At 64.2% G+C, this 111,260-nt stretch carries 108 protein-coding genes and 1 pseudogene (1 of these 109 running past the window's edge); 53 read left to right on the plus strand and 56 right to left on the minus strand.

Annotated elements, in window-relative coordinates; all coding sequences use genetic code 11:
- Positions 1–624: OprD family outer membrane porin (locus DM872_RS26565; protein ID WP_179062204.1), on the plus strand; the 624-nt coding region annotated here is incomplete at its 5' end.
- A 640-nt stretch (positions 625–1,264) separates the two neighbouring features.
- Here DM872_RS26565 and DM872_RS26570 read toward each other — a convergent pair.
- From DM872_RS26570 to DM872_RS26595, 6 genes are read right to left on the minus strand one after another with little or no spacing between them, the layout of a single operon-like run.
- Positions 1,265–1,918: an HAD family hydrolase gene (locus DM872_RS26570; RefSeq protein ID WP_179062205.1), complete on the minus strand. Its 654-nt coding sequence runs from the start codon at positions 1,916–1,918 to the stop codon at positions 1,265–1,267.
- On the minus strand, positions 1,918–2,907 hold the full coding sequence (locus DM872_RS26575) for an ABC transporter ATP-binding protein (RefSeq protein ID WP_179062206.1): 990 nt from the start codon (positions 2,905–2,907) through the stop codon (positions 1,918–1,920). Before DM872_RS26575 ends, DM872_RS26570 begins: the two co-directional genes overlap by 1 nt.
- The gene (locus DM872_RS26580; RefSeq protein WP_179062207.1) at positions 2,904–3,701 is read right to left on the minus strand and encodes an ABC transporter permease; all 798 of its coding nucleotides are present in this window, start codon (positions 3,699–3,701) and stop codon (positions 2,904–2,906) included. Before DM872_RS26580 ends, DM872_RS26575 begins: the two co-directional genes overlap by 4 nt.
- Positions 3,688–4,530, minus strand: a complete 843-nt coding sequence (locus tag DM872_RS26585) for an ABC transporter permease (protein WP_179062208.1) — start codon at positions 4,528–4,530, stop codon at positions 3,688–3,690. The genes DM872_RS26580 and DM872_RS26585 overlap by 14 nt, the downstream gene beginning before the upstream one ends.
- Positions 4,527–5,333 (minus strand): alkaline phosphatase family protein, encoded by an 807-nt coding sequence (locus tag DM872_RS26590; protein WP_179062209.1) that lies wholly within the window; start codon positions 5,331–5,333, stop codon positions 4,527–4,529. The genes DM872_RS26585 and DM872_RS26590 overlap by 4 nt, the downstream gene beginning before the upstream one ends.
- A 49-nt stretch (positions 5,334–5,382) precedes the next feature.
- The gene (locus DM872_RS26595) at positions 5,383–6,441 is read right to left on the minus strand and encodes an ABC transporter substrate-binding protein (protein ID WP_077523937.1); all 1,059 of its coding nucleotides are present in this window, start codon (positions 6,439–6,441) and stop codon (positions 5,383–5,385) included.
- A gap of 301 nt (positions 6,442–6,742) precedes the next feature.
- Between DM872_RS26595 and DM872_RS26600 the strand changes: the two genes are divergently transcribed.
- On the plus strand, positions 6,743–7,459 hold the full coding sequence (locus DM872_RS26600) for a UTRA domain-containing protein (RefSeq protein ID WP_179062210.1): 717 nt from the start codon (positions 6,743–6,745) through the stop codon (positions 7,457–7,459).
- 442 nt (positions 7,460–7,901) lie between these two features.
- On the opposite strand, the gene lpcA is transcribed toward DM872_RS26600, so the two are convergent.
- The 7 genes from lpcA to minC form a co-directional block, all read right to left on the minus strand.
- Positions 7,902–8,489, minus strand: coding sequence for a D-sedoheptulose 7-phosphate isomerase (gene lpcA / locus DM872_RS26605; protein ID WP_179062211.1), 588 nt, complete (start codon positions 8,487–8,489; stop codon positions 7,902–7,904).
- A gap of 17 nt (positions 8,490–8,506) precedes the next feature.
- Positions 8,507–9,796, minus strand: a complete 1,290-nt coding sequence (locus DM872_RS26610; protein WP_179062212.1) for a M18 family aminopeptidase — start codon at positions 9,794–9,796, stop codon at positions 8,507–8,509.
- A 211-nt stretch (positions 9,797–10,007) separates the two neighbouring features.
- Complete coding sequence (locus DM872_RS26615) at positions 10,008–10,583, minus strand: class I SAM-dependent methyltransferase (RefSeq protein WP_179062213.1); 576 nt, start codon at positions 10,581–10,583, stop codon at positions 10,008–10,010.
- A 38-nt stretch (positions 10,584–10,621) separates the two neighbouring features.
- The gene (locus DM872_RS26620) at positions 10,622–11,257 is read right to left on the minus strand and encodes an RluA family pseudouridine synthase (RefSeq protein WP_120652641.1); all 636 of its coding nucleotides are present in this window, start codon (positions 11,255–11,257) and stop codon (positions 10,622–10,624) included.
- 63 nt (positions 11,258–11,320) lie between these two features.
- Entirely contained in the window at positions 11,321–11,575 is a 255-nt protein-coding gene (gene minE, locus DM872_RS26625; protein ID WP_016491219.1) for a cell division topological specificity factor MinE, read from the minus strand.
- Positions 11,572–12,387 carry a septum site-determining protein MinD gene (gene minD / locus DM872_RS26630; protein WP_077523931.1) on the minus strand — a complete coding sequence of 272 codons (816 nt, stop codon included), beginning with the start codon at positions 12,385–12,387 and terminating at the stop codon, positions 11,572–11,574. The genes minE and minD overlap by 4 nt, the downstream gene beginning before the upstream one ends.
- A gap of 99 nt (positions 12,388–12,486) precedes the next feature.
- On the minus strand, positions 12,487–13,233 hold the full coding sequence (minC, locus tag DM872_RS26635; RefSeq protein WP_179062214.1) for a septum site-determining protein MinC: 747 nt from the start codon (positions 13,231–13,233) through the stop codon (positions 12,487–12,489).
- A gap of 121 nt (positions 13,234–13,354) precedes the next feature.
- On the opposite strand from minC, the gene DM872_RS26640 reads away from it, so the two are divergent.
- Together DM872_RS26640 and DM872_RS26645 are read left to right on the plus strand one after the other, a co-directional pair.
- The gene (locus DM872_RS26640) at positions 13,355–14,275 is read left to right on the plus strand and encodes a lipid A biosynthesis lauroyl acyltransferase (protein WP_179062215.1); all 921 of its coding nucleotides are present in this window, start codon (positions 13,355–13,357) and stop codon (positions 14,273–14,275) included.
- Positions 14,276–14,318: 43 nt separating this feature from the next.
- Positions 14,319–15,521 carry a patatin-like phospholipase family protein gene (locus tag DM872_RS26645; protein ID WP_179062216.1) on the plus strand — a complete coding sequence of 401 codons (1,203 nt, stop codon included), beginning with the start codon at positions 14,319–14,321 and terminating at the stop codon, positions 15,519–15,521.
- 101 nt (positions 15,522–15,622) lie between these two features.
- Here the strand turns inward: DM872_RS26645 and DM872_RS26650 are convergent, their stop codons facing one another.
- On the minus strand, positions 15,623–16,366 hold the full coding sequence (locus DM872_RS26650) for an MlaA family lipoprotein (protein ID WP_373273743.1): 744 nt from the start codon (positions 16,364–16,366) through the stop codon (positions 15,623–15,625).
- A 13-nt stretch (positions 16,367–16,379) separates the two neighbouring features.
- On the minus strand, positions 16,380–17,675 hold the full coding sequence (locus DM872_RS26655; protein WP_179062218.1) for a serine/threonine protein kinase: 1,296 nt from the start codon (positions 17,673–17,675) through the stop codon (positions 16,380–16,382).
- 267 nt (positions 17,676–17,942) lie between these two features.
- On the opposite strand from DM872_RS26655, the gene DM872_RS26660 reads away from it, so the two are divergent.
- Positions 17,943–18,326, plus strand: coding sequence for a hypothetical protein (locus DM872_RS26660; RefSeq protein ID WP_179062219.1), 384 nt, complete (start codon positions 17,943–17,945; stop codon positions 18,324–18,326).
- 133 nt (positions 18,327–18,459) lie between these two features.
- Here the strand turns inward: DM872_RS26660 and DM872_RS26665 are convergent, their stop codons facing one another.
- Both DM872_RS26665 and DM872_RS26670 read right to left on the minus strand, forming a co-directional pair.
- Positions 18,460–20,010, minus strand: coding sequence for a glycoside hydrolase family 17 protein (locus tag DM872_RS26665; RefSeq protein WP_179062220.1), 1,551 nt, complete (start codon positions 20,008–20,010; stop codon positions 18,460–18,462).
- Positions 20,011–20,124: 114 nt separating this feature from the next.
- Positions 20,125–20,349: a DUF2061 domain-containing protein gene (locus DM872_RS26670; protein ID WP_179062221.1), complete on the minus strand. Its 225-nt coding sequence runs from the start codon at positions 20,347–20,349 to the stop codon at positions 20,125–20,127.
- Positions 20,350–20,573: 224 nt separating this feature from the next.
- On the opposite strand from DM872_RS26670, the gene DM872_RS26675 reads away from it, so the two are divergent.
- Together DM872_RS26675 and DM872_RS26680 are read left to right on the plus strand one after the other, a co-directional pair.
- Positions 20,574–20,882: a DUF485 domain-containing protein gene (locus DM872_RS26675; protein WP_179062222.1), complete on the plus strand. Its 309-nt coding sequence runs from the start codon at positions 20,574–20,576 to the stop codon at positions 20,880–20,882.
- Positions 20,882–22,540, plus strand: a complete 1,659-nt coding sequence (locus DM872_RS26680) for a cation acetate symporter (protein ID WP_179062223.1) — start codon at positions 20,882–20,884, stop codon at positions 22,538–22,540. Before DM872_RS26675 ends, DM872_RS26680 begins: the two co-directional genes overlap by 1 nt.
- Positions 22,541–22,714: 174 nt before the next feature.
- On the opposite strand, the gene DM872_RS26685 is transcribed toward DM872_RS26680, so the two are convergent.
- The gene (locus DM872_RS26685; RefSeq protein ID WP_179062224.1) at positions 22,715–22,870 is read right to left on the minus strand and encodes a DUF3309 family protein; all 156 of its coding nucleotides are present in this window, start codon (positions 22,868–22,870) and stop codon (positions 22,715–22,717) included.
- 136 nt (positions 22,871–23,006) lie between these two features.
- On the opposite strand from DM872_RS26685, the gene DM872_RS26690 reads away from it, so the two are divergent.
- The 7 genes from DM872_RS26690 (at position 23,007) to cls (ending at position 30,910) form a co-directional block, all read left to right on the plus strand.
- On the plus strand, positions 23,007–23,375 hold the full coding sequence (locus tag DM872_RS26690; RefSeq protein WP_179062225.1) for a DUF2784 domain-containing protein: 369 nt from the start codon (positions 23,007–23,009) through the stop codon (positions 23,373–23,375).
- Between the two features lie 104 nt (positions 23,376–23,479).
- On the plus strand, positions 23,480–24,289 hold the full coding sequence (locus tag DM872_RS26695) for an SDR family oxidoreductase (protein ID WP_179062226.1): 810 nt from the start codon (positions 23,480–23,482) through the stop codon (positions 24,287–24,289).
- Between the two features lie 111 nt (positions 24,290–24,400).
- Positions 24,401–25,555 carry an MFS transporter gene (locus DM872_RS26700; RefSeq protein WP_179062227.1) on the plus strand — a complete coding sequence of 385 codons (1,155 nt, stop codon included), beginning with the start codon at positions 24,401–24,403 and terminating at the stop codon, positions 25,553–25,555.
- Between the two features lie 75 nt (positions 25,556–25,630).
- Entirely contained in the window at positions 25,631–26,059 is a 429-nt protein-coding gene (locus tag DM872_RS26705; RefSeq protein WP_077523917.1) for a hypothetical protein, read from the plus strand.
- Positions 26,060–26,099: 40 nt separating this feature from the next.
- Entirely contained in the window at positions 26,100–26,432 is a 333-nt protein-coding gene (locus DM872_RS26710; RefSeq protein ID WP_179062228.1) for a YnfA family protein, read from the plus strand.
- A gap of 81 nt (positions 26,433–26,513) precedes the next feature.
- Entirely contained in the window at positions 26,514–29,396 is a 2,883-nt protein-coding gene (locus tag DM872_RS26715) for an HD domain-containing phosphohydrolase (protein ID WP_179062229.1), read from the plus strand.
- Positions 29,397–29,518: 122 nt separating this feature from the next.
- The gene (gene cls, locus DM872_RS26720; protein WP_179062230.1) at positions 29,519–30,910 is read left to right on the plus strand and encodes a cardiolipin synthase; all 1,392 of its coding nucleotides are present in this window, start codon (positions 29,519–29,521) and stop codon (positions 30,908–30,910) included.
- 12 nt (positions 30,911–30,922) lie between these two features.
- Here cls and DM872_RS26725 read toward each other — a convergent pair whose 3' ends face one another.
- A complete protein-coding gene (locus DM872_RS26725) occupies positions 30,923–32,008 on the minus strand; it encodes an alpha/beta fold hydrolase (protein ID WP_218649655.1) in 1,086 nt (361 codons plus the stop codon).
- 155 nt (positions 32,009–32,163) lie between these two features.
- The gene (locus DM872_RS26730) at positions 32,164–32,526 is read right to left on the minus strand and encodes a hypothetical protein (protein ID WP_256873487.1); all 363 of its coding nucleotides are present in this window, start codon (positions 32,524–32,526) and stop codon (positions 32,164–32,166) included.
- Between the two features lie 821 nt (positions 32,527–33,347).
- On the opposite strand from DM872_RS26730, the gene DM872_RS26735 reads away from it, so the two are divergent.
- Positions 33,348–34,817, plus strand: coding sequence for a multiheme c-type cytochrome (locus tag DM872_RS26735; protein WP_256873488.1), 1,470 nt, complete (start codon positions 33,348–33,350; stop codon positions 34,815–34,817).
- A 179-nt stretch (positions 34,818–34,996) separates the two neighbouring features.
- On the opposite strand, the gene DM872_RS26740 is transcribed toward DM872_RS26735, so the two are convergent.
- The 7 genes from DM872_RS26740 to mnmC form a co-directional block, all read right to left on the minus strand.
- Positions 34,997–35,227 (minus strand): YheU family protein, encoded by a 231-nt coding sequence (locus DM872_RS26740; protein WP_179062231.1) that lies wholly within the window; start codon positions 35,225–35,227, stop codon positions 34,997–34,999.
- Positions 35,228–35,276: 49 nt separating this feature from the next.
- On the minus strand, positions 35,277–38,054 hold the full coding sequence (locus DM872_RS26745) for a hybrid sensor histidine kinase/response regulator (protein WP_179062232.1): 2,778 nt from the start codon (positions 38,052–38,054) through the stop codon (positions 35,277–35,279).
- A gap of 160 nt (positions 38,055–38,214) precedes the next feature.
- Positions 38,215–39,408: an osmoprotectant NAGGN system M42 family peptidase gene (locus tag DM872_RS26750; protein WP_179062233.1), complete on the minus strand. Its 1,194-nt coding sequence runs from the start codon at positions 39,406–39,408 to the stop codon at positions 38,215–38,217.
- 80 nt (positions 39,409–39,488) lie between these two features.
- Positions 39,489–41,234 carry an N-acetylglutaminylglutamine synthetase gene (gene ngg / locus DM872_RS26755; protein WP_179062234.1) on the minus strand — a complete coding sequence of 582 codons (1,746 nt, stop codon included), beginning with the start codon at positions 41,232–41,234 and terminating at the stop codon, positions 39,489–39,491.
- Between the two features lie 4 nt (positions 41,235–41,238).
- Positions 41,239–43,008: an N-acetylglutaminylglutamine amidotransferase gene (locus DM872_RS26760; RefSeq protein WP_179062235.1), complete on the minus strand. Its 1,770-nt coding sequence runs from the start codon at positions 43,006–43,008 to the stop codon at positions 41,239–41,241.
- A 169-nt stretch (positions 43,009–43,177) separates the two neighbouring features.
- Positions 43,178–43,927, minus strand: coding sequence for a sulfite exporter TauE/SafE family protein (locus DM872_RS26765; RefSeq protein WP_179062236.1), 750 nt, complete (start codon positions 43,925–43,927; stop codon positions 43,178–43,180).
- 2 nt (positions 43,928–43,929) lie between these two features.
- Positions 43,930–45,900 (minus strand): bifunctional tRNA (5-methylaminomethyl-2-thiouridine)(34)-methyltransferase MnmD/FAD-dependent 5-carboxymethylaminomethyl-2-thiouridine(34) oxidoreductase MnmC, encoded by a 1,971-nt coding sequence (gene mnmC, locus DM872_RS26770; protein ID WP_179062237.1) that lies wholly within the window; start codon positions 45,898–45,900, stop codon positions 43,930–43,932.
- 243 nt (positions 45,901–46,143) lie between these two features.
- Here mnmC and pap point away from each other — a divergent pair, with 243 nt between their 5' ends.
- Together pap and DM872_RS26780 are read left to right on the plus strand one after the other, a co-directional pair.
- Positions 46,144–47,631, plus strand: coding sequence for a polyphosphate:AMP phosphotransferase (gene pap, locus DM872_RS26775; protein WP_179062238.1), 1,488 nt, complete (start codon positions 46,144–46,146; stop codon positions 47,629–47,631).
- A gap of 104 nt (positions 47,632–47,735) precedes the next feature.
- Entirely contained in the window at positions 47,736–48,920 is a 1,185-nt protein-coding gene (locus tag DM872_RS26780; RefSeq protein WP_179062239.1) for a thiolase family protein, read from the plus strand.
- A 181-nt stretch (positions 48,921–49,101) separates the two neighbouring features.
- Here the strand turns inward: DM872_RS26780 and DM872_RS30600 are convergent, their stop codons facing one another.
- Positions 49,102–49,311 (minus strand): DUF6316 family protein, encoded by a 210-nt coding sequence (locus tag DM872_RS30600; protein WP_256873489.1) that lies wholly within the window; start codon positions 49,309–49,311, stop codon positions 49,102–49,104.
- Between the two features lie 221 nt (positions 49,312–49,532).
- Here DM872_RS30600 and DM872_RS26785 point away from each other — a divergent pair, with 221 nt between their 5' ends.
- Positions 49,533–50,498, plus strand: coding sequence for a DMT family transporter (locus DM872_RS26785; protein WP_179062240.1), 966 nt, complete (start codon positions 49,533–49,535; stop codon positions 50,496–50,498).
- Positions 50,499–51,012: 514 nt separating this feature from the next.
- Here the strand turns inward: DM872_RS26785 and DM872_RS26790 are convergent.
- The 3 genes from DM872_RS26790 to DM872_RS26800 all read right to left on the minus strand — a co-directional run bounded on the left by DM872_RS26790 (position 51,013) and on the right by DM872_RS26800 (position 54,106).
- Positions 51,013–51,636 (minus strand): NAD(P)H-dependent oxidoreductase, encoded by a 624-nt coding sequence (locus DM872_RS26790; RefSeq protein WP_179062241.1) that lies wholly within the window; start codon positions 51,634–51,636, stop codon positions 51,013–51,015.
- Positions 51,629–53,023, minus strand: a complete 1,395-nt coding sequence (locus tag DM872_RS26795) for a class II fumarate hydratase (RefSeq protein ID WP_179062242.1) — start codon at positions 53,021–53,023, stop codon at positions 51,629–51,631. The genes DM872_RS26790 and DM872_RS26795 overlap by 8 nt, the downstream gene beginning before the upstream one ends.
- Before the next feature lie 72 nt (positions 53,024–53,095).
- Positions 53,096–54,106 (minus strand): DUF2804 domain-containing protein, encoded by a 1,011-nt coding sequence (locus tag DM872_RS26800; protein WP_179062243.1) that lies wholly within the window; start codon positions 54,104–54,106, stop codon positions 53,096–53,098.
- Between the two features lie 341 nt (positions 54,107–54,447).
- On the opposite strand from DM872_RS26800, the gene DM872_RS26805 reads away from it, so the two are divergent.
- The 5 genes from DM872_RS26805 (at position 54,448) to DM872_RS26825 (ending at position 58,836) form a co-directional block, all read left to right on the plus strand.
- On the plus strand, positions 54,448–54,957 hold the full coding sequence (locus DM872_RS26805) for a DUF2059 domain-containing protein (protein ID WP_077523899.1): 510 nt from the start codon (positions 54,448–54,450) through the stop codon (positions 54,955–54,957).
- Positions 54,958–54,970: 13 nt separating this feature from the next.
- Positions 54,971–55,276, plus strand: a complete 306-nt coding sequence (locus tag DM872_RS26810; protein ID WP_179062244.1) for a BolA family protein — start codon at positions 54,971–54,973, stop codon at positions 55,274–55,276.
- A 209-nt stretch (positions 55,277–55,485) separates the two neighbouring features.
- Positions 55,486–56,421 carry an oxygen-dependent tRNA uridine(34) hydroxylase TrhO gene (gene trhO / locus DM872_RS26815; protein ID WP_179062245.1) on the plus strand — a complete coding sequence of 312 codons (936 nt, stop codon included), beginning with the start codon at positions 55,486–55,488 and terminating at the stop codon, positions 56,419–56,421.
- A gap of 38 nt (positions 56,422–56,459) precedes the next feature.
- A complete protein-coding gene (locus tag DM872_RS26820) occupies positions 56,460–57,062 on the plus strand; it encodes a DsbA family protein (protein ID WP_179062327.1) in 603 nt (200 codons plus the stop codon).
- Entirely contained in the window at positions 57,055–58,836 is a 1,782-nt protein-coding gene (locus DM872_RS26825; RefSeq protein ID WP_179062246.1) for an ABC transporter ATP-binding protein, read from the plus strand. Before DM872_RS26820 ends, DM872_RS26825 begins: the two co-directional genes overlap by 8 nt.
- 204 nt (positions 58,837–59,040) lie before the next feature.
- On the opposite strand, the gene DM872_RS26830 is transcribed toward DM872_RS26825, so the two are convergent.
- Entirely contained in the window at positions 59,041–59,937 is an 897-nt protein-coding gene (locus tag DM872_RS26830) for a class I SAM-dependent methyltransferase (protein WP_179062247.1), read from the minus strand.
- 153 nt (positions 59,938–60,090) lie between these two features.
- On the minus strand, positions 60,091–61,188 hold the full coding sequence (locus tag DM872_RS26835) for a helix-turn-helix transcriptional regulator (RefSeq protein ID WP_179062248.1): 1,098 nt from the start codon (positions 61,186–61,188) through the stop codon (positions 60,091–60,093).
- Between the two features lie 296 nt (positions 61,189–61,484).
- Here DM872_RS26835 and maiA point away from each other — a divergent pair, with 296 nt between their 5' ends.
- Both maiA and DM872_RS26845 read left to right on the plus strand, forming a co-directional pair.
- Complete coding sequence (gene maiA / locus DM872_RS26840; RefSeq protein ID WP_179062249.1) at positions 61,485–62,150, plus strand: maleylacetoacetate isomerase; 666 nt, start codon at positions 61,485–61,487, stop codon at positions 62,148–62,150.
- A gap of 82 nt (positions 62,151–62,232) precedes the next feature.
- On the plus strand, positions 62,233–63,648 hold the full coding sequence (locus DM872_RS26845) for an amino acid permease (protein ID WP_179062250.1): 1,416 nt from the start codon (positions 62,233–62,235) through the stop codon (positions 63,646–63,648).
- 170 nt (positions 63,649–63,818) lie between these two features.
- Here the strand turns inward: DM872_RS26845 and DM872_RS30990 are convergent, their stop codons facing one another.
- The 4 genes and pseudogenes from DM872_RS30990 to DM872_RS26860 all read right to left on the minus strand — a co-directional run bounded on the left by DM872_RS30990 (position 63,819) and on the right by DM872_RS26860 (position 67,058).
- Positions 63,819–64,682 (minus strand): methyl-accepting chemotaxis protein, encoded by an 864-nt coding sequence (locus DM872_RS30990; protein WP_373273744.1) that lies wholly within the window; start codon positions 64,680–64,682, stop codon positions 63,819–63,821.
- A pseudogene (locus tag DM872_RS30995) lies at positions 64,674–65,426 on the minus strand (HAMP domain-containing protein); the annotation flags it as partial. The gene DM872_RS30990 and the pseudogene DM872_RS30995, both read right to left, overlap by 9 nt.
- A gap of 118 nt (positions 65,427–65,544) precedes the next feature.
- On the minus strand, positions 65,545–66,582 hold the full coding sequence (locus DM872_RS26855; RefSeq protein WP_179062252.1) for a metal-dependent hydrolase: 1,038 nt from the start codon (positions 66,580–66,582) through the stop codon (positions 65,545–65,547).
- Between the two features lie 188 nt (positions 66,583–66,770).
- Complete coding sequence (locus DM872_RS26860; RefSeq protein ID WP_179062253.1) at positions 66,771–67,058, minus strand: hypothetical protein; 288 nt, start codon at positions 67,056–67,058, stop codon at positions 66,771–66,773.
- Between the two features lie 510 nt (positions 67,059–67,568).
- Between DM872_RS26860 and DM872_RS26865 the strand changes: the two genes are divergently transcribed.
- The 10 genes from DM872_RS26865 (at position 67,569) to DM872_RS26910 (ending at position 77,416) form a co-directional block, all read left to right on the plus strand.
- A complete protein-coding gene (locus tag DM872_RS26865) occupies positions 67,569–68,462 on the plus strand; it encodes a VOC family protein (protein ID WP_179062254.1) in 894 nt (297 codons plus the stop codon).
- A gap of 12 nt (positions 68,463–68,474) precedes the next feature.
- Entirely contained in the window at positions 68,475–69,356 is an 882-nt protein-coding gene (locus tag DM872_RS26870; RefSeq protein WP_179062255.1) for a CoA transferase subunit A, read from the plus strand.
- Between the two features lie 10 nt (positions 69,357–69,366).
- Complete coding sequence (locus DM872_RS26875) at positions 69,367–70,179, plus strand: CoA-transferase subunit beta (protein WP_179062256.1); 813 nt, start codon at positions 69,367–69,369, stop codon at positions 70,177–70,179.
- A 15-nt stretch (positions 70,180–70,194) separates the two neighbouring features.
- Positions 70,195–71,064 (plus strand): enoyl-CoA hydratase, encoded by an 870-nt coding sequence (locus tag DM872_RS26880; RefSeq protein ID WP_179062257.1) that lies wholly within the window; start codon positions 70,195–70,197, stop codon positions 71,062–71,064.
- Complete coding sequence (locus DM872_RS26885; RefSeq protein ID WP_179062258.1) at positions 71,064–72,131, plus strand: NAD(P)H-dependent flavin oxidoreductase; 1,068 nt, start codon at positions 71,064–71,066, stop codon at positions 72,129–72,131. Before DM872_RS26880 ends, DM872_RS26885 begins: the two co-directional genes overlap by 1 nt.
- Positions 72,132–72,143: 12 nt before the next feature.
- A complete protein-coding gene (locus tag DM872_RS26890; protein WP_179062259.1) occupies positions 72,144–72,902 on the plus strand; it encodes an enoyl-CoA hydratase family protein in 759 nt (252 codons plus the stop codon).
- Between the two features lie 4 nt (positions 72,903–72,906).
- Entirely contained in the window at positions 72,907–74,073 is a 1,167-nt protein-coding gene (locus DM872_RS26895) for an acyl-CoA dehydrogenase family protein (protein WP_179062260.1), read from the plus strand.
- A 10-nt stretch (positions 74,074–74,083) separates the two neighbouring features.
- A complete protein-coding gene (locus DM872_RS26900) occupies positions 74,084–75,136 on the plus strand; it encodes an acyl-CoA dehydrogenase family protein (protein WP_179062261.1) in 1,053 nt (350 codons plus the stop codon).
- A 166-nt stretch (positions 75,137–75,302) separates the two neighbouring features.
- On the plus strand, positions 75,303–76,451 hold the full coding sequence (locus DM872_RS26905; RefSeq protein WP_179062262.1) for an acetyl-CoA C-acetyltransferase: 1,149 nt from the start codon (positions 75,303–75,305) through the stop codon (positions 76,449–76,451).
- Between the two features lie 89 nt (positions 76,452–76,540).
- Positions 76,541–77,416, plus strand: a complete 876-nt coding sequence (locus tag DM872_RS26910; protein WP_179062263.1) for an SDR family oxidoreductase — start codon at positions 76,541–76,543, stop codon at positions 77,414–77,416.
- 246 nt (positions 77,417–77,662) lie between these two features.
- Here the strand turns inward: DM872_RS26910 and DM872_RS26915 are convergent, their stop codons facing one another.
- From DM872_RS26915 to DM872_RS26940, 6 genes are all read right to left on the minus strand, one after another.
- The gene (locus tag DM872_RS26915; RefSeq protein WP_179062264.1) at positions 77,663–78,088 is read right to left on the minus strand and encodes a hypothetical protein; all 426 of its coding nucleotides are present in this window, start codon (positions 78,086–78,088) and stop codon (positions 77,663–77,665) included.
- Positions 78,089–78,805: 717 nt separating this feature from the next.
- Positions 78,806–79,207 (minus strand): type II toxin-antitoxin system MqsA family antitoxin, encoded by a 402-nt coding sequence (locus tag DM872_RS26920; RefSeq protein ID WP_179062265.1) that lies wholly within the window; start codon positions 79,205–79,207, stop codon positions 78,806–78,808.
- A 2-nt stretch (positions 79,208–79,209) separates the two neighbouring features.
- Positions 79,210–79,506 (minus strand): type II toxin-antitoxin system MqsR family toxin, encoded by a 297-nt coding sequence (locus DM872_RS26925; protein ID WP_179062328.1) that lies wholly within the window; start codon positions 79,504–79,506, stop codon positions 79,210–79,212.
- 119 nt (positions 79,507–79,625) lie between these two features.
- A complete protein-coding gene (locus tag DM872_RS26930; protein WP_179062266.1) occupies positions 79,626–79,877 on the minus strand; it encodes a hypothetical protein in 252 nt (83 codons plus the stop codon).
- Positions 79,874–80,341: a BRO-N domain-containing protein gene (locus DM872_RS26935; RefSeq protein WP_179062267.1), complete on the minus strand. Its 468-nt coding sequence runs from the start codon at positions 80,339–80,341 to the stop codon at positions 79,874–79,876. The genes DM872_RS26930 and DM872_RS26935 overlap by 4 nt, the downstream gene beginning before the upstream one ends.
- Before the next feature lie 532 nt (positions 80,342–80,873).
- Positions 80,874–81,800 carry a LysR family transcriptional regulator gene (locus tag DM872_RS26940; protein WP_179062268.1) on the minus strand — a complete coding sequence of 309 codons (927 nt, stop codon included), beginning with the start codon at positions 81,798–81,800 and terminating at the stop codon, positions 80,874–80,876.
- Between the two features lie 178 nt (positions 81,801–81,978).
- Here DM872_RS26940 and DM872_RS26945 point away from each other — a divergent pair, with 178 nt between their 5' ends.
- The 11 genes from DM872_RS26945 to DM872_RS26995 all read left to right on the plus strand — a co-directional run bounded on the left by DM872_RS26945 (position 81,979) and on the right by DM872_RS26995 (position 92,197).
- Entirely contained in the window at positions 81,979–83,319 is a 1,341-nt protein-coding gene (locus DM872_RS26945; protein WP_179062269.1) for a dicarboxylate/amino acid:cation symporter, read from the plus strand.
- A gap of 63 nt (positions 83,320–83,382) precedes the next feature.
- Positions 83,383–84,282 carry a L(+)-tartrate dehydratase subunit alpha gene (ttdA, locus tag DM872_RS26950; RefSeq protein WP_179062270.1) on the plus strand — a complete coding sequence of 300 codons (900 nt, stop codon included), beginning with the start codon at positions 83,383–83,385 and terminating at the stop codon, positions 84,280–84,282.
- The gene (gene ttdB / locus DM872_RS26955; RefSeq protein WP_077524644.1) at positions 84,279–84,887 is read left to right on the plus strand and encodes a L(+)-tartrate dehydratase subunit beta; all 609 of its coding nucleotides are present in this window, start codon (positions 84,279–84,281) and stop codon (positions 84,885–84,887) included. The genes ttdA and ttdB overlap by 4 nt, the downstream gene beginning before the upstream one ends.
- A 240-nt stretch (positions 84,888–85,127) precedes the next feature.
- Complete coding sequence (locus DM872_RS26960) at positions 85,128–85,994, plus strand: isocitrate lyase/PEP mutase family protein (RefSeq protein WP_179062271.1); 867 nt, start codon at positions 85,128–85,130, stop codon at positions 85,992–85,994.
- Between the two features lie 407 nt (positions 85,995–86,401).
- Positions 86,402–87,559, plus strand: coding sequence for an acyl-CoA dehydrogenase family protein (locus tag DM872_RS26965; protein ID WP_179062272.1), 1,158 nt, complete (start codon positions 86,402–86,404; stop codon positions 87,557–87,559).
- Positions 87,556–88,743, plus strand: coding sequence for an acyl-CoA dehydrogenase family protein (locus tag DM872_RS26970; protein WP_179062273.1), 1,188 nt, complete (start codon positions 87,556–87,558; stop codon positions 88,741–88,743). The genes DM872_RS26965 and DM872_RS26970 overlap by 4 nt, the downstream gene beginning before the upstream one ends.
- A 14-nt stretch (positions 88,744–88,757) precedes the next feature.
- A complete protein-coding gene (locus DM872_RS26975) occupies positions 88,758–89,540 on the plus strand; it encodes an SDR family oxidoreductase (RefSeq protein ID WP_179062274.1) in 783 nt (260 codons plus the stop codon).
- A gap of 2 nt (positions 89,541–89,542) precedes the next feature.
- The gene (locus DM872_RS26980) at positions 89,543–90,001 is read left to right on the plus strand and encodes a MaoC family dehydratase (RefSeq protein WP_179062275.1); all 459 of its coding nucleotides are present in this window, start codon (positions 89,543–89,545) and stop codon (positions 89,999–90,001) included.
- 153 nt (positions 90,002–90,154) lie between these two features.
- Positions 90,155–91,357, plus strand: a complete 1,203-nt coding sequence (locus tag DM872_RS26985; protein ID WP_179062276.1) for an acetyl-CoA C-acyltransferase — start codon at positions 90,155–90,157, stop codon at positions 91,355–91,357.
- 10 nt (positions 91,358–91,367) lie between these two features.
- Complete coding sequence (locus DM872_RS26990; protein WP_077523862.1) at positions 91,368–91,757, plus strand: nuclear transport factor 2 family protein; 390 nt, start codon at positions 91,368–91,370, stop codon at positions 91,755–91,757.
- A complete protein-coding gene (locus tag DM872_RS26995; protein ID WP_179062277.1) occupies positions 91,754–92,197 on the plus strand; it encodes a nuclear transport factor 2 family protein in 444 nt (147 codons plus the stop codon). The genes DM872_RS26990 and DM872_RS26995 overlap by 4 nt, the downstream gene beginning before the upstream one ends.
- 77 nt (positions 92,198–92,274) lie before the next feature.
- Here DM872_RS26995 and DM872_RS27000 read toward each other — a convergent pair whose 3' ends face one another.
- The gene (locus tag DM872_RS27000; RefSeq protein ID WP_179062278.1) at positions 92,275–93,048 is read right to left on the minus strand and encodes an SDR family oxidoreductase; all 774 of its coding nucleotides are present in this window, start codon (positions 93,046–93,048) and stop codon (positions 92,275–92,277) included.
- 314 nt (positions 93,049–93,362) lie between these two features.
- Here DM872_RS27000 and DM872_RS27005 point away from each other — a divergent pair, with 314 nt between their 5' ends.
- From DM872_RS27005 to dmpG, 4 genes are read left to right on the plus strand one after another with little or no spacing between them, the layout of a single operon-like run.
- Entirely contained in the window at positions 93,363–94,190 is an 828-nt protein-coding gene (locus tag DM872_RS27005) for an alpha/beta fold hydrolase (RefSeq protein WP_179062279.1), read from the plus strand.
- Positions 94,187–94,978 carry a fumarylacetoacetate hydrolase family protein gene (locus DM872_RS27010; RefSeq protein ID WP_179062280.1) on the plus strand — a complete coding sequence of 264 codons (792 nt, stop codon included), beginning with the start codon at positions 94,187–94,189 and terminating at the stop codon, positions 94,976–94,978. The genes DM872_RS27005 and DM872_RS27010 overlap by 4 nt, the downstream gene beginning before the upstream one ends.
- A 16-nt stretch (positions 94,979–94,994) precedes the next feature.
- The gene (locus DM872_RS27015; protein WP_179062281.1) at positions 94,995–95,903 is read left to right on the plus strand and encodes an acetaldehyde dehydrogenase (acetylating); all 909 of its coding nucleotides are present in this window, start codon (positions 94,995–94,997) and stop codon (positions 95,901–95,903) included.
- A gap of 14 nt (positions 95,904–95,917) precedes the next feature.
- Positions 95,918–96,952, plus strand: coding sequence for a 4-hydroxy-2-oxovalerate aldolase (dmpG, locus tag DM872_RS27020; RefSeq protein ID WP_179062282.1), 1,035 nt, complete (start codon positions 95,918–95,920; stop codon positions 96,950–96,952).
- 4 nt (positions 96,953–96,956) lie between these two features.
- On the opposite strand, the gene DM872_RS30605 is transcribed toward dmpG, so the two are convergent.
- The 12 genes from DM872_RS30605 to DM872_RS27070 form a co-directional block, all read right to left on the minus strand.
- On the minus strand, positions 96,957–97,088 hold the full coding sequence (locus DM872_RS30605) for a hypothetical protein (RefSeq protein WP_256873490.1): 132 nt from the start codon (positions 97,086–97,088) through the stop codon (positions 96,957–96,959).
- Positions 97,089–97,345: 257 nt separating this feature from the next.
- The gene (locus tag DM872_RS27025) at positions 97,346–98,392 is read right to left on the minus strand and encodes a protein-glutamate methylesterase/protein-glutamine glutaminase (RefSeq protein WP_179062283.1); all 1,047 of its coding nucleotides are present in this window, start codon (positions 98,390–98,392) and stop codon (positions 97,346–97,348) included.
- A gap of 4 nt (positions 98,393–98,396) precedes the next feature.
- The gene (locus tag DM872_RS27030) at positions 98,397–99,008 is read right to left on the minus strand and encodes a chemotaxis protein CheD (RefSeq protein ID WP_179062284.1); all 612 of its coding nucleotides are present in this window, start codon (positions 99,006–99,008) and stop codon (positions 98,397–98,399) included.
- Positions 99,005–99,850, minus strand: coding sequence for a CheR family methyltransferase (locus DM872_RS27035; protein ID WP_179062285.1), 846 nt, complete (start codon positions 99,848–99,850; stop codon positions 99,005–99,007). Before DM872_RS27035 ends, DM872_RS27030 begins: the two co-directional genes overlap by 4 nt.
- Before the next feature lie 48 nt (positions 99,851–99,898).
- Positions 99,899–101,902 carry a methyl-accepting chemotaxis protein gene (locus DM872_RS27040; protein WP_179062286.1) on the minus strand — a complete coding sequence of 668 codons (2,004 nt, stop codon included), beginning with the start codon at positions 101,900–101,902 and terminating at the stop codon, positions 99,899–99,901.
- A 19-nt stretch (positions 101,903–101,921) separates the two neighbouring features.
- Positions 101,922–102,407 carry a chemotaxis protein CheW gene (locus DM872_RS27045; protein ID WP_179062287.1) on the minus strand — a complete coding sequence of 162 codons (486 nt, stop codon included), beginning with the start codon at positions 102,405–102,407 and terminating at the stop codon, positions 101,922–101,924.
- A complete protein-coding gene (locus DM872_RS27050; RefSeq protein ID WP_179062288.1) occupies positions 102,394–104,220 on the minus strand; it encodes a chemotaxis protein CheA in 1,827 nt (608 codons plus the stop codon). Before DM872_RS27050 ends, DM872_RS27045 begins: the two co-directional genes overlap by 14 nt.
- A 21-nt stretch (positions 104,221–104,241) precedes the next feature.
- On the minus strand, positions 104,242–104,607 hold the full coding sequence (locus DM872_RS27055) for a response regulator (protein ID WP_077523849.1): 366 nt from the start codon (positions 104,605–104,607) through the stop codon (positions 104,242–104,244).
- Between the two features lie 215 nt (positions 104,608–104,822).
- Positions 104,823–105,971, minus strand: a complete 1,149-nt coding sequence (locus DM872_RS30755) for a methyl-accepting chemotaxis protein (RefSeq protein WP_179062289.1) — start codon at positions 105,969–105,971, stop codon at positions 104,823–104,825.
- 165 nt (positions 105,972–106,136) lie between these two features.
- On the minus strand, positions 106,137–106,289 hold the full coding sequence (locus tag DM872_RS30760) for a PSPA7_2676 family Cys-rich small protein (protein ID WP_178123565.1): 153 nt from the start codon (positions 106,287–106,289) through the stop codon (positions 106,137–106,139).
- A 174-nt stretch (positions 106,290–106,463) separates the two neighbouring features.
- Positions 106,464–107,993: a glycerol-3-phosphate dehydrogenase gene (gene glpD / locus DM872_RS27065; protein WP_179062290.1), complete on the minus strand. Its 1,530-nt coding sequence runs from the start codon at positions 107,991–107,993 to the stop codon at positions 106,464–106,466.
- Positions 107,994–108,131: 138 nt separating this feature from the next.
- Entirely contained in the window at positions 108,132–108,890 is a 759-nt protein-coding gene (locus DM872_RS27070; RefSeq protein WP_179062291.1) for a DeoR/GlpR family DNA-binding transcription regulator, read from the minus strand.
- A 101-nt stretch (positions 108,891–108,991) separates the two neighbouring features.
- On the opposite strand from DM872_RS27070, the gene ybaK reads away from it, so the two are divergent.
- The 3 genes from ybaK to DM872_RS27085 form a co-directional block, all read left to right on the plus strand.
- A complete protein-coding gene (gene ybaK, locus DM872_RS27075; RefSeq protein WP_179062292.1) occupies positions 108,992–109,462 on the plus strand; it encodes a Cys-tRNA(Pro) deacylase in 471 nt (156 codons plus the stop codon).
- A 64-nt stretch (positions 109,463–109,526) separates the two neighbouring features.
- A complete protein-coding gene (gene glpK, locus DM872_RS27080; protein WP_179062293.1) occupies positions 109,527–111,014 on the plus strand; it encodes a glycerol kinase GlpK in 1,488 nt (495 codons plus the stop codon).
- 28 nt (positions 111,015–111,042) lie between these two features.
- Positions 111,043–111,260, plus strand: partial view of a substrate-binding periplasmic protein gene (locus tag DM872_RS27085; RefSeq protein ID WP_179062294.1) — the beginning only. The gene runs 574 nt beyond the window's last position; the window shows 218 of its 792 coding nt (coding positions 1–218); its start codon is at positions 111,043–111,045; its stop codon lies beyond the right edge, outside the window.

Consider the following 111,260-nt stretch of genomic DNA (forward strand, 5'->3'; position numbering starts at 1 on the left):
CAGCAGCACTTCGTCGGCCTGACCCACAACTGGGCGCTGCCGGTGGGCGCGCTGAAGTCCGACCTGCGCTACTTCTACAGCGACTCCGACGGCAAGAACGCCAGCGTCGAAGGCCGCCGCGAAGGCTTCCGCAGCTCGGGCAACTGGGCGACCAACGATCCGGACCGCTTCGAAGTGGACAACCGCACCTGGAGCGCCCTGTTCACCTACACCCTCGGCGGCCACGCGGCGAGCCTGGGCTACCAGCAGGTGTCCGGCGACAGCGCCTTCCCTTTCCTCAACCAGGGCGACGGCGCCACCGCCTACCTGATCACCGACCGCCAGATCGGCAAGTTCCTCAGCGCCGGCGAGCGCACCTGGGTGGCCGAGTACGGCTACGACTTCGCCAAGCTCGGCGTGCCGGGGCTGAAGGCCGTGGGCACCTACCTGAAGGGCAGCAACATCGAGACCCAGGGCAGCGACCAGGGCGAGTGGGAACGCGACTTCCGCCTCGACTACGTGCTGCAGGGCGGCCCGCTGAAAGGCCTCGGCGTGTCCTGGCGCAACGCCTCTCTGCGCAGCGACGCCGCCCGCGACCAGGACGAGAACCGCCTGATCCTCAGCTACACCCTGACGCTGTTGTAAGGGACTGGCAGGCCTGCGGCCTGCTTCGCGAATGAATTCGCCCCCACAGGGAAGTGCAGCGGCTGGATGCCTGCACGGACAGCTCCCTCTCCCGCTTGCGGGAGAGGGTTGGGGTGAGGGAAGTGAGGCTCCGCTCGGTGCTTAATCGTGTTGGGCTTCGCTGCGCTCTGCGCCAACCTACGGGGCCGCTTCGCGGCCCTTGGCGAATGAATTCGCCCCTACAGGGAGAGGGCTTTTGTAGGTTGGGCAGAGCGCAGCGAAGCCCAACGAGGTGGGTCGCAACGCCGCGTGTTGGGCTTCGCGTAGCTCAGCCACAACCTACGGGGCTGCTGCGCGACCCTTGGCGAATGAATTCGCCCCTACAGGGAGAGGGAGCTTTTGTAGGTTGGGCAGAGCGCAGCGAAGCCCAACGAGGTCGGTCGCAACGCCGCGTGTTGGGCTTCGCGTAGCTCAGCCACAACCTACGGGGCTGCTGCGCGGTCCTTGGCGAATGAATTCGCCCCTACAGGGAGAGGGGGCTTTTGTAGGTTGGTCAGAGCGCAGCGAAGCCCAACGAGGTCGGTCGCAACTCCGCGTGTTGGGCTTCGCGTAGCTCAGCCACAACCTACGGGGCAGGCTCACTAACCAGATCAAGAAACGATCAACGCCAGTCGAGCACCGGCCAGCCGGCCTCTTCGGCGTGGGCACGCAGGGTCGGATCGGGGTTGACCGTGTGGGGGTGGGCCACCAGCGAGAGCAGTGGCAGGTCATTGCGCGAGTCGGAATAGAAGTAGGCGCCTTCCAGGTTTTCGCGCTGTTCCTCCATCCAGGCGTTCAGGCGCGTCACCTTGCCGTCGCGATAGGTGAGCACGCCGCGGGTGCGGCCGCTGTAGCAACCGTGCTGCTCTTCCAGGTCGATGGCCAGCACTTCTTCCACGCCCAGGCGTTCGGCGATGGCGCTGACCAGGAAGTGTGCCGAGGCGGAAATGATCAGGATGCGATCGCCAGCGGCGCGGTGCCGGGCCAGGCAGCGCATGGCGTCGGAGTGGATCAGCGGCTCGACCACGTCCTCGACGAAGGGGCCGACCACGAACTCCACTTCTTCAGCGGTGCGACCCACCAGCGGCGACAGGCTGAAGACCATGTAGTCCTCCATGGCCAGCTTGCCTTCGGCGTACAGCGCCATCAGTTCGTGGTCCTTGCGGACGAAGGATTCCCCATCGACCCAGCCCAGTTCGGCCATGTGGGCGCTCCACAGGCTGGCGCAGTCGCCGTCAATCAGGGTGTCGTCAAGGTCGAAGATTGCCAGGGCCATCAGGCCACCTCCCGTATTGCGTGATCGTCGATTCGAAGGCCGATGCGTTGGCCTTTGCGGTGCAGATCTTCGGCGGAGCAGTTGAGTACGTCCACCACCAGTTCCACGCCGCGTGCCTCGACGCGATAGCGCACCACGTTGCCCAGCAGGCTGTGGCTGCGCACTTCGGCCTCGATGCCGCCTTCGTGGCTCAGGGCAATGGCCTCTGGGCGAATAGCGACGCGGCTGTTGACCGGACGCTGCAGCAGGCGGCTGGCAGCGTCGGCGTCGAGCAGGTTGTAGTTGCCGATGAAGCCGGCGGCGAAGGCATCCACCGGCGCGGTGTAGAGGGTTTCCGCGTCGCCGCTCTGGACGATGCGTCCGGCGTTCATCAGGAAGATGCGGTCCGACAGGGTCAGGGCTTCCTCCTGGTCATGGGTCACGAAGATGGTGGTCAGCCCCAGCTCCTGCTGGATGGCACGGATCTGCTCGCGCAAGTGCTTGCGGATGCGCGCGTCCAGCGCCGACAGCGGTTCGTCGAGAAGCAGCAGGCGCGGACGGGTAACCAGCGACCGGGCCAGGGCCACGCGTTGGCACTGGCCGCCGGAGAGCTGGTGCGGGTAGCGCGTGGCGAAGTCGGACAGCTCCACCATGGCGAGGACTTCGTCGACCCGCCGCTTGCTGTCGGCGGCGCTGACTTTCTGCATGCGCAGGCCGAAGGCGACGTTCTGCTGCACGTTCATGTTGGGAAACAGCGCGTAGCTCTGGAACACCATGCCGATGCCGCGCTTCTGGGGGGACACGGGCACCAGGTCCTGGCCGTCCAGCAGGATCTGTCCGCCATTCACTTCGGTCAGGCCGGCGATGCAGCGCAGCAGAGTGGATTTGCCGCAGCCGGACGGGCCGAGCAGGGTGACGAATTCGCCCTTGCCTATCTCACAATCGATGTCGGTGAAAATGGTGGTCTGGCCGTAGTTCTTGTGCAGGCCACGGATGGAAAGAAAACTCATGCGTTGTCCTTGTTCAGGCGGTTGGCTGCCCAGGTGAACAGCAGCACGAAGAAGAAGTAGGAGATCACCAGGGCGCTGTTGAAGTGGCCGCTGCTGTTGCGCATGTTGTTCAGGTAGACCTGCAGGGTCTCGTAGCGGGTGCCCACCAGCAGGTTGGCGAAGACGAATTCGCCAAAGAGGAAGGAGAACGACAGGAACAGCGACACCATCAGGCCCTTGCGCAGGTTGGGCAGCACCACCAGGAAGGCCGCCTTCCAGGTGCTGGCGCCGAGTAGTTGGGCGGCATCCATCAGGTCGCGCAGGTTGATCGCCTGCAGGTTGTTGGTGATGGCGCGGTACATGAAGGGGAGGGCGATGGTGAAGAAGCAGCCGATCAGGATCCAGGGCGTTCCCACCATGGCCAGCGGACCCGAACCATAGATCTGCAACAGACCGACCGAAGACACCACCGGCGGCACCGCGAAGGGCAGCAGGATGAGGATGTTCATCAGCCCGTCGAGCCGTGGGAAGTGGTAATGCACCACGAACAGCAGTGGCAGGATCAGCACCACCGACAGCGCCAGGGCACCGAAACACACCAGCAGCGACTGGCCGAAGGCGGTGAGAAACCGCGTGTCGCTCCACAGCGCCAGGTACCACTTGAAGGTCAGGCCGTCCGGCAGGATGGTCGCCGACCAACTGGTGGAGAGCGAGTAGAGCAGCGTGCCGGCCAGCGGCAGCAGCAGTATCAGGAACAGCAGCCAGACCACCACGCGATGATAGAGACCGCCATTGCGGGATTCAGCGCGCGACATGGTAGCTCCTCTTCAGCAGCCACTGATGGACCACGGTGATCAGCGCCATCAACCCCACCAGCACCATCGCCAGGGCGCTGGCCAGGCTGGGATTCAGCGCGATGTCGCCGGCGACCATGGCGGCGATGCGAATGGTCATCACGTTGAAGTTGCCGGTGGTCAGGGCGTAGACGGTGGCATAGGCGCCGAGGGCGTTGGCCAGGAGGATCACGAACGTCCCCAGCAGGGCCGGGGTCAGCACCGGCAGGCCGATGTGCCGCCAGAACTGCCAGGGGCTGGCCCCCAGCAGCTCTGCGGATTCGCGCCAGTCCTCGCGCAGGGCGTCGAATGCCGGATAGAGCAGCAGCACGCCGAGGGGAATCTGGAAGTAGGTGTAGAGCACGATCAGGCCGGTCTTGGAGTAGAGGTTGAAGTCCTCGATCACCCCGGACTGCTTGAGCAGGATGGTCAGCGCGCCGTTGAAGCCGAGCAGGATGATGAAGGCAAAGGCCAGCGGCACGCCGGCGAAGTTGCTGGTCATGTTGGAGAAGGCCATGACGAAGTCGCGCAGCTTCGAGTCCACCCGGCGCAGCGAGTAGCTACCGATCACCGCGATGACAATGCCGAACAGGCTGGACCAGAACGCGATCTGCAGGCTGTGCTTGATGGCCTGGAGGTAGAACTTCGAGCTGAACACCTTGGTGTAGTTGGCCAGCCCCCAGCCTTCGGGCGTGTTCAGGCTGTGGATGGCGACCCAGGCCAGCGGCGCGATCTGGAACAGGATGAAGAACAAGGCGAAGGGCAGCAGGCAGAGCAGTGCCAGCCATTTGCCCCGGTTGGTTGAACTCACTTCAGCAACTCCCGGCAGACCGCCTTGTCGTGGGCGGCGCCCAGCAGCTCGCAAACGGTGCCGCACAGTTCGGTCTGCTTCGGCTGCGCCGTGGCGTCCAGGCTGAAGGCATCGCCCAGCACGAACAGCGGTACTTCACGTTCCTCGGGCAGCAGACCGTTGTGGGAGCGGTCGTTGTTCATGCCATGGTCGGCGGTCACCAGTACCTGGTAACCGGCGTCCAGCCAGCGCTGCAGGTATTCGGCCAGGAGGATGTCGGCGACCCGCGCACTGTTGCGGTACTGCGGCGAGTCCAGCCCGTGCTTGTGGCCGGCGTCGTCGACGTTCATCGGGTGCACCAGGAGGAAGTCCGGGTTGTGGCGCTGGCGCAGGCTTTCCGCGTCGGCGAACAGGTGCGAGTCCGGGTAGTGGTCGGCGTAATAGAAGTGGCCGTGCTGGATCGGCAGCTGCGGCGCTTCGGTGTGGCGGTCGCGGGCGGCGTTGAAGGGCGAGTTGTTGTACAGCTCGCTGACCCAGTGGTACGCGGCGGCGGCGGTGCTGAGTCCGGCGGCGCTGGCGTAATGGAAGATGCTGCGTTCCTTCGACAGACGCGACACATCGTTGTGGACGATGCCGCTCTGGATCGGTGGAACGCCGGTGAGGATGCATTCATAGAGCGGACGGGACAGTGCCGGCAGCTCGCACTGGAGCTTGTACAGCACCGCCTTGCCAGCTCCGCACCAGGCCTGAAGGTGACCCAGCGCGTGCCGGGCCACCTCGTAGTTCAGGCCATCCAGCAGGACGAGGATGACTTTGTTGTTCATGGTTCGCCTCAAAGCAGCCCAAGCGCAAGGAAGCGATTGGGCCGACTTCTTACTCCATTTCGATGATCACGTGCTCTTGCCACAGCTGCGGCAATGCTTTCGAGGTTTCTTCCCAGGCCTTGGCATCCTTGATCGGCTGGACCTTGGCGTACTGCTCGTTGGGCAGCAGCTTGGCCTTGACCTCGGCCGGCAGGGTCAGGTGCTCGGCGCGGATCGGACGGGCGTTACCCTTGGCCAGGTTGATCTGGCCGGCATCGCTGAGGATGTACTCGCGGGCCAGCTTCGCCGCGTTGGGGTTCTTCGCGTACTTGTTGATGATGGTGGTGTAGCCGGAGATCACCGAACCATCCGACGGGATCAGCACGTCGAAGCGGCTGGGGTCGATCTGGTCGCGATAGGACAGGCCATTGAAGTCCCAGACGATGCCCACTTCCACCTCGCCCTTTTCCAGGGTCTGGATGGTCGGGTTGGACAGCGACAGGCGACCCTGCTTGGCGATTTCGGCGAAGAAGTCCAGGCCCGGCTGGATGTTCTTCTCGTTGCCACCGTTGGCGATCGCAGCAGCCAGCACACCATTCACGGCCTGAGCGGCGGCGCTGACGTCACCGATGGCGACCTTGTACTTGCCCTGCTTGAGGTCGGCCCAGGACTTGGGTGACTCCTTCACCAGTTGCTTGTTGACGATGAAAGCAATGGAACCGGTATAGGCCAGCATCCAGTGGCCGTCGGCGTCCTTGGCCCAATCGGGGATCTGCGCGAAGGTGCTGGGCTTGTAAGGCTGGGTCACGCCCTGCTGGACGGCGATGGGGCCGAAGGCTGCGCCCACGTCGCCGATGTCGGCGGTGGCGTTGTCCTTCTCGGCGGCGAACTTGGCGATTTCCTGGGCGGAGCTCATGTCGGTGTCGACATGCTTCAGGCCGTACAGCTTGTTCAGGTCAACCCAGGTGTCCTTCCAGTTGGCCCAGCTGTCGGGCATGCCGACGCTGTTCACCGCGCCTTCCTTGCGCGCAGCTTGTTCGAGACTCTTCAGATCTGCGTCGCTTGCCATCGCCTGGGTTCCCAGGGCGATGGCCGTTCCCATCAGTGAAGCCAGCAACAGGCGTTTCATGTGAAGCTCCTTAGCAGGTTTGGAGGTTGGTCTAGATCAGCAAGACCCAGGCCAAATCTAAAAGCCTTGGATGACGGTTTGATTTCAGGGTCGCCGCCCGGTCTGGCGGCGGCAGACGCCTGAAAAGCGTAGACCATGGGCAAGTGGCGGATTCGCAGGGCTGTCGCGATTGGCGATGGCATGGCGCATGCAGGCGCGCCTGACTGTCATCCCTCAGTCATCTAGGCTGCCTAGGATGGCCGGCAAGCCCGGCCATGACGCACCCAAGTGGTGCTGGTCTATTCCAGATTGGAGTTTTTCGATGCGCGATGAGGCGCCCCGCACCCTGACCGCCATCTGTAGCGCGCTGCAGGAACAGATCGAGCACGGCCTGCTGCCCCAGGGCAGCAAGTTGCCGGCCGAGCGCAAATTGAGTGAGCTGTTCGATACGACCCGCATCACCTTGCGCGAGGCGCTTGGGCAACTGGAGGCCCAGGGGCTGATCTACCGCGAGGAGCGCCGCGGATGGTTCGTTTCTCCGCCTCGGCTGCTCTACAACCCGCTGGTTCGCAGCCACTTTCACGCCATGGTGGCCGGACAGGGGCGGGTACCCGCCACCGAAGTGCTGGGCGCGCGGTTGATTCCGGCCAGTGTGGAAATCTGCGAACTGCTGGAGCTGCCGGCGCTGTCGAGCGTCTACCAGATCCGGCGCGTCCGTCGCATCGATGGGCGCCTGGTGCTCTATGTGGAGCACTACCTGAATCCGGCCTACTTCCCCGGCATCGTCGATTTCGACCTGACCCGGTCGCTGACCGAGCTGTACGACAGCCAGTACGGTATCCGCTATGGGCGCGTGCGCTTCGACATGGTGCCTACCGCCCTGCACCCGGACGCGGCGGCGCCGCTGAAGGTGTCAGCCGGGAGCCCGGCGCTGAAGATCACCCGCATCAACCGCGACCAGCATGGACGGTTAATCGACTGCGACCTGGAGTTCTGGCGGCACGATGCGATCCACGTGAGCGTCGAAGTGCCGGAGTGATTGGGCGGCTGCGCCGCCCTTGGCGAATGAATTCGCCCCCACAGAGAACAGCGGCATTTGTAGGTTGGGTAGAGGAACGAAACCCAACATTCCGTGGTTGATGCCGAATCGTTGGGCCTCGCTGCGCTCGGACCAACCTACGGGGCGGCTGCGCCGCCCTTGGCGAATGAATTTGCCCCCACAGAGAACGGCGGCACTTGTAGGTTGGGTAGAGGAACGAAACCCAACGTTGCGGTGTTTGTGACCGGCGATGTTGGGCCTCGCTTCGCTCGGACCAACCTACGGGGCGGCTCTGCCGCCCTTGGCGAATGAATTTGCTCCCACAGAGAACGGCGGCACTTGTAGGTTGGGTAGAGGAACGAAACCCAACGTTGCGGCGTTTTTGACCGGCGACGTTGGGCCTCGCTTCGCTCGGACCAACCTACGGTGGAGCGAACGCAGATCAGGCGTAGTTCTCAGGGCTGAGCTTGCGTTCCACCAGTTCGATGAGGATATGCACGACCTTGATGTGCAACTCCTGCACGCGGTCGGCGAAGTCGCCGCCGGGGGCGCAGATGCAGACGTCGGCCAGGGCTTCCAGGGCGGAGCCGGGCTTGCCGGTGAGGGCCACTACCTTCACGCCGAGGGCGCGGGCGGCTTCGGCGGCCTTGATCACATTGGGGCTCCTGCCGCTGGTGCTGAAGGCGAGCAGCACGTCGCCTTCTCGGCCGTGGGATTCGATGTAGCGGGAGAAGATGTGGTCGTAGCCGAAGTCATTGGCCACGCAGCTGATGTGGCTGGCGTCGCTGATGGAAATGGCTGCAACGCCAGGACGGTTCTTGCGGTAGCGGCCGGTCAGTTCTTCGGCGAAGTGCATGGCATCGCACATCGAACCGCCATTGCCGCAGGAAAACGCCTTGCCCTTGTTCTCGAAGCTCTCGACCAGGAGCTCCGCCGCACGCTCAATGCTTTTCAGCGCTTGCTCGTTGGCGATGAAGTTGTCCAGCGCGGTCCTGGCTTCCTCCAGGCTGTTGCGAATATGGCTGAGCATGCGGGTTTCCTTCCTGCTCAGGGCAGGTCGTGGCTGGAGTAGAAGGCGGCGAGGACCTTCACCAGGTGGGCCAGGTCATGGCTGCCGGCCAGTTCGCGGATGGAGTGCATGGCGAAGGTGGGCAGGCCGATGTCCACGGTGCGGACGCCGAGTTGGCTGGCGGTGATCGGACCGATGGTGGAGCCGCAACCCATGTCGCTGCGGGTCACGAAGCTCTGGACCGGTACTTCGTTCTCCAGGCAGAGATGACGGAAGAACCCAGCGGTTTCACTGTTGGTGGCGTAGCGCTGGTTGCTGTTGACCTTGATCACCGGGCCGGCGTTGAGCTTCGGGCCGTGGTTGCCGTCGTGCTTGTCGGCGTAGTTCGGGTGCACGCCGTGGGCGTTGTCAGCGGATACCAACAGCGAGCGCTGGATGACGCGGGCAAAGGCATCGCCTTCCGGCAGCACGCGGCGCAGCACCTGTTCCAGCATCGGGCCGTCGGCGCCGCAGGCGGAGCAGGAGCCCACTTCCTCGTGGTCGGTGCAGACCAGCACGCAGCTTTCGTCGGCCTCGGCAGCAAGCAGGGCTTGCAGGCCGGCGTAGCAGGACAGCAGGTTGTCCAGGCGCGCGCCGGCGATGAAGTCGCCGTCCAGGCCGATGACCGCGGCAGTCTGGGTGTCGTAGAAGGACAGTTCGTAGTCCAGCACCGCATCCGCAACGATGCCGTGTTCCAGGGTCAGCTGTTCGGCCAGCAGGTCGCGGAATTCGCGGGCCTGGCCTGCGGCGAGCTGGGCCAGGATCGGCGGCAACTCGGTCTGGGCATTGATGGCCCAGCCCTGGTTGGCTTCACGGTTGAGGTGGATGGCCAGGTTGGGGATCACGGCGATGGGGGCCTGGAAGTCCACCAGCTGGCTCTCAACCATGCCCGCGGCGCGGTAGGTGACACGGCCGGCGAGTGACAGGTCGCGGTCGAACCAGGGGGCAAGCAGGGCGCCACCATAGACTTCCACGCCCAGTTGCCAGAAACCTTGCTTGTGCAGTTCCGGGTTCGGCTTGACCCGCAGACAGGGGCTGTCGGTGTGGGCGCCGACCAGGCGCAGGCCGCCTTCCAGTACCGGGCGCTTGCCCAGCTTGATGGCGACGATGGAGGAGTCATTGCGGGTGACGTAGTAACGGCCGCCGCTTTCGATACGCCAGGCCTCGCGTTCGTCGAGGCGCACATAGCCGGCGGCTTCGAGGCGCTTGGCCAGGCTGCGGGTGGCGTGGAAGGGGGTGGGCGAGGCCTTGAGGAAATCGATCAGGCCCTGGTTCAACTCTTCGCGCATTGGGGGACTCCAGACAGCAGTGGCGGGAGTTTATCCCATAGCCCCCGAGGATTAGGAGGCCGACCAGCGGTGAATTTTCCTAACAGGCCGATAGGTGGGGGTGCTGCTGGCGTGTACGAGCGATTTCAATCGCAGTCGTGCTACGGCCTGGACCAGGGTAGGAGCGAGCTTGCTCGCGAATGGAAGTGGGGCTTCGCCAGCAAGCTGGCTCCTACAGGCGCCGGGCGACCACCGAGAACAGGTGCCAATGCTTGTTGCGGCCCTTGGCGGTGACGCCGTCTTCTTCTTTCTCTTCGAGCATCAGCACGTCCCAGCCCGAGAGCAGTTCTTCCAGTTGCCGGCGGCGCAGGATGGTGATGCCGTTGTTGGCCCAGTCGTCCCGTTCGCCGAACAGGTGGCCGGCGAACAGTCCGCCAGTCGGCAGGGCGCCGCAGATTGCCTGCCAGAGGGAGGGAAAGGCCTCGGGCGGACAGAGGGGCAGGGCGAAACTCGAATTAACCAGCTGAGCGGCCGGCAGCGGCATGGTTTCGAAACGGCAGCAGCGGCTCTGCAGTCGTTGGCGCTTCTCGTCGTCCACCTGGGCTTCCAGGCGGGCCAGCGCTTCGGGTTCGGCGTCCACGGCCAGCACCTGCCAGCCACGCCTGAGCAGTTCCAGGGTGTCGCGTCCGGCGCCGCAGCCCAGGTCCAGCGCGCGGCCGGGCGGCCCGTCCCAGCATTCCAGGGCGGTGCGCAGGGTGACGCGTGCAGGTTGGCCTTCTGTGGCGTTGTAGAAATCGGTGAAGCTCATGGTTTCCCCGGAACTGCAGCCTTTTTCTTGAGCCTAGGTCAGAACGGCGCCGGGCACTCGAATCTCAGGCGTTCACCCGTCTGCGGATGGGTCAGGCACAGCATGCTGGCGTGCAGGCACAGGCGGTCATGGGCGGCCAGGGCTTCGGGGTTGGCGTACAGACGGTCGCCCAGCAGGGGGTGGCCGATGGACAGCATGTGCACGCGGAGCTGGTGCGAACGGCCGGTGATGGGCGTGAGTTCGACGCGACTGTAATGGCCACAACGCTCGACCACCTGCCAGAACGTCAGGGCATGGCGGCCCTGTTCGAAGTCCACCACGTGGCGCGGCTTGGTCGGCGGGTCGTAGCGCAGGGGGAGTTCGATGCGTCCGCTGTCCAGTTCCGGCTCACCCCAGCAGAGGGCCGTGTAGGCCTTCTCGGTCTCGCGGTCGTGGAACTGACGGGACAGTTCGCGATGGCTGTCGGCGTCGCGGGCTAGCACGATCAGGCCGGAGGTCTCCCAGTCCAGCCGGTGGACGATGCGCGCCTCCGGGTATCCGTTCTCCTGCAGGCGGGTGATCAGGCAGTCCTTGTTGTCGTCGGCCCGGCCGGGCACGGAGAGCAGGAGGGTCGGCTTGTTGACCACCAGCAGGGCGTCGTCCTTGTGGATGAACTCGATCTGGGAAAGCGGCATGGATTGGGGCGTCCGAAAAAGCAAACGGCGGCCGAGGCCGCCGTTAGTGCACAACTGCGTCGATCAGCGATCGGGCAGGGTGATGTTCAGTTCGAGAATGGAGCAGCTGCCCTGATTCTCCAGCAGGACCTGAACCTGCTCTTCGTCGATGTCGACATATTTGCGGATCACGTCCACCAGATCTTTCTGCAGGGCCGGCAGGTAGTCCGGCTGGCTACGCTGGCCACGTTCGTGGGCAACGATGATTTGGAGTCGTTCCTTAGCGATCGAAGCGCTGTTCTGCTTCTTCCGCTCGCGAAAGAAGTCGAAAATGTTCATTCACGGCCTCCGAACAGGCGTTGTAAGAGTCCCTTCTTCTGCACGTCGAGGAAGCGGTGGGGCAGCTCCTTGCCGAGCAGGCGGTCGACGGCATCGCTGTACGCCTGGCCGGCGTCGCTCTGGTCGTCGAGGATGACCGGAATACCCTGGTTGGAGGCCTTGAGTACCGCCTGGGATTCCGGGATGACACCGAGCAGGTTGATGGCGAGGATTTCCTCGACGTCTTCGACGCCGAGCATTTCGCCCTTGGTAACGCGCTCGGGGTTGTAACGGGTCAGGAGCAGGCGTTCCTTGATCGGATCTTCGCCTTTCTCGGCGCGGCGGGACTTGCTGGCCAGCAGGCCAAGCATGCGGTCCGAGTCACGCACGGAGGAGACTTCCGGGTTGGTCACGACGATCGCCTCGTCGGCGTAGTACATGGCCAGGTGGGCGCCTTTCTCGATACCGGCCGGCGAGTCGCAGACCACGTATTCGAAATTCTGCTTCAGTTCCTCGATGACCTTGCCGACGCCTTCGAGGGTCAGCGCATCCTTGTCGCGAGTCTGGCTGGCAGCCAGGACGTAGAGGTTTTCCAGGCGTTTGTCCTTGATCAGGGCCTGGGTGAGGGACGCTTCGCCATTGATGACGTTGACGAAGTCGTACACCACGCGGCGTTCGCAACCCATGATCAGGTCCAGGTTACGCAGGCCGACGTCGAAGTCGACGATGACAGTCTTGTGACCGCGCAGTGCGAGACCGGTACCGATGGCGGCGCTGGTGGTGGTTTTACCCACACCACCCTTGCCGGACGTGACAACGAGGATCTTGGCCAAGGTGATTCACCCCAAATGATAAGAAAATCGGGAAGTTATCGGCCCGATCGAGCCATTCCTCTTCCCTTTCAGGTCCCTGAAATTTCGCGGCAGTATCCGTTAAAGGCGGGTGATGTTCAACACGTCTCCCGACAGGCTGACTTGTACCTGCTGACCCCAGAGCGGGTCGCGCCGCAGGTCGTCGGCAACCTTGTATTGACCCGCTACCGACACCAGCTCGGCGGCCAGTTGGCGACAGAAGATGCGAGCCTTGGTATCCCCCTTGATACCGGCCAGTGCACGACCGCGCATGGGACCGTAAACATGGATGTTGCCATCGGCGAGAAGTTCCGCGCCGGGGCTGACCGCGGCCAGGACTACCAGGTCGCCGCCAGGAGCATAGACCTGTTGGCCGCCGCGCACCGGGGTGGTGATGACTTTCGTCGGTTGCACCTCGGGTTTGGGCGGCTCGACCGGTTTCTCGACTTTCTTCTTCGCCTCGGGTTCTACCGGGTCGATGCGCCGCTCGCGGGCCCCCGACGGTGGCAGGATCGGGATGTCCAGGGCATCGGCGGCGGCGATGTGCTCTTCGCGGCTGGCGCGGATCGCCAGGGTGCGCAGGCCATGGCGGCGGCAGATTTCCAGCAGCGCGGGCAGGTCCAGGGGCGGTTCGCCCTCGGGCAGCTTGTCCAGTGCCATGACCAGCGGGGTGTTCTGGAAGAAATTGGGGGCCTGGGCGACTTTTTCGTCCAGTTGCCGATTGAGGCGTTCGAGGTCGTTGTGCGCCAGTTCCATCACGGTGATGGCGAGCATGCTGCCCTTGAGCTGGAACACGGGTTCTTGGTCGAGAAAGTCGGCTTGGCTCATGGTCTGCCTGCAGTCGTGAATGGCGAGGACTTATAGCGAGATCGTCCGGCGCTAGCAAGCCGGAAGGGGGCGGCGCATTTGGAGTAGAATGCGCGGTTTTCTCGCTCAAGCGGATTCAGAGATGGATAGACCTCAATTTCGCCCACAGTTCCTCCACCCGCGTTTTTGGCCGCTGTGGCTGGGGCTCGGTGTGCTGTGGCTGATCACCCTGTTGCCCTATCGGGCGCAACTGGGAATGGGGCGCGCACTGGGGGCGCTGATGCTGCGGGTGGCCGGGTCGCGGCGCAAGATCGCCCGGCGCAACCTGGAGTTGTGCTTCCCGGAATTGTCCCGCACTGAGCGGGAGCGCCTGCTGCGGGAGAACTTCGCCTCCACCGGCATCGCCTTCTTCGAGATGGCCATGAGCTGGTGGTGGCCCAAACCCCGCCTCGCACAGCTTTCCCACATAGAAGGGCTGGAACACCTGCAGAAGGCCCAGGCCGAAGGCCAGGGCGTAATCCTCATGGCCCTGCACTTCACCACACTGGAGATCGGCGCCGCACTGCTCGGACAAGTGCACACCATCGACGGCATGTACCGCGAGCACAAGAACGCGCTGTTCGACTTCATCCAGCGTCGTGGCCGCGAACGCCATAACCTGGACGCCAGCGCCATCGAACGTGAAGACGTGCGTGCCATGCTCAAGGTGCTGCGCGCCGGCCGCGCGATCTGGTACGCACCCGACCAGGACTATGGCCGCAAGCAGAGCCTGTTCGTGCCGCTGTTCGGCATCGAGGCCGCTACCGTGACCGCCACCACCAAATTCGCCCGTCTGGGCCGTGCCATCGTGCTGCCTTTCACCCAGCGCCGCCTGGAGGATGGTTCCGGCTACCGGTTGGTGATCCATCCACCGCTGTCGGACTTCCCTGGCGAAACCGAGGAGGCCGATTGCCTGCGCGTCAATCAGTGGGTGGAAGGCGCTGTCCGCGAATGCCCGGAGCAGTACCTCTGGGCCCATCGCCGCTTCAAGACCCGGCCGGAAGGCGCACCGAAGCTTTACTGATAGCTGAACCTATACTCGGAAAATTCCGTCTGGAGAGCAGTCCATGGATGCCAGCGCCGCCACCACGAAGCCCGTGACCGGGCTGATCCTTTCCGGTGGTGGTTCGCGGGCTGCCTACCAGGTGGGCGTGTTGGGCGCCATCGCCGATCTGCTGCCGGATGCGGCCTGCAATCCCTTCCCCGTGATAGTCGGCACCTCGGCCGGCGCAGTGAATGCCGTCGGCCTGGCCTGCGGCGCATTGCACTTCAGTCAGGCCATTCGTCGCCTGAACGCCGTCTGGAAGGGCTTCCGTTGCGGGCAGATCTATCGCAGCGACTGGCCCGGTGTGTTGCACCAGAGCTCGCGCTTCTTTGGCCACAATCTGCTGGGACTTGGCCGCGACATCCCTGCGGCCCTGCTGGACAACGCCCCATTGCGTGAGCTGCTGGAGCGCGAACTGGACTTCTCCGGCATCTCCGCCGCCGTGCGCACCCGGCAATTGCGCGCCGTGGCGGTGACCGCCTTCGGCTACGAATCCGGGCAGGCGGTGACCTTCTACCAGGGTCGCGCCACCATCGATCCCTGGTTCCGCCATCGCCGTGTCGGCGTGCCGACCCGGCTGGGCATCGAGCACCTGATGGCCAGCGCGGCGATTCCGCTGCTGTTCCCAGCGGTGCGGCTGGGACGTGAATACTATGGTGACGGCGCGGTGCGGCAGACGGCGCCGATCAGCCCGGCCCTCCACCTGGGGGCCAACCGGGTGCTGGTGGTCGGGGTAAGTGGCAACCCGCTGGGCATGAACCCCAATCAGGAAATGCCGTTGCCCCAGAGCGGACGTCCGCCGACCCTGGCGCAGATCAGCGGGCATTTGCTGAACAGCACCTTCATCGACAACCTGGAAAGCGATATCGAACTGCTTGAGCGGATCAACCGCATGAGTCGGGCGATTCCGGCCGAGGCGCGCCCGCGAAACCTTAGCTCGGAACAGGTGGAAGTGCTGGTGATTTCCCCGAGCCGGCCACTGGATGAAATCGCTGCCCGCCATCGACGGGAAATGCCCCGCGCCATCCGCACCTTCCTGCGCGGACCGGGTGCGACACGGGCGAGCGGGGCAGGGGTGCTCAGTTATCTGCTGTTCGAACCGGGCTACTGCAATGAGCTGATCGAACTGGGCTACCAGGACGCCATGGCCAAGCGTGCCGAGTTGCAGAGCTTCCTCGGCCTGGAGATGGCGCCGGCCTATCCCCACACCGTGCCTGCCGTCTAGCTGCAGCGTAGTAGGAGCTGGCTTGCCAGCGAATGGCCCCTGTTCGCTAGCAAGCTAGCTCCTACAAGTCCCGTCGCCCCTACAGTGCGAGGCCGGTGGCCTCACTCGGCAATCTGCAACCGGCGTGACTCGGTGTAGACGTAGCGCAGTTTCTCGTACTCGAAAGGGGTGTTGAGCTGGCCGTAGCGGAAATTGGTGGAGTAACGCTTGTCCACCATGCGCAGCACCGTGATTTCCGGATGGTTGCTGCTGACTTCCGGCACGTTGAGGAAGTTGATCTGGTAGTCGGCCACGTAGTCCACCACCAGCCCACCGGTGTCCCGCAGGTTGGAAGGGCCGAGGATCGGCAGCATCAGGTAGGGGCCATCGTTCACGCCGTAGTAGCCGAGGGTTTGGCCGAAGTCCTCGGTCTGCTTGGGCAGTCCCATGCGCGTGGCCGGGTCCCAGAGGCCGACGACGCCGATGGTGGTGTTCAGCAACAGGCGCCCGGTGATTTCCATGGAACGTTGGCCCTTGAGCTGCAACATGCTGTTCAGCAGGTTGGGCACGTCGCCCAGGTTGCTGAAGAAGTTGCTCACGCCGCTGCGCAGGAATCCCGGCGTGACATACCGGTAGCCGCGCACCACGGGCAGGAACACCCATTCATCGAAACGGTAGTTGAAATGATAGATGCGCCGGTTCCAGGCTTCGTAGGGGTCGTAGACATTCAGCGCGTCAAGGGTCGAGCGCTCGAACTCGCGCTGGTCGAGTCCGGGGTTGAACTTCAGGTCTTTCAGCGGTTCGGTGAATCCGTCCTGGTCGGGTTCCTGGGCCCAGGTCAGGCCGCTGGTCAACAGCAGGGCGATGAAGAGTGCTTTCTTAGCCACGGAAGAACTCCAGCATGGCGTCGCCGTTGACGCGGTAGTTGAGGTTGCCGCAGTGACCGCCGTGGGGGTACACGGTCAGGCGGTCGCCGATGGTTCGGCGCAGGAAGCCCAGGTCGCCCGGACCGAGGATGAGGTCGTCGGCGTTGTGCATTACGGCGATCTTGCTGTTGCCCTTCAGGTAGTCCTCCAGCGCATAGAGGCTGACCTGGTTGATCAGTTGGGTCAGGCTGCCGCCGTCGTAGCGGGCGCGCCAGTAGGGGATCAGTTGCTCCGTCATGTAGCAGTCGAAGTCGCACTGCAGGGCGCGTTTATAGAAAGGGGTCAGGCTGGTGCCTTCGCTGATCGGGTATTTCACCGGGGTGATCAGGCCGCGATGGTTGATCAGGTCCGAGGTGAAGGCGATATCCGACGACGAGAAGCGGAAGGCGGTGCCGATCAGCATGGCCATCTGCTCATTGGACAGCCGCTGTTTGGACTCCTGGAAGTCGAACATCAGCGCGTCGTTGAGATCGATGTAGCCTTTCTGCTGGAAGTAGCGGGTCAGCTTGCCGAGCACCACCTGGTAGAAGGTCGTGTTGTCGTCGACGCCTTTCACGCGGGTCTGCACCAGGCGGTCGAGGTTGGTCACCGAGGTGTAGAGATTCACCGGCGGGTTCAATAGCAGGACGCGCTTGAAGTTGAAGCTGCGGCGGGTCTCGTCCAAGTGGCTGACGAAGGCGGCTTGCAGGGCGCCAAGACTGTAGCCGGTGAGGTAGAAGTCGCTGACCTCCAGGCCCGGATGCTGGGCGCGTACGGCCTGCATGACGCGGTAGAGGTCGTCGGCATCCTCGGCTGAAAGTCCGGGTGTGGCGTGGCGCGAGGCGGCGGCCATGAAGTCGTAGCTGGTGGGCGAGGAGAGCTGCACCACGTGGTAGCCAGCGCCATAGAACAGCTTCTTGAGGCTTTCGGCGTGGGTACTGGCGTAATTGCCGCCGGTGCCGGCGATGACGAACACCAGCGGCGCGGAACCCTTCTGCTGGGCGAGGCGATAGCGCAGCTTCTTCACCGACCAGAAGTTGTCGGGCAAGTCGGCCTCACGCTCGGGGCGCAATTTCAGGTCGTAGTCGGCCTGGTTGATGTCTTCGTCCGCCGGCACTTTGCTGCGCAGGTCGGGCGGCGTCGTGGCGATGGTCGCTTCGAAGGGGTTGCTGATCGGAAAGCCGTAGCTTGCCGCATCCAGGTCCGTGGCCAGCACGTGGGCACAGAAAGTCAGGCTGCCCAACAGGGCGGCAAGTCGAAGACGGAGCATAGGAAAGGTCCCTGTTCAGTTTCTGCGGAGGCCGTGCCGCAGTCGCTTGCAGGCTCCAGCCTCTCCCCCGGTCCCACCCCGTTCAGGGGCCACCGGGCCGTGTTCCTTATAAGAGAACGTGATGAGTGAATACCGAGCCTATGACAACTGCAAGTCCCGTGAGTGCGGGCCGTACGTCAGGCCAGGTTGTTACCGATGGTTGGAAGGTCCTTGCATAGCCTGGGCTTGGGGGTATCCTTGGCGCCGCTTACCCATTCGGAGATCACCATGTCCAGCCGTTCGTCCCTCATCCTGCTGCTGATCCTGCTGCCACTCTGGCTGGCCGCCAGCTACGGCGTTCGTTTCGCCCTGATGGAGGACGGCCAGTGGGTCGGCTTGTGCGTCGATGAAGCGCAACGCTGGGAATGCCAGGTTCGCGCAGGCCTGGGCCTGTTGATCCATTTCCGGGTGATCGCCTGGATCGGCCTGGGCGCCGCGCTCGCCGCGTTCTTCGTTCCCGGCCGCGCGGGTTGGATTCTCGCTCTGCTGGCCCTGCTGTTCGCCCTGCCGGCCCTGGTGCTCTACACCGCCAGCCTCGCCGTGTTCGCCTGCGTCATTGCCGGCCTGCGCCTGGTGCGCCGTGAGGCAGAACTGGTTGCGGCCACAGCCTGAGTTTCCAGCGAGCAATAAAAAAGGACGCCTTGGGCGTCCTTTTTTGTTTCCTGCGAGGGAGGTATGCGGTGCCTGTGGGAGCGATTTCAATCGCGAATGAATTCGCTCCCACAGAGGCAGGCCACATCCCGGATCATGCGCGAACCCGCAGGCTGCGCCACAGGGCAGCCAGCAGCAGGACGCTGACGACGGCCCAGCCGATCGCCTGGACGTTGCCCAGGGTTTCTTCGTAGAGCTGCGGCACGATGCCGGCGCCGACCAGTACCGCCATCAGGGCGACTTCGCGGCGCGGGGCGGCAACCGGGCGGAACAGGTAGACCAGGGCCGGCAGCAACAGGGCGGCGCTGGGGAAGCTGCGGTAGCGAGCGTCGAACACCAGGGCCAGCATCAGCACCGCGCCGGCAAAGCCGGAAGCCAGCAACCACCAGCCGCCACGGGACTCCAGCCAGACGAACAGGCGGCTGCGTACCCCGCCGCGGGCTGAAAGCGCCAGGGCGCCGTGAGCCAGGACCATCAGGTTGAGGCCGACCAGGAAGGCCGCCCACGCCCATTCGCCGACGAAGCGACTGGTAACCCGCGCCATCTCGCCCCACAGACCGATGCACGCCGCACCAGTTGCCGCCAACAGCGGCAGCACCAGGGCTGCGCGCGTGGAAGCGGGACGGCCGGCAAGCAGCAGGGTCGCAAGGAAAATCAGGCCGGAAACCCCCAGCCACATGGGCCAGTAGGGCAGGTTGGTGACTGGGCCGGCGAGCACGCCTTTCTCCTGGCGGTCGGCATCGAAGAGTCCCCAATAGCCGCCCACGGCACCTTCGCTCGCGCGCTTCCACGGCTGGTCGAAGGCTTCGATCAGGTTATAGCCCCAGCCGTTCTGCTCGGCCATGGCGACGAAACCACGGATGAACTTGGCCTCGTTGACGCGGCTCGGTAGAGCGGTTTCGCGCTGGCGGCCTTCGCTGGGCCAGCCGGTTTCACCGATGAAGATGTCTTTGGGCGCGAACTTGTTGCCGAACACCTGGCGGATTTCGGCGACGTGACGCAGGGCCTGGTCGATGCCGGCAGGATCGTCTTCCCAGTAGGGCAGCAGATGGATGGTGAGGAAATCCACCGCCGGCGCGACTTCCGGATGGCGCAGCCAGAATTCCCACACGTCCGCGTAGGTCACGGGCTGCTTCACCTGAGCCTTGACCTGCTCGATCAGCTTGGCGAGTTGGGCGCCGGTAACTTCCTTGCGCAGCAGGGTCTCGTTGCCCACGATCACCGATTGCACAACATCGGGGTTGGCATTCGCCGCCTTGACCAAGGCGTCGATTTCTTTCTGCGTGTCCACCGGATTGCCGTTCACCCAGGCACCCAGCATCAGCTTGAGGCCGTGTTTGCGGGCGAGTTCCGGGATGGCTTCCAGACCGGTCATGGAATAGGTGCGCACGCAGTGGAAGCGAGTCGCCAGCAGGGCCAGGTCGGCGTCCATGCGCTCGGGGCGCAGCACGAAAGGCTGGTCGAACGGCGATTGGTCCTTGTCGAACGGGCTGTACGACGCGCACTGCAGCTTATGGCTGGGAGTGGCGGCGTCCGGCAGGATCACCGGCTTGCCGAGGCCGTACCAGAGGCCGGCAAGGGCGAGCGCCGCGATCACGAAGGAAAGGAGGTAGGGGAGTGCAGGGAAACGGTCGTTCTGACTCATGGCTAAGGATGCTTGCGTTGGGGGCAAAGCCGCGCATCTTAGCGGATTAGCCCCCCGCGCTCCTACGGCCAGGAAGGGGAAATTCCTGACAGCGCATTTCGGTCCCGAGCCCCGTTACGCGTGGTGATGCAGCCAGGCGTGCTTGGGTATCTCCTGGCCCGGCTTGTCTGCATTTTCGAAGCGCTTCCAGAATTTCTCGTGGAAGTAGAAACCGACCGAGTTGCACAGCGGCTCAACCACCGCCACCAGTCCGCCGACCGTCACGCTGCCGGTCAGGGCGTAGGCCACGCTGAAGGCGATGCAGAAGTGCATGAGGGTGAAGGTCACGGTCTTGAGCATGGCGCACCTCGGGAATGAGAATGATTATTCGGTGTGCTCAGGCTAGGCCCATCGCGTGATACAGGGAAATGTTCATCCAGCATGGCGCTGATAGTTTCACTGCATGGACGGAGTACGACCTTGGTCGAGAATCGCCCCGAGTAAGACTAAGGTCGTCTGTTGCGCTTGTACCGCCGTTCTATTGTTGGCTTCACCAGCAACCCGCGCTGTGGAGGACAACAATAATGAACGACAGCACCTACAAGCGGATTCAAGAGAATCCGCGTTTTCAGGAACTGGTTTCCAAGCGAGAGCGCTTCGCCTGGATTCTCTCCGCAATCATGCTCGGCCTTTACCTGGCCTTCATTCTCCTGATCGCTTTCGAGCCACAAGTGCTCGGCACCCGCATCAACCCTGATTCTCCGGTCACCTGGGGTATCCCGATCGGTGTCGGTCTGATCCTGTCCGCCTTCGTGCTGACCGGTATCTACGTCCGTCGTGCCAACGGCGAGTTCGACCGTCTCAACGTGGAAATCCTCAAGGAGGTCCAGTAATGATCGCGCGCATCCTTGCCGTGCTCGGCCTGATGGTCGTGGCGCCCGCCCTCTGGGCTGCCGGCGCCATCGAGGGCGATGTCCAGCGCCAGCCGCTGAACGCCTCGGCCATCGTCATGTTCGTCGCCTTCGTCGGCGCCACGCTGTACATCACCTACTGGGCGTCCAAGCGCAGCAAGTCGGCTGCGGACTTCTACACCGCCGGCGGCAGCATCACCGGCTTCCAGAACGGCCTGGCGATTGCCGGTGACTACATGTCCGCGGCGTCCTTCCTGGGTATTTCCGCCCTGGTGTTCACCTCCGGCTATGACGGCCTGATCTACTCCATCGGTTTCCTGGTGGGCTGGCCGGTGATTCTCTTCCTGATCGCAGAGCGGCTGCGCAACCTCGGCAAGTACACCTTCGCCGACGTAGCCTCCTACCGCCTGAAGCAGAAGGAAATCCGCACCCTGTCCGCCAGCGGTTCGCTGGTGGTGGTGGCCTTCTACCTGATCGCCCAGATGGTGGGTGCCGGCAAGCTGATCGAGCTGCTGTTCGGCCTCAACTACCACGTGGCCGTGGTCCTGGTCGGTATCCTGATGGTGCTCTACGTGCTGTTCGGCGGCATGCTGGCGACCACCTGGGTACAGATCATCAAGGCCGTGCTGCTGCTCTCCGGCGCATCCTTCATGGCGATCATGGTGCTCAAGCACGTCAACTTCGACATCGCGACCCTGTTCAGCGAAGCCATCAAGGTTCACCCGAAAGGCGAGGCCATCATGAGCCCCGGCGGCCTGGTGAAGGATCCGATCTCCGCGATCTCCCTGGGCCTGGCGCTGATGTTCGGTACCGCTGGCCTGCCGCACATCCTGATGCGCTTCTTCACGGTGAGTGATGCCAAGGAAGCCCGTAAATCGGTGTTCTACGCCACCGGCTTCATCGGTTACTTCTACATCCTGACCTTCATCATCGGCTTCGGCGCCATCCTGCTGGTCAGCACCAACCCGGCCTTCAAGGACGCCACCGGCGCGCTGCTGGGCGGCAACAACATGGCGGCGGTGCACCTGGCCAACGCCGTGGGCGGCAGCCTGTTCCTGGGCTTCATCTCCGCCGTGGCCTTCGCCACCATCCTGGCGGTGGTTGCCGGCCTGACCCTGGCCGGTGCTTCGGCTGTGTCCCACGACCTCTACGCTTCCGTGTTCAAGAAGGGCAAGGCCAGCGAGAAGGACGAGCTGCGCGTCTCGAAGATCACCACCGTTATCCTGGGCTTCGTGGCCATTGGCCTCGGCATCCTGTTCGAGAAGCAGAACATCGCCTTCATGGTGGGCCTGGCCTTCTCGATTGCCGCCAGCTGCAACTTCCCGGTGCTGATCCTTTCCATGTACTGGAAGAAACTGACCACCCGTGGCGCCATGATCGGCGGCTGGTTGGGCCTGGTCACCGCCGTGGGTCTGATGATCCTCGGCCCGACCATCTGGGTGCAGATCCTCGGCCATGCCACTCCGGTCTACCCGTACGAGTACCCGGCGCTGTTCTCGATCCTCGTGGCCTTCGTCGGTATCTGGTTCTTCTCCATCACCGACAAATCCGCTGCCGCGGACGAGGAACGCGCGCGCTTCTACCCGCAGTTCGTACGTTCCCAGACCGGCCTGGGCGCCAGTGGTGCAGTAGCCCACTGATCCCTGCCAGGTACGCAAGACAAAAGGGGCAGCCTTCGGGCTGCCCCTTTTCATTTGGGATTAGGACTTTCATGAATGTAGGAGCGAGCTTGCTCGCGAAAGATCGTGCTCGGACTATTCGCGAGCAAGCTCGCTCCTACAGGTTCGGTGGTAAGCCGGAGGCAGAAGGGCCGGCTAGATCATCCCTAACAATAGAAGCACGACCACGATGACCAGCAGTACACCGACCATGCCGGATGGGCCGTAGCCCCAGTTACGGGAGTGCGGGAAGACTGGTAGGCCGCCAATCAGCAGCAGGACAAGGATGACGAGCAGCAGAATGGTGATCATGGGCAATGGTTCCTCGGTATCTGGGATTGCCAGGGGCACGTCGCGTTATCGTTGGTGGCAGATTGACGTGCCTGTAGTAACCGACTGACCACCTTTCGTGATGGTTCAAGGAAAAAGACCCTGTGGATACCACACCATGAGCTACCGGATCGCCGCCGACGCCGTACTGCTGCTGCACCTGGCCTTCATTCTCTTCGTGGTGCTGGGCGGGCTGCTGGTGCTGAGGTGGCCGCGCCTGGCACTGCTGCACCTACCGGCGGTGGCCTGGGGCGCCACGGTGGAATTCCTTCATCTGATCTGCCCGCTCACGCCGCTGGAGAACCGTCTGCGCCTGGCGGCGGGGGAGCAGGGTTACAGCGGGGGATTCATCGAACACTACCTGGTGCCGATGATCTATCCGGCGGGACTGACACCGGCCATCCAGCTCTGGATCGGGGCCTTCGCACTGTTAATCAACCTGGTGCCCTATGGGCTGCTGGCGATGAGGCTGATGCGGCGCCGCTAGCGGAGTTTGCCCTCATCATTCAGCGCCGTGATTCACGGGTGGCGGGACTATGGCCTTCGCTACACTGCGGCTCATCTACCGCACAAGCAGAAAGGCACCTCACCATGCATAACCGCATCATGATCACCGGCGCCGGTTCCGGGCTCGGTCGCGAAATCGCCCTGCGCTGGGCGCGCGAGGGCTGGAAGCTGGCCCTGTCCGACGTCAACGAAAGCGGCCTGGCCGAAACCCTCAAGCTGGTCCGCGAAGCCGGTGGCGATGGATTTACCCAACGCTGCGACGTTCGCGACTACAGCCAGCTCACCGCCTTCGCCCAGGCCTGCGAAGAGAAGCTGGGCGGCATCGACATCATCGTCAACAACGCCGGCGTCGCCTCGGGCGGCTTCTTCGAGGAGCTGTCCCTGGAAGACTGGGACTGGCAGATCGCGATCAACCTGATGGGCGTGGTCAAGGGCTGCAAGGCCTTCCTGCCGCTGCTGCAGAAGAGCAAGGGACGGATCGTCAACGTCGCCTCCATGGCCGCGCTGATGCAAGGCCCGGCGATGAGCAACTACAACGTCGCCAAGGCGGGCGTGGTGGCTCTGTCCGAGAGCCTGCTGATCGAGCTGAAGGAAGAGGGCGTCGGCGTGCATGTGGTCTGCCCGTCGTTCTTCCAGACCAACCTGCTGGATTCCTTCCGTGGCCCGACCCCGACCATGAAGCAGCAGGTGGGCAAGCTGCTGGAAAGCTCGCCGATCAGTGCCGCCGACATCGCCGACTACATCTTCCAGGAAGTCAACGCCGGCACCTTCATGATCCTGCCCCACGAGCAGGGCCGCATGGCCTGGGCCGTGAAGCAGAAGAATCCGCAGGCGCTCTACGACGAGATGGCCAGCATGGCAGCGAAGATGCGCGCCAAGCACCACAATGGCTGAGTAACTGGCTGTCCACTCGGTCAGCTTTCGCTGCGTTCGGGGTTGCCCGGCGGCGGATCGGGGGAGTAGGGTTGCTCCCCCGGCCTGCCCGCCAACCCGGATGGTTCCATCGTGAAACCCCTTTCCCGTGCGCTGCTGATGCTGGCGCTGGTACTGGCCGCTATCAACTTGCGGCCCGGTATCACTTCCCTCGCCCCCTTGATCGAACGCATCGCCGATGAGCTGGCGCTCAGTCGCAGTCTGATCAGCCTGACCACCGCCCTGCCGGTGCTTTGCATGGGCTTGCTCGCGCCCCTGGCGCCGCGGCTGGCGGTGCGTTACGGCCTGGAGCGGGTGATCACCGTTTGCCTTGGCCTGATCGGCGTTGCCTTGCTGGCCCGCCTGGGCAGCCATGCCAGCAGCGTGCTGATCGGCAGTGCCGTGGTGATGGGAGCCGGTATCGCCGTCGCTGGCCCGCTGCTGTCCGGTTTCATCAAGCGCCATTTCCATGACCAGGTCGGCCGGGTGGTGGCCTGGTACTCCCTGAGCATGACGATTGGCGGCGCTGCCGGCGCGGTGCTGACGCCGCCGGTTACCCAATTGCTGGGGGACCAATGGCATCTCGGGCTGGCCTTCTGGGCCGTGCCAGCACTTGGCGCACTGTTGCTCTGGCTGATGGTGCCGAATCGCGCCGAGAGCGCCAGCGAAGCGGGGCAGGGTGGACTGCCCTGGGGCGAACCGCGAGCCTGGCTGATCACCGCTTTCTTCGCGCTCCAGGCCGGCCTGTTCTATGCCCTGACCACCTGGCTGGTGGCGCGCTACCACGAGGCTGGCCTCAGCCTGCTGCGCAGCAACAGTCTGTTCAGCCTGTTCATGCTGGTGGGATTGCCCAGCGCTTTCGTCCTGCCCTGGCTGGCCCAGCGCTTCGACAACCGCTACCAGTTGCTGCTGGTCTGTGGCCTGGTCAGTACGGTCTGCCTGGGGATGATCTGCTTCCAGCCGACGCTGCTGCCCGAAGTCTGGGCGGGTTTCCTGGGGCTGGGCCTCAGCGGTTCGTTCGCATTGTCCCTGGTGCTGCCGCTCTATGAAGCGCACACGCCGCTGGCGGTGAGCCGCTGGACAGCGATGATGCTGTTCGCCGGCTACGGGATGGCCAGTTTCGCGCCGGTCCTGGCTGGTTTTGGCCGTGATCTGGCGGGGAGTTACCAGCTGCCTTTCATGGTCATCACCGGGCTTGCCCTGGTGATGTGCGCATTGGCCTGGTTGCTCGGTCGCAGGCCGGCCTGAAGACTTCGACGCAATTCCTTTCTCCCGTGGCAGTCCTGTGTTAGAAGGCTGCCACTGTTTTACTGGAGTGCCCGCGTGGAGTCCGAATCCATCGTCTATGGTTGCATCCGCGACTGGCCGTCGCTCGACGATCAGGAACACCGCCTGCGCCGCGAGACCAACCGTCGAGTGCTCGACAACCTGCCCAGCGGGGAGGCCTGGCCGTTCCTCGGTCGCGAGATGTTCTCCTGCTGCGAACACCCCGGCGAAGGGCTCTTCCGCACCCAGGTGATCCATTTCGGCGCCAGCTACCCGGCGGTTGAATACGAGTGGAGCCTCTGGGTGAAGGCGTTCGAAGGGCTACTCAAGCAGCTCTATTGGAGCAGTGCGGTGGTTCATCTGGAAACCGAGCTCAACGGCATCCACACCTTCCGCTGGGAAAGCGAGCAGGGCTTCCACAGTCCCCAGGAAGACAACCTGCGCGTGCGTTGCGCCTGGGAACGTGAAGGCGGCGTGCACGGCTGACACCGGAGCGGTCGGGCTCCACCTTGCAGGGAAAACATCGATGCTCAACTACCTCTGGTTCTTCCTCGCCGCGCTCTTCGAGATCGGGGGCTGCTATGCCTTCTGGCTCTGGCTGCGAATGGGCAAGAGCGCCTGGTGGGTCGTGCCCGGCCTGTTCAGCCTGACCCTCTTCGCCCTGCTCCTGACCCGTGTGGAAGCCGCCTACGCAGGCCGCGCCTATGCGGCTTACGGCGGTATCTACATCGTCGCCTCGCTGCTCTGGCTCGGCGTCGTCGAGCGCACCCGGCCGCTGGCAAGCGATTGGCTGGGGGCCGCGCTCTGCGTAATGGGCGCAACCATCATCCTGCTGGGGCCGCGCTTCTCGCAAAGCTGATGGACGGCCGGGCCGCGATTCGCGGGATGCGCAGTCGCGTGCCAGTATTTGCGGACAGCGCCCCCACCAGGGAAGGGTTTGATGAAACGCGCCTGGCCGCTCCGCTTCTATCTCGTGCTCTTCATGATGGCGATGACCTGTGGCGTCGGCCTGGTCATCGCGTGGCTGCTGTACGAACTCAGTACGGAGCTGATCGCCGAGCGCGCTGAACGGCAGGCGCGCAGCTCGGCCCAGGAGGCCGGTGCCGAGCTCGACCGCTTGCTCGGCCCCATTCGTAACAGCGTGCAGCTCCTGGCCCTGACTCCCGGACTCAACGGTGGCGATTACCAAAGCCGCGTCGCGGCATTGCCGGAGATGGCCGAGGCCCTGCGCAATTCGCCAATCGCCGTGGCCGTGTACATGGGGAACGACCAGGGCGAGTACTTCCAGTTGCGCAAGCTCGAGGATACCTACGATTTGCGCCTGTTCGAGGCGCCGATCGGTGCGCGCTTCCTGCTGCAGAGCGTCGAGCCACATGCAACTGGCGGCGTGGCCCACTATCAATTCCTCGATGGCCTGCTGCGTCCGATAGGACAGCGAAAGAAAACTGCGACCACGGACTACGACCCGCGGCAGCGACCCTGGTACATCCTCGCGAAGGAAAAGGGTGAACTGGTGCGTACGCCGCCCTACCGCTTCTTCGAGACCCGCATGATCGGCTCGTCGGTGGCGCGGGTCACCAGCAACGGGCAGGTGGTCGGCGCCGACTTGCGCCACAGCGCCCTGGATGGCTGGCTGCGACGCAAGCTCCATACCCCGGGTGCGCACATGCTGATCTTCGACGGCAGGGGCAGGGTGCTGGCTGGCGACAATCTCGATCACGGGCCGGAAGCCAGGGAAGACCTGCTGCTGATGGAGGAAATGAGCGATCCGGCGATCGACTTTTTGTCGAGGATGGAGCCGGCGGCCGATGGTGCAGGCGATGGCGAGCTGGTGGCGGTGCGCCAGGAGGTGGAGGGGCGCACCTGGCAGTTCTACCTGCAGCGCCTGCCGGTAGAGGAGGCGTTATCGCTGTTCATGGGCACGGCGATTCCCCTCGACGAAATGATGCAGGAAGCGCATGTCCTGCGGGACCGCGCCCTGTGGGTCACCCTGGTGGCGCTGCTGCTTACCGGTGCCTTGGCGTACTGGCTGGCGGGGCTCATCAGCCGGCCCATCAAACTGCTGGCGCAGCAGTCGGCACGGGTCCGCTATTTCGAGTTCGATGTGGAGCTGGGAGTCGATAGCCGAATCCATGAGGTCCGCGAACTGGGCACGACGCTGCGGCAGAACCGCGATGCCATGGGGAGCTTCATCGATGCTCTGAAGCGATTGAGCGTCGAACCGGATTTCCAGCGCCTGTTGCCCAATCTGTTGCAGGTGACTGTTGAAGCTGCCCAAGCCCGTGGGGCGCTCTTGCTGATCCATGTCGGCGAAGAGGGGCGCCTGGAAGCTGTGGGTGGGCTCTGGGGCGCAAGCCAGGTGGAGCAGGGTTTGGGCCTGTGCGATGGGGTGTTCGCTGCCGAGCGCGCGCTGGAAACCCGCCAGACCCAGACCGAGCCGGCAAACGCAGCATCCAGTGCCCGCTTCGGCTTGCCTCCCTGTGCCAGCTTCAGTGTGCCGCTGTTCAGTCGCCACGATGAAGCGGTGGGCGTGCTGGTCCTGTTTCGGGACGTGCAGCCGGGCGCGTCCCAGGTGCGCTTCATCGAGGCCCTCTCCGGATTCGCTGCCGTCGCTCTGGAAACCCGGGGTCTGCTGGATCAGCGAAAGGCGATGTTCGATTCGTTGATCCGACTGATCGCCACCGCCGTGGATGCCAAGAGCCCTTACACGGCCGGCCACTGCGCCCGCGTGCCGGAGCTGGCGCGGTTGCTCGCCGAGGCGGCCTGTGCGGAGCGGACGGGCCCGTTTGCGGGCTTCGGCATGACGGCTGCGGACCACGAGGCCATGCATATCGCTGCCTGGTTGCATGATTGCGGCAAGATCACCACGCCCGAGTATGTGGTCGACAAGTCCACCAAGCTGGAAACCCTCTACGATCGCATTCACGAAATCCGCATGCGCTTCGAGGTGCTCAAGCGTGATGCCGAGATCGCCCGTCTGGAAGCCCTGGTGTCGGGGGCCGACTCAGAGGCCGCACGTGCCCGGCGCGATGCCCGTTGGCGTGAGCTGGACGACGATTTCGCCTTCGTTGCCGAGTGCAATCTGGGTGGCTACATGAGCGAAGAGCGCCTGGCGCGCCTGCGGCGAATCGCCGAGGGCAACTGGTTGCGGACCCTCGACGACCGACTGGGCATTTCCGGCGAGGCGCGCCTGCGCAAGGAGAGCGAACCGGTGCAAGCCCTGCCGGTGCTGGAGCCGCTGCTGGCCGATCGGCCAGAACATCGCGTACCGCGCCCCGTGGAGGAACGCCTGACTCCCGACAATTCCTGGGGCGTGCACATGCACCAGCCGGCGCTGCTCTATGACCTGGGTGAACTGAAGAACCTGTCCATCGGACGTGGCACCCTCACCGAGGAGGAGCGCTACAAGATCAATGAGCATGTGGTCCAGACCATTCGCATGCTCTCGGCCCTGCCGTTTCCCGGGTTGCTGGCACAGGTGCCGGAGATCGCCGGCGGCCACCATGAACGCATGGATGGCAAGGGTTATCCCCGTGGACTGAAAGCCGGCCGGCTCAGTCCCCAGGCGCGGATGCTGGCCATTGCCGATGTGCTCGAGGCGCTCACCGCCAGGGACCGCCCCTACAAGCCGAGCAAGACCCTGGAGCAGGCCCTGGCGATCATGCGAAGCATGTGCGAGCAGGGCCATCTCGACCCTGACCTGTTCAGCCTGCTGCTGCGTTCCGGGGCCTGCCTGCGGTATGCCGAACGCTACCTGCCTGACGACTTGCCTACACCTGAAGCGCTACTGCGTTTCGTTCCGGACAACTGCGTCCAGGTGTGATTCCCGCGACGCAGATTGTGCCAACCTTTTCCCTGCAGGCACTGTCGAATCGCTCAGGATCGTCCGGAAAACAGTCGTTGCGCGTCTTCGCGTAACGACGTCATTCAGGTGGAGGATGCTGAATGAAATTGCCGTCATCAGGGACAGTGGCGTTTGTCCTGGTGGTGCTTTCATCGCTCCTCCTGGCGTGCACGTCACTGCCCCGTATCAATCCCGACATGGTCCACTCGCCAGAGACGCAAGTGCAGGTCGACGGTGCCCATGGCCCGCTTTCCGAGGCCCGCAGCAAGGCCGTTCTGGAACGGCTCAAAGCGTCAGGGATGGAGACCAATATCTTCGATCTGCACCTGGCGATCGAAGAAACCCTGGTGGGCAGCCCGCTTACCGCCGGCAACAAAGTGGAGTTGTTGCAGGATGGGCCGGACACCTATGCATCCATGTTCGAGGCCATAGAAGGCGCTCGTGACCACATCAACATGGAGACCTACATTCTCGAAGGTGATGAGGTGGGGCAGCGCTTCGCCGACAAGCTGATCGCCAAGCAGCGCAGTGGCGTGCAGGTCAATCTCATCTACGACAGTGTCGGCAGCCTGGGCACTTCGCCGGAGTTCTTCGACCAGTTTCGCCAGGCCGGCATTCGCCTGGTGGAGTTCAACCCGGTCAATCCCATGACCGCCAAGGCAGGCTGGGAACTGAACCAGCGAGACCACCGCAAGTTGCTCATTGTCGATGGGCGCATCGCCATCCTCGGCGGCATCAACATCAGTGGCGTGTATTCCGGCGGTTCCTTCGGCTCCGGTACCGAACCGCCACCGAGCGGTGACCTGCCCTGGCGTGACACCGACCTGCGCATCGAAGGCCCGGTTGTCGCCGACCTGCAGAAACTCTTCATTGCCACCTGGGACGGGCAGAAAGGCGGCACTCTGGCACCCAGACACTACTTCCCGCCCATCCAGCCGTCAGGCAAGGAAGTGGTGCGCGCCATCGGCAGTTCGCCGGATGAACCCTACAGCCAGATCTACGCCACCCTCATCTCCGCCTTGCACAGCGCGCAGAGCGAGATCTGGCTCACCAGCGCCTACTTCGTGCCGGACCCACAGTTGCTCGACGCCCTCAAGGCCGCGGTGAACCGTGGCGTCGACGTGCGCCTGGTGGTGCCCAGCAGCACCGACTCCTGGCTGGTGTTCCATGCCGGGCGGGCCTACTACAAGGAGCTGCTGGAGTCAGGCATACGCCTTTACGAGCGCAAGGACGCCCTGCTGCACGTGAAGGCGGGGGTGATCGATGGTGTCTGGTCGACAGTGGGCTCCACCAACCTGGACTGGCGCAGCTTCTTGCACAACCAGGAAGTCAACGTGGTGGTGCTGGGGGCGGATTTCGGCGAGCGCATGCGCAAGGCCTTCCTGGAAGACGTGAAAGGTTCACAGGAGCTGACCCTGGATTCCTGGAAGCGTCGTCCCATCCGCGCCCGCGTCAGCGAACGTATCGGGCGCGTCTGGGAGTACTGGCTTTAGCCTGGTTAGCGGTCAGGGCTGCTGGGTCGAGTGGCCGGCCGGTTGTTGCCAGGCACAGATGTCGAGGCTGGCGCCGCGCTGCAACAGGCGTGGGGCCTGATCGGAATCCACCAGTTGGGAACGGCCCTTGCTGCAGACGAGGATGCGTTGTCCCTGATAGGCCAGGTCAGTGAGGATCTGGCCCCAGTGCCGGTACTGCACGTCGTGGCCTTCTCCGGGATAGAGACGTTCGGCGGCTACATTGGGGAAGCGGCTTTTCCAGAACTCCGCGTGTGCCGGGGTCACCGTCGCATCGGCGAGTCCGTAATACAGGAACACCGGGGCATAGACGGCGGAAAGGTCCGCTACCGGCTGGTCGCAGTACAGGCGGAGTTCATGGGTCAGGGGCGCCATGTTGAAGCCCTTCGAGCCTTTGGCGTAGTAGAACCGCGCACCTTCATCAGCCGCTTCGTCGAGGAATCCATGGATGCGGTTCACCGCCGTGTTCGGTCCCAGGTCCCACCAGACCGAGGGCACGTCGTAGTGGCCGGCGAGATAGGCTTCGGCTACCTGCTGATCACTCAGGGCGCAGCGGGCGGGAGTCGCCATCACACCTTCGGTCTGCGAGAAGGCTGCGGCCATGTGCACCGAGCGCACGCGAGACGCCAGGCTGGAGGCGATCTGCGCCACGTAGGGACCGCCGCCGGAGATCGCCACCAGGGAGAAGCGGCTCACGTTCAGGTGATCGAGCAGGGCGGCTACCTCTTCGGCGTATGACTGGTAATTGCCTGCGGGGTCGAACGCGGTCTGACCGAAGCCATTGCGTTCCAGCGTGATGAAGCGCAAGTCCAACTGCTCGCGCAAGCTGCGCAGGAAGTCGGTGAGGGCAAGCACCCGTCCACTGGTGCCATTACCGCCGACCAGCACCACGGGCAGGCCATCGCGCGGGCCCTCATCCAGGTAGTGGAGCGTCTTGCCCGTGCCATCGACCCAACTCTGCATCGCCGGCCCCATGGAGTCGAAGCTGTTCTGCACCTGAATAGGCCCGGATGCGTGCGCGGCTCCAATGGCCAGCACCCAGGAAAACGCCAACGCCAATCCATTTCGGTAAACGTTCATGTGCACCTTCCTTCTTGTTGTTGGTGGTCCCGCCCGCAGTGCCCCGGATGGGAGTGCGAGCAGGCCAAGTCTAGGGAAGGGCGCGTGATGATTTTTGATGCGGTTCGACGCTTTGTTGAAGTGGGCCGACCTTTTCAGTGTGTCTGTTCGGTGGATCAGGCAGACGATTCGCCCGGCCGACGCTGTTCTTCCCGCACACGCTGGAAGGCGGCTTCGTGGAGGGCCTGGGCATCTGCCAGGAGCAGTCCGAGGGCGGAGGCCAGTCGTGCCGTTTCCTGGGCGAGGGCGCTAGTGCGGCTACCGGATTCGATGATCCGCAGCAGGTCGCCGAGGGCGCTCATGCGTTGGTTGGCGGCTTCGAACAGGTGCGCGGAAGGTGCCCGCCCGTTGATGAACAGGACGTCTTCGTAAGGCTGGGATTGTGGCAGGAGCGGCGTGAAGCTGGTGCTGGGCAGTCGCCGGGAAGGGAGATGGGCAGGCGTGCGGGTGTCTGTCTGCATTGCGTGTGGGGTGTGCATATCCTTGCTTCCTCGCGTGGTAGAGGTGCCGACCCTGGTGTCACGACTCATTCAAGGGCGGCGGGCCGTGCAGGGGTCGCAAACCGGTTACGCGAGGAAAACCCGGCAAGGCCTAGGCCTTCCCTGCACGGCCCACCATTGGCGCTTGCGCGTGAGGTGGGACGTGGCCTGCGTGAAGTTCGGGTTGCGACTCCCGGTCGCGGTTCCAACCGCGATGGCCGGGGACTTTAGCCACGGCGGCTGTAGGCGCTCAAGGCCCATGCTCTGTGCGAAATTTCTTATCGGAAGTCCCTGAGGGGCGGCAGGGCGACGGGCAGGATCGACCTGCTTCGGGGTCGTGCACAGCTATCCCGCGAACTAGAGCGGTTTAACCAGGGTTCGGCGATTTTGCCGACGAAATGCCGGTCGTTTTTCTGTGTTCTGTCATCTTTTCGTAGCAGAGCTTCTACACTCTGACCTCAGAGCTTATTGGTGCTCTGCTTTGTTTTGGGTCGCCCCGTGGCGGCCTTTTTTGTGCCCGCCGTTCAGGACTCACCGACCGGTCGCTGGTACTGAATAATCGCCACTTCATCGCCTCCTGCATTCATGTCCAGATACAGAGCTCCTCATACAAATCAATCGGATAGCTAGCTTGAACGAGTGAGCCTGGCTATTGCCGGTCCTTTGACGCTGCCCTGCGTCCCATCTACTACTGACTTACGCCCCCAGATGCGGGGACAGATTGAAATCCGGCAGAAGTTTGCTGAAAGAGACGGCTATTGCCGTGATTCTGCTGATTTCGCGCGCTCTTTTGATGGATCAGGTGCAAGCGAGGCAGCGCAATGGGCTATCTGACAAAGAAGTCGTTCACGTCAGCGCCCCATGCGCGGCGTGGAACTCCGCTTTTTCCGCTGGCGGTCTGCGTCACGCTCGCATTGCTGGCCACGTTCGTCGCTGTCGCTGAAACCCCCGGGCCCAACGACAAGTGGCTGGAGCCGGCACGCTCACGGTTGCTGGAAGACAAGCAGGGGATGCCGTTCTTTCCACATCGGGCCAACACGCCGAACAATACCGTGCTCAGTGCAGGCGACTTCGATGATGCGCAGGTCTGCGGCGCGTGCCATGACGAGATCTACCGACAATGGCGTTCATCGATGATGGCCCATGCCTGGGAGGAACCCATCTACCGGGCGCTGCTGCGACACGCCAGCGAGGCCACCGAAGGACGTGTGGATAACTTCTGCACTGGCTGCCATACCCCCATCGGCCTCACCACGGGTCAGATCAACTCGACGGTCAATCGCGCATCCGTGGAATTCACCGCCGAGCACAACCCCATGCCCGGCGTGGACTGCGAGACCTGCCACAACATCAGCGCCCGCACCGGCCTGGATAACGGTGCCTACGTCCTCAGTCCGCGCGCCCACGGCAAACCGACCAAGTTCGGCCCCCGCAGCGACGCCACGTCGCCCTATCACGACACCGTTTATTCCGACCTGCACACCCGTTCCGACTTCTGCGCCACCTGCCACAACGTCACCCATCCGTTCAGCACGGTGGCCGTCGAGCGGACCTATGACGAATGGCTCGAAAGTCCCTACAGCTTCAACGGCCAGACCTGCCAGAGCTGCCATATGCCGGGCTTCGCCGGCAAGGCGGCGATCATGGGGCCGGAGCGCGCGGACGTCGCTTCCCACTGGTTCACCGGCGCCAACGCAGCGGTGCTGGAGTACCTGGGCCAGAAAGAGGCGGCGCAGCGCGCCCGCGAGTACCTGGCCAAGGCGGCCGAGATCAGTTTCGAGTCGGTGCCTGAGCAACTGGTGCCGGGGCAGGAGGTTTCGGTGCGGGTGAAGGTTGCCAATGTCGGGGCAGGACACAAGTTGCCCACCGGTTTCCCCGAAGGCCGCGAAGTCTGGATCGACTTCCGTGCCGTGGACGCAGCAGGTCACGAGTTCTATCGGCTGGGTGCGGTTCGCGACGGCGCCACCGAGCCCGACACGCGCAACTTCAAGGTTCACCTGGGCGACAAGGATGGCAAGGAGCTGGACATCGAGGTCTGGAACGCCACGCAGATCCTCTCGGACAACCGCATCCTGCCCAAGGGCTACGACGTCCGCGAATTCTCCTTCGTGGTGCCGGCGGATGCGGTGGCTCCCGTCACCCTGACTGCAGAGCTGAACTATTGGCCATTCCCGCAGCGCCTGGTGGATTACTTGCTGGGCGAAGGCAAGCTGAAGGTGGAAGTGACGCGGATGGGCCTGGTGGAACGCAGCTTGCCGTTAGGTGCAGCCGTGCAGGCGGCGAAGTTGTGATCAACCGGAGTGAATGCATTCCTGTGGGGGCGATCGAAATGCTCCGATTGGCAGGTTGAAGTCGTATTTACTGTAGGAGCGAGCTTGCTCGCGAAAGGATCCCGCCCAGGCTGTTCGCGAGCAAGCTCGCTCCTACACACGTTCTACGAACATTGAAATCGCCCCCACAGCATCAAGCGTTACTCCTCCAGCCACTCCTTGGGCACGTCCAGCTTGAGCATCAGCTGGCAGAGCTGGCTGTCGGGGTCGTAGACGATGACCGCCTCGCCTTTCTTCAGCGCCTTGCGCACACGCTCGACGCGGGTTTCCAGCGGGGTGTCGTCGCCATTGTCGGTGCCTTCGCGGGTGACGAAGTCCTCGATCAGGCGGGTCAGGGTGTCGGCTTCGAGCAGGTCAAAGGGAATGAGCATCGGGGTATCTCCGGCGGGGGCGGAATGCTAACGCCGCCGCCAGACGCCGTCATCCATCCACGCTCTGGCGCTGGATGAAACGTTCGAGGGTGGCGAACAGCAGCGCGCTGTCCAGGGGTTTGCCGAGAAAGTCGTCCATACCGGCGTCGGCACCGGCCTGGCGATGTTCTTCCAGGATATGCGCGGTCAGGGCGACGATGGGCACCGGCAGCCAGTTGCGGGCGCGTTCCAGCTTGCGGATCTGCCGGGTGGCCTCGAAACCGTCCATTTCCGGCATTTCGCAGTCCATCAGGATCAACTGGATACCTTCCGGGTCGCGCTGGTACTCGTCCACCGCCGCCACGCCATTGGCGACGGTGCGCACCAGATAACCGCGCTTCTTGAGGAAACCCTGCACCACCATCTGGTTCACCGGATTGTCTTCGGCTACCAGGATGCAGGGCGTTGCACTCACCCGGCGACGCTCATCCTGCTGCTGGGTTCGTTCTTCCAGGCGCCGCTCGCGGTACAGCTCCTGCAGGGTGTCGCGCAACTGCGCCAGGGTCAGCGGTTGGGCCACCGCCCGGAGCCGCAGGCCGGTGCCCGTAGGCAGGTTCTGGCAGTACTCCGGCGGGCAGATCAGCATGATTCGCTGGCCCTGTTCCAGATGGGAACGCAGCCGATCCATCCAGCGTTCCGGGTCGCCGGGCCAGGGCGCTTGCAACACGAGCAGGGGCGGTACGGCGAAGTCCTCCAGATGCTGGAGCAGCCTTTCCGGGTCCTGGCAACGTTCGCAGCGCATGCCCCAGCGCCCGAGCAGGCGCCCCAGGGCATCCAGGCCGAGGGCGTCCTGGCAGGCGATCAGGGCGGTACGGCCATCCAGCAGCTGGTTCAGCTCGTCGGTCCTGAACTCGCCGGGCTGCAACGGAATGTCGAAGCTGAAGCGGGTGCCCACGTGGAGCGTGCTCTGGACTTCGATGTGGCCACCCATCATTTCCACCAGCTCCTTGCTGATGGCCAGGCCCAGGCCGCTGCCGCCAAAGCGACGGGTCGTGCTGGAGTCGCCCTGGGCAAAGGAAACGAACAGCTGGGTCAGGGCTTCGGGGCGGATGCCGATGCCGCTGTCACTGACGTTGAACACCAGGCGCGAATGGCCATCGGCTTTGCGGCGGAGGGAAAGGTGAAGGGCGACATGGCCCTCGGCGGTGAATTTGAGGGCGTTGCCCAGCAGGTTCATCAACACCTGCTTGAGCCGAGTCGGGTCGCCGAGGACGCGCCGAGGCACGCCGGCGTCCAGGCTCAGGTGCAGGCCCAGGCGCTTGTCCATGGCCTGGGCGGTGAACAGCCCGAGGGTCTCCGAAACCAGGTCTTCCAGGTCGAATTCGATGTGCTCCAGCTCCAACTTGCCGGATTCGATCCGGGCGAAGTCGAGTATGTCGTTGATCACCGCCATCAGCGCGGTGCCTGAGCTGGAAATGGTGTCGACATAGAAGCGCTGGCTGCGATCCAGCGGGGTTTCCTTGAGCAGTTGCAGCATGCCCAGCACGCCATTGAGCGGGGTGCGGATTTCATGGCTCATGGTGGCCAGGAAACGGCTCTTGGCCTGGTTCTCGAAGTCCGCCTGCTCGGCGGCCTGGCGGGAGCGGTAGCCTTCCTCCTTGAGCGTGTTGATGCGGTCGGCGAGACCGATGGACAGGGTGATCAGCTCGATGGTGACGCCGATCTTCACCACCGTGGCGCCGAACAGCCCGAGCACTTCGACGCCGAGGGAGCCGGTGGTGATCTGGATGAAGGCGAACAGCAGCACGCCCCAGGCCAGGGTGTAGTAGGAGCCGTAGCGCAGGCCCTTGCGCCAGACATACAGGCCGGTGAGCAGCAGGAAGGCGGAGATGGCCGAGACGGTGAGGCTGGCGAGGATGTTCCAGTTCTGCAGGCCGATGAGCGGCGCGCTCAGCAGCGCCACCAGGGTCGCGATCATCAGCCCTTGCAGCACCTTGTCGAGGCGCGGGAAGTGCAGGCCGGTGTGAAGGAAGTGACGGCTGAACTGCAGCGCCGTCAGGCAGTGCAGGTACATGAAGATGTAGATCGCCACCGATTGCAGCACGACGTGGTCGGGCAGCAGCTTGAACAGCATGCCGTCGAAGCAGGCGGCGAGCAGGCCGACGTTGAGGTTGTAGGCGAGATACCAGAGGTAGGCCGGCTCCCGCAGCGACAGGTAGAGGAACAGGTTGTAGAAGAACATGGCGAAAAGGACGCCATAGAAGGCCCCGTTGAACCCCATGAGGTTCTCCTGGGCCGCGGCGCTGGCATTGAAGGTGCTGAATACCAGCGGTACGAAAATGGTGCTGGTGCTTTCCACCCGCAGGATCAGCGTGCTCTGCCCGGGTTCGACGTGCAGGGGGAACCAGAAGTTGCGCACCTGGACCGGACGCTGGGAGAAGGCGAAATGGTCACCGGTCTCCTGCGCCTGTACCTGGCCACTGGGCGTGAGGTAGTAGAGGCGGAGGTTGTCCAGCAACGGGTAGTTGGCTTCCAGGTAGCCGTCCAGCGCATGGGGGCGGCGGTTGTCCAGGTGCACTTTGAACCACCAGACCGAACCATTCTTGCCGAGGTTGACCTGCTCGCCACGCACCTGCTGGAAGGCCGGGTCGGGGAGATTGCGGACCTGTTCCAGGTCGAGTTCGCCCCTCGGGTCTTCGAGATAGCCGACCCAGTGGCCGAGGGAAAGGCGTAGCTGATCCTGATCGAGGGGCACGGCCTCCAATGCGGAGGCGGGCCGGCAGACCAGGAACAGGAGCAAGGCCAGACCGAGTGCGACAGTTTTCACACAGCCTGAGAGGTGAAGCATGGGTAACCACCCGCGTTGTTATTCGTCCTTTGTCTCTCTACGAAAGGTAGTCGAGGGGCGGGGAAACCAGGCAGAAACCGATGTTCGACCTGGCCTCATCGCATTCGGGCAGCCTTCGTAATGAGCATGGGTGGCACTTTGCTCCTGGCGGGATCGCCCTTCAAGGGCCGGTGTCACCCTTTCCCACAAGACTTTCCACGGTCGGGACGCGCGTCTCGCTCTCCATCTGCGCGTCGTGTTCCAACTGGTGGCTGAAGGGTTCGAGGGACTGCTGGCTGGTCACCGCATCGCTGGCGAACACCGGCGGGCTCATCAGGTAGGCGCCGAGCAGCCGGGTCAGGGCCTCCAGGCTGTCGATATGGGTGCGCTCGTAGCCGTGGGTCGCGTCGCAACCGAAGGCCAGCAGGGCGGTGCGGATGTCATGGCCGGCGGTGACCGCCGATTGCGCATCGCTGTGGTAGTAGCGGAACAGGTCGCGGCGCAGCGGGATGGAATGCTCGTCGCCGAGCTTCAACAGGTGCCGGGAAAGGTGGAAATCGTACGGGCCACCGGAATCCTGCAGGGCCACGCTGACCGCGTGTTCACTGGAATGCTGGCCGGGGGCGACCGGCGCGATGTCGATACCGACGAATTCGCTGACGTCCCACGGCAGCGCCGCAGCGGAACCGGAACCGATCTCCTCGGTGATGGTGAACAGCGGATGACAATCGATGGGTGGCACCAGCCGTGCTTCGGCGATGCCCTTGAGGGCGGTGAGCAGGGCGGCGACGCCGGCCTTGTCGTCCAGGTGGCGGGCACTGATATGGCCGCTCTCGGTGAATTCCGGCAAGGGGTCGAAGGCGACGAAATCGCCGATCGAAACACCCAGGCTTTCGCAGTCGGCCCGAGTAGCGCTGTAGGCATCCAGGCGCAGTTCGATGTGGTCCCAACTGATGGGCAGGCTGTCCACCTGGGTGTTGAACGCGTGCCCTGATGCCAGCAAGGGCAAGACGCTGCCGCGCAACACGCGGCTGTCGCAGAACAGGCTCACGCGGCTGCCTTCGGCGAAGCGGCTGGACCAGCAGCCAATGGGGGCCAGGGCGAGTCGGCCGTTGTCCTTGATCTCGCGGACGATGGCGCCAATGGTGTCGAGGTGCGCCGACACGGCGCGGTCCGGGCTGTTCTGGCGGCCCTTGAGCGTGGCGCGGATGGTGCCGCGCCGGGTCAGTTCATAGGGAATGCCGATTTCGTCGAGGCGCTCGGCCACGTAGCGCACGATGGTGTCGGTGAATCCTGTGGGGCTGGGAATGGCGAGCATTTCCAGCAGTACCTGTTGCAGGTAGGCGAGGTCGGGTTCGGGGAGTCTCTTGCTCATGACATCTCCTGTGGTGCGCGGGTCGTTCAGACTGATCGTGGGAGCGAATTCATTCGCGAATGAATTCGCTCCCACAGGTTTCAGGCCGAGGGCGCTCGCGTCAGCGGGAACAGCAGGTCGATGAAACGCTCCGCCACGGGCTGCGGCTGGTGGTTGGCCAGGCCGGCCCGCTCATTGGCTTCGATCAGCACGTAGTCCGGCTGGTCGGCGGAAGACACCAGCAGGTCCAGGCCGACCATCGGGATTTCCAGCGTGCGTGCGGCAAGGATCGAGGCTTCGGCCAGGGCCGGATGCAGGGTCGCGGTGACGTCCTCCAGGGTGCCGCCGGTGTGCAGGTTGGCGGTGCGGCGCACGACCAGGCGGGTGCCCGCGGGCAGGACATCGTCATAGGTGTAGCCCGCCGCGCGCAGGGTGCGCTCGGTTTCGGCGTCCATCGGGATACGGCTTTCGCCTTGGGTGGCGGCCTGGCGTCTCCGGCTCTGGTGCTCGATCAGCAGGCGCAGCGTTTGCTGGCCGTCGCCCATGACCTCGGCGGGGCGGCGGATGGCGGCGGCCACGATTTCGTAGTTGATCACCACCACGCGCAGGTCGGAGCCTTCGTGGCAGCTTTCCAGCAGCACGCGGCTGTCGAAATGTTCGGCGGTGGCGATGGCGGTCTTCACTTCGTCCAGGGTTCGCAGGTCGACCGCCACGCCATGGCCCTGCTCACCGTTCACCGGCTTGACGACGAGGCTGCCGTGTTCGGCCAGGAAGGCGGCATTCGCCTCGTCGCTGCTGGCCAGGCACTGGAACGGCTGCCTGATCCCCACGCGGGCCAGTGCGCGGTGGGTGAGTTGCTTGTCCTGGCAGAGGGTCATGCTCACGGCGCTGGTGAGGTCACAGAGGGATTCACGGCAACGGATGCGCCGGCCACCGTGGTTGAGGGTGAACAGTCCGCCCTCGGCATCGTCCACCTGCACTTCGATGCCGCGGCGCAGGGCCTCGTTGACGATGATGCGCGCGTAGGGATTGAGCTTCTCCTCCGGGCCGGGGCCGATGAACAGGGTCTGGTTGATGCTGTTCTTGCGCTTCACGGCGAAGGTGGCCAGCTCGCGGAAGCCGAGCTTGGCGTAGAGCGCCTTGGCCTGGCGGTTGTCGTGCAGTACCGACAGGTCGAGGTAGTTGAGCTCGCGGCTCATGAAATGTTCCACCAGATGGCGTACCAGGGCCTCGCCGACACCGGGGCGGCTGCACTGCGGGTCCACCGCCAGGCACCAGAGGCTGGAGCCGCCTTCCGGGTCGTGGAAGGCCTTGCGGTGATTCAGGCCCATGACGGCGCCGATCACCTGGTTGTCGCGCTCGTCCTCGGCCATCCAGTAGACCGGCCCGCCGAGGTGGCGAGGGGTGATGGCGTCCTGGTCCACCGGCAGCATGCCGCGGCAGCGGTAGAGCTGGTTGACCGCCTGCCAGTCGGCTTCGCTCTGGGCGCGGCGGATGCGGAATCCCCGGAAGCCCCGGCGCGCCGGGCGGTAATCGGGGAACCAGAGGCGCAAGGTGTCGGACGGGTCGAGGAACAGTTGCTGGGGTGCCTGGGCCAGCACTTGCTGGGGCGCGGCGACGTAGAGGGCGATATCGCGCTCGCCGGGCTGCTCGGCGAGCAACTCGCGGGCCAGGCTGGACGGGTCAGGGAAGGTGTGGCCGAGCAGCAGGCGACCCCAGCCGCAGTGGAGTATCTGCGGTTCCTCGTGAGGCGCCTGGTGGCCCTCGGCAAACTGGGCCTGGAGGCGCTGGTAGGAGGGCGCCTGGCCACGCAGGAGGCGCTGGCTGTGCAGGGTATGGGCTTTCATCGATTCAGAGTCCCTGTTGGTTGAGCCAGAGATTGAGAGCGGCCATCTGCCACAACTTCGAACCTCGCAGCGGGGTGATGTCTTCCGTGGGGCTGGCGAGCAGCCGCTCGAGCATCGCCGGCTGGAACAGGCCGCGGTCCTGGCTCGGGTCCAGCAGCAGTTCACGTATCCAGTCGCGGGTCCGGCCTTCCAGGTGCTTGAGGCCAGGCACCGGGAAATAGCCCTTGGGTCGGTCGATCACTTCATGGGGAATGACCTTGCGCGCAGCGGCCTTGAGTACCGCCTTGCCGCCATCGCCGAGCTTGAAGCGGGAGGGGATGCGCGCCGAGAGTTCCGCCACCCGGTAGTCGAGGAAGGGCACGCGCGCTTCCAGCCCCCAGGCCATCGTCATGTTGTCCACCCGCTTCACCGGGTCGTCCACCAGCATCACCGTGCTGTCCAGGCGCAGGGCCTTGTCCACGGAGTCGAGGGCGCCGGGCTGCTCGAAGTGCTGGCGCACGAAGTCGCCGGCCAGGTCCTCGGTGAGCCAGGCCGATTGCACCGTGGCCTGGTATTCGGGGTGGGCGCGATCGAAGAAGGCCGCACGGTAACTGTTGAACGGGTCACGGGTATCGGCCAGGGGCGGATACCAGTGGTAGCCGCCGAACAGTTCGTCCGCTCCCTGGCCGCTCTGCACCACCTTGCAGTGCTTCGACACTTCGCGGGAGAGCAGATAGAAGGCGATGCAGTCATGGCTGACCATGGGTTCGCTCATGGCCGTGAAGGCCGCCGGGAGTTGTTCCAGTACCTCGCGCTCGTCGATCCGCAGTTGCTGGTGGCGGGTGCCGTAGTGGCGGGCGATCAGGTCGGAGTACTCGAACTCGTCGCCGCGCTCGCCGCCGGCATCCTCGAAGCCGATGGAGAAGGTCGCCAGTTGCTCCACGCCGGTCTCGGCCAGCAGGCCCACCAGCAGGCTGGAGTCCACCCCGCCGGAAAGCAGCACGCCCACCTCGCGAGCGGCGCGTTGGCGGATCGATACGGCATCACGCAGGCTGGCCAGCAGGCGGTCGCGCCAGTCGTCCATGCCAAGGCCCTGTTCGTCCTCGTGCGCGCCGTATTCCAGTTGCCACCAGATGCCCTGGCTGCAATTGCCGTCCGCGTCGATCTGCATCCAGCTGGCCGGCGGCAGTTTCTCCACACCCTTGACCAGGGTGCGGGGCGCGGGCACCACGGCGTGGAAGTTGAGGTAGAAGTTCAGCGCTTGTGGGTCCAGCCCGGTGTCCAGGTCGCCGCCCTTGAGCAGGGCCGGCAGGCTGGAGGCGAAGCGCAGGCGTTGATCCGTGCGCGAGAGGTACAGCGGTTTGATGCCGAGGCGGTCGCGGGCGAGGAACAGGCGCTGCCGGTCCCGTTCCCAGATGGCCAGCGCGAACATGCCGTTGAGCCTCGGCAGCATGTCCTTGCCCCAGGCGTGCCAGGCCTTGAGCAGCACCTCGGTGTCACCGTCGGAATGGAAACGGTAACCCAGGGCCAGCAGTTCCTTGCGCAGTTCGGGGTAGTTGTAGATGGCGCCGTTGAACACCATGGCCAGGCCCAGTTCGGGGTCCAGCATGGGCTGCCCGGAGGCTTCGGCCAGGTCCATGATCTTCAGGCGTCGATGGCCCAGGGCGATCGGGCCCTGGCTGTGCAGGCCCCAGGCGTCTGGGCCGCGGGGTGCGAGGTGGTGGGTGATCCTGTCGAGGGCAGCCAGGTCGGCCGGTTGTTTGTCGAAACGAAGTTCTCCAGAAATGCCGCACATAAGTCCTTACCGGTGTTGCCGTTGGGGAGTTCGTGCCGCCTTTTGCAGCAGGCACTAAGGGTCCGACCCCTGTGCACTTCTGTGAGTTTTATACCGTTTGGTTATGAAACAGCGACCTCAAAACCTGTCCATGACCTCAAGCGGGATACGCGCCGATCATGGACGGTTCTCAGGTGAAGAGTTTCTGTGCTGCCAGGGACAGGCTCACGGCCACCAGCATCAGGGCGAACAGCCGTTGCAGGGTGGCGCCGCGCAGGCGCGTGGCCAACTGGTTACCCCAGAGCACGCCGACGGCACCGCCGGCCGCCAGACCGCCGAGCAGGGCCATGGGTGGCTGGGCACCGGTGAGATATAGAAGGAAACCGCCGCCGGAAACCAGCGCAATCACCGCCATCGAAGTGGCCGTGGCAGCCAGCATCGACAACGGTGTGTACCAGAGCAGCGCCGGTACGACGAGGAACCCGCCACCGACGCCCATCACCCCGGACAGCAGGCCGACGCCAGCACCGATCATTACCAGCGGCGTGCTTCGCAACGGGCCGGTAGCGCTCTTCGGCAGTGCCGCACCGCGCCACATGCGCCATGCGGACCAGAGCACCAGAAGGCAGAAACCGAGGATCAGCACCGTTTCCGGAATGAAGCGGCCCACCCACTGGCCGACGGCATTGCCGGGCAGCCCGCTGATGGCCAGCAACAGTACCGGACGCCAGGCCACCATCCCTTGGCGGGCGCGGGGAATGGCACCAATAGCGGCGGACAGGGCGACCGCGCCCAGGCTCACGCCGATGGCATCGCGCAGCGGCAAGTGCAGACTGAGGAGCAGGGGCAAGGCCACCAGCGATCCGCCGGCACCAGTCAGGCCCAGCAACAGGCCGAGCACACCGCCGATCACCAGGGCTTCGATCAGGAGCAGATCCATGTTCAGGCGCTCCTGCCGCGAATCAGGCGGCGCAGGGCAAAACGGTTGGGATGGCAGGCCTCAGCTACCGCGCGGGGCACCGGCAACGGTTCGTCATCCAGCCAGGCGGCCAGCAGTTCACCCGATAGCGGCGCGGTGATCAGGCCGCGCGAGCCGTGGGCACTGTTCACATAGAGGCCGTCGAGCCACGGTGCTGCCACATCCGGCACCTGGCGCGCGTCCTTGGCCAGCACCGCGTAGGTTTCGGCGAAGGCTTGGGCATCGGCCAAGGGGCCGACGATGGGCAGGTAGTCGGGCGTAGTACAGCGGAATGCGGCGCGGCCTTCGAGGCGCGCGGGTTCCAGTTCAGCGACGCGCAGGCGGCGGCCGAGGTCGGGGGAGATTTCGTCCAACAACTCCAGGTTGCCGGCATGTTCCGCAGCGGTCGGCGTGATGTCCGTGCTGTGGAAGTCGAAGCTGGCGCCCAGGGTGTGTTCGCCATCGCGTGGCGGCGCCACATAGCCTTCGGCACAGAGCACTGTGCCCAGGCCCGCGCTCTCGGCGGTGGCCGGCAGGCGGCTGATCTGCCCACGGATGCGCTTGAGTGCGAGGCCAGAGGCTTGGGGAAAACGCAGCACCTCGGCGGCACCGGCCAGCACCACAACGGGCGCTGAGGCCAGGGTGACGTCGCCGGCGCGGGCGTGCCAGCGACCCGCTTCCTGGCGCAGCTCCAGCGCTTCGGCGTGGCTGACCAGGTGGATGTTCGGATGCCCGGCCAGCAGTTGGCACAGGGCCGGCGGGTGGACCCAGCCGGCGTCGGGATAGAACAGGCCGCCCGCGGGCAGTGCGACGCCCGACAGGGCTTCGGCCTCGCTGCGGTCGAGGCTGTGCAGCAGGTCGGCAGGGAAGGCCTCGGCCAGCTTGGCCTGGCGCTGTGCTTCCTTGTCGTCGAAGGCCAGCTGCAGCACGCCGCAGGCCTGCCAGTCGCGGCCTTGCTCCAGCCGCTGCAGCAGCCGGCGGGTATGTCCGAAGCCGCTGAGGATCAGCCGGGAAAGGGGCGTGCCATGGGCAGAAAGCTTGAGGTAGAGCACCCCTTGTGGATTTCCAGAAGCCTCACGGGCGGGGGCGTCATGACGCTCCAGAAGGGTCACCTGCCAACCACGGGCTGCCAGGCTGGCGGCACTGGCGCAGCCGGCGAGCCCCGCGCCAACCACCAGGGCTTCACGGCGCTCCGGCACGAAGCGCGGACGGGCGAACCAGGGTTTGCTGGCATCGAGGCAGGCCTGCCCCTCGAAGTGGCCCTGGCTCATCTCCCATTTCTTGCCAAAGCCCGGCGTGCGCTTGATGGCGAAGCCCGCCTCCTTCAATGCACGGCGCACAAAACCCGCGGAGGTGAAGGTGGCGAGCGTGGTGCCGGGGCCGGACAGTCGCGCCAGTTGGGCGAAGAGGGTGGGGCTCCACATTTCCGGGTTCTTCGCCGGGGCGAAACCGTCGAGGAACCAGGCGTCGATACGGGCGTCCAGCTCCGGCAGGCAGTCCATGGCATCCCCCACCAGCAGGGTCAGCACCACCCGGCCATTGTCCAGGCTGAAACGCTGGAAGCCGGGGTGCACGGCCACGTACTGGCCGATGAACTCGGCGGTGAGCGGCGCCAGTTGCGGCCAGAGGGCCAGGGCGCGCTGGATGTCGTCGCGGGAGAGGGGGAATTTTTCCACGCTGACGAAATGCAGCCGGGCGTCGGCCGGTGCGTGTTGCACGAACAATTGCCAGGCGCAGAGGAAGTTCAGCCCGGTACCGAAACCGGTTTCGCCAATGCAGAAGCGCCCGCCGGCCGGCAATTCGCCGAAACGTCGGGTCAGGTCGTTGCCATTGATGAATACATGATGGGTTTCGTCGATGCCCGATGTCGGGGAGAAGTAGACATCGTCGAACTCCCGCGACAGCGGTTGGCCCTGGTCGTCCCAGTCGAGTCGGGCGTGGTGGAAGTCGGACATGGAGGTTTCCGAGACTGCGAAGCGCGAATGTTAGCCGATCGGGGTTGGCTCTGAGATTGGAATTCCGGCTTTTCTTGTGGGGGCGAATTCATTCGCTTAGCAGGTCGCAGACCTGCCCTGCTTGGGGCTGCTGCGCAGCCCTTTGCGAATGAATTCGCCCCCACAATCGGAGTGCCCCTCTGGAAAGCCCCACAGGCAGCCCCTCATCCGCTACCTTTTCTCCATCACGCCAAGGAGGTCTGCATGTTTGAATCCGCCGAGATCGGCCACTCCATCGACAAGGAAACCTACGAGAAGGCCGTGCTGGAACTGCGCGAAGCCCTGCTGGAGGCGCAGTTCGAGCTGAAGGAAAAGGCGCGGTTCCCGGTGCTCATCCTGATCAACGGCATCGAAGGCGCCGGCAAGGGCGAGACGGTCAAGCTGCTCAACGAATGGATGGACCCGCGCTTGATCAACGTCGAGAGTTTCATGCGTCCTACCGATGAAGAACTCGCGCGGCCGCCGCAGTGGCGTTTCTGGCGCAAGCTGCCGCCCAAGGGGCGCATCGGCATCTACTTCGGCAACTGGTACAGCCAGATGCTCCAGGCTCGCGTCGAGGGCGATATCAAGGATGCCCGCCTGGACCAGGCGATCAATGATGCGGAAGGCTTCGAGCGCATGCTTTGCGACGAGGGTGCGCTGGTCCTCAAGTTCTGGTTCCACCTTTCCAAGAAGCAGCTCAAGGGGCGCCTCAAGGCCCTGGAGAAGGACCCCCAGCGCAGTTGGCAGCTCAATCCGCTGGACTGGAAACAGAGCCAGGTCTACGACCGCTTCGTGCGCTTCGGTGAGCGCGTATTGCGCCGTACCAGCCGCGACTACGCGCCGTGGTACGTGATCGAAGGTTCCGACGAGTATTACCGCAGCCTCAGCGTCGGTCGCATCATCCTCGAAGGGTTGCAGGCGGCACTCGAACAGGACTCCGGCCGCAAGCCGCACACCCGCGCGGCGCCACTCATGTCCAGCCTGGACCGGCGCAGCCTGCTGGATAGCCTCAACCTCCAGCTCACGCTGGAAAAGGACGCCTACAAGGATCAACTGGCCATCGAGCAGGCGCGCCTGAATGGCCTGATGCGCGACAAGCGCATGCGCGGCCACGCACTGATGGCGGTGTTCGAGGGCAACGATGCGGCCGGCAAGGGCGGTGCCATCCGCCGCATCACTGGCGCGCTGGACCCACGGCAGTACCGTACCGTGCCGATCGCCGCGCCCACCGAAGAAGAACGTGCGCAGCCCTATCTCTGGCGTTTCTGGCGGCATGTGCCCGGTCGCGGCCAGTTCACCATTTTCGACCGCTCCTGGTATGGCCGCGTGCTGGTGGAACGGGTCGAGGGCTTCTGCGCCCAGGCGGACTGGCTGCGTGCTTACGGCGAGATCAACGATTTCGAGGAGCAACTGCACAACTACGGCATCGTGCTGGTGAAGTTCTGGCTTTCCATCGACAAGGACACCCAGATGCAGCGCTTCAAGGAGCGCGAGGCGGTGTCCTTCAAGCGCTACAAGATCACCGAGGAGGACTGGCGCAATCGGGACAAGTGGGACCACTACGTCGACGCCGTGGACGACATGGTCGACCGCACCAGTACCGAGATCGCGCCCTGGACCCTGGTGGAGGCCAACGACAAGCGCTATGCGCGGGTGAAGGTTCTGCGCACCATCAACGATGCCCTGGAGGCCGCCTTCAGGAAGGATTGAGCAAAGGATGGGCGCGCATACGCGGGGTGAATGATCGTGGTGCCTGAATATGGGCCGCAACTATGCTCGCCCCACTATCCCTCCCAACTGGAACGAGGTGCGTCATGCGTGAAGTGGTGATCGTCGACAGCGTGCGGACTGGCCTGGCCAAGTCCTTCCGCGGCAAGTTCAACATGACCCGGCCGGACGACATGGCCGCCCATTGCGTGAACGCGCTGCTGGCGCGCAACGATATCGACCCGGCGCTGGTGGACGATTGCGTGGTCGGTGCCGGTTCCAACGAAGGCGCCCAGGGCCACAATATCGGCCGCAACGTCGCCGTGCTTTCTGGGCTGGGCGTCGGCGTCGCCGGCATGACCCTCAACCGCTACTGCTCCTCGGGCCTGCAGGCCATCGCCATCGCCGCCAACCAGATCGCCTCGGGATGCAGCGACGTGATGGTGGCCGGCGGCGTCGAGTCCATCACCCTCACCCTGAAGAGCATCAACCAGGACAACTTCGTCAACCCGCGCCTGAAGCTCGAACACCCCGGCATCTATTACCCCATGGGGCAGACCGCCGAGATCGTCGCGCGCCGCTACAACGTGACCCGCGAAGCCCAGGACCTCTATGCCCTGCAGAGCCAGCAGCGCACCGCTCGGGCCCAGGCAGCAGGCCTGTTCAACGATGAAATCGTGCCGATGAGCGTGAAGTACTTCGTCGAAGACAAGGCTACTGGCCAGAAGAACATCCTGGACGGCGTGGTCGACCGCGACGACTGCAACCGCGCCGACACCACCCTGGAAGGCCTGTCTTCCCTGAAACCGGTGTTCTCCGAGGATGGCTCGGTGACCGCCGGCAACTCCTCGCAGTTGTCCGACGGTGCCTCCATGACCCTGCTGATGAGCCTGGACAAGGCGCTGGAGCTGGGCCTGAAACCGATCGCGTACTTCCGCGGCTTCACCGTTGCCGGATGCGAGCCAGACGAAATGGGCATCGGCCCGGTGTTCTCGGTGCCGAAGCTGCTCAAGGCCAAGGGCCTGTCCATCGACGACATCGACCTCTGGGAACTGAACGAAGCCTTCGCTTCCCAGTGCCTCTATGCACGTGATCGCCTGGGCATCGACAACGAGAAGTACAACGTCAACGGCGGGTCCATCTCCATCGGCCACCCGTTCGGCATGACCGGCTCGCGCCAGGTCGGCCATCTGGTGCGCGAACTGCAACGTCGCGACAAGCGCTTCGGCATCGTCACCATGTGCGTTGGTGGCGGCATGGGCGCCACCGGGCTGTTCGAGGCGTATCGCTGAGAGCTGTGTTGCCCGCTTCTTGTGGGGGCGATTTCAATCGCTATGCGGACCGCAGGTTCGCACTGCGGTGTCGAGTGGGGCAGCTGCGCTGCCCCTAGCGAATGAATTCGCCCCCACAGAAAGGCAGCTCCACGGACAAGAAAAACCCGCGCCTGGCGCGGGTTCTTTCATTGCGGGGCACTCATCGGCCCCGGAGCGCGAAGAGGGCGCTGGATTGATGGATGCGGCGAATGTACAAGGCGATCTCCCGCTCTGCATCCACACGTGTGAAGAAGGGTCCCTCCAGCGTCCCTTCGCGGGTGGAAAAGAAGTACTGACCGTTCACGGCGCTGACCCGCTCACTCCGATAGTGGGTGTTTGAGGCCGCGTCGCACGCACGTCGACCGAACATCGGACCACCTCCGTCTTGCATTGGCAATTTCAGTCTAACCAGCGCTGACGAGCGTGCTCTGGGGCTCGACGGGCGGCTATCGGCGAGGATCCCGGTGCGACAGGTACAGTTGTGCCGTTGACAGAGCGGAAACTGTTCCTGTGCCCTGATAGCGGACCCTCCTAGAATGGCCTCTCCCTTTTCGCCCGCCGCCAGGCGTGCGCGCTCCTCCTGAGGTCTCCATGCATATCACCTCCGGCCGTTGGGTCTACGGCCTGCTCCTTGCCCTGGTTACGGCCGTGCTCTGGGGCGTCCTGCCCATCTGGCTGAAGGAAGTCCTGCAGACCATGGACCCGGTGACCGTCACCTGGTACCGCCTGATCGTCGCGGGCTCGCTGTTGTTCCTCTATTTGGGCGCCAACCGCCGGCTGCCGGCAATCCGTCCGCTGGGCGCGCGTGGGCGCTGGCTGGTGGTCCTGGCGGTGGGCGGACTGACCGGCAACTACGTGCTGTACCTGATCGGCCTGCGCATGCTCAGCCCGGGCACCACGCAACTGGTGATCCAGGTGGCGCCGATCCTGTTCCTGCTGAGCAGTCTTTTCGTCTTCAAGGAGAGCTTCAGCCTGGGCCAGGCATTCGGCCTGGTGGTGACGGTGCTGGGCTTCGGTCTGTTCTTCAACCAGCGACTGGAGGAATTGCTGACCTCCATGAGCGAGTACACCCTGGGCGTAATGGTGATCCTGCTGTCGGCCTTCGTCTGGACCTTCTACGGCCTGGCGCAGAAGCAACTGCTGAGCCACTGGAGTTCGGCGCAAGTGATGATGGTGATCTACCTCGGTTGCGCCGCGTTGCTGACGCCCTGGGCGCACCCCATGGAACTGCTCAACCTCAGCCCGCTGCAGGGCTGGCTGCTGCTGGCCTGCTGCCTGAACACCCTGATTGCCTATGGCGCCTTCGCCGAAGCGCTGGCCCACTGGGAAGCCTCTCGGGTCAGCGCCACCCTGGCGATCACCCCGCTGGTGACCTTCGCCAGCGTCGCTGCCTGCGCTGCATTCTGGCCGGACCATGTGCAGCCGGAGGAGATCAACCTGATCGCCTATGCCGGTGCGGTGTTCGTTGTAATGGGTTCGGCCCTCACCGCCTTGGCCCCATCGCTGGTGCGCAGCTGGCGCGCGCGGCGTGAGGCGGAGGCAACCAGCTCCCTGTAGGTTGCGGCTGAGCAACGCGAAGCCCAACGCCTTTCCGGGTTGCATTGTTGGGCTTCGCTGCGCTCTGACCAACCTACGACTCGGCTCAGCGGCGCGTCCCGAGCGTTTCCGCTCGCTGTAGGTTGTGGCTGAGCTATGCGAAGCCCAGCACCTGTCTGGGCTCCGCTGTTGGGCTTCGCTGCGCTCAGCCCAACCTACCTCTCCCTAGCAGGGTGTCCCGAGCGTTTCCGCTTCCTGTAGGTTGTGGCTGAGCTACGCGAAGCCCAACGCCTTTCCGGGTTGCATTGTTGGGCTTCGCTGCGCTCAGCCCAACCTACCTCTCCCTAGCAGGGTGTCCCGAGCGTTTCCGCTCGCTGTAGGTTGTGGCTGAGCTATGCGAAGCCCAACACCTGTCTGGGCTCCGCTGTTGGGCTTCGCTGCGCTCTGACCAACCTGCGGGATTAGTCCGTAGGATGGGTGGAGCTTGCGATACCCATCAGCCGTGTCCGCATGGGTATCGCTGCGCTCTGACGGCTCAGCAGCGAGTTCCGAGCGTTTCCGCCTTGCGCAGCCAGGTCTGGCGTTGTTCCTCGGAGGAGGGGCGCACCGGGGAGAACTCGGTCAGGCGGCGGGTCTTGATGCCGCAGAAGCCGAGAATCGTGCGCACCATCTGCCGGTGCGCGGGCGCACCGTAGATCCAGCGGAAATACCAGGGCGGCGTATCCAGGGTCACCAGCAGGTCGGCGGTGCGCCCGGTCAGCAACTTGTCCCAGGCCTGTGTCTGCTGGCCGCGATAGCGGAAGGCGAAGCCGGGCAGGAAGACGCGGTCGAAGAAGCCCTTGAGCAGCGCAGGTAGGCCGCCCCACCAGACCGGATAGACGAACACCAGGTGCTCGGCCCAGTGAATCTGCCGCTGCGCTTCGAGCAGGTCAGGCTCCAGGTTCTGGCTCTGGTCATACCCCTCGCGCAGCACCGGGTCGAAATGCATCTCACCGAGCTTCAGCAGGCGCACCACATGGCCTTCGCTGCGCGCGCCCTGGGCGTAGGCTTCGCTCAAGGCATGGCACAGGCTGCCGCCCTTCGGGGTGCCGAGGATCATCAGGATGCGCTTGCCATCGCCTTCCAGCGGCGTAGCGCCGTGCTTGACCGTCTCAACCATGTTGACCGGCCTCCAGCATGCTTTCCGGTCGCACCCAGGCGTCGAACTCCTCCTCGGTCAGGTAGCCCAGCGCGAGGGCCGCTGCGCGCAGGGTGGTGCCCTCGGAGTAGGCCTTCTTGGCGATCTGCGCGGCCTTGTCGTAGCCGATGTGCGGGTTGAGCGCGGTGACCAGCATCAGTCCGCGTTCCAGGTGTTCGGCCATGCGCGCTGAATCCGGCTCCATGCCGGCCACACAGTGCTGCTGGAAGTTGCGGCAACCGTCGCCGAGCAGACGGATCGACTGCAGCAGGTTATGCACGATCACCGGCTTGAACACGTTCAATTGAAGGTGTCCCTGGCTGGCGGCGAAACCGACGGTGGCGTCGTTGCCCATCACCTGGCAGGCCAGCATCGACAGCGCCTCGCACTGGGTGGGGTTGACCTTGCCCGGCATGATCGAGCTGCCCGGCTCGTTCGCCGGCAGGCGTACTTCGGCCAGGCCGCCACGCGGGCCGGAGCCCAGCAGGCGCAGGTCATTGGCGATTTTCATCAGGGCCACGGCGAGGGTCTTGAGGGCACCGGAGAGGTTCACCAGCGGCTCATGGCCGGCGAGGGCGGCGAACTTGTTGGGTGCCGAGACGAAATGCAGCCCCGACAGCGCCGCCAGTTCGGCCGCCATTGAGTCCGCAAAACCGTGGGGGGCATTGAGGCCGGTGCCCACGGCCGTACCGCCCTGGGCCAGTTCCAGGACCGCGGGCAGGGCGGCGCGTATGGCCTTGTCGGCGTAGTCGAGTTGGGCGACGAAGGCCGAGAGTTCCTGGCCGAAGGTGATGGGCGTGGCGTCCATCATGTGCGTCCGGCCGGTCTTCACCAGATGGGCGTGACGGGCGGATTGCTCGGCCAGGCCGCCGGAGAGTTCGGCTATGGCTGGCAGCAATTCCTGCTGTACCGCCTTGGCGATGGCGATATGCATCGCGGTGGGGAAGCAGTCGTTGGAGCTCTGGGCGAAGTTCACATGGTCATTGGGGTGGACCGGGCTCTTGCCGCCGCGTTGTCCGGTGGCGAGTTCGTTGGCGCGGCCGGCGATCACCTCATTGACGTTCATGTTGCTCTGGGTGCCGCTGCCGGTCTGCCAGACCACCAGCGGGAACTGCTCATCGTGCTTGCCAGTCAGCACCTCGTCGGCGGCCTGTTCGATCAGCCTCGCGACGTCCGGCGGCAGGTCGCCGTCGCGCCCATTGACGCGGGCGGCGGCCTTCTTGATCAGGGCCAGGGCGTGCACCAACGCCAGGGGCATACGTTCGCCACCAATGGCGAAGTTCTCCAGTGAGCGTTGGGTCTGGGCACCCCAATAGGCGTCATCGGCGACTTCGACTGGCCCCAGGCTGTCGGTTTCTGTGCGGCTCATTTGGGTTGGCTCCGGCTATTGATTCCGCAGTTTAGGCTCTCTCTCCCGCACTCGGTTCAACCGTTCGGGCAATTACCAGCGCGCGTGGGTGGCCCCCAGCCAGCCAAGAGCGTTGGTCACCGGCACGCATTCACCGTCCGGGCTGCGCAGCACGCCGTCGAATCGACCGAACCACTGGCGCGTGTCGGCATAGAACGGCCCCAGGCGCGGACGGGCCTGGTGCAGTTGGAGTGGTGTGAAGGTCAGCTCCACCCGGCGACAGGCGGTGGACAGGCGCCAGGGCGCGAGCGGATTGTTCGGTGCCTGTTCGATCTGCACCGGCCGGTCGAGCTTGGACAGGCTGCCGCCGAACCACAGGGCGTTCTCGGTCAGGCCGCTGGAGTCGGTCCAGCCCGCACCGAAATTCCCGGCGATGCCGCCCGGCGCGGCGAAGGCGGCGCGGGTCCAACGGCTGTGGAAGGGCCAGACACCACGACCGAAGTCGAGCGCGGCGAAACTCTGACCGGTGGTGCAGTGGTAGTGGCGTTGCCCCAGCTGCACGCTGCCGCTGGCGGGCAGGCCGAGCTGGCGGCTGCTGGCATGGAAGCAGCGGCCGGGCAGGGGGGCGACCAGGTTCACCGAATCCAGATGGGCCGGACGCAGCACATCGAGGGCGACGTGCAGTGGATGACCGCCAAGGTCCGGCGCTTCCACTCGCAGGCTCAGGCGGCCGGGGTGCTCGTCGATGCGTATCTGCAGGAGCGGGTGGTCGAAACCATGACTTTCCAACGGCGTGTCCGGCAGCTGGCAGCCGATCGCGAATGGCCGCAACTGGGTGTGGGCCACGGCCTTGCCGGTGTCGAGATCGAGGAAGTAGGCGGCGCCGAAGCCCAGCAGGTCGAGGTCTGCGAGGGTCAGCGAGAGCATCCAGCGCGGGGTGGTGATGCACCAGTGGTTCCAGCGCTTGCGACGACCGAAGTTGCCCGGGATCGCACAGTTCAGACGCGGTCGGCTGGACCAGCCGACGGCGGCGGGCTCGAGCTTGCCGCGGGCATCGCAGAGCGCGGGATTTCCCGGCGGCAGGGTGGATATATGGCTATTCATCGGGCACGTCCATGTGTGTGCGAAGCCTGGGCACTTCAGTCTCCGTACGAAGTCAGTCTGCGCTTGACGACTTTTCATACGGCGCTTGTGGAAACTGATTGCACCTCATCGGAAATTCCGTCGACAGGTACGGCACATTTCCTAGTCGCCAAAGCATGCCCAGTGGGCAGAAGCATGAGCAAGTGATGGCATTTTGACAACAGCTTCGTGGAGTGCGGCATTGCACATTTTCGCCATGGGGTTGTCGAAAAAAACCGTCGCTTGAGCCCGATCTCCGCTTGAGCGCAGAATGACCAGCCCCGGGGCAATCCCCGTCATCCGTGCTTAGACAAGGATACCCAATGACCAAGCTTCGCATTCTCTGCACCGCCGTCCTGCTGGCTTGCGCCAGTGGCCAGGTCCTGGCCGATGCCGCCAGCCATGCCGCCGATGCCGAGCGCTTTCTCAAGCTCGCCCGTGCCGACAAGCTGACCGTGCCGGTCTACGCCCAGGTGCAGCAGATGTTCGAGCAGCGTTTCCAGCAGACCCAGGCGCCGGCCAGCAAGAAGGCCACCCTGGAGAGCTACCAGGCCAAGGCCAATGCTGCCCTGGACAAGGCCGTCGGCTGGGACAAGCTGAAACCTGAACTGGTGAAGATCTACACCAGCAACTTCAGCGAGAGCGAACTGAAAGAACTGATCACCTTCTATGAATCCCCGCTGGGCAAGAAGGTGCTGGAAAAGATGCCGGCCCTGACCCAGCAATCCGCCCAGCTCACCCAGAGTCGCCTGGAAGCCGCCGTACCCGAGGTCAACAAGTTGCTCAGCGACATGACCACCGAACTGGCGCCCCAGGACAAGAAAAAGCCGTAAGCGGAGTCGATCGATGTCCATGCGTGACCGCATCCTGACCGCCTTGCAGAGCCTCGAACCCCAGCACCTCGACGTGCTGGACGAGAGCCACATGCACAGCCGCGGCCAGGAAACCCACTACAAGGCGGTGATCGTCAGCCCGGTATTCGCCGGCCTGAATGCCGTCAAACGCCACCAGAAGGTCTACGCCAGCCTCGGCGAGCTGATGGGGCAAGTCCATGCCCTGGCCCTGCACACCTACACCCCCGAGGAGTGGGCAGCGCAGGGCGCAGCGCCGGATTCGCCGACCTGCCGTGGCGGCAGCAAGCACGATCACTGAGTAAAACTGTCTGAGTTGCCAATGGCACGTTGCGTCTGATCTTTGGTTTGCCGGTGGCTTCGATCTTCCATTCGGCGCCTGGGACCATTTCACGCAGCGTCCGGCCCGCGGCTTTTTGATAGACTTCGCACCGCGCCGGCCTAGCCGGCGCAGTCGTTTCTATCACCCGGTCCGCCCTTTACGCGGGCGACCACTGGAGGAAGTACCGCATGACCCAGATCGTTGTTGCGGCGCTGTACAAGTTCGTCACCCTGAAGGACTACGTCGCGCTGCGTGAACCCCTGCTCAAGACCATGCTCGACAATGGCGTCAAGGGCACCCTGTTGCTGGCCGAAGAAGGCATCAATGGCACCGTGTCCGGCACGCGTGAAGCCATCGACGCGCTGATCGCCTGGCTCAAGGTCGATCCGCGTCTCGTGGACCTGGACCACAAGGAGTCCTACTGCGATGAGCAGCCCTTCTATCGCACCAAGGTCAAGCTGAAGAAGGAAATCGTCACCCTGGGCGTGCCTGGCGTCGACCCCAATCAGAGCGTCGGCACCTATGTCGACCCCAAGGACTGGAACGCCCTTATCAGCGATCCCGAAGTCCTGCTGATCGATACCCGCAACGACTATGAGGTGGCCATTGGCACCTTCGAGGGCGCCATCGACCCCGAGACCAAGTCGTTCCGCGAGTTTCCCGATTACATCAAGGCCAATTTCGACCCGTCGGTGCACAAGAAGGTCGCGATGTTCTGCACCGGCGGCATCCGCTGCGAGAAAGCGTCCAGCTTCATGCTCGGCCAGGGCTTCGAAGAGGTCTTCCACCTCAAGGGCGGCATCCTCAAGTACCTCGAGGACGTGCCCCAGGAAGACACCCTCTGGCGCGGCGACTGCTTCGTCTTCGACAACCGCGTCACCGTGCGCCACGATCTCTCGGAAGGGGATTTCGACCAGTGCCACGCCTGCCGTAACCCGATTTCCGTGGAAGATCGCCAGTCGGAGCACTACGCGCCCGGCATCAGTTGCCCGCACTGCTGGGACAGCCTGAGCGAGAAGACCCGCGCGAGCGCCATCGAGCGGCAGAAGCAGATCGAACTGGCCAAGGCCCGCAACCTGCCTCACCCGATCGGCCGAGACCCGCGCCAAGCCCTGGAGGATTGAGCTTGTCCAACGCCCGCCTGCTCTATGTGATGGACCCGATGTGTTCCTGGTGCTGGGGCTTTGCCCCGGTGGTCACGGCGCTCGCCGAGCAGGCTGCGGCAGCCGGCGTTCAGCTGCATCTGGTGGCGGGCGGCCTGCGTACCGGCCAGGGGGCTGCGCTGGATGCGCATACCAAGCGCTACATCCTCGAGCACTGGCAGGCGGTCAATCAGGCCACCGGACAGCCTTTTCGCTTCGAAGGCGCGCTGCCTGATGGCTTCATCTACGACACCGAGCCGGCCTGCCGCGCCCTGGTGGTCGCCCGTTCGCTGGCGCCCGAACTGGCCTGGCCACTGGTGAAGAAAATCCAGCACGCCTTCTATGCCGAAGGTCGCGATGTGACCCAGGCCGCCGTCCTGGTGGGGCTGGCCGAACAGATCGGCATTCCGCGCATAGAGTTCGCCGCCGCCTTCGATGCCGCCGCCAGCCACGAGGCGACGGCCGCCGATTTCACCTGGGTGCAGGACCTCGGCATCGCCGGTTTTCCCACCCTGCTGGCCGAGCGTGACGGGCAGCTCGCGTTGCTGACCAATGGCTACCAGCCGCTCGAACAACTGTCGCCCCTGCTGGGCCGCTGGCTGGAGCGGGGTGCCCATGCCTGATCGGCTGAGTTGGGCGGAAGTCCGTCGTCTGGCCCTGCGCCACAAGAAAGCCCTCTGGCTGGCCAACCTGGTCGCCGTGCTGGCCACCCTCTGCAGCGTTCCCATTCCCTTGCTGCTGCCCCTGCTGGTGGACGAAGTGCTGCTGCAGCGGGGCGACGCCGCGCTGCGCTTCATGGACCACTTCCTGCCCCAGCCCTGGGAAAGCGCCGTCGGCTACATCGGCCTGATGCTGGTCGTGACCCTGCTGTTGCGTGGTATGGCGCTGGTGTTCAACGTCTTGCAGGCGCGCCTGTTCGCGCGGCTGGCCAAGGACATCGTCTACCGCATCCGTACCCGCCTGATCGAGCGCTTGAAGCGCATTTCCCTCGGTGAATACGAAAGCCTGGGCGGCGGTACCGTCACCGCCCACCTGGTGACCGACCTGGACACCCTGGACAAGTTCGTCGGCGAGACGCTCAGCCGCTTCCTCGTAGCGGTGCTGACCCTGACTGGCACGGCGGCCATCCTGGTCTGGATGCACTGGCAACTGGCGCTGCTGATCCTGCTGTTCAATCCGCTGGTGATCTACGCCACGGTGCAGCTCGGCAAGCGTGTCAAACACCTGAAGAAGCTGGAAAACGACAGTACCTCGCGCTTCACCCAGGCGCTGACCGAAACCCTGGAAGCCATCCAGGAAGTACGCACCAGCAACCGCCAGGGCTTCTTCTTCGGCCGACTCGGCCAGCGTGCCCAGGAAGTCCGCGACTATGCCGTGGCTTCCCAGTGGAAGAGCGATGCGGCGGGGCGCACCAGCGGCTTGCTGTTCCAGTTCGGCATCGATTTCTTCCGCGCCGCGGCCATGCTCACGGTGCTCTTCTCCGACCTCTCCATCGGCCAGATGCTGGCGGTGTTCAGCTACCTCTGGTTCATGATCGGTCCGGTGGAGCAGTTGCTCGGCCTGCAGTACTCCTACTATGCAGCCGGTGCCGCACTTACCCGCATCAACGAACTGCTGGCCCGTGCCGACGAGCCCCAGTACACGCCGAGCGTCGATCCGTTCCGCGGCCGCGAGACCGTGGGGATCGAAGTGAAGGGATTGCGCTTCGCCTATGGCGAGGAGCCGGTACTGGATGGCCTCAACCTGTCCATCGCCCCCGGCGAGAAGGTCGCCATCGTGGGTGCCAGCGGTGGTGGCAAGAGCACCCTGGTGCAATTGCTGCTGGGTCTCTACCAGCCGCAGGCCGGGCAGATCCGCTTCGGCGGCAGCCGGCTGGACGAGATCGGCCTGGCCGAAGTGCGTGACAACGTCGCGGTGGTCCTGCAGCACCCGGCGCTGTTCAACGACAGCGTGCGCGCCAACCTGACCATGGGCCGCGAGCGCAGCGACGAGGCCTGCTGGCGGGCCCTGGAAATCGCCCAATTGGCCGAAACCATCCGCAACCTGCCCATGGGGCTGGACAGCGTGGTGGGTCGATCCGGCGTGCGCCTTTCCGGCGGCCAGCGGCAGCGCCTGGCCATCGCCCGCATGGTGCTTGCCCAGCCGAAGGTGGTGATCCTCGACGAAGCCACCTCAGCCCTGGACGCCGCCACCGAATACGCGTTGCACCAGGCGCTCGGCACCTTCCTCAACGGTCGTACCACCCTGATCATCGCCCACCGCCTTTCGGCGGTTAAGCAGGCGGATCGGGTACTGGTATTCGACGGCGGCCACATCGCCGAAGACGGCGACCATCAGCAGCTCATCGCTGAAGGCGGCCTCTACGCCAAGCTCTACGGGCATCTTCAGCAGGGCTGACGGTGGGACGGGACAAACCCCGGAAACGCACGTTCCCTGTAGGAGCGAGCTTGCTCGCGAAAAGATCTTGTCCCGGGCTCTTCGCGAGCAAGCTCGCTCCTACAAGTTAGGCCATGTGCCAGGTGCAGAGATCATGCGCGAGGTGGTGGGGCGGCTGCGCCACCCTTGGCGAATGAATTCGCCCCTACAAGAAGAGCGTGCTGCTCAGCCATACTTCACCGCTTCCAGGAACACCACGCGCTGGCCGATATCGTGGAACACCCGCGCCGAGGCGATCTGCTTGTAGTCGACGCCGTCCAGCAGGCTGAGCATCTGCACGTCGTGGCGGTAGTGCGGGCGCCAGTCCAGCAGGCCTTCGAGGAAGTCGATGCCATTGACCCCGGGACGGAAGTTGGCCAGCAACAGACGCCCACCCGGTCGAACCGCCTGGAACAGCCTGTGGACAAGTCGCTCGCTGCGGCGGTCATCCAGCAGCTCCGTGACACCCGCGGAATACACCAGGTCATAGCCGTCGAATCCGCATTCGCCTGCCAGCAACTCGTTCAGGCTGCCATGACGCGTGAGTACGCCAAGCGCGCCATAGCTGTTGCGCACGGTTTGCAGGCGTGCCGCATCGTCATCGAACACCAGCATTTCGCCGAAGCGCCCATGACGCAGTTCGCGGGCCAATTCCGCCTCGCGGAAATGACCGCCGGAAATGCACAGGATGCGTGCGGCCTTGCCGGCACGCTGGCAGGTTTCATCCAGCGCGCGGGCCAGCATGCGCCGCCGGCAACGCAGGGCGCGCGCCGCCGGTGCGCTGGTTGCGAAGTCGAACAACTGGCGGGTGCGCTCTTCGGGCAGGGTGTGCAAGGCGTCGGATTCCACGCCATAAAGATAGTCCTGCAGCAAGGCGTTGCCACAACGCAGGCCGGGGCTGGGCAACTGGCGGCAGGGGAATGGCAGGATATTGCTCGGTGGCGGCGCTTCCTCGCGGACAGGCGCCGGTTTCTCGAAGCGCAACTGCTCACGTTCGGTCTTGATCTGTTGCAGTTCGTCGTGGAGTTGCCGTTGTTCTTTTATGCCTTTGCTCAGATCTTCCGGATCACTGATCTCTTCCACATGCCACCTCGTCTGGCCAGTCGTGGATTCCTAGACCCGTCACGCGGGATGGAGGCAGGTATTCGCTTCGAGTTGAACCTTAGTTGATGGCTATCTGCCTGCAATCATCCAGATAGATGAAATCGCGCTTTCGAAAAGGCGCGACTGCACCATTCAGAGCCCTTGCAGTCGGGTGAGCAGGGTGATCAGTTCGGCCTGGCGTTCCGTTTCAGTCTTGCGGAACAGTGCGCGCAATTGCGTGCGCACCGTATTGATCGAAACATTCAACCGCTCGGCGCAGGCTTCCGGCGTCAACCCCTGGAGGAGCAGTTCGGCCAGACGCTGTTCCGCCCGGCTGAGCTGGAACAGATCGGCCAGCCACTGGCTTCCCGGCTGGTGCTCCAGCAGCGCCACCAACGCCAGTGGACCGCTGTGCTGGGGCGCCAGTCCGGACGCTTCGGATACCGGGGTCACCATCAGGCGAGCGGGCGGGTCACCGGCCAGGCTCAGCCAACCCGCACGGTGCTTGCCATCGCTGCCAGTGGCCTGGCGGATGAGTGTCTGCAGGCGTCCGTCCAGGGCCTTGCCATGCAAGCGTCCCTGGCGATCCTGCAGGGCGAAGGCCGCCTGGCCCATGCGCCGTTCCGCCTGGCGGTTGCAGAACAGCACGCGCCCTTCGCCATTCAACAGCCAGACCGGCGCTGGGTGGCGCTCCAGCAGCAGGTCGCGGCGGGCCACATCCAGCTTCAGATCCTGCAGTCGATTGCTCATCCTGGCCGCGCGCAGCAAATGAGGGCTCAGGCGTTGCAGCAGGTCGCGCTGCTGCATCTCCGGCAACGCCGCACCCACCGCAGTCAGGAGCGACAGATAGATGCCCGAGCCTGTCTCCTCATGCAGCTTGATGCAGGAGATGTTGTTCATGCCAAAGGGGATGTGGAACTCCTGGTAATACGGATCACGGCGAATGCGCTGCGGGCCGAGGTCTTCCAGGTCGTGGTACCAACTGCCTACCGGGCGCGGTACCAGCACATCCTTGGCCGGGTCGTACTGGTGGTAATAGGCGTTGTAGGCCTCGACGCTCGCCGGGTCGCACAGGTTGATGGCGGTGACCTGCGGGCGCTGGTCCCGCTGGTCGAGGAACAGGAGGGCACCCATCTGATGGCCGGTGGCGCTCGCCAGCGCCTCCAGCATCGAACGCCACGCGCTTTCATCGAGGACGCACTCGTAGCAAAGGTTGACCAGGTTGTCGTACAGGTTGTTCAGGTGCGGCATCAGACAGCTTCCCTGCGAGGATGGGTGGCACATCGCTTCCATATGGCACAGGCCGGAGCTCCTTGCCTAATGCCGCTGGTCGGCTTGATGGCTTCCCTCCTGGAAGCCTGGATGAACGCCCCGTCAAGAAATCCTTACGCAAGTGGCGCGCCCGCCAGGCGGTATCGGCAATCCCGGGGTGGCGTAAGGAAAACTTTCCGGATCGACCGTTCGGCGCCGCGCCAACCGCAATCCCACGCCTTGTTCGCCAGGCGCTGCCAGAGTGAGATGGCGCAAACAAAAAACGGCCCGATGCCATGAATACTGAACTCACCCTCTACGGCTACTGGCGCTCCAGCGCTGCGTACCGCGTGCGTATCGCCCTCAACCTCAAGGGCCTGGCTTATCGCCAGGAAGCCGTCCACCTGGTCAAGGATGGCGGCCAGCAGCACCAATCGGCCTATCGCGAGCTCAACCCCCAGGGCCTCCTGCCCCTGTTGGTGGATGCGGGAAACGCGGGCGGCGAAATCCGCATCGCGCAGTCCCTGGCCATCCTCGAATACCTCGATGAAGTGTTCCCCGTACCCGCGCTGCTGCCGGCTGATCCGGCCCAACGCGCGCTGGTGCGCTCCCTCGCCATGCACATCGCCTGCGACGTGCATCCGCTGAACAACCTGCGCGTGCTGCAGTACCTCAAGGCCGAACTGGGCGTGGCTGATGAAGCCAAGGACGCCTGGTACCGCCACTGGATCGCGCTCGGCCTCGCGGCTGTGGAAAAGGGGCTGGAAGCCTTCGGCGGCAAGCTCTCCCTGGGTAGCCGGCCGGGTTACCTGGAAGCCTGCCTGGTGCCCCAGGTCTACAACGCCCGACGCTTCGACTGTGACCTGTCGGCCTATCCGCGCATCCTCGATATCGCCGCGCGCTGCGACGCCCTCGAAGCATTCAGGAATGCTGCTCCGGAGGTACAGCCAGACGCGCAATAAGGTTTACCCGCCTTGCAAACCTCCGCCGGACCACAAGCCCGGCGGGTGAAATCCCGTCACGACAACAACAAAAGGTGACGCAATGAGTGACATGCAACACTCAGGCGAGCTGAAACGCGGCCTGAAGAATCGCCACATCCAGTTGATCGCCCTCGGCGGCGCCATCGGCACCGGTCTCTTCCTCGGTTCCGCCGGCGTGCTCAAGTCCGCCGGTCCTTCGATGATCCTTGGCTACGCCATCTGCGGATTCATCGCTTTCCTGATCATGCGCCAGCTCGGCGAGATGATCGTCGAAGAGCCGGTCGCCGGCTCCTTCAGCCATTTCGCCCACAAGTACTGGGGTGGTTTCGCCGGCTTCCTTTCCGGCTGGAACTGCTGGGTGCTCTACATCCTGGTAGGCATGAGCGAGCTCACCGCCGTGGGCAAGTACATCCACTACTGGTGGCCGGAAGTGCCCACTTGGGCCACCGCCGCGGTGTTCTTCCTCGTGGTCAACGCCATCAACCTGACCAACGTGAAGCTGTTCGGCGAAGCCGAATTCTGGTTCGCCATGATCAAGGTGGTCGCCATCGTCGGCATGATCGTCCTCGGTTGCTGGATGCTGTTCAGCGGTAGCGGCGGCGAGCAGGCGGCCGTGAGCAACCTCTGGGAGCACGGCGGCTTCTTCCCCAACGGTGTCAGCGGGCTGGTGATGGCCATGGCCTTCATCATGTTCTCCTTCGGTGGCCTGGAAATGCTCGGCTTCACCGCTGCCGAGGCCGACAAGCCGAAGCAGGTGATCCCGAAAGCGATCAACCAGGTGATCTACCGCATCCTGATCTTCTATGTCGGTGCCCTGGTGGTGCTGCTCTCCCTGAGCCCCTGGGATGCACTGCTGGCCTCCATCAACAGTGCTGGCGATGCCTACAGCGGCAGCCCGTTCGTGAAGATCTTCGCGCTGATCGGCAGTGACACTGCTGCTCACCTGCTGAACTTCGTGGTGCTCACCGCCGCGCTGTCGGTCTACAACAGCGGCACCTACTGCAACGGCCGCATGCTGCTGGGCCTGGCGGAGCAGGGCGATGCCCCGCGTTCCCTGGCCAAGGTGGACAAGCGCGGTGTACCGGTGCGTGCCTTGGTGGTATCCGCCGCCGTGACCTTCCTCGCCGTGGTGGTCAACTACGTGATCCCGCACAACGCGCTGGAGCTGCTGATGTCCCTGGTGGTGGCGGCCTTGGTGATCAACTGGGCGATGATCAGCTACTCGCACCTGAAGTTCCGCCAGCGCATGGACAAGGACGGCGTCCGCACCGGCTTCCGTTCCCTCTGGTTCCCCATGAGCAACTACCTGTGCCTGGCCTTCGTGGTGTTCATCCTCGGCATCATGCTGATGATTCCGGGTATCCAGGTGTCGGTGTACGCCATCCCGGTGTGGCTGCTGGTGATGTGGGGCTGCTACCGCCTGAAGCTGAGCGGCAAGGCCCAGACCGGCAAGGTTGCGGGTTACGAAGCGGGCTGATAATCCGCTGTACCAATAAGAATCCCCGGCCTTGCGCCGGGGTTCTGCTTTGTAGGTTGGGTAGAGGAACGAAACCCAACAGGCGGGGTTTCAGGCCCTTGCTTAGCCTGTCGTACCGCTAATCGTTGGGCATCGCTTCGCTCAGCCGCAACCTACGGGTCTTGCGTCAATCAGATCTGAAATCGCGCCACCGACGATTGCATCGCACTGGCCACCGCATCCAGGCGTTCGGCGGCGTGGGCGAGATCCTGCATGGCGCGACTGTTGCTCCGCGACATCTGGGCGATCAGCTCGACGCGCTGGGCCACTTCGCTGCTGGCCTTGGACTGCTCGCCGATGGTGTAGGAAATCTCTTCCACCACTTCCGCCGCACGATGAGCGCCACTGCGAATCTCGCTGATCGACTCGCCCGCCTGCCGCGCCAGGCCGACGCCATCCTGCACCCGTTCCACGCCTGTCTGCATGCTGTCCACCGCATGCTGGGTCGATTCGCGGATGCGCTGGATCATCCCGGTGATTTCCTGGGTCGACTGCGCGGTGCGCGCTGCCAGGTTGCGTACCTCGTCCGCCACCACGGCAAAGCCCCGGCCGGCTTCCCCGGCCCGAGCGGCTTCGATGGCGGCGTTCAGTGCCAGCAGGTTGGTCTGTTCGGCGATGCCTTTGATCACCTGGATGATCGAGTGGATCTCTTCCGAAGACTCACCCAGCGCGGTAATGGTGCTGGAGGACTGGTTCACCGCGTCGGCGATGCGGTTCATGCCTTCCACCACCCCGAGGATCACCTTGCCGCCGCTGCCGGCGAGGTCTTCCGACTGGGCGGAAATGCTCTGCGCATTGCGCGCGTGTTCGGCGATCTGGCCGATGTTGGTGATCATCTGTTCCATGGCCGCGGCCATGCTGGTGGCGCTGTCGGATTGCTCGCTGGCGCCGTCGACGATGCTTTGCGAGGTCTCGCTGAGGCGGTGGGCGGTACCGCGCAGCTCCTCACTCTCGCTGCGGATGGTGGCGATCATCTGCCGCAGATTTCCCTGCATGTCGGCCAGCGCCCGTTGCAACTGGCCGGCCTCGTCGTCGCTGTCGATGCTGACCTGGGTGGCCAGGTTGCCTTGGGCGATGGCGCGCGCCACGCCGACGGTTTTCTCCAGCGGCCGTAGCACGGCGCGCATCAATTGGCCGGTGACCAGGCAGAGCAGGCCGATCACCAGCAGGATGCCTCCGACCAGCCATTTGGCCGCGTTGCTGACGGCTGCTTCGCCGTCGGCGCGGGTCTTGGCCGCATGGGCTTCGATCTTGCCGCTGAGGGCTTCGTTCTTCTCTTCCAGCTCGCCGAAGCTGCGTTCGAAGGAAGCCAGTTCGGCACGGGCCGCTTGCGGGTCGCGCAGGGCGAGGTTGACGATTCGCTCGGCGTCGCCGATGTAGCTTTCCAGGGCCGGCTGGGACTCGGCGATGGCGCTGCGGATATCTGCGGTGAGCGGCAGCTTGGCGTTCTCGCCGAGGGTGCGGCGGAACCATTCGCTGTGATCGCGCAGGTCATTGCGCACCTGGTCGGCGCCGGCCTGGTCGCCCGGCTGCACCACCAGGGCGGCCAGCACGTCCGCGCGCAGGGCGTCGTGCATCATGTCGCCCTCCAGGTGGTTGCGCAGTGCGCTGACGCTGAGCTGGTTCTCGGCCAGCGCGTCGGCGAGGTCGGTCTGTCCCCAGTAACCGATGCCACCCAGGAGGGTGGCGGCGAGGACGCTGATTGCCCCGGAGGCGACCATCTTCTGTCTTATTTTCATGTCCTGTACTCGCTGGATTGGCCGGATGCTGGCAAGGGTAGTCCAGCAACAAGTGGCGCTGGAGTGTTTATCGGCCGCCAGGCGAGTGGCATGAGGGCGGGGCGACCCAGTGAATTCCCTAGCGCTGCAGCAATCCCGCCCAGCTGGATAGGGGAATCACCTGATCCTCGTGCCAGATCCGCTGCCAGAGTAATTTCAGGCGCTCCAGGTCGCCCCGGCTGGTCGGCCAGCGGCGTGCCTCCGCTACCGGCTGCCAGCGGCCGTCGCGCTGTTCCGCGAGGATGAAGCGGAACGGATGGAAGCCCGTCATGCCCAGCCGCAGGTCGGTGACCACCAGCATCTGGTCGATCTGGTCGTAGCGCAGGATGCCGTGGGTGAACCAGGCCAGGCGCACATGTTGGGGGGAGTCCCGCAGGCGCCGAGCCAGGTCGGTGCCGCGCGGGATGCGTTCGAGCCTGGGGGGCGCGTCGTCGAACCAGCTGACCAGCGCTTCGTGGTAGTCCTCGCCGTCCAGCACGGTCACGCGCCAGAGCAGGGTGTTGAATGGCGTGGGCGCACTGAAGATGGTTTGCGGGCGGATGCCGTCCCGCTCCAGCACGTCATACACCCGCTGTTCGGCCATGAACTTGCCGCCAAGGCTGGAGAGCAGGTAGAGGCTCGACAGGGCCAGCGCCGCAACCGGCAGGCGCGGCTTGCGTCCACGCAAGCCGAACAGCACTCCGCCAATCACGGCTGCGATCAAGGGCAGGGTGTAGAGCGGGTCGATGATGAAGATGCTCGACCAGGCGATGGGCGGCGTCTGCATCGGCCAGAACAGCTGGGTGCCGTAGCTGGTGAAGGCGTCCAGCAGCGGGTGGGTGACCAGCACCAGCCAGAGCGCGAGGAACAGGCGCTGGGTGGTATACGCCGGATTGGGGCGCCATCGTCGTACCAGCAAGGTCAGCAGGGCCGCCAGTGCCGAGAGCACGAAGATCGAATGACTGAAGCCGCGGTGATAGGTCATCGCCGCCACCGCATCGGTGTAGCGGATCACCACGTCGAGGTCCGGCAAGGTGCCGAGCATGGCGCCATAGAGCAGCGCCTTGCGTCCTTGCCAGCGCCCGAGCAGCGCCCCCTGGATAGTGGCGCCGAGCACCGCCTGGGTGAGTGAGTCCATTGCCATCTCTCGAGAATGATCCGCCGGCTAAATTACTGCGCCGACAGTCTTTCCGGCAGCGGGAAATTCCCACCAGATTTTTCCGACAATGGAGACGGCGAAGGACCCTATGGATGCGAATCGAATCCTGCTGATTCCCCTCCTGGTGCGGGGCGGGCGGACCAGGAGGGGAAGCTGTTGCCGACCGATTACTCGTACACCACTGGCCGATGATGGATGCGTGATTGATAGCGGGATTTCTGTGCGGGTTCAGCCGCTTCCGTCGCGGTCCCTGACCCGGCCGCCGTGGGTTTTTCCTCGACCAGTTGGGCGAAACGCTCGCTTTCGTCCTGGGTCTTCTGCACGCGTTGTGCTTGCAGCTCCTGGTGCTGGATGAGCCGGTCGCTGCCTCCTTCAGCTGTGGCCTGGAAAGAGGTCAGCGCGACAAGAGAGAACAACAGGCTGGAGAAGGCAGTGGTGCTAATTGCGGATTTCATGTTTCTTCCTCGTTTAAACACTTGAACAACCCCCGAGGCCGGATATTAAGGAAGAACCTGGATGCCGCCAGAAGTATTTTGTGGTGCCTGATAAATGGCCAATTTAAAGATGATTGGTAGTTTTATAAGGTGCTGATTGGCATGAAGTATTCCGTAGTTCATGTTCTTTTTAAGGGCATGTAAAGGACTGTTGTTGGGTATGTAAATGGCTGTAATTGAGTTGTTTCTGTCGAGTTTCAGGGAAACACTTCAGAAACAAAATAAGTTGGGCAACAGAGCTCGCTGGTCCGACTTTTGAATTGGAACGCCGGTAGCGATTTCAATGCCGCCCCCAACGCCCGCTCGCGTTCCCCCCGATACCCCGTTCTACAAGCGCCAGAGCCCCCGTCCTACGTGCCTTTCGCGCTAGTCCCATTGGACGATGCCCCCCTTTGGACCTGCGGATTTAATCCATCCCCATAGTGCCCCGTGCCCCGAGTGCGCGGCGATAACGACAATGAGGAGAACCGCATGGATATCCGTGGCCTGGGTTACGTCACCGTAGCCTCGACAGACCTGAAGCGCTGGGGCGATTACGCCACCGGGGTGCTCGGCATGATGGTGGATGCCGTCGCGGACGAGCGGCTCTACCTGAAGATGGACGAACGCCCCTACCGCATCCTGGTGGAACGTGCCGACCACGACGGCTATGGCGCCTGCGGCTGGGAAGTCGCCGGCAAGGCCGCCTTCGAACAGGCCATCGCCGAGCTGCAACAGGCCGATGTGCAGGTCCAGCGCGCCAGCGCTGTCGACGCCGCCGGCCGCAAGGTGCAGGAACTGGCGCGCTTCGCCGACCCGGATGGCAACCGCCACGAACTGTTCTGGGGCCCGCAGCAGAATTTCGCGCCCTTCGTCTCCCCGGTCGGTGTCAGCGGTTTCATTACCAGCGACCTCGGTATGGGTCATGCCGTATTGCCGGCACCTTCCTTTGACCGCTGCCTGGACTTCTACGAGCGGGTCATGGGCTTCGGTCTCTCCGACCTGATGAAAGTGCGCTTCACCCCTGATCCGGCCGAGCCGGAAAAGCGCATCCATTTCCTCCACTGCAACAACGGTCGCCATCACTCCCTGGCGCTGTTCGAGTGCCCGATTCCTTCGGGCTGCGTGCACCTGATGGTGGAAGTGGGCGAGCTGGACGACGTGGGCCGCGCCCTGGATCGCATGCACGCCAGCGGCGTGAAGCTCTCGGCCACCCTCGGCCGCCACACCAACGACGACATGACCAGCTTCTACATGCAGACGCCAGGCGGCTTCGACCTGGAGTACGGCTGTGGCGGCAAGGTCATGGACTGGGAGCGCCACACCCCCTTCGAGAGCACCGTGGTCAGCCACTGGGGCCATGACTTCAGCGTCGGCCGTCAATAAGGAGCCGCCCCCATGGACAAACGCATGACTGCTGCCGACGTCGTCGGCCAGCTGAGCGACGGCATGACTATCGGCATCGGCGGCTGGGGCCCCAGGCGCAAGCCGATGGCCCTGGTGCGCGAGATTCTGCGCTCCGACCTCAAGGACCTCACGGTGGTCGCCTATGGCGGTGCCGACGTCGGCATGCTCTGTGCGGCCGGCAAGGTGAAGAAGCTGGTCTACGCCTTCGTGTCGCTGGACTTCATCCCGCTCGAACCCTACTTCCGCAAGGCCCGCCAGGACGGCGCGGTGCAGGTCATGGAGATCGACGAAGGCATGCTGCTGCTCGGCCTCAAGGCCGCGGCCATGGGCGTGCCGTTCATTCCCACCGCCGTGGGCCTGGGCACCGACGTACTGAGCATCAACCCGGAGCTGAAACTGGTCAGCTCACCCTACGACGACAGCCGCGACTGGGTCGCCATGCCGGCGCTGAAACTCGATGCGGCACTCGTCCATGTCGACCGCGCCGACGCCCGTGGCGTCTGCCAGATCGCCGGTCCCGACCATTACATGGACGACCTTTTCGTGCGCGCTGCCCAGAAGGCCTTCGTAAGTTGCGACGAACTGGTCGACAGTGCCTGGTTCCATGAGGACCCGGCCCGCGCCCGCCAGGTGTTCTGGGAGCGCAACCGCACCAGCGCCGTGGTGCATCTGCCGGGCGGCGCCCATCCGTCGTCCTGTGCGCCGCTCTACGGCTTCGATACCGCTCACTTCAAGGCCTACAACGCCTCGGCCACCGAGCCGGATGGCTGGCAGGCCTACATGGAGCGCTACGTGAACTGCGGGGAAGCGGAGTACCTCGCGCGTGTAGGTGGCCTGGATGCCATCCGCCAACTGCCGCTCCCGGTTTTCTGAGGACGCTGAGATGACTGCCACCAAACAACCCTACAGCCTCGCTGAACTGATGATCTGCGCCGCCTCCGAAGCGTTCGCCGGTGACGGTGAGGTGCTCGCCACTGGTATCGGCGTGCTCCAGCGCCTGGCCGCGTCGCTGGCGATGCTCAATTCCAATGCCGAATTGATGATGACCGACTCCGAAGCCTTCATGGTCGCCGAGCCGGTACCCATCGGCCCGCGTGGCGGCTACCAGCCGAAGTTCGACAGCTGGATGGGCTTCTCGCGCATTTTCGATAACGTCTGGAGCGGCAAGCGCCATGCCCTGGTAGGGCCGGTGCAGATCGACCGCTTCGGCCAGGCCAACATCTCCTGCATCGGCGAACACGCCAAACCGAAGTCGCAAATGCTCGGCGTACGTGGCTTCCCCGGCAACTCCATCAGCCACGCCAACTCGTTCATGGTGTCCAGCCACAACAAGCGCGTGTTCGTCGATGGCGAAGTGGATGTGGTGGCGTCGGTCGGCTACAACCCCGAGCGCCTCGCCCGTGGCTGGTCGCTGGACGAGATCGATATCCGCATGATCGTCACCGACCTCTGCGTACTCGACTTCCAGGGGCCGGACCGGCAGATGCGCATCCGCTCCCTGCACCCCGGCGTCAGCGTGGAAGACGTGCAGGCCGCTACCAGCTTCCCGCTGCACGTGCCGGACTCCATCCCGACCACCGCCGCACCGACCCTTGAGCAACTGATCCTCATCCAGCAGCTGGACCCGCACAACCTGCGTGCCAGCCAGCTCAAGGACAATCCGCCGGGCGTCCGCGCTCCGGCCATGACCCACTGAGGCGGAGCCGCACACATGAGCCACGAACAGGCCGCAGAAGCAGACGTGGTGCAGTACGAGGTGCAAGGGCCGCTGGCCCTGGTCACCATGCACCGCCCCGAGTACCACAACGCGCAGAACTCGCGCATGACCTATGCCCTGGACGCCGCCTTCCGCCGCGCCTGCGACGATGACGCGGTCAAGGTCATCATCCTGCGCGGTGCCGGCAAGCACTTCTCCGCCGGTCACGACATCGGCACGCCCGGCCGCGACGTCAACCAGAGCTTCGAACGCACCAGCCTCTGGTACGACCACGTGAACAAGCCGGGTGGAGAATTCCTCTACGCCCGCGAGCAGGAGGTCTACCTCGGCATGTGCCGGCGCTGGCGCGACATGCCCAAGCCGACCATCGCCATGGTGCAGGGCGCCTGCATCGCCGGCGGCCTGATGCTCGCCTGGGTCTGCGACCTGATCATCGCCTCGGAAGACGCCTACTTCGCCGATCCGGTGGTGCGCATGGGCATTCCAGGCGTCGAGTACTTCGCCCATGTGCACGAACTGAATCCGCGCATCGCCAAGGAATTCCTCTTCCTCGGTGAACGCATGGGCGCCGAGCGTGCGTACCAGATGGGCATGGTCAACAAGGTGGTGCCGCGCGACGTGCTGGAAGACGTGACCCTGGACGTGGCCCGGCGCATTGCGCAGATGCCGCGCCTGGGCCTGCAACTGACCAAGCAGGCGGTGAACAACGCCGAGGACCTGATGGGCAAGCGCGCCACCATGGACATGGTGTTCGGCCTGCATCACTTCGCCCATGTGCACAACGAACTGGTCAGCGGCGACAAGCTCGGCGGCTACGACGCCCGTGGCATGGCGCAGTCCCAGCGCAACCCGTCGGAGGCGTGATGGCGATTTCACTCGATACCCGCCTGACCCGACTGCTGGGTTGCCGCTACCCGATCATCCAGACCGCCATGGGCTGGGTGGCCGATCCGAAACTGGTGGCGGCCACCGGCAACGCGGGCGGCTTCGGCTTCCTCGCCGGGGCCACCATCGAACCGCAACACATGGAAGCGGCCATCCTCGAGACGAAGCGGCTGACCGACCAGCCGTTCGGCGTCAACTTCCACATGTACCAGGCCAACGCCGGCGAGATCGTCGAACTGGTGCTCAAGCACGGCGTGCGCGCGGTGAGCTACAGCCGCTCGCCCGGCAAGGCGATGATCACCCGGCTGAAGGATGCAGGCGTCGTCTGCATACCCACCGTGGGCGCCCTGAAGCACGCAGTGAAGGCCGTGGAGATGGGTGCCGACGCCGTGACCGTGCAAGGCGGGGAGGGCGGTGGTCACACCGGTTCGGTTCCCACCTCGATCCTGCTCGGCCAGGTCGTGGATGCCGTCGAAGTTCCGGTGGTCGCCGCTGGCGGCTTCAAGGACGGGCGCGGCCTGGTGTCGGCCCTGGCCCTCGGCGCCGAGGGTATCGCCATGGGCACGCGCTTTTTGATGAGCGCCGAGAGCCCGGTGCCGCCGGCCACCCTGGAGCGCTACCTGAAGGTGCGTGATCCGGCCTCCATCATCGTCAGCCGCGCCATCGACGGCATGCCGCAGCGGATGATCCGCAACGAGCTGCTCGACAGTCTGGAACGCTCCGGCGGCCTCAAGCGCCTTTTGCTGGCCCTGCGCAGTGCCCTGGCCTACCGCCGCCACAGTGGCGCCAGCATCGGCCAGTTGCTCGGCAGCGCCCTGAAGCTCGGCGGCGCAGATGGCCTGACCGCCGCGCAGACGCTGATGGCCGCAAACGCGCCCATGGTGATCCAGAAAGCCATGGTCGAGGGCTTGCCGGCAGCGGGCGTGCTCCCCGCCGGACAGATCGCCGCCAGCATCGACAGCCTGCCGGGCTGTGCCGAACTCATCGAATCCATCGTGCAGCAGGCCGAGCAGCGACTCGCCGAGCTGTGCCGCCGTGCATCCTGAGGGGAGAAGGCCATGGCAACACCATTCAACGTCAGTCTCGACAACGGCATCGCCGAGATGGTCTTCGACCATCCGCCGGTGAACGCCTTCGACAGCAAGGGCTGGGCCGCGATCGCCGCCGAGCTGGAACGCCTGGGCGCATTGGCCGAGGTGCGCGTCATCGTCATCCGTGCCGAGGGGCGGGGCTTCTGCGCCGGCGTCGACATCAAGGAACTGGCGGCTGACGGCAATCTGATCGTCGCCGTCAACAAGGGCAACTACGACAGCTTCAAGGCGGTCCACTGCAATCCCAAGCCGGTGATCATTGCCGTGCACGGCTTCGTCCTCGGCGGCGGCATCGGCCTGTGCGGCGCGGCGGACATCCTGGTCGCCTCCGACTGCGCGCGTTTCGGCGTGCCTGAAGTGGACCGTGGCGCCATGGGCGGCGGCGCTCACCTGCAGCGCCTGTTCCCGGTGCAGAAAGTGCGCCACATGTATTTCACCGGCGAAATGATCGACGCGGCCGAGGCGTACCGACTGGGCGCCGTGGAGCGCGTGGTACCCCGCGCTGAATTGCGTGAGGCGGCCCTGGACATCGCTCGCAAGATCGCCGCCAAGAGCCCGGCCATGATCGCCCTGGCCAAGGAGGCGCTGACCGGTATCGAGGACGGCAACCTCGAAGACAAATACCGCTGGGAGCAGGGCTTCACCCTGCAGGCCTATCGCTCGCTGGATTCCCAGGAAGCCCGCGATGCCTTCGTCGACAAGCGCACTGCCACCTTCAAGGGCTAAAGCCATGGAACTGACCTACACATCCGAACAGCGGGCCTTCCGTGAGGAGGTCCGCGCCTGGCTGGCGGCCAATGTACCGGCTGAACAGCTGCAATCCTTCGACTGCGAAGAAGGCTTCCGCCAGCACCGCGCCTGGGAAGCGAAGCTCAACGAAGGTCGTTGGGGCATGGTGACCTGGCCCAAGGAACTCGGCGGTCGCGGCTGCGACCTGATCGAGTGGCTGATCTTCGAAGAGGAGTACTACCGCGCCGGCGCCCCGGCACGGGTCAACCAGAATGGCATCTTCCTGCTCGGCCCGACCCTGATGGAGTTCGGCACCGCCGCGCAGCAGGAGCGCTTCCTGCCGAAGATGGCCACCGGTGAAGAAATCTGGGCCCAGGGCTGGTCCGAACCGAACGCCGGTTCCGACATGGCGGCCATCCGCTGCCGCGCCGAGCGCAAGGGCGATGTTTATGTGATCAACGGCCAGAAGACCTGGTCGACCCGCGCCGTCTGGGCCGACTGGTTGTTCGGCCTGTTCCGCAGCGACCCTCAGTCCAGCCGCCACCACGGCCTGACCTTCATCCTCCTGCCGCTGAACAGCCCCGGCATCACCGTGCGCCCGATCCCGCAGCTCAACGGCCTGCCGGGCTTCGCCGAAATCTTCTTCGACGACGTGGAAGTGCCTGTGGATAACGTGCTGGGCGGGGAAGGCATGGGCTGGCATGTGGCGATGTCCACCGCCGGCTTCGAACGCGGCCTGATGCTGCGCTCGCCGGCGCGCTTCCAGGAAACCGCACGGCGTCTGGTGCAGCTCTACCTGGCCAACCGCGAGCAGGCCGACCTCGACCCGGCCATCGGCGAAGCGGTGATGCGCGCCTGGATGGACGCCGAGGCCTACACCCTGAACACCTACATGACCGCTTCGCGGCTGGGGAAGGGCGGCAAGATCGGCCCGGAATCCTCCACCAACAAGATCTTCTGGTCCGAGCTGGATCAGCGCATGCACGAGACGGCGCTGTCGATCCTCGGCCTGCGCGGCGAACTGCTGCCCCACGCGCCGGATGCCGGCGAGGTCGGTCACTGGCTGGACGGCTTCCTGTTCGCCCAGGCCGGCCCGATCTATGCCGGCACCAACGAGATTCAACGCAACATCATCGCCGAGCGCATGCTCGGCATGCCGCGAGCTTGAGGAGCGCGCCATGGACTTCACCTTCAGCGACGACCAACTGCTGTTCCAGGACAATGTGCGCGCCTTCCTCACCAACGAAGTGATCCCGGAGCGCATCCGCGAGCTCTGGCGCACCGAGAGCGGCCGCAGCGACGAGCTCTGGGCCCAGCTCACGGAACTGGGCCTCACCGCCCTGACCGTGCCGGACGGCTTCGGAGGCCTGGACATGAACGAACTGGACTTCATCCTGCTGGCCCAGGAGTGTGGCTACGCGGGCCTGCCCGAGCCCCTGGTGGACACCATGCTCATCGGCGTGCCGCTGCTCGCCGCCCTGACGAACCAGCTCGACCTGCAAGGCGAATGGCTGACCCGCATCGCCGAGGGCAAGGCTCGAATCGCTGTGGGCGAGCCGGGCAACCCGCTGGTGGCGGACGCCCATGTGGCCGATCTGTTGCTGCTGCCCCATGGCGATGAAGTACACGCCGTGCTGCCCGAGCAGGTGAAGCTCACCCGCAACGAATCGGTGGACCCGAGCCGCCAGCTGTTCCGTGTCGACTGGACGCCGAGCGCGCAAACCTGTGTGGCCGAAGGCGAACAGGGTCGAGCGCTCTGGGCGGCTGCGAAAAACCGAGGCGCGCTGGGCACCGCCGCCCAGCTGCTTGGCCTGGCCAAACGCATGGTCGACCTTGCGGTGGACTACAGCTTCGAGCGCAAGCAGTTCGGCAAGCCGGTGGGTTCCTTCCAGGCCGTGAAGCACCTGATGGCCAACGTCGCGGTCCTGATCGAGTTCGCCAAAGGCCCGCTCTATCGTGCCGCCCATGCCGTCGCCCAGAACCTTCCGGAACAGGACGTACAGGTTTCCCACGCCCGCCTCGCCTGCACCGAGGCAGCATTGCTCGCGGCGAAGAACGCCATCCAGACCCACGGCGCCATGGGATACACCTGGGAAGTCGACCTGCAGCTCTTCATGAAACGCGCCTGGGCCCTGGACAAAGTCTGGGGCGACCGCGGCTGGCACAAGGCGCGGGTACGCCAAGCGCTGTTTTCCGGCGCTGTCCAGCCGGGGGCTGGGAATACCTTCTGACCCTTCCTGCCCTCACCCCAACCCTCTCCCGCAAGCGGGAGAGGGGGCTGTCCGTGCTGTGGTTGAATCCGGCACGGGCCGCTTGTCTCCCCTCTCCCTCCGGGAGAGGGGCCGGGGGTGAGGGAAGTTTTCCTTTACTCCAATCCTGACCATCCGAGACCACCTCATGCCGCAAGCCTACATAGTCGACGCCCTGCGCACCCCCACCGGCCGGCGCAAGGGTGGCCTGAGCAAGATCCACGCCGCCGACCTCGGCGCCCATGTGCTGCGCGAACTGGTCGCGCGCAACTCCATCCCCGACGCCGACTACGACGATGTGATCTTCGGCTGCGTCGACACCATCGGCCCGCTGGCCGGTGACATCGCCCGCACCTGCTGGCTGGCCGCCGGCCTCGACCAGGCTGTGCCCGGTACCACCATCGACCGCCAGTGCGGCTCGTCCCAGCAGGCGGTGCACTTCGCCGCCCAGGCCGTGATGAGCGGCACCCAGGACGTGGTGATCGCCGGTGGCGTGCAGACCATGACCCAGATTCCGATTTCCTCGGCCATGACCGCTGCAGAGCCGCTGGGCTTTACCGACCCGTTCTCCGGCTCCGAAGGCTGGGTGAAGCGCTACGGCAAGGTGCCGCCGACCCAGTTCCGCTCGGCGCAGATGATCGCCGAGCGCTGGGGTCTGTCGCGCGAGGCGTTGGAGGCTTACTCCCTGGAGTCCCATCGCCGCGCCCTGCACGCCATCGCTGAAGGCCGCTTCGCCCGCGAGATCGTCCCGCTGGCCGGCGTCGAGCATGACGAAACCCCGCGCCAGACCAGCCTGGACAAGATGGCCGAACTGGAAATCCTGTTCGGCTGCGACCGCGTCACCGCCGGCGTATCCAGCCAGACCTGCGACGGCGCCAGCGCAATGCTGGTGGTCTCCGAGGCCGCGCTCAAACGCTACAACCTGACGCCCCGCGCCCGCATCCACCACATCAGCGTGCGCGCCGACGACCCCGTATGGATGCTCACCGCCCCGATCCCCGCCACCGAGTACGCGCTGAAGCGCGCCGGCATGAAGCTGGACGACATCGACCGGGTGGAGATCAACGAAGCCTTTGCCTCGGTCGCCCTGGCCTGGCTGAAGGAAACCGGCTACCCCCATGAGCGCACCAACGTCAACGGCGGCGCCATCGCCCTCGGCCACCCCCTGGGCGCCACCGGCACCCGTCTGATGTGCACCCTGCTGCACGAGCTGGAACGCAGCGGCGGCCGCTATGGCCTGCAGACCATGTGCGAAGGCGGCGGCCAGGCGAACGTGACCATTATCGAGCGGCTTTAACCCCCGCACGGACAAAACCCCCTCTCCCTCTGGGAGAGGGCTGGGGTGAGGGCAACCAACCCCCGCACGAACTCACCGGAGAACTCCCCATGCCAATTTGCAAAGACCGCTCCGTCATCATCACCGGCGCCGGCGGCGGGCTGGGCCGGGCCTATGCCCTGGCCTTCGCCGCTGAAGGCGCCAAGGTCCTGGTCAACGACATCAACCTGCCGGCCGCCGAAACCGTGGTCGCTGAGATTCGCGCCAACGGCGGCCAGGCCATCGCCAACAACGGCGACATCACCAACTACGCCGCTGCCGGTGAAATCGTGCGCCAGGCCATCGAGGCCTTCGGCGACCTGCACGTCCTGGTGAACAACGCCGGGATCTGCCGCGACCGCATGTTCGCCAGCCTCACCGAAGCCGACTGGGACGCTGTGATGGCGGTGCACCTCAAGGGACACTTCTGCCTCGCCAGCCACGCCGTGAAGCACTGGCGCGAGCAGTCCAAGGGCGGTGCCCAGGTCAAGGCGCGGATCATCAACACCAGCTCCGGCGCCGGCCTGCAGGGCTCCGTCGGCCAGTCCAACTACGCCGCCGCCAAGGGAGGTATCGCCTCCTTGACCCTGGTGCAGGCCGCCGAACTGGCGCGCTACGGCATCACCGCCAACGCCCTGGCCCCGGCCGCGCGCACGGGCATGACCGAGGACGTGTTCGCCGACGTAATGAAGAAGCCCGAAGACGGCTTCGACCACTTCGCCCCGGAGAACGTCGCGCCGCTGGTGGTCTGGTTGGGCTCCGAAGCCTCCCAGGCGGTCAACGGCCGGATGTTCGAGGTGGAAGGCGGCAAGCTCTCCATCGCCGACGGCTGGCGCCGTGGCCCCGAGTTCGACAAGGGCGCACGCTACCAACCCGGTGAAGTGGGCGAGGTGGTTGAACACCTGCTGGCCGAAGCCGTCCCGGCTCAGAAGGTCTACGGCACCTGATCCCCGCTGCTCTCCTGCTCTTTCTTCTGTGGGGGCGAATTCATTCGCTAAGGGCAGCGCAGCTGCCCCAAATGGCCGGCACGCAATCACCACCGTAGGAGCGAGCTCTGCTCGCGAACAACCCCATCCAAATCCGCTCCCATAGATTTCGCATTCCCCAAAAAGAAAGAAGGCGCCACAGGTGGCGCCTTCTGCCTTTCGAGGTGCATACATCATGAATTGCCTGCCTCTGAACTGCTCCGGGAGTTAGCTGATGCGATTGGCGCCAGTGCGGTCGGCACCGCCTTCAGCTACTTGGAAAGCCGCGGTGCGGTCGGAACCACCTTCAGCGACACGCAGGGCCTGAGAACGCTCGGAACCATTCTCGGCAACATCGAAGGCCTTGGTACGGTCGGAACCACCTTCGGCCACGCGCAGGGCCTGGGAGCGCTCGGAACCATTCTCGGCGACATCGAAGGCCTTGGTACGGTCGGAGCCGCCTTCAGCCACACGCAGGGACTCGGAGCGCTCGGAGCCATTCTCTGCAATGCGGTGGATGCTGGTGCGGTCAGCGCCACCTTCGGCGACGCGGTGGATGGAAGTGCGGTCGGAACCACCCTCGGCAACCGACAGAGCAAAAGCGGAAGCGGACAGGCTGGCGATGAACAGGCTGGCGAAGATTTGCTTTTTCATTTTGGTCACCTTGGTTGGAAGGGGTTGGAACTCGTCTATGGGGCTCATGTTACTGATGTGATTTCGATGAAGAAGTGATGCTGCGTAATGGTTGCTATCGATGCTATTGATGGTTGATTTAGTTTCTATAAAAACAATGAGTTATGCATTTGATCAGTGCGTGGTTACGTCAAGTGGAAAAGCTTTTTCCGTTATCTTGAATAATCAGTTTTCTAGATGCATTCAGGCTGAATTGGCTCATTTTCTGAGCATTTGCTGAATCGAGCCTCGCTGCTACCAGGCGCGCCGGTGGCAGCGAGCCTGCCCTGTCTGCGTTTCAGAGGGCGTCGGCGTCGATGATGGGCTTGGTGAAGTTATGGCGATGTCTCCGTTGCAAGCGAGTGGTCAAGGGGCGCGGTCCCCTGCGTTTCTGGCTTGCAGTTAAACAGTGCGACTTATCTGGCCTGTGTCGATTACCGGGCCATATCGATGCCCATGTATCTCGATGCATTTCAGACACACTGTGATGCATGGCGGCCCTCCCCAGATCCGCCCATCTGTAGGGATCGCCAATGGCAGCGCAGACCGGCACGCGATAACCACCGTAGGAGCGAGCTCTGCTCGCGAACAACCCCTAAGCCAGCGCTATCCTTCAGGCACGAAAAAGCCCGCTCAATGCGGGCTTTGGCACCTCGGTAGACGGGTGACGGTGCGCTTCCCCCAATCTCACGGGCAAGGCTAGGTCGTCCTGACTTCGTTCAATAGTTCCGGGTGGCGATCAAGTATCTTGAGTAGTTTCACCAGAGCCAACGGCGGTTTGGTTTTGCCGTTCTCGTAGCGTGAAAATGCATTGACTCCACCGCCGAAAATCTCGGCCGCTTCACGCTGGTCGAGTGCGAGCTTCTTGCGAACGCTGGCGATGTAGCTTGGATCGACAATCGAAGCATTCACCTGTTTGTTGAATTCCAGCATCGCCGCACTGACGCGGGCCGACTCGGCTGCTTCGAGAACCGTCTCGCCACAAGCCGGGCAGAAGTCACCGGTAACTGTCGGAATGGTGGTCGACTCGTTCTTGTAGGTGTACGGCATATCACGGGTGTCATGCACCAGTTCCGACGCTGCACAAGATGGACATTTCATGTTCATAGCTCCTTGAAGGACACGATGAGCACGTCATCAATGACCGTGAGTTTTAGATAAACCTCTCCGGCTTTCGTGTCAGTTCGGTACACGTCTTGCCAAATCTTGTGATCGGCGTGCGTGCTCATGCTCTTGTAGAAGTCTGCCGGGGCCAGGGCCCTGACAACCCTGACGATTCCTTCAAAATCGAATCCCAACGACGCCCCGCCAGCCAGCGCAGACATTGTGGCGCGTACTTTCCCTGCTTCGACCAAAGCTCTCACGACGGAAAGCTTGCAGTGTGGAGTCCTTTTTTCCATAAAAGTCACGCTAACCTACTAGGTTAAATTTGGCAATTTGATTGGATTCGCCGCCGGTAACCGGCCCAACCCAAAGGCCCCCCTCCAATCCCGGAAGAGGGGCCATCCCACACCTCAACTCACCTCACGCCCAACGGTAACTCCTCCATCTTCACCAACAGCCAGAAGTCCTCCAGGTTGCTGCGAGACAGATGAATCAACGCATCCACCAGCGCGCTTTCCTTGATGTTGTCCAGATAGGGCCCGGGAATCCCCTCCCGTAGCGCCGCATTGTCCAGCACGATCTCCACAATCATCTGCACCGTATGCAGCCGCGAATCCAGACGGTCCAGCAGCTCTCGCAGCCTACGTTCCTCAAGGTCGATGCTCACTCCGACACCTCCTTGCCCGAGGTCATGAACACCGGCAAATACCGCCACGCCACCCACACCTCGCCCTGCCAACGCACCACACCAATGCGCCCGCCCTCGTAGCTCAGAACATCACGGCACGGCGCCGCATCCGGCACCCGGTGATAGTCATGCAGCGTCGGCACCAGCACTTCACTCAGCCAACGGCCGACCTCGCCATGCACAGGCCCGCCAAACTGGAACAGCACCTTGTAGGCGCTGATGTCACTGATGGCCGTCACCTCTTCATGGAAGTCGTGGGTGTAGCCGAGGCGAAGGCTTTGTTGCTCGTGAGGCTCCAGGGCCTGGAGCAGGGGGAGGGAATTGGGGTGGCCGATCAGCCGGGCGAAGTCATGGGCAACGAACCAGGGCTGGTTGTCGACCATCAGGGCGCGCAGGCGGTGGGATTGGTGGTAGAAAACGATGGGGGTGTATGCGTCGTGCATGGTGGTACTCCTGCTAAGAGAAAGAGTTGCCACCTGCGTCGCCAAACGTGGGTGGCAAATCGCGCGGGGTTGGCGAACCGGTTAGCAGGAACCCGGCAGACCCGAAGGTCTCCCCGCGCGATCTGCCATAAAGCGATGCAGGCTTTCTGCATTCGTGCGGGGACCTGCAAGAACCTCCGCCGTTCTCGCAAGCACCTTGCTGGCGCTATCGCGCCTGCTAATGTCGGGTCGCCAAACCCAGCCACGGGATTGACCGTGACGGCGGGGACACTAGCTATGGCGCGCGTAGGGCCTCAAGGCTAACGGGCTGTAGGAAAGTTCTCTGTAGGGAGGAGGAAAGAGAGTCGGAAGTATCTGTAGGAGGTGGCCTTGCAAGAGTATAAACGGGGTGGCAATGGGGGCTGCTTCTGATCAATAGCCGCCTGCCATCACGGGCAACATGCACCATGGGGATTTTTGTTGGAACTCTCCGGCCAGCCGAGGCGCTCGAAGACGATGTGTATTGGCACTGATTGTTTTGACGGGGGGATCGTCACCGCCATTTGACGAGGCTATCGCTCTGTCCATTCGCTTTGTGCTTGAAAACGTCGCGCAGGTGATCGACGAAAAGAGACACCTTTGCAGACAGGTTGAGGCGCTCCAGATAGACGGCATAGATGTCTGCAGGCGGCGTTTCATATTCCCCTAATACCTCTACCAGACGACCATCTCGCAGATGACTGGCAAGGTTCCACTCGGCGCGCATCAAGATACCGTGCCCCTCCAGCGCCCAATTCAATGCCACCTCGCCGTCATTGGTGCTGAGGCCACCACGTACCTTGATCGATTCATTTTGCTTGCCTCGACTGAACCGCCAGATACCGAAGGCGGCATCGTTCTGGCGCAAGACGATGCAGTTGTGCCGCATCAAGTCCTTGGGCGACTCCGGCGTACCGAAGCGCTCCAGGTAGACGGGTGCTGCGCACAGGCGACGTCGATTGGCGGCGATTTTGCGGGCGATCAGCCGGGAGTCGGGTAACTCACCAAAGCGGATGGCGACGTCGATGGCATCGTCCGGCAGATTGATCGGCCGGTCGGTCAGGTGCAGTTGCACCTCGACTTCTGCGTAGCGCGCAACAAAGGAAGAAATCGCCGGCCCTACATGGGTACGACCGAAGCCCAGCGGCGCGTTTACCCGTAGGAGCCCCTTGGGCTCCGCCCGGCTGCTTGCGATCTGGCTCTCCATTTCCTCAATTTCGCCGAGGATTCGCTGGGCGTTGACCAGATAGAGCTCGCCCTCGGCGGTGAGGCTGATGCTACGCGTTGTGCGATTGAGCAGCCGTACACCCAATCGCTGTTCCAACTGCGCCAGCCGCTTGGAGACCGCTGGTGGCGTCAGGTTCAGCTCACGCGCCGTGGCCGCAAGGCTGCCAAGCCTGACCAAGTGGGTGAAGAAGGCCAATTCGGATACCGGGCTCATTAGTAACTCCAAAGAAACAATGAAATAACTTTCATTGTATTACTCAATTTTTGGGAAACCATTAACTTTGACTCCGTGAATTGCCCACACGAACGCTGGGGCATTTGCCCGCCATAGCCCGGTAAAGCCGCCCGGGTGAAACCCAAATCCGACTCACAACAATAATTCGGAGAAAACCATGGCCAAGCGATTCCTAGGAAAGCTCTATGTCCAGGTCCTGATCGGCGTAACCATCGGCATCCTGCTCGGTGTGTTCTGGCCGCAATTTGGTGCCGACCTGAAGCCGGTCGGCGATGCCTTCATCAAGCTGATCAAGATGGTCTTTGCACCGATCATCTTCGCCACCGTTGTGCTCGGCATCGCCAAGATGGAGAACATGAAGGAACTCGGTCGGGTCGGCGTCCGTGCGCTGATCTACTTCGAGGTCCTCTCGACCTTCGCCCTGATATTGGGCCTGGTCGTGGTCAACTTTGTGCAGCCCGGCCAGGGGATGAACGTTGACCCAGCCACCCTCGACACCAAGAGCATCGCCTCCTACACGGCGACTGCGGCGAGTGGCTCCGGCAGTTTCACCGACTTCCTGCTGCACATCATTCCTGCCAGCGTCACCGATGCTTTTGCCAAGAATGAGATCCTACAGATTCTGCTGTTCTCGACCTTGTTCGGCATCGCCCTGTCTCACCTGGGCCCGCGCGGTAAGCCGATGGTAGATGTGCTGGAAGCCTTTTCCCACGGCATGTTCTACATCGTTGGCATGGTCATGCGCGTCGCACCGCTGGCCGCCTGCGGCGCGATGGCCTTCACCGTCGGCAAGTACGGACTGGGCTCGATCGTTTCGCTCGGAAAACTGATGGCGACCATGTACCTGACCTGCTTCCTGTTCGTGGTCATCGTCCTCGGCTTCATCGCTCGTCTATCCGGCTTCAGCCTGTGGAAGTTCCTGAAGTACCTCAAGGAAGAGCTGTTCACCGTGCTTGGTACCAGTTCCTCGGAATCGGTGGTGCCGCAGCTGATGAACAAGCTGGAGAACGTCGGCGTGTCCAAGCCGGTGGTAGGCCTGGTGATCCCCTCTGGGCTGACCTTCAACCCTGACGGCCAGTGCATCTACTACACCATGGCGGCCATCTTCATTGCTCAGGCCACCAATACCCCTCTTTCCTTGATGGACCAATTGATCGTGCTTGGCGTGTTGTTGCTCACCTCGAAAGGTTCGGCAGGCGTCACCGGCTCCGGTTTCATCACCCTCGCCGCGACATTGGCCTCCCTGGACAACATCCCGGTCGCCGGCATGGTGCTGTTGCTCGGAGTCGACCGTTTCATGTCCGAGGCGCGCGCTATCACCAACACCATCGGCAACGCGGTCGGGACCATGGCGATCGCGAAATGGGTCGGTGCCCTCGACAAATCCCGAATGGAAAAGGTGCTGAACGGTACCGACCTGCCGGAACAGAACCAGGCGCAGGAATCATCGGCGCCAAACCACACCGTAAAGCCGGTAACGACAGCCAGCGGCGCCTAGTTCAGCAGGCTCGCCAACGGAATTCCAACAGAACCGCCTTGTGATGCAGTGAGGAGAATCAAAGTGGATAACCAATCAGCCGTTCAATCGCTTACCGACGTGATGGCCAAGTTCACCGCCTACATCGGCAAACGACTGCCGAAAGACGTGAAGGAGAAGACTGCGAAGTTGCGCGCCGCGGAAACCAATTCTCTGGCGATCGAGATCTACGACTCGATGGCCGAGAACCAGGACTACGCGGACAAACTGGACCGCCCGAGCTGCCAGGACACTGGGGTCATCCAGTACTTCATCTCCGCTGGCGCCCGCTTCCCGCTGCTGGGTGAGCTGGAAGGCATCCTGCAGAACGCAACCCTGGAAGCCACCATAAAAGGACCGCTGCGCCACAACGCTGTGGAGACCTTCGACGAGAAGAACACGGGCACCAACACCGGCTCGAAGATCCCATGGCTCGACTGGGAAATCATTCCCGACGCCGACTATGCACTGATCGACGTGTACATGGCCGGTGGCGGTTGCACCCTGCCGGGATCGGCCAAGGTGCTGATGCCCGGCCAGGGTTACGAGGGCGTGACGGAATTCGTCTTCGACGTGATCACTTCACGTGGCGTTAACGCTTGCCCGCCGCTACTGGTCGGTGTCGGCGTGTCCACCTCGGTAGAGACCGCAGCGCGCCTGTCGAAGCGGGCAATCCTGCGCCCGGTGGACTCCAGCCACCCCAACGCGAACGCAGCGATGATGGAAAAGCTTCTTGAGGAAGGGCTCAACGAGATCGGCATTGGCCCGCAGGGGCTGACGGGCAATAGCAGCGTGATGGGTGTGAACATCGAATCCTCGGCGCGCCACCCTTCGACCATCGGCGTCGCCGTCTCCACCGGCTGCTGGGCACACCGTCGCGGCAAGATCCGCATCAACGCCGACCTCTCCTACGACATCCTCTCCCACGAAGGAGTAGTACTGTGAAAAAAGTTCTTTCGACCCCGATCAAGGATGAAGACCTCGCGGCCCTCAACGTCGGAGATGTGGTCTACCTGACCGGCCAACTGGTGACTTGCCGCGACGTGGCGCATCGCCGCCTGATCGAACTCAAGCGCGAACTGCCGGTGGACCTGCGCGGTGGGGCGATCTTCCACGCTGGTCCCATCGTGAAGAAGAAGGACGACGGCAGCTTCGAGATGGTCTCCATCGGCCCGACCACCAGCATGCGCATGGAGAAGTTCGAGCGGCAGTTCATCGAGGAAACCGGCGTCAAGCTGATCATCGGCAAGGGCGGCATGGGCCCGGAAACCACCGCTGGATGCCTGGAGAATAAGGCCGTACACGCGGTATTCCCCGGCGGCTGCGCAGTACTGGCCGCCACCAAGGTAGAGGAAATCGAACGCGCCGAGTGGCAGGACCTGGGCATGCCGGAAACGCTCTGGGTCAACCGAGTTCGTGAGTTCGGTCCCCTGATCATCTCCATCGACACCAAGGGCAATAACCTTTTCGAGCAGAACAAGGCGCGCTTCAACGAACGCAAGGGCGCTGTCATCGAGAAGATCAACAGCCAAGTGCGCTTCATCAAGTGACGTAGGGCGATCCAGGCCGGAGCCGTGATCGCCATCTCTTCAACTGCCCGCGCAAGGAAGGCCATGGACTGGCTACGGCGAGTTTCCGCCCTCCTTGCGCTGGTTTGCGGCGCTTTTCCTCCATTCGCCCATCACTCACTCCGGTCGAATCGGCGACCTACCAACATCTCGACCGTCAGGTACATGTCTTGCACAGCGTGACCGGTAGTAAGGCTCGATAAAGACCCGAGGGATAAGATCATGCAAAAAGCCTGTCACCACGATCTGCGCAGCGCCTTCCGTGCCTTGCTTGAAAGCCCCGCCTGTTATCACACGGCCTCCGTGTTCGACCCTATGTCGGCACGCATTGCCGCCGACCTGGGCTTCGAAGTCAGCATCCTGGGAGGCTCGGTCGCCTCCTTGCAAGTGCTCGCCGCACCTGACATCGCGCTGATCACCCTAAGCGAGTTCGTCGAACAGGCGACCCGTATTGGCCGGGTCGCCCGGCTGCCGGTTATCGCCGACGCCGACCATGGCTACGGCAATGCCCTAAACGCCATGCGAACGGTGATTGAGCTCGAACGCGCTGGTGTAGCCGCGCTCACACTGGAAGACACACTGTTGCCCGCCCAGTTCGGACGCAAATCTTACGACCTGATCAATGTCGAGGAAGGCATCGGCAAGCTGCGCGCCGCCCAGGAAGTGCGCGACGACAAGGCCCTGTCCATCATTGCCCGCACCCACGCCGGAGTGCAGCCGCTCGCCGATGTTGTCCACCGTACCCGCGCCTACCAGGATGCCGGCGCTGACGGAATTTGCCTGGTCGGTGTGAAAGATTTCACTCATCTCGAAGCAATCGCTGAAAACCTGCGCGTACCGCTGATGTTGGTCACCTACGGGAATCCGGAGCTGCGCGATGACCACCGCCTGGCAGAGCTCGGCGTACGCATCGTAGTGGACGGCCATGCAGCGTATTTCGCGGCGATCAAAGCCACCTATGACAGTCTTCGCGAACAGCGCGGCATCACCATCGATATCGGCCTCAGTGCATCAGAACTGGTGACCCGATACACCCATCCTGAGGACTACATCACCTGGGCGCTCGACCACATGAATGTGAGGGAGTGAGGCTGAACCCTGTACTTGGCCAGGACTTGACGATGCGCTGATATCGCCTCATTAACGCGCAAATTGCTGGTTCATGAGGCGCGGCTATGTCAACCAAGACAGTCCCCACCACGCCGCCGGCCTGAACCAACCCGTCTCTTCACACATCAATAAATGCCCCTTCCAGGGGTACGCCCACCGTGCAAACCAGTAAGTTGTCATTACTTGCTGGCCCCTCGTTGGGTTTCGCTGCGCTCTACCCAACCTACGGCCGCCAAGCAGCATTGAGTGCACACACCTACACATTTATCCCGCCACAACGGCCATTCCCCTCGTCGTCCATCCGGACGATTCCCCCTCCAGCACAACTCGCCAGACTCCTTCGCACCAGGGGCGTTCGCCCCGAGAGTCACTAGAAGGCAAGCGTTATGGAATTCGCGTTCAGCGATGAGCAGGAGATGATCCGCGAGTCCGCCGAGAGCTTTCTCGCGGATGTATCCGACTCCGCCGCCGTGCGTGCGGCAATGGCCAGCGACCTTGGCCATGACCCGGCGCTCTGGCAGCGCGTATGCAGCGAGATGGTCTGGCCGGCCATCCATATTCCCGAAGCCTATGGCGGCCTCGGCTTGGGCTTCGTCGAACTGGCGATCCTGCTGGAGCAGATGGGCCGCCGCCTGTTCTGCTCGCCGTTCTTTGCCAGTGCTTGCCTCGCCACCCCGGCCCTGCTGCTGGGCGGGAGCGAGGAGCAGAAAGCGAAATGGTTACCGCAACTGGCCGAAGGCAGCCTGACGGCTACCCTGGCGTACGCCAGCAATACCCGTAACGGGCTGGATTCGGTACAGGCCAATGTGCGCGATGAGGGCAAAGGCTTTGTCCTCGATGGCAAGCTGCGCCAGGTGATCGATGGCCACAGCGCTGGCTTGCTGATCGTGGCGGCTCGGGGTAGCGAGGGCATCGGCCTGTTCGTCATTCCGTCTGACACGCCGGGCATCAGCCGCAGGCTGGTACCGACCCTGGACCAGACCCGCAAACTGGCCGAAGTCGAACTCAACCATGTTTACGTGGGTGCCGATGCTGCGCTCGGCATCCCGGGGCAGGGCGGTGAGCTGCTGGAGAAAGTCCTCCAACTGGCTTGCGTGGCCTTGGCCGCCGAGCAGACCGGCGGCGCCCAGCAGTCCCTGGACCTGACCCTGGCCTACACCGCCGAGCGGCAGCAGTTCGGTCGCGCCATCGCCAGCTTCCAGGCCATCAAGCACCGCGCCGCCGACATGATGCTGGAGGTGGAATGCGCGCGTTCGGCGGCCTTGTATGCCGCCTGTGTGGCCGAAGAAGTCCTGGCCGGCAATGGCGACCCGGACGTCGCCGCCGAACTGCCCCTGGCCGCCGCCCTCGCCAAGTCGCGCTGCTCGGAGGCCTTCTTCCATTGCGCGGCGGAATCCATCCAGTTGCATGGCGGCGTCGGCTTCACCTGGGAGTACGACCCGCACCTCTACTTCAAGCGCGCCCGGGCCAGCGAAGCCCTGTTCGGCGCGCCGTCCTGGCACCGCGAGCGCATCGCCGTCGCCCTCCTGGGGGAATACGCATGAAGATCAGTTTCAGTGAGGCCGACGAAGCCTTCCGTCGCGAGGTGGCCGGCTGGCTGGCCGACAACCTTTGCGGTGAGTTCGAAACGCTGCGCTTTCGCGGTGGACCGGGCGACGAACACAGCTTTCCCGAGGAGCGTAAGGCCTGGGAGCGCAAGCTCGCCGAAGGGGGCTGGACCTGTGTGGGCTGGGCGCCGGAACACGGTGGGCGCGGTCTTTCCATCAACCAGCAGGTGATCTTCCACGAGGAGTACGCCCGGGCTGGCGGTCCTGGCCGCATGGGGCACATCGGTGAGGGACTGGCCGGGCCGACCATCGCCGCCTTTGGCACCGACGATCAAAAGCGCCGCCTGCTGCCGGGCATCGTCGCCGGCACCGAGTTCTGGTGCCAGGGCTACTCCGAGCCCGCCGCGGGCTCTGACCTGGCCAACGTGAAGACCCGCGCCGTGCTGGAAAACGGCCAGTGGCGCATCAGCGGGCAGAAGGTCTGGACCTCGCTCGCCCACGAATCCGAATGGTGCTTCGTCATTGCCCGTACCGAGGCGGGTAGCGTCGGCCACCAGGGGTTGTCGTTCCTGCTGGTGCCCATGCACCAGCCGGGCATCACGGTACGCCCCATCGAGCAGCTCACCGGCACCTCCGAGTTCAACGAAGTGTTCTTCGACGAGGCGCTGACCGACGCCGACAACATTCTCGGCGCGCCGGGCGATGGCTGGAAGATCGCCATGGCCCTGCTCGGCTTCGAGCGCGGCGTGTCCACCCTCGGCCAGCAGATGCTGTTCCAGAATGAACTGGAAGAGATCATCCAGATCGCCCGCACCAATGGCGCCGCGCGTGACCCGTTGCTGCGCCAGCGTATCGCTGAAGCCTGGGGCGGACTGCGCATCCTGCGCTACAACTCCCTGCGCATGCTTTCCGGTGCCCAGGATGGCGGGCTGCGCCGCGAGGCGATGATCTACAAGCTGTGCTGGGCCAACTGGCACGTGGCCCTGGGCAAGCTGGCCATGGACGTGCTCGGCCCCGACGCCGAACTGCTGGAAGACGGGCCGTACCAACTCGGCCGACTGCAGTCGATGTTCCTCTTCAGCCGCTCCGACACCATCTACGGCGGCACCAACGAAATCCAACGCAACATCATCGCCGAACGCGCGCTGGGCATGCCCCGCGAGCCGCGCGTGCGCGCCTGACCCGAGGACCTTGCATGAGCACTCCCACCTACGTTCCCGGCCACGGCCTGCTGCGCGGCAAGTCGGTGCTGATCACCGCCGCCGCTGGTGCCGGTATCGGTTTCTCCGCCGCCCTGCGTGCCGCTGAGGAAGGCTGCCGGGCGATGATGATCAGCGATATCCATGAAGGCCGCCTGCAGGAAGCGGCAGCAAAGATCCGCGAAGCCACTGGGCTTGAGCGCGTCCATACCTGCGTGTGCAACGTCACCAACGAAGAGCAGGTGCAGGCCCTGGTAGCCGCCGCCGAGCGCGAACTGGGCGGCGTCGATGTGCTGATCAACAACGCCGGCCTCGGCGGTTCGCGCCTGCTGGTGGAGATGGGCGATGAGGAGTGGAATCGCGTCCTCGACGTGACCCTCACCGGCACCATGCGCATGACCCGCGCCATGCTGCCGAAGATGATGGATCGCGGTCGCGGTGTGATCGTCAACAACGCTTCGGTCCTCGGCTGGCGCGCGCAGAAGGAACAGAGCCACTACGCCGCGGCCAAGGCCGGTGTCATGGCCCTGACCCGCTGCGCAGCAGTGGAAGCGGCCGAGCATGGCATCCGCATCAACGCGGTAAGCCCGAGCATCGCCCTGCACGACTTCCTGAAGAAATCCGCACCCAAGGAACTGCTGGATCAGCTCGCCTCCCGCGAAGCCTTCGGCCGCGCCGCTGAAGTCTGGGAAGTGGCCAACGTGATGATGTTCCTGGCCAGCGACTACAGCTCCTACATGACCGGCGAAGTGCTGTCGGTCTCCAGCCAGAGGGCATAAGCATGTCGACGATCTTCGCGACACCGGCCGCCTTGCTGGAGCACGTTGGTGAACAGCTGGGCGTGAGCGACTGGATCAGCGTCGAGCAATCACGCATCGACCAGTTCGCTGAAGCTACCGGCGACCACCAGTGGATTCATGTGGACCCTGTCCGCGCCGCCACCGGCCCCTTCGGCGCCTGCATCGCCCACGGCTACCTGACCCTGGCCCTGGTCAACCTCTTCCTGCCGCAGATAGTCGAGGTGCGCGGCATCTCCATGGGGGTGAACTACGGCTGCGAGAAGGTGCGCTTCCCCAACGTCGTCCGTGCCGGCAGCCGCGTGCGCGGCAGCGCCCAACTGGTCGCCGCCGAAGAAGTGAAGGGCGGCATTCAGGCCACCATCCGCGTCAGCGTGGAGATCGAGGGCGAAGAGCGGCCGGGCTGCGTGGTGGACACCATCAGTCGGTATTACTCGGCCTGATCCCGCTTTTTCCCTGTGGGGGCGAATTCATTCGCTAAAGGGCAGCGCAGCTGCCCCTTCAGGCCTTGCAGGGCAGACCTGCGGTCTGCATAGCGAATGAATTCGCCCCCACAAAGAAGCCATAGCCGGCCAACGAATTTCGAGGACAACCCAATGAAAGAAGCCGTACTCGTATCCACCGCCCGCACCCCCATCGGCAAGGCCTTCCGGGGTGCCTTCAACGACACCGAAGCGCCGCTGATGGGCGGCCATGTGGTGCGCGAAGCACTGCGTCGTGCCGGTGTCGAAGGGGGCGAAGTGGACGACGTGATCATGGGCGCCGCCGCCCAGCAGGGCACCCAGGCCTATAACCTCGGCCGCCTCTGCGCGGTGGCCGCCGGGCTGCCGTCCAGCGTCGCCGGCATGGCCGTGGAACGTCAGTGTTCTTCCGGTCTGATGAGCATTGCCCTGGCCGCCAAGAGCATCATGTGCAACGAGATCGACATCGCTGTTGCCGGTGGCCTGGAGTCCATCTCCCTGGTGCAGAACAAGCACAAGAACAGCTACCGCAACCAGTCCGAAGCGGTGCTGGCGCAGGATCCGCGCGCCTACATTCCGATGATCGAGACGGCGGAAATCGTCGCCGAGCGCTACGGCATCTCCCGCGAGGCCCAGGACGAATACAGCTACCAGAGCCAGATGCGCACCGCCCTGGCGCAGAGCGCAGGTCTGTTCGATACCGAGCTGGCGCCACTGACCGTACGCAAGCTGGTGACGGACAAGGCCACCGGCGAAAGCCGTCATGAATCCGTGACCCTCACGCGCGACGAATGCAACCGTGCCGATACCACCCGCGAAAGCCTGCGCGCCCTGGAGCCCGTGTGGCAGGGCGGCCAGTGGAGCGGTGCCGGTCGCTTCATCACCGCCGGCAACGCCTCGCAGCTTTCCGACGGCGCCAGTGCTTCGGTGCTGATGAGTTCGCGCGAGGCCGAGCGCCGGGGCCTGGAACCCCTGGGCATCTACCGCGGCCTGGCGGTGGCGGGCTGCGATTCCGATGAGATGGGCATCGGCCCGGTGTTCGCCATTCCCAAGCTGCTCAAGCGCCACGGCCTGACGATGGATCACATTGGCCTGTGGGAGCTGAACGAGGCGTTCGCCTGCCAGGTCATCCACTGCCGCGACACCCTGGGGATTCCCGACGAGCGCCTGAACGTCAACGGCGGTGCCATTTCCATCGGCCATCCCTTCGGCATGTCCGGCGCGCGCATGGTCGGCCACGCGCTGGTCGAGGGCAAGCGCCGTGGTCTTCGCTACGTGGTGGTAAGCATGTGCATTGGTGGTGGCATGGGTGCCGCCGCTCTGTTCGAAGTGGCTTGAGGAAACTCCGATGATCAGTCCAAAACAAGTACAAGAAACCATGGCCCGCTACGTCGAACTGGTGGACGCCTGCGATATCGACGGCATCGTCGCGCTCTACGCCGCCGATGCCACCGTGGAAGACCCCGTTGGCAGCCCGCCCCATGTGGGCATCGAGGCCATCGACCGCTTCTACCGCGAGGGGCTGGGCCGCGCCAACGCTCGTGCTCGCCGCACCGGCCCGGTTTCCGCCAGCCACGCCGGCAGCGGAGCGGTGCCCTTCTGCGTGGACCTGGTGTGGAACGGTGCGCCGTGCTCCATCCAGGTGATCGACGTGATGGAGTTCGACGCCGAAGGTCGCATCCGCTCCATGAAAGCCTTCTGGGGCGAGGCCAACCTGGTGGCGAGGGACGCATCATGAGCCTTGAGGCGCGCATCGCCGGATTGGAAGCGCTGGAAGCCATCCGCCTGCTCAAGCACCGCTACTTCAACGCCTGCGACCTCAAGGACGTTGAGGCGATTCGCGAGTGCTTCGCTGAAGGTCCCATCGCCATCGACTACGGCCCGGTGGGCACCTTCCAGGAGCGCGACAGCTTTGTCGCGCTCTACCAAGCTCTGGCCTGCAACGAACGGGTGATCGACCTGCACCACGGCGCCAACCCGGAAATCGAGCTGGCGGGGGAGGGCGAAGCGGTCGGACGCTGGGCGCTCTACTACTTCAACCTCGACGCCGAGACGCGTGCCACGCGGCAACTGGGTGGGATTTACCAGGATCGTTATCGGTGCATCGATGGGCGCTGGAAGATCGTCGAGACGGTGTTCAGGGCGAATTCGATGGTGGAGTCCGCTGCGACCACTTGATGGGTATCGCTCCGCTCCACCGCATCCTACGAAGTCTGTCCGTAGGATGGGTGGAGCTTGCGATACCCATCAGCCTTTCAGTTCGCCCCCGCCGCATCCAGAAACGCCGGCTTCTCCCCACCCCCATGCACGCAGATATCCGCGCCGCTCACATAGCTGGACAGCTTCGACGCCAGGTACAGGCACGCATCGCCAATGTCCTCCGGGCTGGCCATGCGCTGCAGGGGAATCCCTGCCGCCACCCGCGCCACGCCCTCGGCATCGCCGTAGTGCAGTTCGGCCTGCTCGGTGAGGATCAGCCCCGCCGTTACCGCATTCACCCGTACCTTCGGCGCCCATTCCACAGCGAGGGAACGGGTCAGGTTGAGCAAGCCAGCCTTGGCTGCGCCATAGGCGGCGGTGCCGGGAGAGGGGCGGGTGGCGCTGACGCTGCAGATGTTGACGATGGCGCCGCCGCCCGGCTGCTCCTGCATCACCCGGTTGGCCAGTTGGCAGAGGTTGAGCGGCGCCAGCAGGTTGAGGCGGATGATGGATTCCGAGAAGCGCGGCGACGCCGTGGCAGCCTCGGCATGGGGCGCGCCGCCGGCGTTGTTCACCAGCACGTCGAGACGGCCGAAGCGGTCTACGACGGCATTCACCAACTGCTGGATCTGCTCGATGTCCCGCACGTCGCAGGGCAGGAAGTGCGCCTCGCGGCCAGCATGGCTCGGCAACTGGTCCGGCGCATTGCGGCCACAGATCACCACCTCGGCACCACAGGCAAGGAAGCGCTGGCTGATACCCCGACCCACGCCCTTGCCGCCTCCGGTCACCAGTACCACTTTGCCGCTGAAATCCAATGCATCGCCCATGGCTGCCTCGTTAGTCGGTTGTCGATGGGCAGAGGCTAGGGCGAGCAGGGCGGGGTGCCTACGTCCGGGAGGACTAGGGCAATGCGAGGCACAGGCCCTGTGGGGGCACTCCTTGTGGGGGCGAATTCATTCGCTAAGGGCAGCGCAGCTGCCCCCCAGGGCCTTGCCGGGCAGACCTGCGGCCTGCATAGCGAATGAATTCGCCCCCACAGAAAAAGCGGGATCACCGTATGGGTTGCTAGTCCTCTCGGACGATGTTGCCCACCGGAGCGCGCCGAATAATCCGGGCACAACTACAAGCCGAGGAGAGTCCCATGGACGCGCGATTGCCAGGGCGTTTCGTCACGCTGCCCGATGGCCTGCGACTGCATTACATCGAGGCGGGAGAAGGCGAACCGGTGGTGTTCATCCATGGCAGCGGCCCCGGCGCCAGCGGCCATAGCAATTTCAAGCAGAACTACCCGACGTTCGCCAAATTCGGCTACCGCGTGATCGTTCCGGATCTACCGGGTTATGGCGCTTCCGATAAGCCGGAAACCACCTACAGCCTGGACTTCTTCGTCTCCGCCCTGACCGGCCTGCTGGACGCCCTGGACATCCAGCGTTGCGTGCTGGTGGGCAACTCCCTGGGCGGCGCCATCGCGATCAAGCTGGCGCTGGATGCGCCCAAGCGCGTCAGCCGCCTGGTGCTGATGGCGCCCGGCGGCCTGATGGAGAAAGAGCAGTACTACCTGCAGATGGAAGGCATCCAGAAAATGGGCGCCGCCTTTGCCAATGGCGAGCTGAATGACGCCGACGGCATGCGCCGGCTGCTGTCCCTGCAGCTCTACGACGCCTCGCTGATCAGCGATGAAACTGTCAACGAGCGGGTTGCCGTGGTGCAGCAGCAGCCGCGTTGCGTGCTGAGCACCATGCAGGTGCCGAACATGACCGCGCGCCTGTCCGAGCTGTCCTGCCCGATCCTCGGTTTCTGGGGCATGAACGACAAGTTCTGCCCGTCCTCCGGCGCGCAGACCATGTTGGAGAACTGCACCAACATCCGTTTCGTGATGCTCAGCGAGTGTGGGCACTGGGTGATGGTGGAGCACCGCGAGCTGTTCAACCGCACCTGCCTGGACTTCCTCGCGGAGGGCCGGTCATGAGTGAAATCCTGCAGCGCGCATACGGCGAAGAGCTCTATCAGGCCCTGCTCGCCGGCCGCACCCTGGCACCGCTGACCGAGCGCTGGCCAGAGATCACGATCGAAGATGCCTACCGCATCTCCCTCTACAGCATCGAGCGCCGCGTAGCGGCAGGCGATGCCATCGTCGGCAAGAAGATCGGCGTCACCTCCGAGGCCGTGCAACGCATGCTCAACGTGCACCAGCCGGACTTCGGCTTCATCACCCGCGACATGTGGTTCGACGATGGCGACGAGATTTCCCTCTCCGGAACCCGTCTGATCCAGCCCCGCGCCGAGGGTGAGATCGCCTTCAAGCTGAAACACGACCTTATCGGCCCAGGCGTTACCGAGCAGGACGTGCTCGATGCCACCGAGTACGTGATGCCCTGCTTCGAGATTGTCGATTCGCGCATCCACGACTGGAAGATCCGCATCCAGGACACCGTAGCCGATAACGCCTCCTGCGGGGTCTTCGTGCTCGGTCGCGAACAGGTCGACCCGCGCGAGCTGGACCTGCCCAACCTGCGCATGACCGTGTTCAAGAACGGCACGCAGATCAGCCAGGGGCTGGGCTCGGCGGTACAGGGCAACCCGCTCACCGCGGTGGCCTGGCTGGCCAACACCCTGGGCGCCTTCGGCATTCCCTTCAAGGCTGGAGAGATCATTCTTTCCGGTTCCCTGGTTCCACTGGAGCCGGCCCGCGCCGGCGACCATTTCGAACTGACCATCGACGGCCTGGGCAGCGCCCAGGTGTCCTTCCGCGACTGACTCCGGGGGAAAGAGCATGAGCAAGAAACTCAAGGCGGCCATCATCGGGCCGGGCAACATCGGCACCGACCTGTTGATCAAGATGCGCCGCTCCGAATGGATCGAGCCGGTGTGGATGGTGGGCGTCGACCCGACTTCCGAGGGCCTGAAACGCGCCGCCGAATTCGGCCTGAAGACCACCGCAGAAGGCGTCGACGGCCTGCTGCCCCACGTGTTGGACGACGATATCCGCATCGCCTTCGATGCCACCTCGGCCTACGTCCACGCCGAGAACAGCCGCAAGCTCAATGAGCTGGGCGTGATCATGATCGACCTCACCCCGGCGGCCATCGGCCCGTACTGCGTACCGCCGGTGAACCTCAAGGAGCACGCCGAGAAGCTGGCGCTGAACGTCAACATGGTCACCTGTGGCGGCCAGGCCACCATTCCCATGGTAGCGGCGGTGTCCCGCGTGCAGCCGGTGGAGTACGGCGAGATCGTCGCCACCGTGTCGTCCCGCTCCGTGGGGCCGGGCACCCGGCAGAACATCGACGAGTTCACCCGCACCACGGCCGGTGCTGTGGAAAAGATCGGCGGCGCCAAGCGTGGCAAGGCCATCATCGTCATCAACCCGGCCGAGCCGCCGCTGATGATGCGCGACACCATCCATTGCCTCACCGAAGGTGAACCTGACCAGGCGGAAATCCGCGCTTCGGTGCTGCACATGGTCAAGGAAGTGCAGCGCTACGTGCCGGGCTACAAGCTGATCAACGGCCCGGTATTCGATGGCCGCAAGGTGTCGATCTTCATCGAGGTGGAAGGGCTGGGAGACTTCCTGCCGAAGTCCGCCGGCAACCTGGACATCATGACCGCCGCCGGCTTGCGCACCGCTGAAATGTTCGCCGAAGAAGCCCACAAGGGCGCCCTGCAACTGCCTTCTCGCTGAGTGGAGATTCGCCAATGAACCTGCAAGGTAAGCGCGTGCGCCTGCACGACATGAGTCTGCGCGATGGCATGCACGCCAAGCGCCACCAGATCAGCCTGGACGAGATGGTCGCAGTGGCCACCGGTCTCGACGCCGCCGGCGTGCCGCTGATCGAAATCACCCACGGCGATGGCCTGGGCGGCAGCTCGCTGAACTACGGCTTCCCGGCCCACTCGGACGAGGAATACTTCGACGCGGTGATCCCCAAACTGAAGCAGGCCAAGGTCTCGGCCCTGCTGCTGCCCGGCATCGGTACCGTCGACCACCTGAAGATGGCCCACGACCTGGGCGTTTCCACCATCCGCGTCGCCACCCACTGCACCGAGGCAGACGTCTCCGGCCAGCACATCGGCATGTCGGCGAAGATGGGTCTGGACACCGTCGGCTTCCTGATGATGGCGCACATGGTCAGCGCGGAAAAACTGCTGGAGCAGGCGAAGCTGATGCAGAGCTACGGTGCCAACTGCATCTACTGCACCGATTCGGCGGGCTACATGCTGCCGGACGAAGTGACCGAGAAGATCGGCGTGCTGCGTGCCGGGCTCAGTGCCGACACCGAGGTGGGCTTCCACGGCCACCACAACATGGGCATGGCCATCGCCAACTCCCTGGCCGCCATCGAGGCTGGTGCTGCACGCATCGACGGCTCGGTAGCGGGCCTGGGCGCCGGCGCCGGCAACACGCCGCTGGAAGTGTTCGTCGCCGTACTGGAGCGCATGGGCGTGGAGACCGGCATCGACCTGTACAAGATCATGGACGTGGCCGAGGACCTGGTGGTGCCGATGATGGACCAGCCGATCCGCGTCGACCGCGACGCCCTGACCCTGGGGTACGCGGGCGTGTACAGCTCCTTCCTGCTGTTCGCCAAGCGTGCCGAGAAGAAGTACGGCATCCAGGCCCGCGAGCTGCTGGTGGAGCTGGGACGTCGCGGCACCGTGGGTGGCCAGGAAGACATGATCGAAGACCTGGCGCTGACCCTGTCGCGCCAGCGTGGGGTGTTGCCGACCTGACGGATCAGGCGATCAAGTCGTCATCACCTGGCCGGTCTTCCCGGGCCAGGTGATGGATGACGTACCAGCGAACGCCCAGCGACGCCCCCAGTGCGGACAGCACCGTCAGCAGAATCCGAAAGCTTTCCCCGTCCATGATTGCGAATCCGGTTGGTATGGGGATTCAGCCTAATCCTGCTGTTTGGGGATTGAACAGGTGCAGTTAAAGGCGGGGAGGGTGGAGCAGTTTTGGTGGTCCGAGTGGAATTCGATTGCCCTCACCCCAACCCTCTCCCGAAGGGAGAGGGGGCTGTTCGGTGCCTCCGGACAGCTCCGTGCGAGCCGGCATGAGTCACCCCTCTCCCTCTGGGAGAGGGGCCGGGGGTGAGGGTAGTCATGTCTCGCGCGGAGCCCTCATACCCGATTCCCACTCCCCCGTCTCCGCGCCTGCGCCAGCAGCGCGGGGCCTATCTCTTCCAGCGGCAACACCTCTTCCGCCGCGCCAATCTCCGCCGCTTCCCGAGGCATTCCGTAGACCACGCAGCTGGCTTCGTCCTGGGCGACGGTGTAGCCGCCGGCTTCGCGGATTTCCAGTAAGCCTCGCGCACCGTCCTTGCCCATGCCGGTGAGCAGGGCGGCGATGAGGTTGCGTCCGGCACAACGGGCGGCGCTGTTGAACATCACGTCCACGGCCGGGCGATGGCCATTGACCGGAGGCGCTTCGGACAGGCGCGCGACGTAGTTGGCGCCGGAGCGCGCCACTTCCATGTGCAGGCCGCCGGGGGCAAGGAGGGCGGTGCCGGGGAGGATGCGGTCACCGTCGCGGGCTTCGCTGACGCTGATGCGGCAGAGCTTGTCCAGGCGGGCGGCGAAGGAGCGGGTGAAGCCGGCCGGCATGTGCTGGGTGATGACCACACCGGGGCTATCCGCCGGCAGGCCCAGCAGCACTTCCTTGATGGCCTCTGTGCCGCCGGTGGAGGCGCCGATGGCGATCAGTTTCTCGGTGCCGACGATGGGCAGGCCGCGTTCGACCGGGCGTTCGACAGCTGTGCGACGGATCATCCGCGCGCGTGCCGCCACCTTGAGCTTGGCGCGGATTTCCTCGGCGTAGGCGTGCATGCCCTCGGCAATGCCCAGCTTGGGCTTGGCAACGAAGTCGATGGCGCCCAGCTCCAGTGCACGCAGTGTCGCCTCGGAACCGCGTTCGGTGAGGGAGGAAATCATCACCACCGGCGTGGGCCGGCCCTTCATCAGTTTGTCGAGGAAGGTCAGGCCGTCCATGCGCGGCATTTCCACGTCGAGGGTGATGACGTCGGGCGAGTGTTGCTTGATCAGGTCGCGGGCGACATAGGCGTCGGGCGCCACGCCGACCAGCTGCAGTTCGTTGTCGGCACGGACGATTTCGCTGAGCAGGCTGCGGATGAGCGCCGAGTCGTCCACCACCAGTACCTTGATCGGCACGTGTTCACTCCTTGAACAGGTCGTAGGGCCCCAGCGCCTCCCCGCGCTTGAGGTAGAGGATGTATTCAAGCTCGCGCTGCAGGATGGTGTCGTTGTGTAGGCTCTTGAGCTTCTTCACCAGTACCTTGCCGCTGGACGGGAAGATGTAGACCTTGCGCGCCTCCGCGCCCATCACGTCCTCGGCCAGCAGGGGGATGCCTTCGGTGTCCAGGTAGCTGTGGACGAATTCCACGGTGCGCAGCGTGGTATCGACGCGGAGCAGGTCGTTGGGCAGGTTGCCGGCGCCGAACACCTTGGCTTCCAGCTGATGCCGCCGCGCGCCCTGACGCAGCATCTCGTCGCTGAGCTGTTCCATGATGCGCACCCCGTGGTGGGTAGCGGCGCTGGCCAGGCCGCTACCGATGCCGGGTTCAGGCAGCATGAACTGATTCATCCCTCCGATGCCTCGTTGCTGGTCGAACAGGCACACCGCCACGCAACTGCCGAGCACCGAGACCAGCACCTGGTCCTCGGTGGTGGCGTAGAACTCGCCGGGCAGCACCTTGACCGCCGGCAACTGGAAATCCGGGTCGAAGTAGCGGGTGGCGGCAATGGCGCCTGCGGTTTCTCCTTTCATGACGAGGCTCCCGGTACAGGCTGATAGACGGTGCGGCTGACCAGTTTCACCACGTGGTTGGCCTGCACGAAACTTTCCGAATGGCCGGCAAAGAACAGTCCGTCCGGCCGCAGCAGGCGCACCATGCGTTCCAGCAGGCGCACCTGGGTAGGCTTGTCGAAGTAGATCATCACGTTGCGGCAGAAGATGGCGTCGAGTCCGCCACTGAGGTGCCAGTCGCGGTCCAGCAGGTTGATGCGGCGGAACTCCACCATCTGCCGCAGCTCCGGCACGACTCGTGCGAGACCGGCGTTGGCTCCGGTACCGCGCTGGAAATAGCGCTTCTTCACTGCCGGGTCGAGCTGGTCGAGGCGCTCGACCGGATAGATACCGCGCCGCGCGGTTTCCAGCACGCCGGTGTCGATGTCGGAGGCAATGATCTGCACGTGCTGGGCGCGATCCCCCAGGGCCTGATGCAGGGCAATCGCCATGGAGTAGGGCTCTTCCCCGGTGCTGGACGCCGCCGACCAGAAACGCAAAGGCCGGTTTCGGCGCGAGGGGTCCCTGGCCAGGGCGGCGAGCTGGTCGAAGTGGTGGCGCTCACGGAAGAAGGCGGTGATGTTGGTGGTCAGCGCATTGATAAAGGGCTGCCACTCTTCGGGATGCTGGTCGAGGTAGGCCAGGTAGCTGGAGAAGGTGCGCAATTCGAGGTGGCGCAGTCGACGTGCCAACCGGCTGTAGACCATCTGCTGCTTGCTGGTGGCCAGGCTGATGCCGGCACGGCGATAGAGCCGCTCGCGCACTTGCTCGAAGTCGTGGTCGTTGTAGCCGAACTCGTGTTCGCCCAGCACGTGCGCATTCATTGCATTACCTCAATGACCCCCGGCGCCAGGGCGCCGGGGGTTACGGGACTAGAACTCTTCCCATTCCTCTTCCTTGCTGCGCGCGCTTCGCCCTGCACGCGTCGGGCGTGCGCCCTGGGGTTGGCGCGCATGGCTGCGGGCGGCGGCAGGCTGGCCGGCGTGGGCCGGGTCCAGTTTGAACACCGCTACCGATTGGGCCATCAGCCCGGCCTGTTCCTGCAGGGCTTCGGCGGCGGCTGCGGCCTGTTCCACCAGCGCGGCGTTCTGCTGGGTCATCTCGTCCATCTGGTTGACCGCGCCATTGACTTCCTCGATGCCACGGCTCTGCTCGGTGGAGGCGGCGGCGATCTCGGCCATGATGTCGGTGACCCGCTTGATGGCGATCACGATGTCGCTCATGGTCTGGCCCGCCTGGGCCACCAGGGTGTTGCCGTTCTCTACTTTGCTCACCGAGTCGGAGATCAGTGTCTTGATCTCCTTGGCCGCCGCTGCCGAGCGTTGCGCCAGGGTGCGTACCTCGGCGGCCACCACGGCGAAGCCGCGACCCTGTTCACCGGCCCGCGCCGCTTCCACGGCCGCGTTGAGGGCGAGGATGTTGGTCTGGAAGGCGATTCCGTCGATGACGCCGATGATGTCGGAGATCTTCCGCGCCGAGTCGTTGATGGCGGTCATGGTGCTGACCACCTTCTGCACCACGTTGCCGCCTTCGGTGGCGACTTCCGAAGCGTTCACCGCCAGGGAGTTGGCCTGGCGCGCGTTCTCGGCGTTGAGCTTCACGGTGCTGGTCAGCTCTTCCATGCTGGAGGCGGTTTCCTCCAGGCTGGAGGCCTGCTGTTCGGTGCGGGTGGAGAGTTCGGCGTTGCCGCTGGCGATCTCGCTGGCGGCGGTGTTGATGGTGTCGGCGGACTCGCGGATCTGTCCGAGCATGCGCGAGAGGCTCTGCGCAGTTTCGTTGGAATAGTCCTTGAGTTCGCCGAAGGTGCCCTGGTAGTCGGCACTGATGCTTTGCGACAGGTCGCCTTGGGCGAGCGCGCCGAGCATCCGCGAGACGTCCTTGAGACCCTTGTCGGCGGTCTCCACCAGGCTGTTCAGGCCGGTGGCCAGGTTGAGGATGAAGCCGCTCTTGCCGCTCTCATCGACGCGCTTGGAGAAGTCGCCTGCTGCCGCTGCGCCAACCAGCGCGGCGACCTCGCGTTCGACTTGTACTTCCAGCGTGCGGTCGGCCCATTCGACCACCGAGCCGAGACGTTCGCCGTCATCGCTGATGACCGGGTTGGCCACCAGGCCGAAGGTCCGCCCACCGACATCGATCTGGGTGCGGAAGGTGCTGGTGAAGGTGGCGAGCAGGCGCTTCTGGTGCTCGGGGTTCTTGTGGAACTGGTCGATCGAACCGCCCAGCAGCTTGCTCACGGAGAACGACGGCAGCGCCTTGCGCAGGTCGGCCTCGGCGTTCTGCAGCATGCTGGTGACGGTCTTGTTCATGTAGATGATGGTGCGGTCGCCGTCGGCGATCATCACGTTGGTGCTGCAGTTGTCCAGCGCGCTCTTGATCCGGGTGTTCTCCGACGCGGCCTGGGCTGCGGCCTTGAGGCGGTCGCGCACGCCGTCGATGGCTTCGGTGATCTGCGCTTTCTTGCCCGGCAGGCGTTCCATGTCCTTGCTGAAGTCGCCGCGACCGTAGGCCGTGACCACGCCCACGACCTGCATCTTCACCGCGATATGGGCGGCCACCAGTTCATTGATGCCCTTGGCGATGCGCGCCTGGGTGCCGTTGAAGCGGTCCTCCGGGATGACCTGGTCGATCCAGCCTTCGGTGTGCTGGCGGGTCATCTCCACCAGTGCCTTATCCAGCGCCTCGGTGCTGGTGCTTTCCACCTGCTGCTGGCGCAGGCCCTTCTGCAAGCGGGCGAGGCTGTCGTAGACCGGCGTCCAGATCGGGTCGTCGCCGGCGCCGATGGATGGGTCGAGATTCCCTTCCGCCAGGCCCTGGATCAGGCTGGCCAGGTGTTGCGCGCGAAGCTGAGCTTGTGCTTTTCCGTTGAACAGTCCCATTGACTAATCCCCTTGCGTGTCAGGCTGCGGCTGCTTCGACCAGGGCCATTTCGCGGCTGGTCATCAGCTTCTCGATATCCACCAGGATCAACATCCGCTCGGCCACGGTGGCTAGGCCCAGCAAGTACTCGGTATCGAAGCTGGCGCCGAACTCTGGCGGCGGCTTCACCTCGTCGCCCGACAGGGCGATCACGTCGGACACCGAATCCACCACCACGCCGACGATGCGCCGGCCGATGTTGAGGATGATCACCACGGTGAAGGGGTCGTAGGTGACGTCGGCGAGGTTGAACTTGATGCGCAGGTCGACAATGGGAACGATGGCGCCGCGCAGGTTGATCACGCCTTTGATGAAGGCCGGGCTGTTGGCGATGGTGGTCACCTGGTCATAGCCGCGAATTTCCTGCACCCGGAGTATGTCGATGGCGTACTCCTCGCGACCGAGGGTGAAGGTCAGGTACTCCTGGGCCGGTTGCCCGGCCTGTTCCGCACTAAGGGAATTCATGCAGCGCTGCTCCTTGTTGTTGTGCCAGGGCCGGCAGGGCGTCGACATCGAGGATCAGGGCGACGCTGCCGTCGCCCATGATGGTGGCGCCGGCGATACCATCGATCCGGCGGAAGTTCTGTTCCAGGCTCTTGATCACCACTTGCTGTTGCCCGACCAGGTCGTCCACCAGCAGGGCGAAGTGACGCCCGTCGGCCTCGAGGATGACCACGATGGACTGCTCCGCCGGCAGCGGCGGGGTGGCCTCGCCGAGCAGGTCGTGCAGCGAGAGCAGCGGCAGGTACTCACCGCGCACGCGGATCACCGCGCCTTCCTCGCCGCCGAGGCCGCGAATGTCGGCGGCTTTCGGTTGCAGCGATTCGACGATGTAGGTCAGCGGGATCACGTAGTGGGTGCGTGCCACGGCGACGATCAGGCCATCGAGAATGGCCAGGGTCAGCGGCAGGCGAATGCTGATGCGCGTACCGAGGCCAGCGGCCGAGTCGATGTCGATGCGTCCGCCCATGGCCTGGATATTGCGCTTGACCACGTCCATGCCGACGCCGCGCCCGGAGAGGTCGGTGACCACTTCGGCGGTGGAGAAACCGGGCATGAAGATCAGCTGCCAGACCTCGGTGTCGCTCATGCCGTCGTGTACCGCCAGGTTCTTCTCGCGGGCCTTGGCGAGGATACGCTCGCGGTCCAGGCCGCGGCCGTCATCGCTGATTTGCACCACGATGCTGCCGCCCTGGTGGAACGCCCCAAGGCGCACGGTGCCGCTGGCTGGCTTGCCGGCGGCCAGGCGCGTTTCGGGCAGCTCGATGCCGTGGTCGATGCTGTTGCGCACGATGTGGGTCAGCGGGTCGCTGAGGCGTTCGATCACGCCCTTGTCCAGCTCGGTGTGTTCGCCCTGCAGCACCAGTTCCACTTGCTTACCGAGCCGCGCGGAAGTGTCGCGTACCAAGCGCGGGAAGCGGCTGAAGATGAAGCTGATGGGAAGCATGCGGATCGACATCACCGATTCCTGCAGGTCGCGGGTGTTGTGTTCGAGCTGCGCCAGGGCCTGGTGGATGCGCTCGTGCTGGCTCGGGTCCAGTGCGCCTCCGAGCTGGCCGAGCATGGCCTGGGTGATGACCAGCTCGCCCACCAGGTTGATCAGGCTGTCGATCTTCTCGACGCTGACGCGGATGGAGCTGGACTCGTTTTCGCCCGTGGCGGGTTTACTTGCGACCGGTACGGCTGCTGGTGCCGGCTTGGGCGGCTCGACGGCGATCAGGGCGGGTGTGCCGGGCGCGTCGTCGAAAAGGCCGAAGGCGTCGGAGTTTTCCTGGACCGGAGTTCCGGGGGCATCGTCGAAGAAGCCGAAGTCGTCATCGGCCGCCGCTTCGGGCATGCCCGGTGCGTCATCGAAGAAGCCGAAGTCCGCTGTTTCGTCCGGCGTTGGCGCGGCGTCCAGCAACCCGCGCAGACGGGTCACCGTTTCTTCCACCGGCACGTTCGGATCGGGGCACTGCCGGCGATGGGCGTCCAGCAGGCGCATCAGGACGTCACGGGCCTGCAGGAACAAGTCGACCATGTCCGCGCGCAGGGCCATCTGGCCGCTGCGGATGCGGTCGAGCAGGGTCTCCAGTTCATGGGTCACGGCGGTCAGGTCGTCGAAGCCGAACATGCCGGCCGAACCCTTGATGGAGTGCGCGGCGCGGAAGATGCCGTTGAGTTCTTCCGCGTCAGGCTGCTGCAGGTCGAGACCGAGCAGCAGCAGTTCGAGGCTTGCCAGGTGTTCTTCGGTTTCCTCGAAGAAGACCTGGAGGAACTGGTTCATCCCTTCGGTCATGGGAGGCGCCTTGTGCTGGGGTCAGGGGAGGACCTTGCGGGTGACTTCCAGCAATTTCGGCGGATCGAAAGGCTTGACCAGCCAGCCGGTGGCGCCGGCCGACTTGCCTTGCTGCTTCATGCTGTCACTGGATTCGGTGGTCAGCATGAGGATGGGGGTGGCGCGGTAGCCGGGCAGCCCACGCAGGCTGCGGATCAGGCTGAGGCCATCCATGTTGGGCATGTTCTGGTCGGTGAAGACCAGGTTGTACGCCTTGCTCTGCGCCTTGCCGAGGCCATCCTTGCCATCTACCGCCTCGTCCACGAGGTACCCGGCGGCTTTGAGAGTGAAGCTCAGCATCTGTCTTATGGATGCGGAGTCGTCAACGATCAGGATCTGCTTGCTCATCAGTGCCGCTCTCCTTGCCGCTTTTTCTTGGGGTGAAGCTTTAAGGGTCTTGTCGGGCTTCGCTTCGCTCTGCGCCAAGCTACGGAAAAACCTTGTCTTTCCGATTGGTAGCTAGTGGCCATGTTTATGTGTAGATGGGCGCCTGATGAGCGTCCAGCCGCTGACGCCAGCCATTCGTCGCAATGATGGGCGGCGAACGGCTGCTGTCTATCGACTCAGAAAAGCTCCACCTCTCCAGCACTTACGTTGCTCTGCGCGACGGGATTGGCGACCGGCTTGCGCAGCTCGCGGGTTTCCTGGTCGACCCTGTCCGCCCATTGCTCCGGCGCCACCGCCCGCAACCCGCCGAGCCCTGCGGCGAATCCGCCGAGCTTGGCGAAGTGCTTGCGCATCTGCCCGATCAACTGGCTGCTCATGTCCTGGAATTGCAGGGCGGTGATGGCCTGGTCGACGCCAGAACCCACCTCCAGCGAAATCCGATCCAGCTCCTGGATCACTTTCAGCGTGTGGCGGTTCATGCCTTCCAGATCTTCCAGCATGTGGTGCAGCTGCTGCTTGGATTCCAGGGCGATACCCATGTCCTTGTCCGCCAACTGGGAGATGGCCGACTCGGCGTCCTGGATTTCGCGGTAAACGACGTCCACATGCTCGCGAATCTTTTCCGAAAAACCGGTGGAGCGGGTGGACAGGGCACGGACTTCGTCGGCGACCACGGCGAAGCCCCGGCCGCTTTCGCCAGCACGGGCCGCCTCGATAGCGGCATTCAGCGCCAGCAGGTTGGTCTGCTTGGCGATGGCGTCCATATCGTGGGTCGATTTCAGGATATCGGCGATCTTCTGCGTCACCCGGTCCATGCGTTTCACCAGCTCCTGGGAGGTCTGGCTGGTTTCCAGCGTCGCCTCGACGAACAGGCCGAGGGTGTTGCGGGTGGTGGAGATGAACTCCTGGAAATTCATTCCGTCATCGGCGCCCTGGTTGCCGTAGCGCTCGATCAGGGAATGAGAGTGGGCGCGCTGCTGGTCGATGCGCGCGGCCAGGCCCTGGAAGCTGTCGCCCAGGCGAGCGATGGCGTCCTGCAGCAAGCCATCGACCTGCCCGGCATGCGCCTGCAGGGTGCCCAGGTGTTCGTCCACGGCGTCCTGGGCCTGCTGCCAGTCGGGTGCCACTACGGCCGGGACTTGGGCTTGCGCCGCCTGCGGGCGGGATTCTCGCTGCAACCAGGTCAACAGCAGGCTGGCCAGCCAGCCACCGCCGAGGGCCAGCCATACCGGCAGGTCTACGGCAACCATGCCGGCGCAGGCCAGCCAGATCAGGGAGTGCAGGGCCAGGCCCTTGATGGGGTTAGCAGGCGACGGATGCGACATGGAGCACTCCCTTGCGAGGGTTGTTTGACCGGACGGCGGCCCCAGGTAGGGTAAAAACTACTGCGACGTTTTTACTCAGCCTCTAATAGGCCATCGGCAACGCTGCTTAAAGCTAGAGGCCGCTCGTCTGCTGTCAAATCGCTATCCATCAGTTTCTTGTGCCATTCATCCCGCTGTTTCTGCCTCCTCTTCAGGCGGGCTGAGATAGCGATGTGCGCCGCAGCGCAGGCAGCGCTGGCAGATCATGGGAACGGCGCCCACTTCTGTACGAAAACCCTCGGTCCATTGGCAACCGAGCAGGAAGCAACGAATACGCATGGCTCCTCCCGGGGGCGTACCCCCTGGTCCAATCCGGCAGTGATGGGATGAACTGCACTCGCCTTGTTCTTGTTGGAGGCATGGGTCGCCGCGAGGATCGGCCGACCGCTCTAGAGCCGGCAACCTAAAAGGGCGAGCGGTGGGACCGTTGGTCGGGGAGGGAGTTGGGAGGGATTACGCAGCATCCGCCCGCGGCCGGCGCGGATGCTCGTGTTTCAGATACTGGACCAGGCGGGCTTTCTGGCTGGGGCTCATGAACAGGCCGAGCTTGGTTCGGCGCCAGAGGATGTCTTCGGCACTGACGGCCCATTCCTGCTGACAGAGATAGTCCACTTCCCGGGAATAGAGGCCGGCGCCCAGGTGTTCGCCGAGGTCCGCCAGTTCCCGCACGTTGCGTAGCAGGTGCCAGCAGCGGCTGCCATAGAGGTTGGCCCAGCGCCTGGCGATGTGCGTAGGCAGCCAGCCGAAGCTGGAGCAGAGGGCTTCTACCAGGGCGCTGCGGCTTTCCATCTTTTCTCCGCCGGGCAGCGGCGCGCTGGCGGTCCAGGCGCCCTTGGCGAAGGGGAACCAGGGCGTCAGTTGCTGGAGGGCGGCTTCGGCCAGTTTGCGGTAGGTCGTGAGCTTGCCGCCGAACACCGAGAGCAGCGGCGCTTCGCCGGGATGGGCGGCGAGGGAAAGGGTGTAGTCGCGGGTCACTGCGGACGGATCGTCCGATTCGTCATCGCACAGTGGACGCACGCCGGAATAGCTGTGGAGGATGTCCGTTTCGCTCAGCTGGCGCTTGAAGTGGCGGTTGACCACGTCCAGCAGGTAACGGGTTTCTTCGGCTGTGATCGCCACGTCCGCCGGGTCGCCGTGATACTCGCGGTCGGTGGTGCCAATGAGGGTGAAGCGCTCCAGGTACGGAATCGCGAAGACGATGCGGCGATCTTCGTTCTGCAGGATATAGGCCTGCTCGCCGTCATGCAGACGCGGCACGATGATGTGGCTGCCCTGGATGAGACGGATGCCATAGGGCGTCGCCTGCTTGAGGTCCTGCTGGATGAAACGGGCCACCCAGGGGCCGGCGGCGTTGACCAGGGCGCGGGCGCGGATCGACAGCAGGCTGCCGTCGACGCGTTCCAGGTGGATGTGCCAGAGGCCCTTGCTACGGCGGGCACTGACGCAGCGGGTGCGGGTATGCACATGGGCGCCGCGCTCGCGGGCGGCCATCGCGTTGAGCACCACCAGGCGCGCGTCATCCACCCAGCAATCGGAGTATTCGAATCCCTGGGTGATTTCCGCCTGCAACGGGCTGCCGGCGCCAAAGCGCAGGCTGCGGGAGGCGGGCAGGCGCTTGCGCTTGCCGAGGTGGTCGTAGAGGAACAGGCCGGCACGGATCATCCAGGCCGGACGCAGGTGCGGCCGGTGCGGAAGAATGAAACGCAGCGGCTTGACGATGTGCGGCGCCTTGGCGAGCAGCACTTCGCGCTCGGCCAGGGCTTCGCGCACCAGGCGGAACTCGTGGTGTTCCAGGTAGCGCAGGCCGCCGTGGATCAGCTTGCTGCTGGCCGAAGACGTGTGCTGGGCGAGGTCGTCCTTCTCGCAGAGAAATACCGACAGCCCCCGTCCGGCTGCATCCGCGGCGATGCCGACGCCATTGATGCCGCCGCCGACGATTGCGAGGTCATAGACTTCCGCGATGGGGGAATGGTTGTGGTTCATTGGCAGGCACCAAGGTCGAAATCGAACTTTCAATGTTCATTTTCGAAAATAGCCTAGATGAGCGGGCGCAAAATGGCCAGCCCAATGCGCGAAAACGCGCTGGGTGGTCACAGAAAATTCATGCGGGTGAAGGGCGGATCAGACGCGGTCGAGGTGCACTTTATGTTCGGCGAGCAGGCGGGTCAGGGCGGGGGAGGGCTGATGGTCGGTGAACAGGCGGTCCACCAGGGAAATGGCGCCCAGACGTACCACGGCGTTGCGACCGAACTTGCTTGAGTCGGCCGCGAGAAAGACCTGGCGGGCGTTCTCGATGATGGCCTGGGAGACGCGTACTTCCTGGTAATCGAAGTCCAGCAGGCTGCCGTCCTCGTCTATTCCGCTGATGCCCACCAGCGCGTAATCCACCTTGAACTGCTGGATGAAATCCACCGCTGCCTGGCCCACGATGCCGCCGTCGCTGCGTACCGTGCCGCCGGCTACCAGCACCTCGAAGTCCGGCTTGTCGGCCAGTTGCGCCGCCACGTGCAGGTTGTTGGTGATCACCTTCAGGCCCTTGTGGCCCATCAGGGCGCGGGCGATGGCTTCGGTGGTGGTGCCGATGTTGATGAAGAGCGAGGCGTGGTCCGGGATGTATTCGGCCACCGCATCGGCGATGCGTTGCTTTTCGTCGCGGTTCTGCCCGGCGCGCATGGCGTAGGCGGTGTTCTGGGTGCTTGAACCTTCGCTGGCGGCGCCGCCGTGGGTGCGTCGCAGCAGGCCATGTTCGGCGAGCTGGTTGATGTCGCGACGGATGGTCTGCGGGGTGACGGCAAAGGCCTGGGCCAGTTCGTCGATGCTGACGTAGCCGCGATCGCGCGTAAGGTCGAGGATGTCTTGTTGCCGTGGGCCCAGGTTCATGCTGGCTCCTTGTTTTGCGCGGCATTATAGCGATGGGCTGTCGAATCACCGCTTTTCCGCTAAGGTACGCCGAATCTGTCGCAGGATTTTCACAATCGAACATGACTCCCGCCATCGATCTGCTGAAGAAAGCCAAGGCTGAGCACAAGGTGCACAGCTATCACCACGACCCCAAGGCTCCTTCCTACGGCCTGGAAGCCGCCGAAAAGCTCAACCTGGACCCGGCGCGGGTCTTCAAGACGCTGCTCGCCGCCACCGAGAAAGGTGAACTGCTGGTGGCGGTCGTACCGGTGGCCGGGACCCTCGACCTCAAGGCCCTGGCTCACGCTGCCGGCGCGAAGAAGGCCGAGATGGCCGATCCCACCCAGGCCCAGCGCTCCACCGGCTACCTGGTAGGTGGCATCAGCCCGCTGGGGCAGAAGAAGCGACTGCGCACCTTCATCGACGGTACCGCGCGCAATTTCGAAAGCATCCATGTCAGCGCTGGCCGGCGCGGGCTGGAAGTCGAACTCTCCGCCGGTACCCTGGCGACCCATACCCAAGGCCAGTTCGCCGATATCGGCCGCCCCTGAAAGCCTGCCCATGTCCGCGAGATCGCGTACAGGCTTGAAAAACCAATAACAAGGAAGCATCGCCATGGCCCAATACCTGCTCGCCATCGACCAGGGCACCACCAGCAGCCGCGCCATCGTATTCAGCGCCCAGGGCCTGCCGGTGGCGCGTGCCCAGCAGGAGTTCAAGCAGTACTTTCCCAAGGACGGCTGGGTAGAGCACGACGGTGAGGAAATCTGGCTGACCACCCTCAAGGTCTGCCGCGAGGCCATCGAGCAGAGCGGGTTGAACCCGGCCGAGATCGCGGCCATCGGCATCACCAACCAGCGCGAGACCACCCTGGTCTGGGACGCGGTGACGGGCACGCCCATCCACCCGGCCATCGTCTGGCAGGACCGCCGCACCGCGGACTATTGCGCCACGCTCAAGGCCGCCGGCCATGAAACCGATGTGGCCAATCGCACGGGCCTGCTGATCGACCCCTACTTCTCCGCCACCAAGCTGCGCTGGGTGCTGGAGAACGTGCCCGGCGCCCGCGAGCGGGCCGAGCGTGGCGAGCTGCGTTTTGGCACGGTGGATTGCTTCCTGCTGTGGCGTCTGACCGGCGGCAAGGTGCACCGCACCGATGCCACCAACGCCTCGCGGACCCTGCTGTTCAACATTCATAACCAGCAGTGGGACGCGGAGCTGCTGCGCCTGTTCGACATCCCTACCAGCCTGCTGCCGGAGGTGCTGGACTGCGCCGCCGAGTTTGGCGATACGGACGCCGCGCTGCTCGGCGCCAGCATTCCCGTGCGCGGCATGGCGGGCGACCAGCAGGCGGCGCTGATCGGCCAGGCCTGCTTCAAGCCGGGCATGGTGAAGAGCACCTACGGCACGGGCTGCTTCATGATCCAGAACACCGGTGACCAGCCGGTGGTTTCCCGTAACCGGCTGCTGACCACAGTCGGCTACCGGCTCAATGGCAAGGTGAGCTATGCGGTGGAGGGCAGCATCTTCGTTGCCGGCGCCGCTGTGCAGTGGCTGCGCGACGGCATCAAGCTGATCAGCCACGCTCGTGACACCGAAGCCCTCGCCGAGCAGACCGGCGATGCCTGCGGCGTCTACCTGGTGCCGGCCTTCACCGGCCTCGGCGCTCCCTACTGGGACCCGCGCGCTCGCGGCGCGATCTTCGGTCTGACCCGCGATACCGGTATCAAGGAAATCGTCACCGCCGGGCTGCAATCCGTCTGCTACCAGACCCGCGACCTGCTGGAAGCCATGGCCCAGGATGGTGCCGCCGCACCCAGCGCGCTGCGGGTGGACGGCGGCATGGTGGAGAACAATTGGGTGATGCAGTTCCTTTCGGACATCCTCGGGGTTCCCGTCGAGCGTCCGGAAGTCACTGAGACGACAGCTCTCGGTGTGGCCTATCTCGCAGGTTTGCAGGCGGGGCTGTATCGCGATCTGGACGAAGTGGCCAGTCACTGGCATCGTCAACAGCGTTTTGCCCCGCGCATGGCCGATGAGCATCGCAAGAAGCTTTACGACGGCTGGCTGGATGCCGTGCAGCGGGTGCGTAGCGGCGCATGACAGCGCCGCATGGGCGCTGGGAGGTAGGATGGGGAAAGGGCAAGGATCGCTGAAACGCCATTGGCAGGCACTGACCCTGCTGGCGGCACCTTTGCTCTTCCCATCGGCCCATGCCGAAACCCTGGTGATCGCTGGGGACATCTGGTGCCCGATCAATTGCGAACCCGGCTCCGCGAAACCGGGCATCTTCGTCGAGCTGGCGCAGGAAATCTTCGGCGAGGCCGGCATCGGCGTGGAGTACCGCCT

Source organism: Pseudomonas taiwanensis (assembly GCF_013393345.1).
Classification (GTDB): domain Bacteria; phylum Pseudomonadota; class Gammaproteobacteria; order Pseudomonadales; family Pseudomonadaceae; genus Metapseudomonas; species Metapseudomonas resinovorans_C.

Coding starts and splice junctions, on each gene's coding strand:
- lpcA (WP_179062211.1), bottom strand. CDS start 8,489: ATGCTCAGCCATATTCGCAACAGCCTGGAGGAAGCCAGGACCGCGCTG.
- DM872_RS26910 (WP_179062263.1), top strand. CDS start 76,541: ATGCCAATTTGCAAAGACCGCTCCGTCATCATCACCGGCGCCGGCGGC.
- DM872_RS26820 (WP_179062327.1), top strand. CDS start 56,460: ATGTGTTCCTGGTGCTGGGGCTTTGCCCCGGTGGTCACGGCGCTCGCC.
- DM872_RS26670 (WP_179062221.1), bottom strand. CDS start 20,349: ATGCTCAAGACCGTGACCTTCACCCTCATGCACTTCTGCATCGCCTTC.
- minC (WP_179062214.1), bottom strand. CDS start 13,233: ATGAGCCAAGCCGACTTTCTCGACCAAGAACCCGTGTTCCAGCTCAAG.
- DM872_RS26570 (WP_179062205.1), bottom strand. CDS start 1,918: ATGGCCCTGGCAATCTTCGACCTTGACGACACCCTGATTGACGGCGAC.
- DM872_RS30755 (WP_179062289.1), bottom strand. CDS start 105,971: ATGTCGCATCCGTCGCCTGCTAACCCCATCAAGGGCCTGGCCCTGCAC.
- DM872_RS26690 (WP_179062225.1), top strand. CDS start 23,007: ATGAGCTACCGGATCGCCGCCGACGCCGTACTGCTGCTGCACCTGGCC.
- minE (WP_016491219.1), bottom strand. CDS start 11,575: ATGAACATTTTCGACTTCTTTCGCGAGCGGAAGAAGCAGAACAGCGCT.
- DM872_RS26655 (WP_179062218.1), bottom strand. CDS start 17,675: ATGCTCCGTCTTCGACTTGCCGCCCTGTTGGGCAGCCTGACTTTCTGT.
- DM872_RS26885 (WP_179062258.1), top strand. CDS start 71,064: ATGGCGATTTCACTCGATACCCGCCTGACCCGACTGCTGGGTTGCCGC.
- DM872_RS27005 (WP_179062279.1), top strand. CDS start 93,363: ATGGACGCGCGATTGCCAGGGCGTTTCGTCACGCTGCCCGATGGCCTG.
- DM872_RS26710 (WP_179062228.1), top strand. CDS start 26,100: ATGCTCAACTACCTCTGGTTCTTCCTCGCCGCGCTCTTCGAGATCGGG.
- DM872_RS30605 (WP_256873490.1), bottom strand. CDS start 97,088: ATGGACGGGGAAAGCTTTCGGATTCTGCTGACGGTGCTGTCCGCACTG.
- DM872_RS26875 (WP_179062256.1), top strand. CDS start 69,367: ATGACTGCCACCAAACAACCCTACAGCCTCGCTGAACTGATGATCTGC.
- DM872_RS26925 (WP_179062328.1), bottom strand. CDS start 79,506: ATGGAAAAAAGGACTCCACACTGCAAGCTTTCCGTCGTGAGAGCTTTG.
- DM872_RS26915 (WP_179062264.1), bottom strand. CDS start 78,088: ATGAAAAAGCAAATCTTCGCCAGCCTGTTCATCGCCAGCCTGTCCGCT.
- pap (WP_179062238.1), top strand. CDS start 46,144: ATGTTTGAATCCGCCGAGATCGGCCACTCCATCGACAAGGAAACCTAC.
- ngg (WP_179062234.1), bottom strand. CDS start 41,234: ATGAAAGCCCATACCCTGCACAGCCAGCGCCTCCTGCGTGGCCAGGCG.
- DM872_RS26795 (WP_179062242.1), bottom strand. CDS start 53,023: ATGAGCCGCACAGAAACCGACAGCCTGGGGCCAGTCGAAGTCGCCGAT.
- DM872_RS26965 (WP_179062272.1), top strand. CDS start 86,402: ATGGAATTCGCGTTCAGCGATGAGCAGGAGATGATCCGCGAGTCCGCC.
- DM872_RS26765 (WP_179062236.1), bottom strand. CDS start 43,927: ATGGATCTGCTCCTGATCGAAGCCCTGGTGATCGGCGGTGTGCTCGGC.
- DM872_RS27050 (WP_179062288.1), bottom strand. CDS start 104,220: ATGACCGAAGGGATGAACCAGTTCCTCCAGGTCTTCTTCGAGGAAACC.
- DM872_RS26665 (WP_179062220.1), bottom strand. CDS start 20,010: ATGAGTCAGAACGACCGTTTCCCTGCACTCCCCTACCTCCTTTCCTTC.
- DM872_RS26660 (WP_179062219.1), top strand. CDS start 17,943: ATGTCCAGCCGTTCGTCCCTCATCCTGCTGCTGATCCTGCTGCCACTC.
- DM872_RS26610 (WP_179062212.1), bottom strand. CDS start 9,796: ATGCGCGAAGAGTTGAACCAGGGCCTGATCGATTTCCTCAAGGCCTCG.
- DM872_RS26575 (WP_179062206.1), bottom strand. CDS start 2,907: ATGAGTTTTCTTTCCATCCGTGGCCTGCACAAGAACTACGGCCAGACC.
- DM872_RS27035 (WP_179062285.1), bottom strand. CDS start 99,850: ATGAATGCGCACGTGCTGGGCGAACACGAGTTCGGCTACAACGACCAC.
- DM872_RS26985 (WP_179062276.1), top strand. CDS start 90,155: ATGAAAGAAGCCGTACTCGTATCCACCGCCCGCACCCCCATCGGCAAG.
- DM872_RS30760 (WP_178123565.1), bottom strand. CDS start 106,289: ATGCGTATTCGTTGCTTCCTGCTCGGTTGCCAATGGACCGAGGGTTTT.
- DM872_RS26970 (WP_179062273.1), top strand. CDS start 87,556: ATGAAGATCAGTTTCAGTGAGGCCGACGAAGCCTTCCGTCGCGAGGTG.
- DM872_RS26975 (WP_179062274.1), top strand. CDS start 88,758: ATGAGCACTCCCACCTACGTTCCCGGCCACGGCCTGCTGCGCGGCAAG.
- DM872_RS26835 (WP_179062248.1), bottom strand. CDS start 61,188: ATGCCGCACCTGAACAACCTGTACGACAACCTGGTCAACCTTTGCTAC.
- DM872_RS26785 (WP_179062240.1), top strand. CDS start 49,533: ATGCATATCACCTCCGGCCGTTGGGTCTACGGCCTGCTCCTTGCCCTG.
- DM872_RS26935 (WP_179062267.1), bottom strand. CDS start 80,341: ATGCACGACGCATACACCCCCATCGTTTTCTACCACCAATCCCACCGC.
- mnmC (WP_179062237.1), bottom strand. CDS start 45,900: ATGTCCGACTTCCACCACGCCCGACTCGACTGGGACGACCAGGGCCAA.
- DM872_RS26790 (WP_179062241.1), bottom strand. CDS start 51,636: ATGGTTGAGACGGTCAAGCACGGCGCTACGCCGCTGGAAGGCGATGGC.
- DM872_RS26900 (WP_179062261.1), top strand. CDS start 74,084: ATGGACTTCACCTTCAGCGACGACCAACTGCTGTTCCAGGACAATGTG.
- DM872_RS26745 (WP_179062232.1), bottom strand. CDS start 38,054: ATGCTTCACCTCTCAGGCTGTGTGAAAACTGTCGCACTCGGTCTGGCC.
- DM872_RS26615 (WP_179062213.1), bottom strand. CDS start 10,583: ATGAGCTTCACCGATTTCTACAACGCCACAGAAGGCCAACCTGCACGC.
- cls (WP_179062230.1), top strand. CDS start 29,519: ATGAAATTGCCGTCATCAGGGACAGTGGCGTTTGTCCTGGTGGTGCTT.
- DM872_RS26725 (WP_218649655.1), bottom strand. CDS start 32,008: ATGAACGTTTACCGAAATGGATTGGCGTTGGCGTTTTCCTGGGTGCTG.
- DM872_RS30600 (WP_256873489.1), bottom strand. CDS start 49,311: ATGTTCGGTCGACGTGCGTGCGACGCGGCCTCAAACACCCACTATCGG.
- DM872_RS26685 (WP_179062224.1), bottom strand. CDS start 22,870: ATGATCACCATTCTGCTGCTCGTCATCCTTGTCCTGCTGCTGATTGGC.
- DM872_RS26715 (WP_179062229.1), top strand. CDS start 26,514: ATGAAACGCGCCTGGCCGCTCCGCTTCTATCTCGTGCTCTTCATGATG.
- DM872_RS26895 (WP_179062260.1), top strand. CDS start 72,907: ATGGAACTGACCTACACATCCGAACAGCGGGCCTTCCGTGAGGAGGTC.
- DM872_RS26890 (WP_179062259.1), top strand. CDS start 72,144: ATGGCAACACCATTCAACGTCAGTCTCGACAACGGCATCGCCGAGATG.
- DM872_RS26600 (WP_179062210.1), top strand. CDS start 6,743: ATGCGCGATGAGGCGCCCCGCACCCTGACCGCCATCTGTAGCGCGCTG.
- maiA (WP_179062249.1), top strand. CDS start 61,485: ATGAATACTGAACTCACCCTCTACGGCTACTGGCGCTCCAGCGCTGCG.
- DM872_RS26990 (WP_077523862.1), top strand. CDS start 91,368: ATGATCAGTCCAAAACAAGTACAAGAAACCATGGCCCGCTACGTCGAA.
- DM872_RS26735 (WP_256873488.1), top strand. CDS start 33,348: ATGGGCTATCTGACAAAGAAGTCGTTCACGTCAGCGCCCCATGCGCGG.
- glpK (WP_179062293.1), top strand. CDS start 109,527: ATGGCCCAATACCTGCTCGCCATCGACCAGGGCACCACCAGCAGCCGC.
- DM872_RS27015 (WP_179062281.1), top strand. CDS start 94,995: ATGAGCAAGAAACTCAAGGCGGCCATCATCGGGCCGGGCAACATCGGC.
- DM872_RS26940 (WP_179062268.1), bottom strand. CDS start 81,800: ATGAGCCCGGTATCCGAATTGGCCTTCTTCACCCACTTGGTCAGGCTT.
- DM872_RS26620 (WP_120652641.1), bottom strand. CDS start 11,257: ATGCCGCTTTCCCAGATCGAGTTCATCCACAAGGACGACGCCCTGCTG.
- DM872_RS26870 (WP_179062255.1), top strand. CDS start 68,475: ATGGACAAACGCATGACTGCTGCCGACGTCGTCGGCCAGCTGAGCGAC.
- DM872_RS26995 (WP_179062277.1), top strand. CDS start 91,754: ATGAGCCTTGAGGCGCGCATCGCCGGATTGGAAGCGCTGGAAGCCATC.
- DM872_RS26920 (WP_179062265.1), bottom strand. CDS start 79,207: ATGAAATGTCCATCTTGTGCAGCGTCGGAACTGGTGCATGACACCCGT.
- DM872_RS26760 (WP_179062235.1), bottom strand. CDS start 43,008: ATGTGCGGCATTTCTGGAGAACTTCGTTTCGACAAACAACCGGCCGAC.
- DM872_RS26740 (WP_179062231.1), bottom strand. CDS start 35,227: ATGCTCATTCCCTTTGACCTGCTCGAAGCCGACACCCTGACCCGCCTG.
- DM872_RS27055 (WP_077523849.1), bottom strand. CDS start 104,607: ATGAGCAAGCAGATCCTGATCGTTGACGACTCCGCATCCATAAGACAG.
- DM872_RS26680 (WP_179062223.1), top strand. CDS start 20,882: ATGATCGCGCGCATCCTTGCCGTGCTCGGCCTGATGGTCGTGGCGCCC.
- DM872_RS26805 (WP_077523899.1), top strand. CDS start 54,448: ATGACCAAGCTTCGCATTCTCTGCACCGCCGTCCTGCTGGCTTGCGCC.
- DM872_RS26825 (WP_179062246.1), top strand. CDS start 57,055: ATGCCTGATCGGCTGAGTTGGGCGGAAGTCCGTCGTCTGGCCCTGCGC.
- trhO (WP_179062245.1), top strand. CDS start 55,486: ATGACCCAGATCGTTGTTGCGGCGCTGTACAAGTTCGTCACCCTGAAG.
- DM872_RS26960 (WP_179062271.1), top strand. CDS start 85,128: ATGCAAAAAGCCTGTCACCACGATCTGCGCAGCGCCTTCCGTGCCTTG.
- DM872_RS26905 (WP_179062262.1), top strand. CDS start 75,303: ATGCCGCAAGCCTACATAGTCGACGCCCTGCGCACCCCCACCGGCCGG.
- DM872_RS26750 (WP_179062233.1), bottom strand. CDS start 39,408: ATGAGCAAGAGACTCCCCGAACCCGACCTCGCCTACCTGCAACAGGTA.
- DM872_RS26800 (WP_179062243.1), bottom strand. CDS start 54,106: ATGAATAGCCATATATCCACCCTGCCGCCGGGAAATCCCGCGCTCTGC.
- DM872_RS26845 (WP_179062250.1), top strand. CDS start 62,233: ATGAGTGACATGCAACACTCAGGCGAGCTGAAACGCGGCCTGAAGAAT.
- DM872_RS26810 (WP_179062244.1), top strand. CDS start 54,971: ATGTCCATGCGTGACCGCATCCTGACCGCCTTGCAGAGCCTCGAACCC.
- ybaK (WP_179062292.1), top strand. CDS start 108,992: ATGACTCCCGCCATCGATCTGCTGAAGAAAGCCAAGGCTGAGCACAAG.
- dmpG (WP_179062282.1), top strand. CDS start 95,918: ATGAACCTGCAAGGTAAGCGCGTGCGCCTGCACGACATGAGTCTGCGC.
- DM872_RS26580 (WP_179062207.1), bottom strand. CDS start 3,701: ATGTCGCGCGCTGAATCCCGCAATGGCGGTCTCTATCATCGCGTGGTG.
- DM872_RS27040 (WP_179062286.1), bottom strand. CDS start 101,902: ATGGGACTGTTCAACGGAAAAGCACAAGCTCAGCTTCGCGCGCAACAC.
- DM872_RS30990 (WP_373273744.1), bottom strand. CDS start 64,682: ATGCAGGGAAATCTGCGGCAGATGATCGCCACCATCCGCAGCGAGAGT.
- DM872_RS26590 (WP_179062209.1), bottom strand. CDS start 5,333: ATGAACAACAAAGTCATCCTCGTCCTGCTGGATGGCCTGAACTACGAG.
- DM872_RS27045 (WP_179062287.1), bottom strand. CDS start 102,407: ATGAATTCCCTTAGTGCGGAACAGGCCGGGCAACCGGCCCAGGAGTAC.
- DM872_RS26780 (WP_179062239.1), top strand. CDS start 47,736: ATGCGTGAAGTGGTGATCGTCGACAGCGTGCGGACTGGCCTGGCCAAG.
- DM872_RS27010 (WP_179062280.1), top strand. CDS start 94,187: ATGAGTGAAATCCTGCAGCGCGCATACGGCGAAGAGCTCTATCAGGCC.
- DM872_RS26980 (WP_179062275.1), top strand. CDS start 89,543: ATGTCGACGATCTTCGCGACACCGGCCGCCTTGCTGGAGCACGTTGGT.
- DM872_RS26595 (WP_077523937.1), bottom strand. CDS start 6,441: ATGAAACGCCTGTTGCTGGCTTCACTGATGGGAACGGCCATCGCCCTG.
- DM872_RS26865 (WP_179062254.1), top strand. CDS start 67,569: ATGGATATCCGTGGCCTGGGTTACGTCACCGTAGCCTCGACAGACCTG.
- DM872_RS26880 (WP_179062257.1), top strand. CDS start 70,195: ATGAGCCACGAACAGGCCGCAGAAGCAGACGTGGTGCAGTACGAGGTG.
- DM872_RS26640 (WP_179062215.1), top strand. CDS start 13,355: ATGGATAGACCTCAATTTCGCCCACAGTTCCTCCACCCGCGTTTTTGG.
- DM872_RS26730 (WP_256873487.1), bottom strand. CDS start 32,526: ATGCACACCCCACACGCAATGCAGACAGACACCCGCACGCCTGCCCAT.
- DM872_RS27030 (WP_179062284.1), bottom strand. CDS start 99,008: ATGAAAGGAGAAACCGCAGGCGCCATTGCCGCCACCCGCTACTTCGAC.
- glpD (WP_179062290.1), bottom strand. CDS start 107,993: ATGAACCACAACCATTCCCCCATCGCGGAAGTCTATGACCTCGCAATC.
- DM872_RS26695 (WP_179062226.1), top strand. CDS start 23,480: ATGCATAACCGCATCATGATCACCGGCGCCGGTTCCGGGCTCGGTCGC.
- DM872_RS27070 (WP_179062291.1), bottom strand. CDS start 108,890: ATGAACCTGGGCCCACGGCAACAAGACATCCTCGACCTTACGCGCGAT.
- DM872_RS26945 (WP_179062269.1), top strand. CDS start 81,979: ATGGCCAAGCGATTCCTAGGAAAGCTCTATGTCCAGGTCCTGATCGGC.
- DM872_RS27000 (WP_179062278.1), bottom strand. CDS start 93,048: ATGGGCGATGCATTGGATTTCAGCGGCAAAGTGGTACTGGTGACCGGA.
- DM872_RS26860 (WP_179062253.1), bottom strand. CDS start 67,058: ATGAAATCCGCAATTAGCACCACTGCCTTCTCCAGCCTGTTGTTCTCT.
- DM872_RS26675 (WP_179062222.1), top strand. CDS start 20,574: ATGAACGACAGCACCTACAAGCGGATTCAAGAGAATCCGCGTTTTCAG.
- DM872_RS26645 (WP_179062216.1), top strand. CDS start 14,319: ATGGATGCCAGCGCCGCCACCACGAAGCCCGTGACCGGGCTGATCCTT.
- DM872_RS26855 (WP_179062252.1), bottom strand. CDS start 66,582: ATGGACTCACTCACCCAGGCGGTGCTCGGCGCCACTATCCAGGGGGCG.